Genomic DNA, 115,343 nt, shown 5'->3' on the forward strand with positions numbered 1-115,343 from the left:
TTCCAATTGACATTGAAGGGGCTAAACTATTATACCAGGTTATAGCAGGATGCTATGAGAAAAAAAGCATAATATTAACTACAAACCTTGAATTCAGTAAATGGAACAGTATTTTTTTCGATGAAAAGCTAACAAACGCTATACTTGATAGGATGGTCCATCACAGTCATTTACTAATATTTGACGGCCCCAGCTGGAGGCTCCAAAATTCATTAATGAAATACAATTAATTTACAATTATGGTAATGCGGATGTTGCAAAGATTTTTTTCAAAAGTTTGTATTTAATTATTGCAAAACACATCGCCAAACAACGCAATTATATAAAGTATTAAAGATAATAAAAACGTTATCTTAAATGAAGTTATTTTAATACAATAATATGAAGTAATTATGCTAATAATTAAAGCTATAAGAAACCATAAATGATAATATGTACCCGACAAAAATAAACTTCTCATGAAAATTAAAATTTTATTAATATTAATTCCATATTTTATCCATTCTTTTAAAATAAACATAAAATAAACACTTGACCAACATATATATATATATAATATTATAGATATATTTTTTCAGCCTTTTAAGATTATAATTTTTATTAACTTGTAACGGATACTTTAATTTTGAAAAAAATAAATATCCTGCAGCTGAAAAATAAAAAGGTACAGCTATCCTTGCAATAATTTGAGTAATTATAAAATCATAATACTTATTATAATCGGCCAATGGTTTTGTATGTATACTTATTACTAAAATTGAAGCTACAAATTTCATAACATCGAAAGCATAATAATTTTCTTTTTTCCTTATTGACACTTCCATTATAATCCCACCTAATTTTACTATTAAATTATTCCTTCTTCCTTCCATTTATCAACATTTGTCTTTATCACCTTTGCAGGTATTCCAGCTACAACACAATTATCAGGCACATCACTAATTACTACAGCATTAGCACGACTTCGCATCAATAATTCTATATTTATTCTCCGATTTTCTTTCCTATTTCATATAAACTATCATTACCTTTTCTTTTCTCTAATGTATTTATGAAATTTACAGAAAACTTAAAAATATTAAAGAAATAATTATAATATAAGAATATATCATTAATTATATTCTATTTTCAGCTATTATTTTTAACAATAATTTTAGGGCAGTTCTCAAGATCTCACTATTTGATATCAGCTTTTTACACTTATCTTAATATTTATCTATACTTATTTCAGATTTAATCATGCAAGAGTTTAACAACTTAATAATAAACTAATTAAGCTTAAATCAAAATTTAAAATAAATTTTGATTTACTTAGTTGCTCTAATTAATTTATATTCAGAATTGCTACATTTTCTACAAGGTGGAAAAGGCTCCCCCTTAACACAAGTTACCTCATTACCACATTTTGTACATTTATAAATTCCTGATTGTTCTACAGTTTGTCCACTTTTTGGCATGTTATCCCCCCCGATATTTAAAAAATCAAAATCTTGATGCTTAAATCTGAAATAAAAATTCTATAATTTCTCAACTCCAACAATTTTACATTTATCTTTTATCATTTTAATAAGATATATATGCATATCTGATTTCAATATAAATAACATTGTAAAATAACATAAAACCCCAATTATTATTTGTAATAATGTTGTTAATATATTAATTCCATTATAAACACCAATTAGTCTTACAAAAATGTACATAATCAAACTTGATAAAAAATATTTCCAAAAATCTTTCATGAAATAAAATAAATCTATATCTTTTCTTATAAATATAATTTCAGTTCCTGTAACAACAAATTCCGCAATTACTGTTGCAAATGCTGCTCCTATTGAAGCATATTTTGGTATCAAAAAAGAATTTAAAATAAAATTGGTAATTGCACCTAATGTTACACTTATAGTATATTGATTAATCCTTCCTATCGGTATAAGATATTGACCAGCTAAAACATTGCTCCAAGCAATAGCAATAATTATTGGACTTATAATTATAATAACATTAGCTGTTTTTAGAAATTCAAAACCAAAAAACCATGGACAGAATTCTTTTGAAATTCCCATGAGTCCAAACATAATTGGAATAGACAAATAACATTCAAAATCAAAAGATTTCTTTAAATATTGCTTTATTTTTTCAAAATCACCACTGGCATATATATTTGTAATTTTAGGCATCATAACTGCTCCAACTGATGTAACTAATGTTAATGCCATTTTTACAATTTTATCAGCATTTTCATAAAATCCTACTTCACATTTATTTGTTAATAATCCTATCATTGTTTTATCTAAAACTACATATACTTGTATAGCAATCTGTGGTAAAAAATATTTTAATGAAGGTATAATATGTTTTTTAATATCAAAAAAAGTTATCTTCTCTTTATTAATAATTTTAAATGCATATTTCCATAATAACAATTGTCCAACTATACCTGATAAACTATTAATAAAAACATATTTCCATAAATCTTGTTTAATTTTTATTAAAATAAATATAAGGATTATACTAATTACTTTAACAATAAAATTTCTCGTTACATTCCTTTTAAAATCTTCAATACCTATAAATAACCATGAAATATCTATCGCAGCATTTAATATGTTTATTGATTGGATTAAAAATATATTTTTATTTTCAATATCAAATATAAAAATAAAAGCAATAAAAATTAAATATGAAATTAAAGTAGTAAATAATTTTAAATAAAAAATACTCCAAAATGTAGTACTTAATTTTTTTTTATCATCTCTATAAAATGCAATTATCCTTGTTGCATATAAAGATATCCCTATAGTACCAAATAAGATAAAATATTGAATAATTGAATTTGTATAAGCATTAATTCCTATACCTTCTGCACCAAGAATACGTGATATATAAGGAACAGTAATTATAGGTAAAATAATTATAATAATTTGATATGAAACATTATATAAATAATTTTTTGCAGTACTCATATTATTCTCCCATTTATTAATATAAAACTATGAAATTATAAAAAATAATTTGTAGAATAAAAATTATAGAATATGGGGCTAATAATTTGCTCTCCATAAAATTAAAACTCCATAACAATAAAAAGAAGGTACTCGCTAATACTAAATCAATACTGTATTTCTTCTTTATATAATTTTTTACTATATAAAAAATTATTATAGAATAAGATATAAATCCAACTAAACCTAAATTTAAAAAGATATCTAAATAACCATTATGAGCACTTGTTATTTGAGCATTCATTGTTGAACGAACATAGTAAGATGAATAATTATTATCTCCCCAAAAAGCATTTAATCCATAACCTAATAAAAATCTATTTCTTATAGCTTCGAATGAATATTTCCAAATATATGTCCTCCCTGTAAAGGTAATATCTCTTTGTAATTTTTCCACTATTATTTTACTAATAAAATCACTTTGTAAAAATAATATACTAAAATTAAGAAATAATACTAAACAAAAACATACTAAGAAAACTCTATTTGATTTATATATTTTTTGAATATAAAACAAAAAAATAATTAGAAAAAATAAAGAAAGCGAAGTTGCACTTTTTGATAAAATTAATAAATAAAAATTTATAAATAAAATAATTATAGCAAATATTTTATTTATTCTTTTTAATTCATTTAATTTATATAAACAAAATAAAGATGTAATATTGGAATAAAAACCCAATGTATTTCTATGCCCAAAAATTCCTCTGTAAGCAACAGTATATCTTGTTTCGTCTAATTGTATTGAATATTGGGGATAAAATTGTATAAATAATAAATTTATTATTGAGATCAACGAAAATGTTATCCAGAAATTATTTATTATTTCATTTTTATCGTTAAATTTAACTAAATAAATAGAAATTATAAAATACATAATTAAAAAAATATCTGCTCTAAGTGTCATATTTCTATCTATTGACCATATTTCTGAAAATAGACAAATTATTATTAATAAAAATAAAGGTATGTTTTGTTTTAATAATCCTTTATTTATTTTTCTTAGTAATATAATTAAGAAGAAAAATGACATAACAAACAATAAATAATTTTGATAAGGAATTTTAATTATATTTTCCTGTCTTTCAATTGTTATAATACAAACAAAAAAAATAAAAATAAATTTTAAAAATTTTTTTATGTGCATTTTTAATAACTCCTTATTAAAAATAAATAATTTTAAAATAATATTTTACTTTTTTTAAAACTCTATGTAACTTAGGAAATTTAATTTTTATATATAGCTTTATAAATTTTTTTACGAACAGTTTAGTTTTTTTGCATTCACTTAATAATTTTAAGCTTTCAGTTTTATCATTTAAAACATCAAAAGAATATTCAGCATAATTTAATTTTTCTTTATAAATGTATTCTTTAAAATAAAATAATCTTTTACCTTTAATATTATATAATTTTAGAAAACTATCGGATTCTTTTATAAATGGAAATTCTCTTTTGATTTTCTGATCTCCTATACTACAACCTGTATTACGATAATATTTAACACAAACTTTATTGCTAAATGCAATTTTATATTTTAATGCAATTTGATACCAAACATATTGATCTTCTCCATATTTAACACCTTCGGGAAATCCTCCAATATCATATAAAATATTTTTATACATTAGTACAGATGAACTAGTCACAATCATATTTTTAAAAGAACACTTAAATAAATCAATATATCCTTCCCACTCTTTATTAGGTATACCATTAAAAGGATTTATAATTATGTTATTCTTTTCTACTCTCATATATCCTGTAGCAAATAACTTTGCATCTGAATATTTATATTTCAAATTCAAAACAGTTTCTAAGAAATCTGATTGCCATTCATCATCCGCATCCAAAAAAGCAATTAAATTATATTTTGAATTTAATACGCCATTATTTCTTGCAACTGAAACACCTGAATTTTGTTGATTAATAATTCTAATTCTATTATCGCTTATTTTATTAATTATTTTTATACTATCATCTGTAGAACCATCATTAACTATTATTAATTCGAAGTTTCTATAAGTTTGATTTAAAACAGAATTGACACTTCTTAAAATATATTTTTCTTTATTATATAATGGAATTATTACAGAAATAAAATCTTTCATATATTTCACCCTATAATTTGCTTATACATATTTATAATTTCTTTAGATATAATTTCAAAATCAAATCTATCCTTTACATAATTTCTAATATAAATCCTATCATATAAATGATAGTTATTGTAAATATCAATTAGGGCTTTTGTTAATTCATTAACATTATTTTTTTGAATTAAAATTCCCACTTTTGAATTAATAAAATCTTCAGGACCCCCACAAATAGTTGATATAACAGGTAATCCACATGACATTGCTTCTATTAAAGATACTCCAAATGTTTCTTCACGACTTGCACAAACATAAACGTCTGAATTTAATAATTCATCTTTTATATAATTTCTATCTTTATTACCTAAAAACAATACTCTATCTTGTAAATTTAATTTTTTTACCATTTCCTCTAAATATTTTCTTTCATCGCCATCACCTATTAATTTTAAACGTACACTTTTATTATTGTTAAAAGCTTTATAAAAAGCATTAATTAAAACATCTATTCCTTTTTTATAAGTTAAAAATGAAACATTTATAAATGTAAAATATTTTGAATTTATTTTATTTCCTTTTATGCAAAAAAAATTAGTATCTATTGTATTAGGAATAACATTAAATTTTAACTCAAAATAATTTTCCAAAAAATTTGCAAAAGGTACACTTACTGCTGCATTATATCTTGATTTTTCAAAAGCTTTTTTTGCTAACTTTTTTTCTTTTTCATTAATTATTCCTCTTTGAAATCCTGTAAAATGTTCGGTTATTATATATGGAATATTATATTTTTTATAAATTTTATACGCAATATATCCAGCCCAAATAGAACTCTGAGCATGTATTAAATCTGGAACTCCATTTTCATCAATATATTTTTTTAATAATTTAATATATGTATGTTCTAAATAACATAGTTTTAATTTTTTAGTTTTTGGGTATATATTCCATCCATGGTATCTATATACTAAAATATTTTCTTCCTTTTCTTTACTTATTTGAAAATGATTTTTTATCAAAGAAGAAAAGTTAAAATTTTTTAAACTTCTATCTGCTTCAGAAAATAATATTGAAATATTAATATTTTGTTTATGTAATGCAATAGCTTGATCTAAAAAAAAACTTCCTTTTGTTTTATCTTCTTCCTTTAAAAACCAAGATGGTATCATTATTACATGCAAATTTTCTTTTGGCATTTTAAATTTGCTCCCTTCAATATAAAAAATACCCAAAATTTCAACTTAAAATCCAATCTTCGATTTCATCTTTAAATTCTAATGCATATTTTTCATCAAAGGTTATAAGATATGCCTTGCCAAGTGTAAATAAATGCTGAAACCTTGACAACTCCCAGGGAACCTTAACATCTGCATTGTTGTTTAAATCAACTATTTTTATATCTTTGTAGAACTTATTTTCCCATCTAAAACCTGTCTTAAAATCTTCATTCCACGGAAGCTTTTCTCCTAAATATTTCTCTCCTGAGCCTAAAAGATTGAATTTGTGCTCTAATATCAGATTAGCATCATTTATAATAGAATTTTCTAAACCAAGCTTTTTAATTTCCTCTATATACTTTTCTCTATTTTTTAAATCATAAAAAAAGCTGCACTTAGGATAAAAGGAATAAAAATTATCCGTTGGAATATCAATAGGATTTTTACATACTCTATATCTCCTATATGAAAAATATATTTTATTTTTTATCTTTTTTAATGCTTTTTTTGTAAGCTTTTTTATTGGCTGATTTTTATATTTTAAAAGTTTATGTGTTATATTTGGCATAAGAAACTCCTAAATTCTAAACTTTTAACCTGAACATAGATAAATCATATTCACTTCCAAGGGATGATGATATGACATCTTGTCCATTATTATCAAATACCATTTCTTTAAGAAAATTACTTGATATAAATGCACCTTCTATATCTGTTATCTCCCCTGCTTTAATTCTTTTAGAAAGCTCATTTGCTATATATCTTGCTAAAGATTTATTTGTATTAGATCCATCCCCACCTACAACATATCCCATTTTAGTAACATCATTAGGATAGAGTCTATTAAATTCTATGGCAATCTGGTAAGCACTTAAATAAGGTCTTTTAAAATGATGGAATGGGTTTGGAGAATAATTTACATTTGATAAGATATCTCTTATCCTGTTTTCAAAGTTATATACTTGCCAATTGGACATAGGAAGGACTCCTTTCAATAAAATATTAATAAATCTATCAAAAATTTTTGGATACTTATAATATTATATTCATTTTTATTATTTGATTTAAATAATTTTTTTATTTTTTATTTCCAATAGGGTTATTTTTATAAAATCGAGGTAACGAATAAAATATCTCTTAAATAATCTTCTCGGTTCATTTAAAAACCTCCAAAACCATTCTAACTTCAGCTTTCTAACTAATACAGGGGCTCTTTTCACCTCATTGGAATAAATCTTAAAGGCTCCGCCAACAGCAACTGCTATAGATGAGCTTAGTTCTTTTTTATATCTATGAAGCCACAGTTCCTGTTTGGGGTGTCCCATTCCAACAAAGAGAATATCCGTTTTATTCTCCTTTATCTCATTTAAAATTCTCCTGTCCTCTTCTTCTTTAAAATATCCATTATGAAGTCCTATGTTTTTTATGCCTTTAAATTTTTTTGTTAGATTTTCCTTCATCAAATCAAGGGTTTCGTCTTCAGAGCCAAGACAGTATATATTTAATGAATGCTTGTTAGAAATCTCTAAAAGCCTGTCCATCAAATCAACTCCAGTAATTTGATAAACCCTCTCTCCCTTTAACTTAGATACAAATTCAATAGGCCAGCCATCAGCAATTAAAAGACCTGCTTCCTTATAAGCTTCAAACACTTCTTTTCTTTTATATACTGATATTATGTGATCAACGTTAGGAGTAAAGATACACAAACATTCAGTTTCATTATTTTGTTTAAGGAGATGTTCTTCTAAATTTTTCTTCAATTCATCTATATCTTTGTCGTAAAAATTCAAACCAAAAAGTTTCTTCATAATATCTATCCCCTAATCTTTGTTAATATTACTCTTTTAAAGTGTCTGAGTTCAGCTGCTAAAAGAACTATTAAAAGAAGAAAAAGGTTAATCTTTTTCTCATTGGTTTTGTTTTCTTTGTATAATCTTATAAAGTTGTCAAACTCATTTTCCCTGAGCTTAGCTAAATTTCCTGATAGTCCTCCTTCTCCGAACTCTCTTTTATATATATTAGTCAAGGGTTGGTGTAATTTTGCTCCCTTATATCTCCTTGCCACCTGAAGAAAAAAGAGATTGTCCTCTGCCTGATGCTTTCCCTCCAGAAAATAAAGTTTGTCCCTTTTAAAAACTTCACTTCTTACAACAGTTGTTGGTATGCAGAAGAAAACCTTAAAGAGCATCTTATAGAAATTAGATTTTTTTATAGGTTTTTTAAAGTTTTCTTTTATCCACATATCACCATCTTTGATGATGTTATAGTTTGTGCTGCTTATCATAATGTCTTTGTTTTTGTCCATAAAACCTATCTGAAGAGCTAATTTATCCTTTTCCCAGCTGTCATCTGAGTCTAAAAAGGCAATGTACTCTCCTTCTGCTGCTTTTATTCCCCTATTTCTAGCCATTGAAGGACCTGAATTTTCTTGATATATATGTTTAAATTTTATTGTCTTATAATTTTTTATAAACTCATCAACTATTTTGTGGCTGTTGTCATTGGAACCGTCATCAACTAAAATTACTTCAAAATCCTTAAAACTTTGTTCAACAACTGACTGCAGAGCTCTTATGAGAGTTTTTTCTCTGTTAAAATAAGGGATAATAACACTTACCCTGCACATTCTAATCCTCCTTTAAAGGAAAATTTAATTTACCTTTCATTTATAATCTTCATTGCATATTCATACCTTGCTCTCCATGAGTTGTTAAAGCCAAAGTTAATAATTTCTTCTCGATTGTATTCTTTATTTAAATATTTTTGTATTCCCACTAAAAAATCTGAGTTGTCCTTGGCAACATATATTGGTGCCATTGTGTTTTTAACTTCCTTTAAATCAGTAGATACCACAGGTATACCAGATGAAGCATATTCATAGAGCTTAATTGGACTAACTGCATCTGTCAGCTGATTTTTAATAAAGGGAATAATTGCAACATCAGCATTTTTAAGATAGTCTGGTATTTCATCGTAGGGCCTTGGACCTAGTATATTTACGTTATCCATATCCTTTATTTCAGATAAGTCTATTCTTGGTCTTCCTATAATAAAGATGTTTACCTTAAGCTCTGTTGCCATTTCTTTAATAAGCCCAACATCAAACCACTCATCTATTGCCCCAACATAAACAACCCTCTTATCCTTCCCCTGATACTCACAAGGGACGGTCAAGTTTTGTTGGCTGAAGTGGTCATAATCTACCCCGTTGTTTAAAAGATATGGTTTTTTATTTCTCTCTAAAACTTTGTTCTCTAAAAATTTTGAGGTTACAAAAATGAAATCAGATTTATCTATCAATCTTTTTTCAATTTCTATTACACTTTCAGGAAAGCCATTGTGGTGTGCAAAATCATCCGGTATTCTAAAAACAAGCTTGTCATATTCAACAACATTTGTTAAATAATAATATTTTGGATTTGATATCCATAATAAATCCACCTTGTCAAAACCTATTTTTTTGAGACTCTTTTTTATATTTGGAAACATATATTTCTGGTTGTTTAAAACTATCTTTTCATCCCTGGAGAAAAGATAGTTTCCATAAAGCCTTAAGGAATATGGTGCAAAACCATATATGTTATTAGCAAGTTTATGTCTTTTTGGTGATGCTATGCTTTTTTTAAAACGGTAATCCTCTTTATCTTTAATATATATCAGCTCATTAAAAGGATTGGACATCCATAAAACTTCCCAGCCATCCTTTGCAAAACAGTTTGCATAATGGTAGTTTCCAAGTTTATTGATTCTATCGTTATACTCTACAAAATCACAAATTATAACCCTTTTCATCTCTCTCCTGCTTTCCCTTTAGATTAATAGCTTTGCATAAAGCTTCTATTATCTTCTTCAAGTAAGTTCTTAAATTTATATGCTGCTATAACTATAAAAACTCAAAAATTTAATTACATCAATTTAGAATCTATAATTTTGCACTTTTTGATGCTAACAAAATTAATAACGTAAAAATCAAAAAATAAGATGAACATTGATATACAAGAGTTCTCTCTGAAAGGAGTGATTACTATGTATAACTATATTCCTCTGGAATAATCTAGTTATTATTATTTCAAAGGATATTTTGTCAATACCATACTTTTGTATTTTTGTTAATTGCATCTAATATATTCTTGCCACCGTGAACATAAAAGCAACCAGAAATATTTATAAATATTACATTTTATTTAAAAAGAATCTTTCTTTCTATGAAAGGTTTTTAAGCAGAACCATTGGTCATACATGGATATTATGAAGAAGTTATTTTTTCTGTTAACTGATATATTTAAATCACAATTTTTGATACATGGAGTATACCTTGTTGCCTATGATGCCAGCCTTATTGCTAAAAGCAGCAAAAAGATTATTGATATTCAGAAATTGAAAAACCATAGTGGCAATACTGACGCAGGTCAATATTTTATTGTGTATCATTGGTGGATTCTTAGGATAATCGGTAAATTCCTTAATAACTACTTCTTGTGCTCTTCGCTTATGTTTAGATTGATAATTTGTAAACCAATACCATTGAAGCAGTAAGCAAGCTGTCATTTATAAAATCCTTGGAACCTCTTTTATTGCTATAAATTTTAAATGTTTCATGCATGATTGAATAATCAACAAAAGTTAAAATTGCTTATAAATTTGTTAATGTCTGCAATTCTATAAACTTGTCTAAAGTTGATATGATATTTTGTCAATAAATATACTGTATTGATAGTTTACCTCTTTCTTTTTATTGTTTTTGCAGATTATTTATCGGGATTGGGGTAAGCTTTTTCGTACCCTTCTTTATTTTTTTCAAGACTTAGAAACATGAAATTATCTCAATTATTATAAAAACAGTAAAAATATAAAATAAATCTAAATTTGATGATAGACATTCTTTAGAATAATATATAAAAGCTATTACTAATTCCATCCTTTATATTCTCCACCACTTAAATCCATATTTTTTAGCTTCTGTCTCGTTTATAATATTTTTTGTGTCTATTATAACTGGTCTGTTTTTCATAAGTTTTGCCATATACTCATAATCGTCAAAGGTTATGCCTTTTTGTTTTGTAAGTATTACTACTGCGTCGGCGTCTTTTAATGCTTCATCCTGCATTTTTACCTTAAAGTCATATTCTGTTGGGACTTGAGGGTCAAAGGCAGAAACTAATGCTCCCCTTCTTATTAATATATTGCATATATCTATTGGGGGGCTTATTCTATCGTCATTAGAAAAATCCTTCATAGCAAGGCCTAATACTGCTACTTTGGAATTTTCTAAGTTTTTTCCTACATTATTAAGCTGCTCTTCTATTTTATTTACAATGAATTCAGGAAGGAGTCTGTTTTTCTCCCTTGAAAGTTTAAACAGGTCAAGGTCAACATTAAGCTCCTTTGCCTTTGGCTCAAGGTAGTGGTATGCATTTGGTATGCAGTATCCCCCAACTCCCGGGCCTGGTGCTAAAAGGTTTACTCTTTTATGGGTGTTTGCAAGTCGTATAACCTCAAAAACATCTATATTAAGTGCCTCACAGAATCTTGCAACTTCCTGAACCATAGCTATATTTACATCTCTTTGGGCGTTTTCCACAACCTTTGAAGTTTCAACTGCCTTTATAGAATTTGAAATTATTATATCTGCTTTACAAACAACCGATAACAAATCAACTGCCCTATATAGGCTTGGCTTATTTATTCCTGCAACTAAAGTTGGCATATTTGCAAATTCTTCAAAGGCGTTTCCCTCTGCTATTCTCTCTGAGGAATAGGCAAGATAAAAATCAACTCCTGCTTTAAGCTTTGATTCTTCTTCAAGTATTGGAAGGATAAATTCTTCTGTTGTTCCTGGTATTACTGTGCTTCTTATAACTATTAAGTCTTCTTTTTTAAGATTTTTTCCTATTGTTCTTACAGCACTTTCAAGATAGCTCATATCATGTTTCCCGTCTTTTATAGGTATACCAACGGTTACAATTATGTTGTTGCACTCTTTTACTGCCTTGGCTGCATCGGTTACAGCTTTATATCTTTTTTCTTCAAGCTGCATTTTAAGTATTTTTTGAATTGTAACATCATAGAATTTTTCTGTATGATGAGTAATTCCACTGTTTATTTCATCAACAAGATTTTTGTCAACATCAACACCAATAGTATTGCATCCTCTTAAGGCAAAACTTAATGTAAGCGGAAGGCCTACAAAGCCCTGCCCAAAGACGCAAACTTTTTTGTTTAATGATTTTTCTGGTATATTTTCATTTAATTCTGATATGTTAAAGGTTTTAACTGTTTCCATTTTTTCCTCCTTAGCACGCATTCTCGTCTCCAAATAAAACAAAGAATGTTTTATATATAAGTTTTAAATCTATCCAAAGGTTTCTCTCTTTTATGTACTTTATATCAAGCTCAACCCATTCATCAAAATCTATATTGTTTCTCCCCATAACCTGCCAGTAACATGTAAGTCCCGGCTTTACTAAAAGGCGCTGCCTCTGATAAGGGGTATACTGCCTAACTTCCCTGTCGATTGGCGGCCTTGGGCCTACAATGCTCATATCTCCTTTTAGTACATTAAATAGCTGTGGGAGCTCATCAATGCTTGTTTTTCTTATGAACTTTCCAACCTTTGTTATTCGTGGGTCTTCTCTTATTTTAAAAACAGGGCCAGACATTTCATTTTTATGTTTTAATTTTGAAAGCTGCTGTTCAGCATCAGCAACCATTGAGCGGAATTTATAAAATTTGAATATCCTGCCGTCCTTTCCACACCTATCCTGAATGAAAAATACAGGACCTTTGCTGTCTATTTTTATAGCTATTGCAGTTATTATAAATACTGGAGATAAGCATATTATTCCGATAATTGATAATATAATATCTGCAAGCCTTTTTATAAACTCATAGAAAAATCCTCTTTGATAATCTTCTTCTTCAAGTTTATATACTATCTCTACTTCTCTTTCCACTCTAACACCTTCCTTAACTTCCTATTTCCCTTCTCTTTTTAAAGAATAGTCCCTTTTTCTCCTTTACCTTTTTCTTGTGTCCGTCGTTTCCGTAGTAGTAGTGGTAGTAGTAGCCGTAGTAGCCCTTTCTTGAGGTGTCAAGTTTGTTTAATACTACGCCAAGGATGTTAGCATCAACCTTTAATAAAAGCTCTTTTGCCTTTACTGCGGCGTTTTTGTCTGCCTCACCGGAGGATACTACAAGTAATGTTCCATCGGCGTATTTTGAAAGTATCTGGGCGTCGGTTACCATAAGGATTGGAGGTGTGTCGATTATTATGTAGTCAAATTGTTCCTTAAGGGACTCTATAAAGTTTTGCATCTTAGATGATGCTATAATTTCCGCTGGATTTGGAGGGCGCGTACCAGTTGTTAATACATAGAAGTTTTCTGATATTTCTTTAACAGCATCCTTTAAAGAAACTTCCGCTATTAAAACATTTGTAAGTCCTGTCTGATTAGAAATTTCAAGCTTTTTATGAACCGTTGGTTTTCTCATGTCGCAGTCTATTAATATAGTTTTGTTTCCTCCCTGAGAAAACACGCAGGCAAGATTAGTTGATACTGTGGATTTACCCTCTCCAGGGCCAGAACTTGTTAAAACTATTGTCTTAATATTTTTATCAAAGGATGAAAACTGTATGTTGGTCCTTAAGGTTCTAAAGGCTTCTGAAACGGGAGATTTTGGATGAGCCAAAGCAGTTAAGTTAAAGGTTTGCATTTTACCCACTCCCAAACAAATAAAATAAAATTAAATCACTTTAAATTGGCAACAAACTACAAATAATTGTAACAAATTATATACAAATTATAAAATTCATATTGTTTGATATTTTACTAAATATGTTTAATTCTACCATTTAGGTTTAAATATATTAAATATGTGAAAATTTTCTTTGATTTTCTTAACATCTTGTAATATTTGTCCTTTATTTGTTAACATTTCTTCATTATTTGACACGTTTTTTATAATATTGCTATTTATTTTTTGGGATATGTCGAAGGATTTTTTTAAAGATGGGATTCTTTTTGTATTTGAATGGGCATCGGAGGCGATAAAATGGCATATGTTGTGGCTTATAAGTATTTGTGATGTCCTTTGAATTTCCCTTCCAAAATCACCTGTTATGCTTGATGAATTGATTTGAAAAAGGCATCCCTCATCTATAAAGTCGTTTATTGTTGAGGGCTTTTCGATTACGTAGCTGTATCTTTCGGGATGAGCAATTACTGGTATGATTCCCATAATTCTTAGCTCATATATTATATCAAGGGCATATTTAGGGAGAATATCAAAGGGCAGTTCGATGAGCATATATTTAGATGAGTTTAGTGTAAGTATAGTGCCGTTTTTGAACAATCTTAAAAGGTCACGGGTTAGAAAAACCTCCTGACCTTTTAAGATTTGTATGTTCAGGTTTAAATTCTTTGAGATTTCATTTAGATTTGAAGTTAATGAGTTTATTTGATTTATGTCGCCTTCATAGACACCTTTGTAGTAATGGGGAGTGGCTATTATTTTCTCTATGCCCTCCCTTTTTGCTATTTTAAGCATTTCTATTGATGTTTCTATTGAATCGGGGCCATCATCAATTAAAGGAAGTATATGACAGTGAATGTCCATCATTTTCTTTTTCTCTTCCCTTCATCTTCACTGTAATAGTAATAATATCTATAGCCGTAGCCTCCCTTTGATGCTATATCTAATTTGTTTAATACAACTCCAAGTATTTTAGCATTTACATTTAGTAAAAGTTCCTTTGCTCTTATTGCTGCTTCTTTATTTGCCTCACCGCTTGAGACAACAAGGATAACACCATCTGCCATGGTTGAAAGTATTTGAGCATCGGTAACTGAAACCACAGGTGGGGTGTCGAGGATTATATAATCGTATTCATCTTTAACTTTTTCTATAAAATCGCTCATTTTCTTTGAAGATATCATCTCAACTGGATTTGGAGGCAGTGTCCCTGCGGTTAAGACATAAAGATTATTATCTGCCTTTTTTATGGCTGTGCTAAGGTCGTAGTCTTCTATTAAAATGTTGCTAAGTCCTGTCTGGTTTGAGATTTTAAATATTTTATGTATCTTAGGCTTTCTAAGGTCGCAGTCTACGAGTAAAACCTTTTTAGAAGTTTCTGATAATGTATATGCAAGGTTTGATGCGGTTGTTGTCTTACCCTCAGAAGGGCCCGAACTGGTAACAAGAATAACTTTAACCTCCTTATCGAAGGAGGCAAACTGTATATTTGTCCTTAATGTCCTATATGCCTCAGATATTGGAGATTTTGGATGTTTTTTTAATATTATATCTAACATATGTATCACCTATTCTTCCTTGTGTTTTGGTATTATGCCTATTACCGGTATATCGAGATATTTCTCAACATCGTCTTCTGTCTTTATGGTGTTATCCATATATTCAAGTAAAAATACCAATCCAAGTGATATCATAAGCCCTAAAACAAAGGCTATTGCTATGTTCAGCCTTTTATTTGGTTTTATAGGGCTGTCCGGAATTGTAGCGCTGTCTATTATTTGTACATTTCCTGTTGGATAGAGCCTCATTGCCTCCCTTATAAAAACTTCAGAGAGGGTGTTTACTGTTTCCATTGCATCCTTTGCATCCCTGCTTTTAGCCTTTATTATCATTATTTGAGTATCAGCCTGAGGCGTTACTGTTATGCCGCTTTCAAATTCAGAGTAGCCTATGTTTTTGTTGAGCTGCCTTATAGTTGTTTCAGCAACAAGCCTCGATTTAGCTATTTCGCTGTAGGTTTTTAAAAGCTTTTGATACATCATTACATCGTTGTACTGTATTTGCTGCTGCTGATTGTCGGGCATTTTACCAATCAGTACACTGACACTTGCTTCATAGGTCGGCGGCAGAACAAAAAAGCTAAGAACTCCTGATAGTATTGTCAGGGATATTGTTATTAGTATTATTATCCATTTCCTTTTTTTGATAATGTCAAATATCTCCCTTAAATCTAAAGTGCTTTCTTCGTCCATTTTTACTTCCCCCTTTTACTTTATTTACCCATTTTTTGCAGCTAATTAAAAGACAACTCAAAAGCTCCGTATTAAATTGATGTAAGGTATGTTTATTGTTTTAATAGGCTCATTACTATTTAATGTAAATTATAATTTACCTAATTTTATAATCAATATCCAAAAATGGAATATTTGCGTATATCAATATATATTTTATTACATAATTTTCTATTTATCAATCGTTATTTATGTTATTTTTGAGGGAGGCTTTTTGGGGACGGTTAGTGTGAAAAGCACCTATTTATACATGTCTGCATATTATTATTTCGGGAGGAAAAAAATATTTATAAAAATTCATCTTTTTTTGCAAAATAATAATTGAATTTAGCATATCATTGCCTTATAATTAAATAGGTTTTTATATAACGCAAAGCCTTATGTTATCAAGGTTTATTAAGATAAGAAAGAGGGTGCATATTACATTGAGAAATTACAAACTCGATCAGACACAAACGCCTATTTTTGACTCGCTTATGGAGTATGTAAAAAGAGATACTATACCCTTCCATGTACCTGGACATAAAAAGGGAGATGGAATGGACAACAAATTTAAGGATTTTGTAGGAACTAATATTTTATCTATTGATGTTACTGTTTTTAAACTTGTAGACAGTCTCCATCACCCGACAACTTCTATTAAAAAGGCTATGGAACTTGCTGCGGACTGCTACGGCTCTGATATGGCTTTTATATCGGTTCACGGAACTTCCGGTGCTATTCAGGCTATGATTATGAGCGTTGTTAGTGAGGGAGAAAAGATTATTATCCCAAGAAATGTTCACAAGTCCGTTACGGCTGGTATTATTTTAAGCGGCGCAAATCCTATATTTATGCAGCCTGAAATTGACAAGAATCTTGGAATAGCACACGGAGTTACACCAAAGACGGTTGAAGAAACTTTAAAGATGCACCCCGATGCAAAAGCGGTTCTTGTTATTAATCCAACCTATTACGGCGTTGCTACGGATATTAAAAAGATTGCTGAGATTGTTCACAGCTACAACATTCCTTTGATTGTTGATGAGGCCCACGGACCCCATCTTGGATTTAATGAGCGTCTTCCTATATCTGCTATGGATGCAGGAGCTGATATGTGTTCGCAGAGCACCCACAAAATTATAGGTTCCATGACGCAAAGTTCCTTTTTACAGGTTAGAGGCGGAAGGGTTGATATAAATAGGGTTCAATCTATGATGAGCCTTCTTCAGACGACAAGCCCTCTTTATCCTTTGATGGCATCCCTCGATGTTGCAAGGATGCAGATTGCTACAAAGGGAAAAGAGCTTTTAGATAAGGCAATTGATTTGGCTGAGTACACACGAGCTGAGATTAATAAGATTCCGGGGCTTTACTGCTTTGGACGTGAGATTTTAGGGCAAAGCGGTGTTTATGCCCTCGATCCTACTAAGATTACTATAACTGCAAAGGGGCTTGGACTAACTGGCTATGAACTTGACAGCATGCTTGCTGATGAGTACCATATTCAGCTTGAGCTGTCTGACCTTTACAATGCCCTTGCGGTTGGCTCCTTTGGGGATACTAAGGAGAAAAATGATAAGCTTATTAATGCTCTTTGGGATATTAGTAAGAGGTTTTACGGTAAAAGGCCTGTTAAGGGGGATGTACTCGACATTCCATCGATTCCTGAAAGAAGCCTTACTCCAAGGCAGGCTTATTATGCTAAGAAAAAATCCGTTCCTTTAAAGGAGAGCGTTGGTTTGGTATCCTGCGAGTTTTTAATGTCCTATCCTCCTGGAATTCCGGTTCTTTGCCCTGGGGAGGTTATAACAAAGGAGATTATAGATTATGTTCAGGAGCTTAAGGATACTGGACTTTATGTCCAGGGAACTGAGGATCCTGAGGTTAATTTTATAAAGGTTGTAGAGTAATCATGGGCTTGGCACTAATATAGTGCTAAGCTTTTTTAAATAATTAGGCTACCTTTAGATTAGAGAATTCTATTAGGCAGCCTTTGATTTATCTTTAAAGTTTATTAACTTTTAGTGGCAACGGATTTTTAATTTAAGATACCTCTATTGCCTGTCACCCTTTGACGCAGCTTTACAGAGGGAAAAGATAAGCAGGTAGATAAATGCAATAAATATTATACCTAAAATCCATTTTAGCATAAACTGCCCTCCAAATCCTTTTAGTATATTTTATTCTTTTTTTGCATTTAATATTAACTTATTTGTTGATTTCTTGCTTTGAATGTAGGGATTTTAGTTTCTTATAAGTTTTATATTTGCCTCTATTTTTTCCTTATCGATTTTATCAAGATATTTAATATACTGATCCTCGCTCATGTCTAATACCTTCTCGTATAGGCGCAGTATCTTTTTTAAGTACTCTATTGAATTTTCAAGCTTTACAAAGGAGTCCTTTGTATTATTTGTGCCTATACTAAACCTTTTATTTCTTTTTGAGGCTTCTTTTTTTATGTCATCGTAAAATGCTCTTCCCCTGTTTATAAGCTTTATTCTATTGAAATTGGCAATTAGTATATTTCTGTAGGGGATGATTAAACTATCTAATATTTGTTTTGTAAATATAAAATCTTCATTATCGAATTCTTTTATTTTATTAGTAAATTCTAAAATAGCGCTGTTGCTCTGCCGTCTCGTTTCAGGAAGATTTGTAAATATGTTGATTAGCATATCAACTCCATGTAAATTTTCATTTTTTAGGGACTCTAAGGCTTTAATTATAAGCTCGTTATCCTTAACTTCCTTGTTTATCTCTTCATCGCTTATTAGAGCTCTTTTAATGCTTTTTTTTGATTCTTCATCAAACATGTTTTGAAAATAATAGGACAGGGATGCAAGCTCTCTTAATGTTCTCTTATCTTCCACAACATCTCCACTTTCTGTTATAAATACAATGCCCTTTGTTTCTTCCTTTATTTTGCCTAAAAAAGAAGGATTATAAACTACCTGTCTGTACAGATTTCCTTCGAATTCTATTGGTTTTGAAATCCTTATTTGCTCTCTCCCTCTTTTATACTTTTCTGCTGTTTTTGTATAAATTCCTTCTACTTTTGTAAATATTTTCATATTATCCCTCACTCTAATATAGTTATCGGTAAATTCTGAAAAACTTTATATCAGGCTTACCCTTTTTACTCCTATTATTTGAGATATGTTTTGTATTATTATATCGTTTGATATATTGTTTGGCATTTTTAGTACCATTTCGATTGCTGCGATATTTTCATCCCTTTTGTGTATTTCTATGTTAGTTATGTTAACTGAAAGTTTTCCAAGTTCAATACCTATAAGGCCGATTTTCCCCGGCTCATCCTCTATGATTACTTCAAAGGAAGCCTCTCGTTTATCGTAGCTTATTCTATCCTCGATTCTTTTAAGGCTTCTTAGGGCGATATATATAAAAAGCGTTGCGATTACTGCCTGCATGTAAAGTCCGCTTCCTATTGCAAGGCCTAAGCAGGCAACTGTCCAGAGGCTTGCTGCTGTTGTAAGGCCCTTTATGCTCGCTCCTTCTTTTATTATTGTACCTGCCCCTAAAAAGCCTATGCCGCTTATAACCTGAGCACCAAGCCTCATAGGGTCGGAGGTGATAAGTCCTTTGTTTACTGCTGAAAAGTCCATAGATATTATTTGTATAAGGCAAGCGCCGATACATACAAGTATGTGGGTTCTTAATCCTGCGGGCCTGCTCTTGTGCTGCCTTTCGTATCCAACTATTCCCCCGAGAACTACAGCTAAGAAAAATTTAATTATTGCTCTGTAAAAAAGAAGCATAATTAACTCTCCTTTAAATCATTCTTTTATATATTATACTATTATATTTTTAATTTGTATTCTTTTGCAAGATGGTTTAACTTTTGTTTATTCTCCGTTACTTGGGACAGGCTAAGGGACAGTTCTCAATTTTTTGCAGTTTTCCTTAATCAGATGTATACCTTATCAAAGAAAAAAATTTGTGAACTGTCCCTATATTCCCCATGCTAACCTCTATTCATAGAAATTAGCAAATATTTGAGAACTGTCCCTTTTTTTGAGACCAAATATTTGCTATTAATTGTTATTTATTTTGCATTTCTGTTAAATTTATGGTAATATATATAGGAATTGTATTTTTGAAAGGGGTTGTAGGAATGTCAAAATCTAAGAAAAGATTTGTATCAATTGTTGCTGTTCTGTTTACATTGTGTACTTTTTTAGGTTTTTTATCTGTAAGTGCTAAAACTGTTTTAAAACCAAAACTTACCTTTGTTTCAAAGCCAAAAGCAGAATACAAAGTTGGTGAGAAGGTTGCTTTTCAGGTTAAAGCTCCAAATTACAGCGGAAAGGTACAGTATAGAGTGGTGCTTTGGAATTTATCCAAGAAAACTCAAACTGAGCTTTATCCAAGCATGAAAAAATATGGATATTACAATGTTAAAAGTAGCCCAAAAGGCACATCGACTTTTACTGTGTCCTTTACTTTAAAAGAAGAAGGAATATATAAGATATCCGTTCTTGTTAAAAGAGCAAATGTTAAAGTTTCTTATGACAGCTATGTTGTAACTAATTCTTTTGTAGTAGGGCCTGTTAAGATTAGTGATATTGGGGCAGTTTTAAGCGATGGAACTACCGTTTCTGCTCAAAAATCTCAAAATGAGGTTTATACCCTCGATTTTAGCTCTTTAAAGTCAGGCGTTGGAATTAAGACTTACATAACTACAGATAAGGACTGCACTTTATCATATGTTAATTATAAGTTTAATTTGAAGGCAAATTCTAAAAAGCTTTTCGGCCCTGAGGATTTTGGGAAGAAGGATAATCCTCCTGCAGGGGTTAGTATCGACACTTTAAGGGATATAGCAGATAAGGATGGTTATGTTGTAGACAGCATAACTCTTACAAAAGGTGCGCTTGTACAAAAGGTGAATCTAAAGATTAAAGTTAAATAAATTTTGAAAGCCAATAAAGGGCTTCTACCTTTTATTGGCTTTTATAAATTCTTCTACGGTTATATATATTTTATCTGAATTCAATTTTCTGCAAAGCTGTGCAGCATAGGGGGGCTCAAGGTGTGCCTTTTTAAGCTCCTCATCCTGCATAAACACATAATCAGTCTTTCCATCAAGGAGTACTCTTCCCTCGCAGAACACGAGAGTTCTTTCAAAGGTTTCTGCCACAAAATCCATGTCGTGGGTTATAGTAATTACAAGTTTTCCTTGACTCTTTAATTTTAAAATTATATCCTTTATCTTTTCCTTTGATATATAATCCTGAGCTATGGTTGGCTCGTCCAAGATTATAATTTTTGTATTCATAGCAACAATTGAGGCAATGCTTATCAGCTTTCTTTCAGATAAGGTAAGGTCATAGGGGTTGTCGTTTATTTTCTCTTCAAGTCCTACCATTTTTAATGCTTTTAGTGCGCTATCCTTTGCCTTTGATTCATCCATTCCTATGTTGAGCGGGCCAAACATAACTTCCGATAATACATTGTTTTTAAATATCTGGTCGTTTGGGTTTTGAAAAACAAGTCCTATAGTTGGGGCTAAATTTGCTACTGTGTATTCCTTTGTGTTTTTCCCATCGATTATAACATCCCCCCATGTGGGCTTTAAAAGCCCCTTTAAGAGCTTAACAAATGTGGTCTTGCCTGCACCGTTTTGTCCTATTATAGCTGTACTTTTTTCATCAAAAATTAAATTTATTCCCTTTAATATTTCTTCATCCTTAGTATAGGAAAAATGAAGATTATTAATCTCAATTATGCTCATTATATTTCACCACCATTTCGCATGCCCTATCCAATGTAACAGGATAAAGACCACTATCTTTTATGTCAAAGGCTTTGCATATTCTTGTATATGCAGGCTCAATTACTCCATATTGCATTAAATCATCCCTTGAGAATATTTTTTCGGGGGTATCAAAGTCTATTACTTTTCCATCGTGCATTAATAAAACCTTGTCCGAGTATTCAGCAATCTTTTCCATCTTGTGCTCAACCATAATTATTGTTATTCCACGTTTTTTCAAATCCCAAACTGCTTTAAAAACTTCTTCGCTTCCCTGAGGGTCGAGCTGGGATGTCGGCTCATCCAAGATTATCACATCCGGCTGCATAGCTATTATTCCTGCTATGGCAAGCCTTTGCATCTGACCTCCCGATAAATCAAAGGGATTTCTGTCTTTAAATCTATATATCCCAAGAAGATTTAAGGCTTCATCAATACGATTTTTCATCTCTTCCCGATTTAAACCTATGTTTTCAAGTCCAAAGGCAACTTCTTCGTATACAGTAAGCTTTGAGCCTGTTACCTGTGTAAAGGGGTTTTGGAATACCATCCCTACTTTTAGGGAAATATCGCTTATATTGGATTTTGCAACCTCAATGCCATCAACAAGTACTCTCCCGCCGTAGGCTCCTTTAAAAAATAGAGGAACAAGGCCGGTTATTGCCTGGCACAGAGTTGATTTTCCTGCTCCGTTTTGACCGATAATTCCAATGAACTGTCCCTTTTCGATTTTAAAGGATATATCATTAAGTACAAGTTTGTCTGTTAAAGGGTATTTATATTTAAGATTTTCTACTACTATTTTGTCCATATTGCTGCCCTCCAGATGATTGAAAGTATAACCGCTGCTATGAATATATATTTTAAGCTGCTATCAAGCTTTGTAGATTTAGTTTCGTTTAAAAAGGTTTTTTTGTTTTTTGAACTGAAGGCCCTGATTTCAAGTGCCATAGCCCTTTCTCTTGTTGCAATAAGTGAGTTCATTACAACAGGGCCTATAAGTGGGAAAAAGGCCTTTATCCTGTTTATAAGTTTGCCTTCTGTTTCAAGGCCCCTCGACCTTTGGGCATCCATTATAGTTCCCATTGTTGATGTCATCTGAGGTATTATTTGAAGTACGGAGCTTAGAACATATCCTATTTTGGGTGATAATCCCCTTCTTACAAGATCCTCTATTAAATCAGAAGGCTTTGTAGTTAAAACTAAAAGAGCAAAGGCACAGAGTATGTTTATTACTCTTATTACTATAAGGGCTGAATACATCATACCTTCTTTATAAAATTTTATTTTTCCTATATTGAAAAGAACTGTCTTGTTGTTAATGTTAAAAAGTCCCTGAATAATTATTATAGATATTAGTATTATAAAGCTGAAATTAATTATTGGAAGTACCTTTTTAATTACATTTGCCTTTAAAAGAAGCATCAGACTTATTATCATGCACAGCACTGCACATTTTATAGATGGAACTATTATCATTATCAAAATAGTTGTTAAAATATAAAGCAATTTGTTTATGGGTTCTATTTCATGTATTATACTGTCTCTTTCCTGATATAAGCTTAATGATTTCATCTTCTACACCTCATGCATTTTTTATAAAAAAGAGAATATACCTGCCTTTTACAAATATATTCTCTTAAAAATCAGAAATTAAAGCTGTTCAATTTCATTTTTATTATCATAAAGATTTGTAAGGCTCTTTGGAAGACCTTTGAATATTATATAGCTTACTATAAGTGTTGCAGCCTTATCTGGAATATCAACTACAAGCTCGTCAAGGAAGGATGCTATCCAAAGAGGGAATTTCTTTGCAACTAATATTGCAAACAGTCCGTCTCCCCAGATGTTTCCTGTTTGTCCACCCCAAAAGGCAATGTTTATAGGTGTTGATACAACTGCTGCAACAAATGCAGCTATAATACCGCATAATACTGCTGATAGTATGTTTTTAATAAGTCCTTTATATGCTAAAATTCCTATGGTGATACCTATTGCTATGCTTGTAACTGCGTAAACAAAGGATATAGGATCCATTGTAAGTCCATAGATTATGTTGTTTATTGCCCCGCTTAATGCACCAATAACAGGACCTGCAAGCATACTTGCAAGCATTGTTCCTATAGAGTCAAGCCATAGAGGAAGTTTTAAAACGCCTGCGAATAATTTCCCTATGTAGTTAATTCCAACTGCTGCTGGGATTAGAACAAGGGATGCCGTAGAAAATTTTACAGACCACATGCTTTTTTTACTCATTTTTATCCCCCCAAAATAATTTTTATTTATTATGATATTTATATATGGTCTCCAATGCTAAAATAATCTCTCTTTTTTCTCCTTCAACTGCGGCATCGAGGCCATTTACATAGCTGCCTATTCCTTCCTTTGTATTTTCTTCGTTTTCAACTACAACATTAAGAATTGAAAGGGTTTTTATTCCTCTCAGCCTTCCTATAACATAAAGAGACGAGGTTTCCATGTCCGAGCCGAGTATGTTTTTGCTGCCCCAGAATCTGCTTATTTTTTCTTCATCGTCTATGTAAAAGCTGTCGTGGCTTCTTACAATTCCCACATGGTAATTATATTTTAAGGTTTTTGCACATTCTATTGATGCGTTTAAAAGGTCTATGTCTGCAACGGCAGGATAAATTTCTTTTATGTAGGTTTTAGATGTTCCATCGTCCCTTACTGCTGCCTGGGATATTATAAGATCGCCAAGTTTTATGTCTTTTAATAGTGCACCGCAGCTTCCTATTCTAATTGCTGATTCAATTCCTATGTTCTTAAGCTCCTCGATGGCTATTGCTGTTGATGGACCGCCTATCCCTGAGGATATAGCAAGAACTTTTATTCCTTTGTAATAGCCTATGATTGATTTATACTCTCGGTTAAATGCTACTAATTGAGGATTATCAAGGTGCTCTGCTATCCTGTCCACCCTCATTGGATCCCCCGGAATTACTGCATATCTAACATCAAGCTCCCTTGAACATTTTATATGTGGTTCAAAATTTTCCATATTATCCCTCCAGCTATTCATATCTGCTTCTAATTTCTTCCTTTTTAAGTTCTTCCATGTCTTTTATTATTACTTTGCTATTTTGTATAGAAATAATATCCATTTGGTTTAGCATATGCAAAACTCTGTTTATACTTCTTTTCGTAACAGCCAGCTGGCAGCTCAATTTTTCTTTGTCAATCATGATTTCAATATTTTTTATTTTATTTGCTTTGTTTTTAGAAGCTTCCTCAATTAAAAAATAGCAAATCCTCTGTTTAAGATTATAAAGGGTATCTTTTCCTGCTTTTTCTGATAATCTGTAAAATTGTGCACAAAGGGTTTTCATCATAATGCTGCTCAAGTTCTTATCAATATCATACCATTTTAAAAAATCTTCTCTGTCTATTTCAAGCATTGTAATATCAGTAATGGCTTCTACTGAGCATGTAAAGGGAATTTTATTAAAAATTTCAAGCTCTCCAATATAATTCCCCTTTGAATAAATAGACAGAGTGTACCTTTTACCATTTTCAGCCATAATAAAAATATCAGCAAGTCCATCGACAATTATATAGAACTTCTCATAGACGCTGCCTTGATTTAGTATAATTGTATTCTTTCTATAATTCTTTATCTGGAACTTTTTTAAAATTTCGTAGGGACAGTTCTTTAATAATTCGTATATTTCCCTATTGGATTCAATTATGTTAATAATATTTAAAATATTCATATCATCACCCTAATCTTAATATAATTTTTAATTATTTTTAAGGACACTTGTCCCATATTTAATAAAAATTATATCTTAAAAAGAAGAAAAAATAAATTTTTTAAGATATTTTTCCCAGTGTTTTGCTATATATGGATGATAGGGTGAATGCATATTTAAAATATGATGTACAGTATTTTCTTAAGGCCAGAAGAATGATTTTAGGGACAAGCTGAGGGACAGTTCTCATTTTTTTGCAATTTTGTTCTAAACTTTTTTGCAGTACATAAAATCCAAAACAATAGGGCACAGATCCCAATGCCACAAATGTCACCACTAAGGATGAAAATAAAATATACAGCCAATTGTTTCAAATCAGTTTCTAAATTATTCAAATATAAAATTATACTCAAAATAGAATAAGAGTTTTATAAGTAGTTAAGTTTTTCGTTATTTATTAATAAAAATTTGCTATTAAAAAGTCTATGAACATTTCTTAAGTTTTGGCTATTTTGGGATGGAATAAAAGGTAACTTTTCTTTTCCCTCTAGTCTCTTTCATAGAAATTAGCAATTATTTGAGAACTGTCCCCCTGATTTTTACATACTAAAAAAGAGAGGCCAAGCCTCTCTTTAAATATTAAAATCAAGTGAAATTATATCTGTTTCAAGTCCTTTTATATTTATTGTGTATTCACCACTATCAAGAGGTGTTATAAATTCTCCCTTGCCGCTGCTTAGTTCAAGTTGGTCGATATATTTAAGGTTGCCAGCTTTATCCTTTATCGTTACTGTTATAACGTCATTATTATTTGAACTTGATATCTCAGCCCTTAATCTATTATCACTTGAGTTTTTCTTTAATGATATCTTCAAATCGCTGCTTACAACTTTTATGCGGAATTTTGCTGTTTTATTTCCATTATTAGTTGTAACCGTGATTACAGCAGTCCCAGCAGATTTTGCTGTAACTTTTCCGTTTGAAACTGTTGCAACGTTTTCATTATCAGATGACCATGTAACTGTTTTATTTGTAGCATAGCTTGGTAGTATCTCTGCCGTAAGGTCTACTGTATCTCCAACTTTTACTACTGCTGCTATTTTATCGAGTTTAACTTCACTTACGCTGTAATATGGTACACCTCCGCCGCCAGTGCTGCCTCCGCCACTGGTACCTCCGGAGCTGCCTCCGCCGGTATTACCTGTGTTTCCGGTATTTTCAGTGCTTCCAGTATTATTATTGCCGTTTTCGCTTCCACTGCTGCCTTGGTTTCCTACATCCTTTGCTCCTTCTCCAGTAACTTTAACATCTTTTGCACTGCTTCCTTCTATCTTGTCTACCTTTGATCCCTTTTCTGCCTCTATTTCAAGTTTTGCCTCGGCTTTTATTTCCTCAACTACTGCACTTTGTCCTAATTCTATCTTAGCTTCCTTTGTAACTTCGAGACTCTTTACTTTACCTTCTATCTTTACTATATCTTCCTTATTTTCTACTGCTACTTCAATTTTTGAAACTTCAGCATCTTCCTTTGCCTTTATTTCTGCTCCTGATTTAACTATTATTTTATCTTCAAATTTACCCGCAAGCTCAAGGGATATTTTTTCTTTTTTGCTGCTTACAACTTCAACAGCTCCAAAACTACCTTTCTTCGCCTCTAACAGGGTGCTTGATTTAACCTGTGTGCTGCCTATTTTTGTCTCTCCTTCTGATACTACTCTTACCTTGCTTTGAGTTTCTATGCTAAGTTTTTCTGATTTTACACCGTTTAGATGTATACTGTTTTCTCCTCCAGAAATAACCTTTATTTCCTTTGCTGTAACGTTTTCCAATGTTGCGTTTCCGTCCTTACCGGGGTCAACTGTTACAGTTCCGTTTACATCAACCTTTGATATTTGAGCATTATTTGCATTCAAATAAAGGTCTCCAGTAATTTTTACATTTTGAAGTTTAATATCTTCAGCAGCAATTTTTACATTTCCGTTTAAATTTGCTGCTATGTTCTTGCTTTCAGGGCTATAGATTGTACCCTTTTTATTAAGCACTGTTTCTGCAGGCTTTACTGTTATCACAGAGGATGCAACATAGCTGTCACAGGAAGCGCTCTTTATTGCAACTTTCTTTAAGGATATTCCTGCTCTTCTTACATATACATAAACTTTATATATTCCAGGCTGAAGATTTGGGAAAGTTATTGTAAAGTTTTTATTTCCTGCCTGACGGAGCTTTGTGTTAAACCTTCCTGAAAAACCATTTGATGCATTCCAAATATCAAAATAAGTCTTTTTAACTGTATCATAAACTATGGCTCTATATTCTACTTTGCCTTTATAGTTTGGGCAGCTGACTTGAACTGTTATTTTTTCGTTTGCCCTGTATTCTTTAAGGGGAGCTTTATTAAACTTTATTTTTGGTATCACAGCCCCATAAGTTAAAACATAAGGAACTAAAATCATAAAAGACATTACTATACTTATTAGCTTAATTAAAATTTTTTTCTTCATTTTTTCACCTCTCTAAAAGTGCCACCCAGTTGACAAGTGACAAACTTTTGGATATCGATTGAACTTATCAACTGTAAGGCTTTCATATCATTATAATAGCTAATCTTAAAACGCAAATAATTGAGAACTGTCCCTCTTATTTTTTTATTGGGGGCACCTTAAAGGTGCCGCCCAGTTAAAGTTACTTTATAAGGAATTCAAATACCTTTGATAATGGGTTCTGGTTATTTAATATATCCCAAACGAAACACTTTATCTTGTATCCATCTGCATTTGGAGTTTTTATCTGCCCTTCCATAACTACCTCTTCTCCGGATTTTATCTGATATCCTCCAGCAACATAGTTTACTAACTTGTTGTCTTTGTCAAAGAGGCCTATTATAAGCTGAGCATTCTTTAATGCTTTAGATATATTAGCTGCTTTAACTTTAATTACTGCATCGATGTTCTTTGCAAATTCAGTTACATTTGATAATAATTCAAGCTTCAATGGTATTATAAATTTAATTGTGTAAACCTTTACTGTTCCATCCTGTGCAGTAACTTTAATTACAGCTGTTCCTTCAACTTCTGTTGCCTGTGTTATCTCAACTTTAGCTTTTTCAGAATCCATTGCATTTGCTGAAACTTTTAGAGGCTCTGTAAGCATTGGGTTTACTTCATACTCATATTCATATTTATCAGGTGCAAATCCTGAAAGTACATTTCCGCCAACTGTAATGCTTGAAAGTGCTGCATTTGTTGATCTTGAATCAGTAACTTTAACAACTACATTATAATCTCCTGAATCAAAGGTTAATGTTAAAACATTTTCTCCAACTGGTAGAGTCATTAAAAAGTCTTTCTTAAATGTAATAGCATTTTCTCCTACTGTATAATCCTTATCTTTTTGAAGCTCAGTATTATTAAATTTTACGCCATTTAATTTATCTCCATTAAATTTAACGTTGTAAATTACATCATCTCCATTGCGTTTTTCAAATTCTGCATAATCATTATATAATATAACCTTATTGTAGTTTTTATAGAATTTTATTAGGCTAACGCTTGTATTTCCAGCAACGTCTACTGCTTTTATTAATACATTGCTCTCTCCCTCTGGAACGCTGTAATTATACTCTATTGTCTTCTCAATTCCCTCAACAGATTCGCTCTCTCCATAGTCTATCTGATTTTCATTTACATAGAGCCTATAGCTGTAGGTATTTTCCTTAACGTTAATCTTTATTGTATATTCGTCCTTATCAGTTTCAATTATATATGCATCTGGCTCTATTGTAAGAACAGGTGCTGTTGTATCAACCCATATCTTTGCCTGGTAGCTGTTAATATTTCCAGTCTCATCTTCCATCTCGAAGGTTACCCTGTTCATACCTTCAAAGAGGTTTAGAGTAGTTTCAAAGAAGCCTTCACTTACAGGTATATCAGCCCATTCGCTTTCGCCATCTTTTCCGTATACCTTATATTTTAAATATTTTACTGGTTCGCTAACCTGTCCTGTTATATGCACTTTGCCACTACTATAAATCTGTCCCTCACTAATGTTGTTTCCGTTATCATCTATTGCAGTTATATATGGAAGTGCTTTATCAACAAATACTTCTACATAATCTCTTACTATCTCATTATTATCTTTGTCTCTTATAATAAACTCAACAATGTTGTTACCATCATTTAAGTTTTCAACTGTTATGCTGCTGCTTGTTGTTGCATATTCTGTTTCATTTCCGTTAAAGTTTACAAAGAGTTTTGCTTCACTTAAAGTTTCATCCTGAACTATGTTAAAGTTTATAGTCTGGCTGTTTTCCTTTGTCTTATATATCCTATTTTCAAAGATTATTGGTGATAGTTTAAAGTTTTGATTAAAGGTATTTTCAGCATTATCCTCTGCCTTTACATAGTAGGTTATAGTCTTATCACCAAAGGAATCAAAGGTAAGTTCCTTTACAAAATTGTTGCCGTTAAGCTGAACTTCTTCATCATTTATCTTAAACTCAGTTATTGCAACTCCTGATTTATATATAACATTACCAGAAACAATAACTTTTTTGTTTCCAATATACTGAGGATAATAAGCGGCTATTACAGGTTTGTCGAGGATGCTGTTTATTATAACCTCGCTAACTGCCTTATGTCCTACTAAATCTTCTGCTTCAATTGTAAACTTATTCTCGCCTTCATTTATCTGAACAGGTATTTCGAAGGTTTTTTCATAAAGCTTTCCTAAGTCTTTATGTTCCTCTGCTACAGTTTGTCCATTAAGTAACACTTTAAATCCTGTTGACATATCTGAAACTTTAAACTTAAGATTATACTCCTTTTCCCCATCGGTTAAATTAATACTGCTTCCTGTTGTGTTTAAAAGAGTTATCTGAGGAGGAGTTAAGTCTACAAGGAAACCTTTTGTTCCTGTACCCATAATTTCTTTATTCTTTCCATAGAGTGTTACAGTTGCATCGCATTCCCCATCAACAAGGCTTTCTATTTTATAGGATGTTTCTGAGGTGGTTAGAGTAACTTCATCCCTAACATTACCTGCATTAACAACCTTTATTCCTATATGGTCGAGGACAGGTCTTAGAGCCTCGTTTATTCTAAAATTAATAGTTGCACTATCTTTTGTTTCAATTCCTGGATAACCTTCAATAAATATGCAGTCCTCTGGTGAAAATACTTCAAAAGAAGTATTTATTATATATTTTCCTTTATCTGTTGCATTTGCTGCATAGTCAACAGCATATATTCCAAAATAGCAGTCAGCATTAATAAGGTTAACTGTTGCTTCACCATTGCTATCAACGTTTAGTAAATCATCCCATAGGAAGTTTCCCCACTTATCAATTAGATAATATCCATAGAACTGTATATCATTTGATGGATTCTTTATTTTAACTTTAAATTCATTCCCCTGAACCTTTTCTATATCAAAGTCAAAGTCTGGAGGAGTTAAGTCAAGTCTTACCGGCATATCGAGAGTATACCAATCAGCATCTTTAAAATCTGGCTTTGATAGAAGCCTTATTTTGTAATTTCCCTCAGGAGCTAATTGGTAGAATAATTTACTGCTGTCAAATATTGTTCCGTCCCATCTCCATTCAATATAAGATTTAGCTGGAAAATCCTGCATTAAGTAATTCTTCCTAATGTTTTTATCATAGGATATTTCTCTTATAACTTTGCCATTTTCATCAATTACCTGAATCTTAAACTCCTTTGCATTTCTCATAAATGAAACAACAGGCATAACATCATCAAACATTTCATCTCCATTTGGTGAGAAGGCTAATTGGTTAGGATTAATAATAGGTATTCCATAGTAATCGTCAAATCCGTCATATCCAAGATAATATCCGTTGCTGTCTGTAAGACAAGTCATTCCATAGAATGTATTATCTAAATCCCAAACTGGAGCATCTATCATCCTTGGAGCATCCTGTCCGCTCCACTTTCCGCAAAAGCCCATGTAAGGTATTCCAAGGCTTGGCTGACCTTCAGTTTGTGATTGAAGCTCTATAAAGCCTTCAGCAAATATGTTGTAAGCTGTTGTTGGGACTATAAGGGTTGCTGTAATTTCTGCAGTTTCACCAGCAGCAACTGTAATTTCTTCATTGTCAAAGGTTAAAGATGCACCGTTTAAAACTTCAGCTCTCGCATACATAAATCCTGATGAAGTACTGTAATTAGTTAAAACTCCATATTTATTAATTGGTTTAAAGGTTATATCTTTATCTGAGAAATTAGTTATATTAAGTTTAAATTCCTTTGTTCCTGAAATCTCCTTAAGAGCTATAACTGCCTTTCCATCATCGGTTGTAACATAGGCACCTGTCTTTATAGCTTTGTCAGTCTTTATAACTCCGGCACCCTGTTTTCTTGTAAGATATGGAAGAGTTCCTCCTGTTGATGGATCGAGCATAGGTTCTGCTGAGTTTATAAGAAGAGTTTTTACCATGTTTACAAAGTCTCTTCCTTTTAGAGTTGGCATTTTAGTTTTAACATATTGTGCAACAAGGGCAGTGGCACCGGATGTATGAGGTGCTGCCATTGATGTTCCGCTCATCATTGTATAGTCGTTATTGTTTACTGTTGAATATATTTTCCCTCCTGGTGCTGAAACTTCTGGCTTAAATTCGAGATCTGGAGTTGTACCCCAAGATGAAAAATCTGACATTTGGTTAGCTGTAGCATTATTAACAAGCATTTTATCGTTTGTAAAGGTGAATTCAAGTTTTTTACCTTCTAAGGCTGCATTCATTAAATTGTTTCCATCGTTTATGCTTAATGAAACTATTGGAATCTGCGGGTTATCGAGAGCCATATTTACATAGTCGCCATGACCTACAGTACCTCTTATAATAACTCCTGCTGCTCCATGCTGCTCAGCAGTTTTTTGTATATTTTTATAGTAATATCCTCCGGTTCTTACCGCAAAGACAAGCTTTCCTTCTACATTTTTGCCTTCATAATACTGAGGTTCTCCTGTTCCAACATATACTGCTTCAAGTTTATTGTCTTTAAATACTTTAACTGGGTCTGGAGATTCCTGCTTTTGGTATGCAATATTTACAGGTTCCTGTGCCTCGTCTATATAAACCTTTAATGTGTTTAAAGTTATCTTACTATTCTCACTTGATGCAACTTGGAGCGTATCTGGGAAAAGCCCTGGAGACCCTACAAGTGATATATCTGGATCCATAGCATAGGCGGAATAAGGATAGGTTGAATAGTAGGAGTTTCCTGCTGATACAACAACTGTAACGCCCATGTCTGTTGCATTTTTAATTGCGATCTGCTCTGGGTCGTCATAGTTTACAAAACCTGCTGTTGAGCCAAGGCTCATGTTTATAACATCAGCACCATGCTTTACAGAATCATCGATTGCTGCTGCTATATCATCAGAATATGCACTTGGCATATCTGGATTGTTCGTAAATACCTTCATTGCAAGAAGCTGTGCCTCGGGAGCTACTCCTTTTATTGCAGCATTGTTAGCTACTTCTTCATCAGTACCGTTTGCAGCAACGATACCAGCAACGTGCATACCGTGCATGCTTGCGTTAGGTCCTAAGTCCATCACCTGATCGTTCATGTCGGCAAAGTTGTAGCCATAGGGAACCTTATCTGTATAGAATTTCCCTGGGCCTCCCATACTCTCAACTGTAGTTTTGTTGAGCTTTGCCTTAGAAGAATCAGTGAGTCTCATATCTTTGTGAGTATAATCTATTCCTGTATCAACTATTGCAACAACCATTCCTTCGCCTTTGTATCCAAGATCCTGCCATACTGTTTCTGTATTTGTAATGCCTCTTGCGCTGTTCATATCGAGATAATACTTATTAGCAACAGTAACCTTTTTAACGTTAGTAAGTTCTCTTATAGCATCAATGTCCTTATACTTTACAGTAGCACTGAAACCATTGAGCAAATTTTTATATGAATGTCGTATTTTGCCATAATATTTTACCTTATCCATGACAGCTTTTTGAGCTTTTTCTATGTTCTGCTCAATAGTTTTCTTTTCTGTAAGTGATAATTTTTTTGATTTTGACTGCTCATAAACCGTTGTACCTTCAAGTTCAACAATAATCCTTACTTCATCCTCAGGGTTTATAACTTTGTTTTCAGATGAAGTTTTTTCATCGGAAGCTTCAACTCCGTATTTTTGAGACAGTGCTTTTTTGTAGTCAACATCTTTTAAATTCTTCATATGTTTTTGAATTAAAGCTTTTTTATCGATTTGTAGAGCTTTTGTTTCAGCCTTTGCTTTAACTGGCAAACTGGTAAATATGCTAAAAACCATTACCAGTGAAATAAAAATACTGAAAATTTTAGATTCTTTTTTCATATAATACCTCCTTTTCTATTTTGTTTTATATATGTTATATTATTACATTTTTACGATTTTTTAAATACATTTTATTCGCATATTTTTACATTTTTTTATTATTATTCTTATTTTTCTATACATAAGTTTCCATATTTGAGAACTGTCCCTTAGCCTGTCCATTTATATTTTTGTGATAAAAAAATATAGCAGATATTTATGAACTGTCCTTTTATACTTTAAATAATCGACTTTTACCGCCAATCTGTCGCCCATGTTGGTGACGCCAAAAAAGACAGCCCTTAAAAATAAGAACTGCCTTTTGTAACATGAATTAGTAAATTACAACACTTATCATCGTTATTATAATATAACAAAAATAATAAACTTCTCTTCATCATCTTTGAGAGAAAATATTAGGGGACAGTTCTCATTTTTTTGCTATTTTCTTTAACAGGGGTATATCCTTTCAAAGAAAGCTAAAATTTGAGAACTGTCCCTATGCCTGTCCATTTATATCTTCGTGACAAAAACTATAGAATATATTTATGAACTGTCCCTTAGCTTGTCTATATATTCATGCCTGCCTTTATAGCTTTAATGTTAATTTCCTGCATTTTTTCTGGGAGGTTGTCTTTTATTACGCCTTCCCAGTCGAGGTTTTCAAGGCCAAGGGCTTTTATAAGTGCCCCAAGTAGAACTATATTTTGAGTCTTTATGTTTCCAAGGTCTTGGGCAACTTCTGCGGCGCTGAATATTTTTAGGTTTTCAACCTTTGATTTCAGCTCATCGAGGGTGTTTTGAGGGTACTGCTCCTGTCCTATAAGTACAGGCATTGAGTATATTTCATAGTCATTAACTACGAGGCTTCCTCCCTCTTTAAGATAGCTTATCCATCTTGCAGCTTCAACCTTTTCAAAGGCAACTAAAACGTCAGCCTCTCCAACTCCAATCAGAGGTGAATAAACCTTTTCGCCGAATCTGACCTGTGTTGTTACGCTTCCTCCTCTTTGCGCCATTCCGTGAACTTCGGACATTTTTACATCATATCCGAACTTTATAAGCCCTTCTGTCAAAATTTTTGATGCAAGTATTATTCCCTGTCCTCCAACTCCAACAAACAATATGCTCTTTGTCATATTATTCACCAACCTTCTCTATAGCATCGAATTTGCAAACCTGCTGGCAAAGCGTACAGCCATTGCACATGCTTCTATCTATTACTATTTTTCCGTTTTTAAAGGCTATTGCAGGACAGCCGATTCTTAAACATGCCTTGCACTTTTTACACTTTTCATCATTTATTTTGCAGTACATATTAGCCCTTCTCTTTTGTACTTCCTTTATAAGTGCACAGGGCTGCTTAGTTATTATTACGAAAGGTTCCGTTGCCTTATAGGCATCATCTACTGCCCTTTGAGTTTCCTCAAGCTTATATGGATCAACTATTCTAATATTTTCCTCTTTAACTCCAACAGCTTTTACTATGCTTTCAATATCAATAATTGGAGCATCCTCTCCCATTAGGGTTTTTCCTGTTCCAGGGTTTTCCTGATGACCTGTCATTCCTGTAATTCTATTATCGAGTATTACTGTAACCATAGGAGCCTTGTTGTATACTGCATCTATAAGCCCTGTAATTCCAGAGTGGAAGAATGTTGAATCTCCTATTATTCCAAATACCTTAGAGTCCCTTCCTGCCTTTTCTGACGCCTTTTTAAATCCAACTCCTGCTGATATACTTGCTCCCATACATATTACTGTATCTGCAATATTTAAAGGAGGCATCATACCAAGGGTATAGCATCCTATATCGCTGGTTGCTATTATGTCCTTATACTTTGACATAGCAAAGAATAATCCTCTGTGGGGGCAGCCTGGACAAAGAACTGGAGGCCTTGATGGAACCTTAACATCAACGCTGTAGGATTTCTTTTCTTCTGTTGGTAAAAGTGCTCTTCTTATAATATCTGGATTAAGTTCTCCACAGATTGGAATAAACTCTTTACCTATACATTCAATTCCAAGGGATTTTACATAGGTTTCAAGGTATGGATCGTTTTCTTCTATTATATATACCTTGTCCACTGCCTTTGCGAATTTTTGTATCATCTTATCTGGAAGCGGATAGCTCATTCCTATTTTAAGGTAGGATGCACTATCTCCGAAAACTTCCTTTGCATATTGATAGGATATTCCGCTTGTAATAATTCCTATCTTTTTATCTCCCCATTCTATCCTGTTTAATGGGCAGTTGTTTGAATAATTCTGAAGACGTGCTAATCTTTCCTCAACTTCATAATGTTTAACCCTCGAATGGGCTGGTATCATAACGTATTTTTTAACGTCTTTTTTGTATTCTTTAACCCCAACTTCGCATCTTTCCTTAAGCTCAACTATGCTCTTGCTGTGGGCTATTCTTGTTGTTATTCTGAAAAGAACTACTGTATCGAATTTTTCGCTTATTTCAAAGGCATATTTTACAAAATCCTTACACTCCTGTGAGTCGGAAGGTTCTATCATTGCAACCTTCGCATGGGGCGCGTAGTATCTGTTGTCCTGCTCGTTTTGTGAACTGTGCATACCAGGATCATCGGCTGTAACTATTATAAGCCCGCCGTTGACTCCTTCATAGGCCATTGTAAACATTGGATCTGCTGCAACGTTAAGTCCAACGTGCTTCATAGCGCAAATAGACCTTGCCCCTGCAATCGAAGCCCCGCAGGCAACCTCAACAGCTACCTTTTCATTTGGAGACCATTCTGAGTATATTTCTTTATATTGTGCCATGTTTTCAAGTATTTCTGTGCTTGGAGTTCCAGGATATGCTGCGGCTACAGTACATCCAGCTTCATAGGCACCTCTTGCTATCGCTTCATCACCTGACATTATTTTTCTCATTGTCCCATCCCCCTTTTCTTATTTAATATCTGCTGCAAAGCATCCAAGTGCTATTGAGTAGAGCTTTGATTCGTGGGTATCTGCTCTTGAAACAAGAACAATAGGGCACTTTGCTCCCATTATTATTCCTGCAGATTTTGCGTTTCCAAAATAGGTTAAGGATTTGCCAAGCATGTTTCCTGATTCAATGTTTGGAACAAGAAGTATGTCAGCATCTCCTGCAACTATGCTTTCAATTCCTTTGTGTTTTGCCGCTTCCTTTGATATTGCATTATCAAGAGCTAAAGGTCCGTCTATTATGCAGTCCTTAATCTGTCCCCTTTGGCTCATCTTTGAAAGATATGCTGCATCGAGGGTTGCCTGCATATCAGGATTTACAACCTCAACTGCGCAAAGAGGAGCAACCTTTACGGGGCTCACCCCGAGAGATTTTGCAACTTTTACGGCATTGTTTACTATTTGAACCTTTTGAGCTAAATCAGGATAAGTTACCATTCCTCCATCGGTTAAAAACAAAAGTTTGTGGTAGTTTTGAGTGCTATATACCATAACGTGGCTTAAAAGACCGCTTCCTCTAAGTCCAGTCTCCTTGTCAAGGACTGCCCTTAAAAGATCAGCTGTTGGAAGCAGGCCCTTCATTAAAAAGTCTGCATTTCCCTTTGCAACAAGGGATACGGCAACCTTTGCACTTTCCTGTAAGCTTTTAACATCAATTATTTCGTATTGGCTAAGGTCCATTGACAGACTTTGTGCAATATTCTCTATTTTTTCTTTATCTCCTACTAAAAGGGCATCAACAAAGCCAAGCTTTCTTGCAGAGTCTACGGCAAGAAGCACTTCTTCATCTTGAGCTGCTGCAACGGAAAGCCTCATTTTAGGCCTTTGTTTTGCGATTTCTAAAAGCTCATCAAAATTTTTAATCACTATTTTACCTCCTTAAAAATAAAAATATTCAGACTTTTGTATATAGTAGCACTCATACATTATTATTGTATCAAATAATGCTTATTTTTTGAATATAGTGTATGCATTTTAAAGCAAAAAAGCCTGCATTGCAGGCTATAGTCCAAATATGCTTATAAGTTTTATAACGTTTTTTGTGTCAACGTTGTTAAGGATTGCCTTTTTCACCCTCTCCTTTTCCTCGGGATTTAAACTTTTATAATCGCTTATAACTTTACCTGCCTCAGATTTATAAGGATAGGAAGGGTTTTTAGCAACCTCTCCTACAACGTTTTGTATAGTTTGAAGTATTTTTTTCTCCTTTGATGTTTTAACAGAGGATATGGCACCATTTAGCTGACTTTTAACTAAATAAAGCAATTTTTTGCTCTCATCAGCAGCGCTGTTTACATTAGTCTTGTTGCTTTGCAATGAATTGCTCTTTGAAGTACTGCTTTGAGAGTTTTTATTGTTTTTTGGAATGCTGCTTTGGTTAGTATTTATATTTTTTGCTGTTTTTTCATTTTCTTTTTCATTATTATTCGAAATCTTTAAATCCTTTTTTAATTCAATAACTATTTTTTTGTCTTTTATATATATTTTGTTTACATTAAATGGCACAAAATTATTGCTGATTATTATTTTATCCTCAACAACTTTAAAGTAATCATTAGAATATTCTTTAATGGAATTTATTAGTATACTCTTTGGTAATGCTAAATTTCCTAATTTAAATTTAGAGACATAAGCAATAAGGCCTTTATCGCTGTAATCAAGCTTTGCTGAGATATTAGGGTAAAAATTCTTCCCTTTGTAACTTGATTTTAAGCAAACATTTATATTTTCACCATCGATATAAAAATAACAGTCTTCTATTGAAATAATACCTTTATTAAACGGTTTTTTAAAGGCTTGAGTCATTATATTGTTTATAAGCTCCTCTGATATTTCAATGTTTCCTTCCTTATTATATGCTTTTGCGATTTCACCTAATATGTCTGCATTTTCTGTTTTAGGAACAAATTTATATCCTCCCTTTGAAAACGCTAAAGACAGCGGAAAAGCAATTAATGCCATTATTACTATAAATACGATTAAAATATTTTTTCTCATAAGGCACCTCTTTGGAGTATTTTAAATTCTTTATAATATTTAATAAATATGTTTCTATAATAATATTACTAAATTTTATTTATATCAAGTTAATTACAATATATTTCATATATTTGATTTAAGCTTATGGAATTGTTTTGTTGCAGCAGAATACAGGTTTTAATCTGTTTTATCATAATTTTTACCATAATAATTGTATATATTTATTGTACAAATGTGGCGTTATTAATTTACTAATATTGTAATTATTATTTGATTTATTTTTTAGTTTTGGTTTATAATATTTTTATAAAAATTACTAATTATTACATTTATATGCGCAGGTGATAAAATGTTTAAATATAAGGCAAATAAAGTAATCCTTACTATACTTTTAATAGCTGCAATTATTTCATCTATTGCAGGATATATTTATTCATCTTTTTTAGGGAAAATCAAAAAAGTTGAAATACCAAAGGATAATACTCCTCCTGAAATAATTGTAGAAGAGCCTAAGAAAGAAAAAAATAAAATTGATAAGGAAATAGTAAACATTTTATTTTTTGGACTTGACAGAAGAAATCCAAATGAAGCTTCAAGAACTGACTGTATAATGATTATATCTATAGATGAAAGCAGAAAAAAAATAAAAGCTTCATCTCTAATGAGGGATATGTATGTTCCAATATCAGGTAGGGAAAGCAACAGGATAAATGCGGCCTATGCTTTTGGTGGGGCGGATCTTGCTATTAAGACTGTAAATACTAATTTTGGACTTGATATCGATAAATTTGTTACTGTTGACTTTATAGGTCTTGAAAAATTAATCGATATGATTGGTGGAGTTGAAGTAAATGTATCTAAAGCTGAAGCAAAGATTTTAAACAGTTATATTAAGGAGTTAAATTATTTAAATAGCGAGGCAGCAGCTGCGCCATATATTAACTCAGGAATTAACTTATTAAATGGTAGACAGGCAGTTGCCTATTCAAGAATACGATATGTTGGAAACGGGGACTATGAAAGGACTCAAAGACAGCGGGAAGTATTGAATCAAATATTTAAAAAGCTAAAAGCACAGGGTATAACTAAAATCCCCTCAACAATCTCAAAGATGCTTCCCTACGTTGAAACAAACCTTTCAAATATGGAGATTTTAAATTTTGCTTTAGATGCTATGAAGTTTGATACAGAAAACATTGAGCAGTTTAGAGTACCTGTAGATGGTACATTCAAAAGCCAAAGCATAAGAGGGATGGCTGTTTTAGTCCCTGATTTAGAAGAGAATAAGAGAAGGCTAAAGGAATTTATATATGGCAAGTAGGTATATAAAAAGATTGGGGGACAGTTCACAAATTTTTGCCTTTAATTTTTTCGTTTTGGTTTAAACTTTTGAAATTTCACCTAAAAAAAATTTTAATCTATTGGTTATTTTGTTTTTTAAAAGTATTTTAGTGAACAGTTGACATATTGGGGTATAGTTCTGAGTTTTGAGGGACAGTTCATGTTTTTTGGGGACAGTTCACAAATTTTTCTTAATATAAAAAAGGGGGACAACCTCTATAAATTTTAAGGCTATCCCCCTGATATGCTGCAAATAAAGCAAAAATTTGTGAACTGTCCCTTGGCTTGTCCTATGCATCAAAATAAAGTTGGTATTCCAAAGGAGTAGGTACAGGAAGAACCTTCATTATTTCATTATTATATTTATACTCTATCCAATTTTTTATAAAATCCTCTGTAAATACTCCTCCCTGAAGCAAATATTCCTTATCATTGAAAAGTGCATTAAGTGCCTCTTCAAAATTCTTTGGCAGTGCCTTTATTTTATCCCTATCATCCTTAGGCAGCTCAAATACGTTTACATCATAGGGCCCATATCCTTCATCTCTTGGATCGATTTTGTTTACCATTCCATCAATTCCCGCCATAAGCATAGCTGAATAGGCAATATATGGATTGCAAGTGCCATCTGAAGGTCTAAATTCAAATCTCGTCTTTTGTGAATCTTTAATATATCCTGGTATTCTTATTACTGAACTTCTATTTGATGTTCCAAAACATATTGAAACAGGTGCTTCAAATCCAGGTACAAGCCTTTTATATGAGTTAGTACTTGGGTTTGTAAAAGCAAGAAGAGATGGGGCATGTTTTAATATTCCTCCTATAAAATATAGTGCTGTTTTGCTAAGATTTGAATATCCATCTTTATCATAAAATATGTTTTTTCCGTCCTTTTTCAAGAGCATATGTACATGCATACCGCTGCCTGCCTCACCAAAAATTGGTTTAGGCATGAAAGTTGCTGTTTTGCCGTGGAGAAGTGCTGTGTTTTTAATTATATATTTTGATAGAAGCGTTCTGTCAGCCATTGTAAGCATTTCCCCAAGCTCAACCTCTATTTCAAGCTGCCCTGCAGCACCTACCTCATGATGATGATATTTAACCGGAACACCCATCTCCTCAAGTTTTAAGCACATTTCTGACCTTATATCATTAGTTATGTCATAGGGAAGTGCTGCATGATATCCCCTTTGAAAAGGCATTTTATAGCCCTGATTGTATTCTTTATTGTTTGAATTCCAAGGGGCTTCTATTGAATCAATTAAAACCTCCTGATGGTTTCCCTTCACTTCATAGCTTATATGGTCAAATAAATAAAACTCGAACTCAGGACCTATTACATATTCTTCTGCTATATCTAAGGATTTTAGATGCTCCTGCGCTTTTTTTGCAATATACCTTGGATCACCCTCAAATCTTCTATTTTTCCCATTTGTTTCATATATATCGGCTATCATACTGAGTGTCGGAACTTCACAAAAAGGATCAACAAAAGCTGTTGCTACATCTGGAATAAAAATCATATCGCTTGCCTCTATAGCTGCATATCCATAGCTTGAACCGTCAAAGCCAATGCCGTCGGTAAATATTTTTTCGTTAAGCCTTGTTGAAGGTATAGATAAATGTCTCCATTTTCCGTCTAATGTCACAACTTTAAAATCAATTATTCTGATTTTTCTGTCATTTACAAAGCTAATAAGCTCATCATAATTTTTAAACATTTAAATCCCCCCATAGACAATAATATACAATTTTAGTATAGTCATTATTTTATATCAGGTCAATTAAGGAATTTGTGAACTGTCCCTCTTTTTTTTACAATCCATACATGGACTGATTTTACAGATGATTTACATGACAAATTTGGCTTTAGAACGGATTATCAAATAATTAATATGAAACAAATGAAAAAAATTTTTAAAGGCACGAAAAAATAAAGAACATTGTTCACTTTTTTAAAAAATACAAAAGCCTGACAGTCCTTGATAATCAATGGTTATACAGGCTTTTTGCTTCTCGAAACTGTCAAAGATGAGAAATTACTGCGCTTAAAAAACAGCGAATAAAATTTTTACAACTTAGGTCACCTTCTTTATAGTGAATTTTATTTCAAGTCGCCACTTTACACTTTTTTGAAAAAATTTGAGAACCGTCCCTAAATGTCTTGAAAATTTGTGAACTGTCCCTCATAATTTTAATTAAAATTTACAAAAACAAAGGAAAAAAGCCTTGCTTTTATAAATAACATGTGTAATATATTCATTATATTAAGTTAATTTTGGGGTGATTTTAATGGGAAGTTATGAGCATTATGATTCCGCAAGAAAAAAGGCTTTAAAGGAATATACTTCAAACATATCTAAAGGAAACATAGGTTATCTTCCTTCTCTTGAAGGTATTTTAAAGGATGTTGAAATAGTGTCTCAGGTTGAGCTTGGAACCTTTGAGATACCTCTTAAAAAGATTGTTGGTACCTATTCCCATGCTCGAAGTCTTGCCTTTGCTAAGAATTTTATGCCCCTTGTTGATAATGATTCTGAGTTTAAAGAAAAGTGGTCAAATCTATGCCAAATTCAGCTTGATGAAGGAATACGCGATCCTATAAAGGTATATGAATACATGAACTGGTTCTATGTTATTGAAGGGAATAAAAGGGTAAGCGTCCTCAAATATTTAGATGCATATTCTATAAGTGCAAGCATTACCCGTCTTATACCAAAGAAGAATCCTGATGACATTGATAACCAGATATATTATGAGTTTTTAGACTTTAACAATAAAACCAAACTTTATTCTATATGGTTTACTAAGAAAAAACGTTTTCCAAAGCTTTTAAAGCTTCTTGAAGATTATAACCCAAAGGATGCTATATTTAATAATAAATATAAGCATTTTGAAGCCTATGTGTATAATGTTTTTAGAAAGGTCTATCATGAACTTGGAGGGGATAACCTTCCTATTACAACTGGAGATGCTTTCTTAGAGTTTGCTAAAATTTATGGAATTTTAGATAAACTCGAGGAAGATAATATAAAAGTTCCTATAAAAGGGCTTATTAAAGAACTTGTTTCATATAAATCAAAAAGCGATATAGATATTTCATCAGACCCTGATGAGCTTCCATCTCCGGGACTTATTCAAACTCTAACCACTCTTATAAAACCCCATAAAATTCTTAAGATTGCCTTTGTTTATGCAAGAACAATTGAGGGTTCTGGCTGGACCTATGCCCATGAAATAGGCAGAAAATATCTTGAGGATAAATTAGCAGGTCAAGTTACAACAAGCTATGTTGAAATGGTTCCTGAGGGAGATGAGGCCTATGATGTTATAAAGAAACTATCCCTCGATGGCAATGATGTAATATTTACAACGAGCCCTGTTTTTAAAAACGCAACTATAAAATGCGCCCTTGAGCATCCTAATATTAGATATTTTAACTGTTCAGAGAGCAGGCCCTACGCTCATCTTTCTAATTATTATGGAAGAACCTATGAGTCAAGATTTTTAACTGGAATTATTGCCGGCTCCATGACTAAAACTAATATTATAGGATATTCTGCAACCTCTCCAAACCCTGAAGTTATAAGCGCAATAAATTCCTTTGCCCTTGGTGCTAAGATGGTAAACCCATATTGCAAGGTTTTAGTTTCCTGGACACGAGAATGGAACAGCCACGAAAAGTCCACAGGAGTTACTGAAAAACTTATTCATGAAGGTGCTGATATTATCTCAAACCTTGTTCTTACAATACCAAGAAAGGTTACAGCTAAATTTGGAGTTTACTCAATGCTCTGCAGCATAGATACGGAAAGCAAAATGCCTGATAAATATCTTGCAGCGCCAATATGGCACTGGGGCGTATTTTACGAGAAAATAGTAAACACAATACTTAATGATACTTTCAAAACAATAACCGATATGTTCAGCGAAAATGCAAAACTTATAAATTTTTATTGGGGACTTGCTTCAGGGGTACTCGACATATACTACTCTAAAACCCATGTACCCCTCGATACTCAAAAGCTTATTGAGCTTATGAAAAAAATGATAGCAAACAATGACTATCATCCTTTCACTGGACCTGTTTATGATAATAACGGAAATATAAGAATTGCATTCGATGAAACAGCATCCCATGAAGAAATACTTTCTATGAACTGGTATGCTGATAATGTGATTGCAGATGATTATATTTAATTTAACAAAGAGGCTGTCACAATTAATTTGTGTACCGCCTCTTTATTAAACTTACTAAACTTTATTATTTGATTTTTATATTTTAAATCATATTTTATAAATTTTTGTATCAATAGCTAAAGCTTTAGTAGGAATGGTTAGTGTGAAAATATTTCTTCTCCGCTTTTGGTGTCTCTGGGAAAGTTCCTAAAAAATGCCCCTATGAATTTTTTATTACAACATATAGTATATATAGACTTGGCGTTCATACAATAAATAGTATATTTTTGGTGAACATTATAATTTTTCGGAGGCCTCCCTATCACCGGAGATGGAGGATAGAGGTAAAAAATTCCATGTAATTAGCAAGTGACAAGCTTTTCATACATTCCTTGTAGCAATTGCTTAGTCACGGCTTGTTAATGTTCTTATAAAGTTAAGATTTATACATTTATGTTAAAAATTAATGTATAATTTATATTTCGCTTAATGCATAAACTACATTATATTAATAGTTTTATACTGATTTTACCATTGAATATACTTGATTTTCAAAACTTTTATTGATTTAGGAAAAACGAATCAGCATTTCTGTCTATTTTTTATAATCAATAACATAGTATCCGCAAGCGTTTATTATAGTTGTGTTATTATATTTCCTTATTCTTTCATTAATACCGTAGTTTAAATGCTGATGACCATGGAAATGGTATTTAGGAGAGTGCTTGTCTATTAAATCTCTAAAGCATTTAAATCCTCTATGACACAAATCTTCGCCATCGCCAAGCCCCTCAGCTGCAGCATGAGTTACAAGAATATCAAATCCTTTTTTTAAAAAAAGCTTCGTTTTCAGCTTAGAAATTCTTTTTTTCATAGCCTTTTCTGTATATTGATGGGAAGCATCTTTATATTTCATACTTCCTCCAAGCCCAATAATCCTTATTCCTTTATATATAATAAACTTTCCATCGATGCACTCACATCCCTCAGGGGGATTTATATCATAGTTTTGATCATGATTTCCAGGAACATAAAAAAGCGGGGCTTTTATAAATGTAACAAGAAATGATAGATATTCAGCTTTCAAATCTCCACAGGATATAATAAGCTCGATATCTTTAAACTTCTCTATGTCAAAGTAATCCCATAAATATTTAGATTCTATGTCTGATACCAATAGTATTTTCATATAAATCCTACTTTCCTTTGTCAAATATGCAAATACTATTATACTAAAAATTCTTGAAATATGACATAGAAAATGTAGAAATTTGTTTGAAAATTATAAATTGATATATTCATTTAAAGCGTTAACATCGGCAGCAGCCCAATCTATATTTAAAAGATTTTTGGCATAGTCCCAAATTATATCCTTATGCTCTTTCAATTTTATCTGTCCTGAAATTATATAACACACAAAGGGAATAAGCTCTATTGATATATTATCATAGTCATGTATATAGCTATTTAGCTTCTTTTTAATACCAATATTTATGTCAAGTTCCTCTTTTATTTCGCGCACTATGCATTCTTCAGCTTCTTCCCCTTCATTTACCTTTCCACCAGGGAATTCCCACTTTAAAGGAAGAATCATTCTTTCACTTCTCTGCGCCGCAAGTATTTTACCTTCATTTTCTATTATCGCACAGGCTACCTTTATTATCTTTTGTTCTTTTTCCATATTCAGCACCTCACAAAGTTAAATCTACATTTATATTATATATTCTCCCTTCTCATAAGTTAATATGGGGACAGTTCAGTTTTTTATGCTAACGGTATATTTTAAAAGGGTTGGGGGGTTAGGGGACGGTTCAGTTTTTTTTTATTCATTCGAGGATTTTTTTAAACTTTAAGGGCAGCCACTAAGGGTTAATTAGGGATTTAATTAGGGACAGTTCATTTTTTTAATGTTAAAAGAAAATAAGTTTATGTAATCTTAAAAATTCTATAATCATTACCGTTAACTATATTACTTTTTTATTTGTTTTAATCAGAACCACTGACTAAAAATTATATATAATTTCCTAATTTTTAGTTATTTAATGTATGCTTGTCCATATTTATTAAAATTTTTATCTGTTGCTATTTTGATTGTTTCTTACTTTTATGTTTGAAGTATTTTTTAGCAAGCCGATTTAATAAAATCACTTATTATGTTTTTATATTTTTCATTATTTTTGAATAGGCTAAACCCATAGGCACAAAGATGGGAAACTTGGGATGCTGTTATATTCCCCGCAAATGCACATATCTCTTTACAGCTTAAATTGCATAAGCTTCTCATTAAAAATATGCATAATGCTCTATAATCTTTTGAATCTTTTTTACCTTTCACGTGAAACATATCTGGAGTTATAGTTTTAGCATAATTCGCTACAAATTCAAGTACCTTTTGAGGCGCAAAATCTCTTACAAGTATCTTCCTTTCGCTTCTATATTCACTTCCATCTCCTTCAAACTCAACGATTTCCTTCATCTTAGGATCATTACACTTACCTACAAACTTTATGTATAATTCTCTTGCTCTTTTTATATCATAACTAAATTGTGTTAAAACAAAATAAGGATCGAGAATATTATATTTATCTTTAAAGAGCCCTAAATATATTCCCAAACTACTAAAGGGGTACTCCTGAATTTTTTCATGAAATTTTTTAATATCTTCAGGATTTTTATGTATATAGCCGGATAGTGTTACAAGATAAGCATTATCATCAACAATGATGCTTTTAAAACGATCAGCAAAAACATGACCATGTCTATCATATTTTTTATTGTAGTACTGTGCATAGCATTGATTTATAACATGCATAAATTTAGAAATATCGGCTCCATTGGAGTCGATTATAAAATGGGCATGATTATCCATAAGACAATATGCATAAATTTTAAATAAAAATATTTCCTTATAACGCTTCAAAAATTTCATGAAATTATCCTTATCCTCATCTTCTTTATATAAAATAGTATCTCCAACACTTTTAATCATAACATGATAAATGCTGTCAAAACTCTTTTGGCGAGCGGTCCTTGGCATTTTATCAACCTCCATAATATAATTTTACCTTCAAGATAAGTATTACCAATTATGGCGACAAGTATGCATTGCACCAAAAATATTGTTTAAATTTGTGAACTGTCCCTTACTTTTTAAACAATCACTAATAAATATTTTTATTGACATAAATTAAATCTACTACTATAATAATTTTATAATTATATAATTATTTCATTATATTATTGGGAGGTTTTCAAATGACAACTAATGACAAAAAAATTATTTTACTTGTTTTAGGTCTAATGGCTTTCTTAGCAAACGGTGACAATTATGCCGCAGCTCCATTAATTATAAACATTGCTAAAGACTTAAATTTAAATCTAACTACCGCCGCAATATCAGTTACCGCATATATGCTATCCTTTGGGTTATTTACAATTTTATTCGGACCATTAGGTGATAGATATGGGAAGACAAAAATTATAAATATTGCTGCATTCGGTACATCAATTTTCAGCATACTTGGTGCATTTGCCTTTAATCTACCCTCACTAATATTTTTCAGAGCAGTAAATGGTGCCTTTGGCGCTGGAATATTTCCAGTAACCATGGCACTTGTTGGTGAAATTTTTGAACAAAATGAAAGACAAAAATCTATAGGTAAAGTCATGGGCATGATGTTCTTAGGGGGGGCTTCTGCTACATTTATTGGAGGTATAATTGCTTATTTGGGCTCATGGAGAGCAGTTTATTTCATTTATGGCTTAGGTGAATTAATACTTTCAATTATTATGCTTAAAAAGCTGCCTAAAATTCCTGGAATAATAAATCACCTTGATTTAACTGGAGTTTATAAAAAAGCATTATCAAATTTTAAACTTATATCTGTCGTATCAACAATTATGCTTGTTGGTTTTAGCGTATTTGGTAGCTTTACCTATACAGGTAAATTTATTCAATCAAAAACTGGTTATAATATATTAATTGTTGGAATAATATTAACTTCATTTGGTATTGCAACAGTAGTAGGTGGCAGAATAGCTCCAAAACTAAAGAATAATCTTAAAAATAAATTTTTGTTAGTTTTAGGATTAATTGGTTCTATATCCCTATATCTATTTTCTCAAACCAACTCAACTTTACTTATAGTAATAGCTTTATTTGGATTTGGACTTGCTTTTGTTTCTCTTCAATCAACTTTAGTATCAACAGCACAAGAAACTATGCCAAGTCTAAGGGGTACTGCGATGTCTCTTGCATCCTTTAATATGTTTATTGGTGGTGCAATAGGTACGAGCATTAACGGAAAAATAATTAATCATTATAGCAACTTTAGTTATGTATTCATAGGTGCAGCTATTGCAATGCTCCTTGTCTCATTTATTGCAACTTATACAGTAAATAATGCACTAAAAAAATAAAAGCAGGCTTAAAACCTGCTTTTATTTATATTATGAATAACTTTTTAAATTATTTCTACATTATATAAATACTTAAATTTTGCAGCTTAAATTATAAAGAACTTATATATATTTGTGAACTGTCCCTATTATTTAATTAAACTCATATATCCTTATAACATTTTCAATACCATTAACAGAATTTAAAGTCTTTATTTTTTCTAACGAATCTACTATATTCCCATATTTTGCATCATGAGTCACAAATACAAGATTAACTTTATGCTCTGCAAATACATCTTGTGTAACAGATAATATACTAATATTATGTTGCCCAAATATATTTGCTATTTGTCCTAATACTCCTGCCTGATCTTTAACATCAAGTCTAATATAGTATTTTGATATAAATTCCTTAGACTGTTTTATTGGCATTTTGCTGCTATTTACTTCATAATTAAAATTATATGGTACATCAAAATTATTCCTTATTATAGAAATAATATCGCTAACAACAGCACTTCCAGTTGGTAAATCCCCTGCACCTCTTCCACAAAGGAGTAAATCTCCAACAGCATTACCTTTTATAAAAATCGCATTAAAAGAGTCTCCTACATTTGCAATAGGGTGATTTTTTTCTACCATTGCTGGATGAACCCTAAGTTCGAGGTTGTCCTCTTCCTTTGCTATTGCTAAAAGCTTAATAACATAACCAAATCTTTTTGCATATTCAATATCAACAGCCTTGATTCTACCAATTCCCTCTCTATAAATTGAATTTATATCAACAGATGTATTAAAAGAAAGGGAAGCCATAATTGCAAGCTTATATACAGCATCAAAACCTTCAACATCAGATGTAGGATCTGCCTCGGCATATCCAAGATTTTGCGCCTGTTTTAAAGCCTCTTCAAATTCCAATCCCTCATCAGTCATTTTTGTTAATATATAATTCGTAGTACCATTTACAATTCCTGTTATTTCCTTAATCTTGTTTGCTGTAAGGCTTTCATTTATTCCTTTTATAATAGGAATTCCCCCGCCTACGCTTGCTTCATAATAAATCATAACATTATTTTCATTCACAGCCTTAAAAATTTCATCCGCAAAGCTTGCAACAACAAGCTTATTTGCAGTAACAATATGTTTCTTGCACTCTGCAGCCTTTATTATATATTCCTTTGCAGGATGCGCCCCCCCAATCAGCTCAACAATAATTTTTATTTCCTCATCATAAAAAATATCATCAGAATTCGTCGTTAAAATTTCCTTTGGCACATCCACACACCTTTTTTTATTAATGTCCTTAACAAGTATTTTTTTAATTTCTATCTCATATCCGCACTTTGATATTATTTCATCCATATTTGAATTTAATATTTTCCATACACCTTGTCCAACTGTTCCAAATCCCAAAAGCCCTATTTTAATTTTTTTCATATTTATCATCCTCTCATAAAATTTGGGGACAGTTCTGTTTTTTTTGCAATATATCGTTAATTAAAAATGTTACCCTTGATCATCGTCCGTTAATTGTTAACAAATTTTAACATTATCTTATGCATTAAATTAATAAATATCAAATTTAAAAGAATATGCTTTCTTAAACATTAAATATTTGTGAACTGTCACTGTTTTCTTTAATATTTTCTATAAACAAAATCCAAACAATTTATCTTAATTTGATACTCTCTTCATTACATCTTTCATTTGTTTTAAAATTTCTGCTCTATTAATATAAATAAATTTGTGAGCTGTCCCTATTCTTCCTTTAATTATTATACTTGTCCTACTGAAAATAATACTGAACTGTCCCTTAGCTTGTCCTTAGGCTTACACCCATCCTCGCTGCAAAATATCTCATGCAGTGCATTCACCGCCTTTTTTGCATCCTCCTCCTTCATAAGGCACCAAATAGTAGTATGGGAGTCTGCGGTTTGAAGCACTTTTATGTTCTCCTCTCTTAAGACCTTTAATATTTTTGCCATAATTCCCGGTATGCCCCTCATTCTATTCCCTACGACCGCCACTTTGCTGCATCCTCCTATAATATTATATTTAAGCCCGAACTCATTAAAAATCTCCCTAACCATACTTTCATCGCTCTCGTTTATTGTAAATACCTTCTTTTCGGGAAATATGTTTATAAAATCAATGCTTATGTTGTTTTTAGAAAGTAAATCGAGAACCTCATCATCTTCGCAATTTATAGTAACCTGAGATATTTTATTTACACAGGTTATACCCGTAATTACATTATCTCTTTCAGATATGCAGTTTGAGATTATTGTTCCCTTTGCATCCGTTAGAGTATTTTTTATAATAAGAGGCACATTCCCCTTCATGGCATATTCAACCGCCCTCGGGTGAATCACCTTCGCCCCTTCCTGTGCAAGCTTGAACACCTCGTTATAGCTTATTTCATCTATAATCCTCGCATCCTTAACAATATTAGGATCCGCAGTCATAATACCATCAACATCGGTATAAATCTCAACACATTCAGCATTAAGTGCAGCTCCTAAAACCGCTCCTGTAACATCGCTTCCTCCCCTTCCGAGAGTAGTAAAATCTCCATCCCTGCTTATCCCCTGAAATCCTGTAACGATTGGGATGACACCTTTTTCTAAAATTTTTAATATCTCATCGGTTTTAACCTCTAATATATCTGCATTTCCATAATTTTCATCGGTCAAAATTCCAGCCCGTCCCCCTGTCAGCACCCTTGCCTCATAACCTCTTGCTGCAAAAACATCCGAAAGAACAACCGATGATATTATCTCTCCGCAGCACATTAAAAGGTCAAGCTCTCTTCTATTTAAAAAATCTCTTTCACTTATTAAAGATAAGAGAGTATCTGTTGCATAAGGATCTCCCTTTCTTCCGATGGCCGAAACCACAACAACAGGGCTAAAACCCCTTTCTATCGCTTCTATAACCCTGTCAGCCACCATTTCACGCCTTTTAGATGTTGAAACTGATGTCCCTCCAAACTTTTGAACGATTATCTTCATACCCATCCTCCCTTCAATTTCTTATAACCATTGCTCCTTTTGTATCTATTTTAAGCTCTTTAACATCCCACTTTTTATTTATGCTTTTTAAAAATTCTTTCATGCAATTAGAAAAGTTCTGATTCTCTTCCCTTAAAACTGCCATAATCGTTGGCCCTGCGCCGCTCAAAAAAGCTCCTTCAGCTCCAAAATCATAGCATTTTTTAATAACATCCTCATAATTTTCAATCAGGCTTCCCCTATATATCTGGTGCATTCTGTCGTCAATGCCATGCTTTATTAAATCAAAATTTCCGTTTATAAGAGATGATATTAAAAGTGCCGTTCTTGAAAGATTATATACACCATCATTATAGGATATTGTCTTTGGAAGCACCTGCCTTGCCCTTTCAGTTGAAAGCTTAAAATCAGGTATTACAGCACAGAATTTCAATCCTTCACAGATATTTATTTTATCAAATACAACATCCCCGCTCTTCATAATTGAAGCCGTCATTCCCCCTGTAACTGCAGGAGTTGTATTATCGGGATGGCCCTCTATTTTTGCGCAGATATTTACTATATCATATGTGTTTAGTCCAGCCTTTGAAATCTCGTTTGCTGCAATAACTCCTCCCACAATGCATGAAGCGCTGCTTCCAAGTCCTCTCGAAACGGGTATGTCTCCCCCTATTTCTATTTTTAAGCCTTTTGCCTTATATCCTATTATTTCAAAGGTTTTAACCATAGATTTATAAAATAAATTATCCTCATTTTTAAACTCTTCATCGCACCCTGATATTTCAAGTCCATGTTCTATCTCCTCAGCTTTAAAGCTGTTATACATATTAAGTGCAAGACCTAAGCAGTCAAAACCAGGACCTATATTTGCGCTGGTTGCTGGAACCCTAACCTCTATCATACTACTCAACCCCCAGAAATCTTTTTACTACATCCTTCATTTCATTTTTATCGCAGAATAATTCATGAATTATTTCTTTATTTTTAAGTTCCTTAATATTCTTTGGTACTTCAATCTCTGTAACCTTTGACAATAACTCTAATGTGTTAAATTCATCTATATTTTCAGCATTAACCTTTAGAGCTTTTAAAACGCTTTTACCAAACTTGTATGGACTTGCTGTTGAGGCTATAATAGTTTTTCTTAAATCAAAAGTATCCTTTACATATTTTTTATAAACATCGCAGGCAACAGCAGTATGGGTATCCATTAAATATTTATAGGATTTATAAATCTCATGAATTGAATATAAAACCTCATCCTCCATTGCAAACCCCGAATAAAACTCTAAAAGGCTTTGTTTCATTCTATCGTTAATTTCATATTCCTTTTCCTTACTTAAGCTTTCCATAAGACTTTTAACTACTTTATCATCCCTTCCGCTTATTTCGTATAAAAGCCTTTCAAGGTTGCTTGATATTAATATATCCATCGATGGAGAATTTGTAAGCTTAAAATTTCTTTTTATATCATATATTCCTGTTTTAAAGAAATCATAAAGTACATTGTTCTCATTAGAAGCACATATAAGTTTATTAATTTTAAGTCCCATCCTCTTTGCATAATATGCTGCAAGTATATTCCCAAAGTTCCCCGTTGGAACAACAATGTTAATGCTGTCTTGTGAGGTTATTTCATTTCTTCTTAAAAGCTCTAAATATCCATAAAAATAGTAAACTATCTGTGGAAGGAGCCTGCCTATGTTTATTGAATTTGCTGAAGATAATATATATCCATTTTTGTTAAGATAATCATTAAAATCCCTGTCATTAAATATATCCTTAACTTTTCCCTGAGCATCATCAAAATTTCCTTTAACCGCACAGACAAAGGTGTTATCTCCTTCCTGCGTTACCATCTGCATCTTTTGAATATCGCTTACCCCGTTTTCAGGATAGAAAACTATTATTTTTGTACCCTCAACCTTTGAAAAGGCTTCGAGGGCAGCCTTTCCTGTATCCCCAGAGGTTGCAGTGAGTATTACAACTTCCTTATCTATGTTATTCTTTTTCATAGAAACCTTTAATATATGCGGAAGAAGTGAAAGTGCCATATCTTTAAAAGCAAGAGTTGGTCCATGATAGAGCTCAAGGAAATTCATATTATCGCATCTTGAAAGGGATATTATTGATTGTTTGTTAAATTTTTTATCGTACGCCCTTTCAATGCAGTCTATAAGCTCTTCATCTTCAAAATCCGTTAAGAATTTCTTTAGTATATAAAAGCATAACTGCTTATAGTTCATATTTTTAAGTTCATCTATGGATTTATCAATTTCAGGTATATTATCTGGTACATAAAGCCCTCCATCCTCGGCAATTCCCTTTATAATCGCTAAGCTCGATGTAATAAGATTTTTATCTCCTCTTGTGCTCTTGTAATACATAATAACCCTCCTTTATTGTTAATAAAATTCTCACTTAATAATAAAAAAGCTCCCGTCCCTAAAAGGGACGAGAGCATATACTCCCGCGGTTCCACCCAGATTGGCAAAGCCCACTTTATGCCTTAACGCGGCAAACGTCAGCCTCTACTTCATTCAAAGCCGCACTCGCAGGTGGTTTTCAATCGTCCATGCTAAGGAAACCTCTCAGCCGCTGAGTCTCCATCTCTTTTAGCTGGGTATGATTTACTCGTCCTGCTCATCGTTTTATTCATATGTTTCTTTACTATAAAATTTTTATTTAAGAAAACATAAATTGCTATAAAATACTTCATAAAGTATTTAAATTTTTTTAAGTGCATACTGCTATTATAATTTCATGAGTTTAACAGCAGCTAATATAAATCAAAAAGCTCCCGTCCCTTAAAGGGACGAGAGCATATACTCCCGCGGTTCCACCCAGATTGGCAAAGCCCACTTTATGCCTTAACGCGGCAAACGTCAGCCTCTACTTCATTCAAAGCCGCACTCGCAGGTGGTTTTCAATCGTCCATGCTAAGGAAACCTCTCAGCCGCTGAGTCTCCATCTCTTTTAGCTGGGCCTGATTTACTCGTCCTGCTCATCGTTTTGATAACAATTTGAATAATTATTACTTTTATTGTATTTTATAATTTTAAATTACTAAAGTCAACAGTTAAAATGTTAATTATTCTTAATATATTTTTAATTATATTTGTGAACTGTCCATGAGTTTCTTTTGGATTTATTTGGATTCAGAGGGACAGTTCACAAATTTTTTGCATTTTAAATTTGAATTCTATATAAAATTAGGGTATTTTTTGAAACTTAATTATTCGCTATTGATATGCTTTTGTTAAAATTTATATAAGGCTTGTCCTACTAATTAAGTTTATAGTGGGTCTTGTAGTAAAGTTAATTTTTGATTTCATACTTACTGAGTCTGTATACAAGTTACCCTTTAATATTATTATTTTCACAATTAATCTCGGCTGTTTTTCCTTTTTTAAGATATACTGACCAATATGCAAGGCCTACAAAAACTGTTCCTCCTATTATATTCCCGATTGTTACAGGAAGAAGGTTTTTTATAAAAAAATTCCCCCAATTCAAGCTGCTTATTTTATCTAAAGATAGATGGGATGCTTGTACCCAATTTTCATTTGATTTAGCAAGTATACCAGCAGGTATATAATACATATTTGCAATGCTATGTTCAAAGCCCGAGGTTACAAAAAGCCATATTGGGAAAAAAATAGATAAAATTTTGCCTGATACATCCTTTGCAGCATAGGACATCCAAACTGCAAGGCATACAAGAAAGTTGCACATCATTCCAAGAATAATAGCTTGACTAAATGTAAGTCCAATTTTGCTTGAGGCTATTTTAATAGTTACCCCTCCAAGAAGATTAGAGCCGCTATTTAATAAACCAGAGTAAACTATCATAAAAGCAACCAATAAAGCACCAAGGAAATTACCTAAATATACATAAGTCCAATTTCTAAGCATTTTAGATATTTTAATTTTTCTATCAAGAACTCCAACTATTATAAGCATGTTTCCGGTGAATAATTCCCCTCCAGCAATAATAACAAGCATGAGTCCAGTTCCAAATAATGCGCCCGAAAGCGCTTTACCAATCCCATAGGTTTCAGGTTTAGATAAAAGATTAAAGGCGGCTGAATTAGAGCCTGCTGATGCAAAAGCTATAAATGAGCCTGCAAGAATACCCAGAATAAACAAATCTAATGCCTTTGATGATGTTTTCTTTATTCCTGTTTCAACAGCAAATTCTGCAATTTCCTTTGGAATCAGTATTTTCTTTTCCACATTAACTCCCCCATTCTGCTGCTCACATATACAGCACAAAAATAAATCAAATTTCTTATCATTAATTTAGTAAAAAACAGTAATACGCGATAAAAATTATATTTTAGTTTATAAACAATCTAAATTAAGCGTAATATAGCAAATATTTGCAAGCACAATTATTATATCACAATATTCTGACAATGTCATATGATCCTATTGGCTCTAAAAAATGTAAATATTCTTCTTCATTTTATAAAATATTTAGATTTTTGGGGACAGTTCACAAATTTTTTGAAGCTATTTTAAATTTATAATAAAAATTTAGGGGGACAGTTCATCAGTTCTTGTTATTTTTGAGTATAGAATAATTATGTTACATGGAAGAAAAGTTACCAATTGAAAAATAAAACCTTTATATTATAAGACCATTAAATCCTTTATAAAAATAATGTAAAAATACATATCTATAAATGTCTTTAAGAATTTCTTAATTAATGGTAAAAAAATTTACAAATAAAAGAGGGGTCAAAAGACACCCTCTTTTATTTGTAATTATTGTGTGCCGCCTTTACTTTCCTGCAAGGTTTCTTTCATAGGCCTCAACCATTTTCTTTACCATATATCCTCCAACGGAACCACAATCTCTTGATGTCATATTCCCCCAGTACCCGTTGTTTGGTATTTGAACACCAATTTCACTTGCAACTTCATGTTTGAATTGGTCAAGACCTGCTTTTGCTTCAGGAACTAAGGACCTATTTTTTGAAGTTAAATTTGTCATATTGTTTACACCTCCTGTTTGTTTCTTACTATTATATTCTCCTGAATTCGACACCTTTAAACAGGAAAGTGCAGTTTAAATATGCAATGTGTGCCATTATATTTTAAAAGAACGCATTTCACATAGCTATATATATTAATTATCTTAGCAGAAATAAACGAAAAGTTTTAAAATAGTTCTCAATAACTAAGTAACTGCTAAAATTTGTGAACTGTCCCTCAATTTCTCAATTTTTTATTGGCCAATCTTATATATATCTTATTTTCTTCCTTTATAGTGCCCACTTGTGCATTTTTATATTTTATCATAGTTTATACTTGTCCAAAAAATGCAAAAAATTGAGAACTGTCCCTAAAACTTATACTTGTCCAAAAAATGCAACAATTTGAGAACTGTCCCCCAAAAACTTAAAATTAAAATCGGGCAGATAAGTTAAAACAAAAATGCCCGATTTTAATTTACTTATATATAAAGTATCTTTTTGCTTATGCTCTTTATATCCTTGCAGCCTGTAAGTATCATAGCAACCTTAAGCTCGTTTGCTATTTTATCTATATAAGTTTTAACTCCCTCTGCTCCTCCTCCAAAGGATGCTGTTACAAATGGCCTGCCTATTAAAACGCCGTCTGCTCCGAGGGCAAGCATTTTTAAAACATCTATTCCTGTTCTAACGCCCCCGTCGGCGAGAATTGTTATTTTCCCTTTAACCTTTTCTGCGATTTCAGGAAGAACCTTTGCAACGCCTGCTGTTTGATCAAGAACCCTTCCTCCATGGTTTGATACAACTATTGCAGATGCACCTGTTTCAATTGCAAGGTATGCATCATCAACGGTCATTACTCCCTTTAATATGAAAGGAAGCTTTGTGCTTTCTACTATTTCCTTTATTTCATCAACGGTTTTAGGTCCTACTGGCTTTCCATGGAGAGCCAAAGTTATAAGCCCTGCAGCATCTATGTCCATTCCAACTGCAAAAACTCCTGCCTCCTCTGCCATTTTAACCTTATTTATTACGTTTTTGTTCTCCCAAGGTTTAATAATAGCAATTCCTTCTCCTCCTGCTGCCTTTAGCTCCTCGAGGTTAGTTGGAAGAAAAGCATCAACAGCAGTATCTCCAACCATAGGATATATTCCTCCATCGAGGCATCCTCTGATTACCCATGAAATATATTCCCTTTCAGAGAATTTTCCACCCATATTAAGGGTTGTACCAGATACAGGTGCAGCAAATACTGGTATTCTCATATCTTTACCAAAAAGTGTAACTGACATATCAGGATCCTTTGCATCATGAATAACCCTCATGTTAAGCTTAACATTTTCTAAAGCCTCATAATTTGCAGTAAAGGCACTTCCTGTTCCTGTACCTCCCATTCCGGGAACTTCGCCGGCACAGGCCTTTCCGTTACATACAGGGCACACTCTGCAGCTCCCCTGAAGGTTTTCCTTAGCTTTTTTTAGCATTTCTTTATAGTCCATAAATACCCTCCTCATAATAATTAAGTAATAAGTCAAATCTTTATAGCCTAAACTTCAGTTCGTAACATAAGTTTTATGCAGTAAATATTCAGAGCCGTTACATAAAAATACACAAGTAAAATCTTTCAAAGCCCCATTTTACTGTTTAAAAATTAATTTTATATTTATTTTAAATTACGAATTGAATAAGCTAAATTTTAAGTAGCATAAATTATTGTCTAAATTCAAAATCTACAACGAAAAAAAGTTGCAACAGCTCACTTATGAAGTATAAACTTCATAAGCAAAGCAATTTTTACTACCAGATTTCAAGCCCTCAAAGGCTATTCATCTCTATCAATACAATTTACATGGATAATTTGCTTAGTTTTAAAATTATAAAGGTTAAATGCTTCTTCTCTTTAATCAAATTAATTTCTTATAATAAGATTGAGCTATTTGAGTAATATTCTAAATTAAAAAATCCATTATATAAATATGGGCATTTATTAAATTTCAATTTCCAAAATCTGTATAATCATCAAATACTCATATCTTTTATATAAAAATTAATTTCAACAGTTATCTAAAGAGACATTTCACTATTGGAAGTAGCCTTTATACAAACTTTTTTAAAAAGCCTTCTCTTCTATTATACTTTTATCCTCAATATTTATGAACTGTATTCTATTTCCATCTATTATAACAACCGAAGGTATTCCGTCTCCCTTAGGAACTCCAACGCTTCCAGGGTTAATATAATGAGTCCCGTTAATACATTCATATTTTCTAATGTGAGTATGCCCTGTTATCATAAATTTAATATCGTAAAACTGCGCTATTTCCCTTAACTTTTCATCGTCAACATCGTGACCATGAAGAACCATAAACCTTACTCCATTTTTTTCATAAAAAACAGAGGGTAAAAACATAGGAAATTGAAGCGCCATAAGATCAACCTCAGCATCGCAGTTTCCCCTTGCAATAAGCATTGGAATTTTATTGCAGCTTATTTTTTCAATAAGCCCCTGAGGATTATATCCTTCAAGGATTGGGTTTCTCGGTCCGTGGTATAGTATATCTCCGGCACATAAAACCATATCGCAGTCATAAAAAAGTTCAAAGGCTTTTTCAAATTTTTCAGGATAACCATGAATATCACTTAATATCCCTATTTTCATATCTTTCCCTCCAGTTAATCATACTCATAACTATTATATTATAGTATCTTCCTGATTTAAAATATCTATCATAAAGTATCCCCTCCCTTTTAAACCCAAGGGATGTATATAGGTTAAGGGCCGCCTTATTATCTTCAACTACATTTAGATATATAAGGTGCATATTCATGTCGTTAAATATGAAATTTATTGCTGTCTTCAGAGCATCCTTTCCGTATCCTTTATTTCTTTCCCTTTTATCATATATTACAATTCCAACTTCACAGTTTCTATATTCCCACTTTATTTTGTCTATAATTAAAATTCCAATAGGTCTTCTATCTAAATTATCTATTATAAAAACTTTTTTGTTTTGGTTTTCATCGCAGTCTAATACAAAGGAGTCGGCAAACCTTTTAGATGCAGGGTATATAATATCTAAATACTCATTTGTTTCCCTATCATTAAGCCAAGCTGATAAAATCCTCGCATCTTCAAGTTCTGCAGCCCTTAATATTGTCTTTTCTCCCGCAATCATTAAAACACCTCTTTATTTATCTTTTAAGCTCAACAACAGTAACTCCAGATCCACCCTCGCTAATATCTCCAATTCTTATATTTTTAACATAACGATGCTTTTTTAACTCAGATTTTATTCCCTCTCTTAAAACCCCAGTACCTTTTCCATGTATAATCCTCACGCTTTCAAGGCCTGCAAGGAAGGCATCATCAAGATACTTATCAAGGTTATAAAGAGCCTCATCAAGAGTTTGTCCCCTTAAATCAATGGAAGATGCAACGCTGTAAACCTTCTGAGATATTAAATTTGTTGTACCTGTTTTTTTGCTTTCCTTCTTTTTATTTAATACCTTTAATAGTTTATTGAGTGGAACGCTTATTTTCATTATTCCTATCTGAACAGAAACTTCTCCTTTAGAATCGGGAAGGGAAATAACTTCTCCCTTTTGAGAAAGAGTAGTTACAAATACCTCATCTCCAATCTTTACATCCTCAGCTGCAACCATTCCTTCCCTCTCATCTACGATTTCTTCAGAAGTATCCATATCATCAAGCTTCTGCTTTAATCTTTTTCTAATATCCTCGGCTTCTTTAATTGAAGCTGCTTCCTGAGCCTTCATCCTTATATCGTTAATTTCCTTTATCATAGAATCAGTCTCAAGCTTTGCCTGCCTTACTATCTGACGTGCTTCCTCCTGCGCCCTTCTTATCATATTTTCCCTTTGGCTGTCTATCTTATACTTTTTCTCAGAGAGCTCCTTTTTAAGCTCTAAGGCTTCCTTTTTTATCCTCTGAGCATCATCAAGCTCTCTTTGCAAAAGAAGGGTTTTGCTCTGAAGGGACTGTATTACATCCTCAAATTTTACAGTATCCTTTGAAACATAGCTTCTTGCCTTGTCTATAACAGCACTTTCAAGCCCAAGCCTTTCTGATATTTCAAAGGCGTTTGACTTTCCTGGGATACCAATCAAAAGCCTGTAGGTAGGCCTTAAGGTTTCAACATCGAATTCAACGCTTGCATTTTCAAACCCTTCCCTCTCCATAGCAAAAACTTTAATTTCGCTGTAGTGGGTGGTTGCGATTATCCTCGAGCCTGCTTCATAAAACCTTTCAAGTATCGACATAGCGAGCGCTGCACCCTCAACAGGGTCGGTTCCTGCTCCAAGCTCGTCAACAAGAACAAGGGATTTATCATCAACATTTTTAATTATTTCAACAATGTTTGTCATGTGGGAGGAAAATGTGGATAAACTCTGCTCTATGCTCTGCTCATCTCCAATATCTGCAAATATATTTTTAAATACAGATATTTGTGAACCGTCCCTTGCTGGTATTGCAAGGCCTGACATAGCCATCAAAGTTAAAAGCCCCGCGGTTTTTAAAGTTACAGTTTTACCTCCCGTATTAGGACCTGTTATTATTAAGGCTTTAAAAGTGTCCCCAAGCCTAATATCAATAGGCACAACCTTTTCCTTATCAATAAGAGGATGCCTTGCTGATTTTATATTTATATATCCTCTATCATTAACATCGGGTATTGTACAGTTTAAATCGAGTCCAAACTTTGATTTTGCCATAAGAAAGTCGAGATAAGCTATGTTTTCGTTGTCGTGTTCTATTTCATCAACATGCTGAAGAACCTTTTGAGAAAGCTCAGATAAAATCCTTTCAATTTCAGCTTTTTCCTTAAGCATAAGCTCTTTAATTTCATTATTCATCTCAACAACAGCAATAGGCTCTATAAAAAGGGTTGAACCGCTTGAGGACTGGTCATGTACAAGCCCCGGAACGCTTCCCTTGTGCTCCGCTTTAACAGGGATTACAAATCTATCTCCCCTTATTGTAACAATAGGGTCCTGAAGATATTTTGAATAGGTTTGAACCATAGACTGAAGTTTTTCCCTTATTCTAAGGTTCTTATCCCTTATGGATTTTCTAATTGTAAAAAGCTTCTGGCTCGCCCTGTCATGAATTTCATTCTCTCCAGCTATGGCATTTTCAATAGAATCTTCGAGATTTTTTATTACAAATAGTGATTCAATAATGTCATAGATTATGGGATATGATTCCTTTTTAGAGCCTTCCTTCATAAAACTTTTAAGATTTCTTGCGCATCTTAACAAATCACAAACATTTAATAGCTCCCTCGGGGTTAAAACAAAGCCCATACGGCAGCGCCTTACCGTATCTTCAACATCCCTTATACCTTCTAAAGGAAGGGAGCCCCATCTTAATACAACTTCGAAGGCCTCTTTAGTTTCTAAAAGGTTGTCAATAACCTCATGGATATTGTTAGAAGGTTTAAGCTCAAGGCACATATTCTTTCCCTTGTTAGATACGGCACATTTAGAGAGCATATTTATTATCTTATCATATTCTAAAATTCTAAGGGTTTTATCCTCCATAATATCAGTCCTTTCATTACTCTACTCCTCTGTAAAAATGTCCCTTAGTTATATTCCCCTTTAATTTATAAAGAAGGCTTTCCATATCAGGGGACAAACTAAAATCATTTTTCTCTGCCTTTATAATTCCCTCCTTAAAGGCTGAAACAGTTAAATATGCATCGCTGTAGCTTTCGTCTAAAAAATCAAGAACTATATAATCCGAATTCATTCGGCATATATCCCTCATATTTTCTATCATGCAAAGTATTTTAGAGTTATATATATGACTTTTGCAGTTGTAATCGGTAATTACAGGAAATTTTTCACCCTTCCTGTCTTTAATATAATGAATGGAGTTTTTGCAAATGTTCGGGCACTTATATTTTCCATGTCCCATGCTGCTCCCTATAATACATTGCCTGCTAACCATAAGTTTAGACCTTCCATATACCGTAACCAATGTAGATTTTTCAGTTTTTTCAATTAAATACTTTAACTGCTTTAAATTAAGCTCTAAAGACAGTATACCTCCTGCGTTTTCAAAGGCATCTAATGCAGAAGAATTAAAAATATTAAATCCCCTGTCAAGATATACATCAAATCCGTTTCTTGAGAGAAATGAATAAAGTCCCATATTGCCGCAAAGTGCCTTATTTACTCCAAAGGATTTAATTTTAAGAGCATTTTCCTTTATTTTATCTAAATTTTCAACAATAATCTCAGGATATAATGGATATACCTTATCATTTTCTTTAAATATGTTTAAAGTCTCATCGTAATCATTAGAATTTATTCTAAGATTATCCCCTCCAAAGAACACAACATCGCATCCTGCGTCTAAAGAGGCTTTTACTATATCGGCTCTTCCAGTTTTTACAGCTATTTTAGGAAATATTTTTTTGTCAAAGCTTTTTAAAACTATACTAATATTCTTAGTACCCTTTGAATTTTGAAGATTATCTAAAAGATTTTTTATAGCCTCCCTCCTTAAGAAATTTATCTTTGATGCGGATAAGGCTATATTTTCATCCATATCTATATCTATATTTTCAAAATAAAATGGAGAATCGCCGGTTTTATTAAGATATTCCTCAATTTTTCCCCTGCTCGTTGGCGTTTTAAGCGGAACCTGCGGAGGCTCGCATACTGCCTCACCAATAACTCCCTGTTTATTTTCAACTAAAAGCTTTGTATCAGAGCTTAAATGAGCAATAAACTTCCCATAAATAGGAATCTTTTTTATATCCTTACCCTTAAAGCTCTCAAGAGCAGAGCTAATAAGTTTTGCATCAAGGGATTTATATATAACATCTCCCTTTTGTGCACCTTCGAGGAAAACCTGTGCAATATCTCCCTTTTGTGCACTTTCAACATTTTCCCCTAAAACTTTTATAGATGTAACAGGAGCACCTTTTTCTTTTCCAAATATTTCAATACCATCTCCAACAGATAACTCATTATCAAGAAGAATATCAACAAACTTTCCCGATACCTTAACTACCTTTCCAAGATATGTACCCCAGTTTTTAGGCCTTTCATAGCTCATCATATCAGAGCCTTCCCTGCCCTTTAAAAATGCGCTGGTAAAGCCTCCTCTGTTAAATATCTGAGTTACATTCTCAACATCTCTCGATGTTAATCTTCCTTCAAGAGCCTTTTTGTAGGCATCTACAACAACAGCAACATATTCAGGCCTTTTCATCCTTCCTTCTATTTTAAGGGAGGCCACACCCATTGATACTATTTCGTTTATAAAGGTTAATGTAGATAAATCCTTTGGGCTAAGATGATATGCCCTATGCTTATCATCTAAAATATACTCCATCCTGCAGGGCTGGGCACATCTTCCTCGGTTTCCGCTTCTGCCTCCTATAAGGCTGCTAAAGAGGCACTGGCCTGAAAAACTTATGCAAAGAGCACCATGTACAAAAACTTCAATTTCAGCCTTCGTATTTTTTGTAATATGCTTTATTTCCTCAAGGGAAAGCTCCCTCGATAGAACAACCCTTTTAACTCCCATATCATATAAAAGATTTACAGCATCAAGACTATGGGCGGTCATTTGGGTGCTTGCGTGCACCTCAAACTCAGGAAGGTTTTCACGAAGAAGCTTTAAAAAGCCAATATCCTGTATAATTATGGCATCAACTCCTGCTCCATATAAAAAAGAAGCATAATTTAAAGCAGATAAAAGCTCGTCATTTCTCAAAAGAGTATTTACCGTAACATATACCTTGCAGTTATATGCGTGGCAAAACCTTACCGCCTCTATAATTTCATCCCTGTCAAAGTTCCCTGCAAACTGCCTTGCAGAGAATTCCTTTCCTCCTATATATACAGCATCGGCACCGTTTAATACGGCAGCCTTTAAGCTTTCAAAATCCCCAGCAGGGGCTAAAAGTTCAACCATAACATCTCTCCCTAATTTTACATTAACTTTATTATACACTAAACATATACTTTTACAAACAGGTTTAATAGTTTAAGATTTTGGGAGGAATTTGTAAACTGTCCCTTTTTATTTTAAGTTTGTCACTTGTCAACTGTATGGAAATCATAGAATATTATATTACTAAAAATATTAGAGGTGTTAAAAATGAATAATATGGTATTTAACACAGATAAAAATTCTTTTTATTCAATAGATGTTTATAATAATCTTTTTGTTTTAGCAGCAATAGAAGGAGATGCTTACACAATATCAGGTACTGTGGGCAACTTACCAAAAAATCAGTATTATCTAATATTACTTATAAACCCTATTAGTAGCAAAATTAATGTTCATATTAAGAATATATATTCTAATACTTCGAATGCAAGCTCAACTTACTCTTTAATACTTTATAAAAATGCAGAAATTGCAGGAACATTAACCTCTATTACCCCTGTAAATTTAAACTTTGGAAGTTCAAAAAACAGCATAATTCTATGTAAAAATCAAGTAGCTTCAACAAACCCTATTATTTCAGGAGTGTTATTAGAAACAATTTATTTAGGTTATTTACCTTATGAATCAAGCTACCACGGTGCCTTAATAATACCTCCTAACAATTCACTTTCTATTTTAATTCAAAATACTGACAATTCATCTATTTCTTTAAGTGTAAAAATTCTATACTGTTAACACATGTGATATGGTCATAAATTTTTAAGTTTTTCGTTTGTCACTTGTCAATTGGGTGGCACTCTTTGAAAGGAGATTTATTATGAATAGAATTATGATTGGCTGCCCTGTTCACAACAGGGAGTGGATACTTCCTCATTATTTAAAACATGTATATGAAATAGATTATCCGAGAGATAAGATTACCCTTTGCTTTATTGTCAATGACAGCAAGGATAAAACTATGGATATACTTCTCGAATTTAAGAAAAGATATGGTAAACAATATAGAAATATAATAATAAAAGAGATAAATTTTAATATGCCCGAGGATAACAGGCAGAACAGAATAGAAAAGAAAATATATGATAGAATTGCAAAGGTGAGAAATGAATTTTTAGGCTGTATCCATGATGAAGACTATGTGTTTTCAGTAGACAGCGATATTTTAGTTCCAAAGTATTCTCTAAAAAGGCTTTTATCTCACAAGAAGGATGTAGTCTCTGCTCTTGTGTATAATGACAGGAATAATATTTATCCCAATATCTTAAACATAAAAAACGGCAAAATAATGCACTACTTTGATTTCCCTAAAGAATCTTTATTTCAGGTAGATATTACAGGAGCCGTTTATATTATTAAAGGTGAAATATGCAAAAAAGTTAAATACGAGTATCATAAATTAGGAGAGGATGTTCCCTTCTGCCTCAGCGCTAAAAAACTTGGTTATAAAATATGGTGTGACAGTTCTGTTTGCTGCAGGCATATAATGTATCCCTATATGCTAAAATAATTATGTTCTCACCTAATCCAATCAAACCATAAAAATACAATGGTTTTTTCCTTATAAGCCTTGATGTATCTATGTTTTATATTAAAATTTTTAAGTTCTATCAACGCTTTGCTGGATTAACTGCCGAATTAAAGATAAATAAATCTCCCATATGCAAATTTAAGCATATAACATGTTACCTGATATTCAGCTCAATTTTTTTTAAATTTAAGATGTCTATTTTTTTAATATTTGTTATATTTCAATAAATTAACTATAAATTCAATTATTAATATTTCAAATCTACCCCAAGATAAAGGTAACAAACACTTAAAAATATATTTTATAATATTTTTATGAATTCAGAATAATATTGTTTAAACCCAATGCCACAAGTGTCAAAATTTATCGAATTGAATATAATGTAATAGAAAAAGTGAGGGTTTATCCCCCACTTCATTATATAGCTTTTTTATGCCTTCTTCTTTTTTTAGATTACTTAAATCTTACTCTTTTAAATCAGCAGTCAAAGGGAACACCGCAAATGAGAATGTCCTGATCTACTCCAAGTTTGTCAAGAAGGTCTGCAAATATTGAAATGTGAACCTCTGTACCTGGTATTTCACCACAATGGCTCTCACCAAGTACATCAAAATCTGAAGTTATAGATTTTACTATAAGGTGAGTTTGAAGGGTTGGGTCGCTGAAAGCACTTGGTGGAATCTCTCCTTCGAATTCTGATAGAGGAATGCTCTTAACCCATTTAAATACCTTTCCGCAAACATCATCAACAAGTTCAAGACTCTCAGTGCTTCCAATAGTTTGAGCTTCATGCTCGATGTCAGTTATGAAGCATGCAGTAGCATCTTCGTTGGTGCTCAGTGCATCGTCAGGAAGCACAATGCATCCGAAGCAGTTATTAGTAAAGGTTACAAAGAGAACAACCTTGAACTTTAATATGAGTTTTACCTTATGGTTGCAGATTATCTCCTCGTCAGCAGTAAGGTCAACTATTTTTATGTCAGATATACATTTTACAGAATATCCTCCTCTGTTGTGAACACAAATCTTAAAAGCCTCTTTTATATCTATTGGTGTAGTTCCTTCATGAGCTTCTCCAAATAAAATCTGTTCATCTAATCCCTGATACTTTGCTAATATTCTCTTTACGTAAATATCAAGCTGCTCAAAGGGAGCTTCGCATGGTAATTGAATTTGTTCACTCATCAACAATCCCTCCTATTATGAAATTTGCTTCATTCAATATAATTACTAATTTATACTATGCACCTGTTATAAAAGCTGTGATATATTATTGAGTTTTTTTAAATAAACTTGCAAAGAGCCCTGCGTTTTTATCCTGCTGTCTAATTGAGCCATCCTTAATACCCTGCAGAATCTCTGAGATTAAAAAAAGCTGGTTATTTACCATATTTTTATACTCTTCAAAGCTTCTCTTAATTTCCTCTATTTCCTTTTTTGTTTCAATTGTGCTTTCATATTGGTTTTGCATAAACAGAATCTTTTTTTCTATTTCCTCAATTTTGCTGCTTTGTTTCTCATTTTCTATAGCTTTTTTCCCTTCAAATATTTCATTTAACCTTTGCTCAGTTAAATTTATCTTTTTTTCTACTTCACTCTGCATTTTTAATATGCTGTCTATGTTTAATTTTAAATTTAAAACATTAGCTTTAATTTCATTAGTTTTGTCTTCCTCTGTTTTTTGATATGCCTCAATTTTTTCTTTAATTCTATCTACTTCATCCTTTAAGCTGCTTATTTTTATATTTATATCAGTTTCTTTGTTTTCATCACTTACCTTTTTTACACGTTTCCACCCGCTGTTATAATCAGCACTTTTGAAATTCGGCTCCATTTTATCACCCCATGTGCTTATATAGACATAATATGCATCAGGAAAATAAAGGTTACAAAATTGAAGATTATATTTTTCTATCAAACATAAAAAGCCTATAATACTGCACAGCCAAATAAAGCAAATATAATATTCTCCTTTACTATTAATTTGAAAATTCTAAAAATTTAGTGCTCAATCGGATTAATTTTATAAAATATCATGAATTAAGCAAAATTACAGTAATGTCCCTTAAGAATTAAAAATTATATATTCATTACTATGGGTAATAATATAAAAAACTTTTATAAAGCTGTTTCACTTTCGATTATAGTAAAGCCCATAATGCTGCAAAAGCCAATATAAAGCAAGTTTTAGAAGCTCTTGCCGAAACTGACGCAGAAAACCATAGAACTTTTGGTTGTTTGAACGGAGTGAGTTTCCAAAAGTTCTTGGTTTTCAAGGAAGTGAGGCTTAGAGCTTCTAAACAAGCGAAAAAGATTGGCTGTGCAGTATTATGGGCTTTCATAGTTTCAAGTAATAAAATATTTTTAATTACTTATATTTAAACATTATCCTTTATACGCTGTTCATAAATCTCTTAAACTTATCCTTTATAGTTATCTTCTCCTTATCAAGCTTTGCTAAAAGATCGCTGTTTTCTTTCCTCAGCTTTTTTAGCTCATCGATGTTTCTTGAATTTTCAACCTCAAGAACGTTTGCTCTTTTCTGCTCCTTTAAATACTTATCCTCCATATCCTTCAGCTTTTCAATTAGTCTTTTATATTCTCCCATTACGCTTTCATCTTTTCTTTTAATATCGTTGTACTCGATATTTCTTTTATCAAGTTCAGTCTGAAGCCTTTTTACTTCATCCTTTAAATAGCTGTTTTCCTCTTCAAGTTCATCAATTCTTCTTGAGACAATCTTTGAAATGCCTTCAAGATTGTTAAGATAGCCCTTTACATCCTTCGGTGCATCTTCCCCGCTAATCGCTACCTGTTTCAAACCGAATTCATTAAGATTGATATTTTTATTCTCTTTCAATATAATGCACCTCTCTGCCATCATATTAATAATCAAAAACCCGATTATGTCAATGGTTAAAGTGTCTCCTGAAATATCGATATCATATATTCCTTCAAGATTTCTTATATATGCTGCGAATTCTGCATTTTTAAAGTCCGATTCTAAGGGGAGAGGTTTGAAGCTGCTTTTATGGACTCTAAGCTGTATGTTCTCATCTATCATAACAGGATAAGTTAAAATTTCATTTCTTTCTTCAATAGAGCAGAAAAAATTAATTTGAATACTTATGAAAACATCTATATATGCAGGCTTTGAATCCCATTGAATTTTAACTATTCTTTCATTGTGATCAAGTATGTTTTTTATTTTTTTATCCTTATAACTAATACGTTTAGAAATAAAGGTATGATAGGATTTATACTTTGACTTGACCACTTTCTGGCTGTATAGAGGCATAGTATTACCTCTTATAATTACTCTATTTATATATATGAATTAAATATCCTATGTATTTCTAAACGCCATGAAAAACCAAAAATTTTTCATGGCGTTTTGTTATATATTCCTTTTCCTGTTTTGTAAATCCTTAAGTTCCTTTTTAACCCTTACAAGCTCTATCTGATTTTCAAGAAGCTCATCCTTAAGATTTGCTATTTCTTCTCTCGATTTTTCAAGTTCGCTTTGTATAATATCGTTTTGCTCTTTTAAATAAGCGTTTTCCTTTTCGAGATTGTCAAACTCTTCATTTCTTAATAAATAGCTTGAATAGAGCTCCTCATATTGAGTTTTTAGAGCATTAATATCTTCAGTAATTCCCTCCTGCGATGATTTATATTCTTCATATTCCCTCGCCATTGCTGCATAGGCATTATAGAGCTCATCATACTCTGCCTTAATTTTAGAGAGCTTTTCCTCTGGTTCATTAATTGTCTTTTTAATGTTTTCTATTTCCTTTTTTATCTTAAAAAGCTCATCGGCAACCGTTAATGCAGCAAGAACCGCAGCAGAAGAATTGCTGTGTTTTGGATTATTTGAAAGAGTTTCCTTTATTTTTTTATCGATATAATTTGCGATGGAAAATAAATAGGCTTCGCTCTCATCGCCGGTTAATACATATTCAGCTCCATTTATTCTAACAGCAACTTTATTCTTAGGCATAACAGCACCCCTCAAATTTATTGAAAGCAACGGATTTTTTCATAATATATATTTTAATTATATTTTACCATTAATTTTATTTTTTTCACTAAAAATTTTGAGGGTTTATGCATTTTATCTGAGCTGAGCGTTAAATTTTTCTTTTAGCCTATTTATTATGCTCTCATGAACCTTGTTTACTTCCTCATCCTTTAAAGTCCTGTCCTCGGCTCTGAAGGTTAATGAAAAGGCGAGGCTTCTTAAACCTTCTGGAATCTGCTTGCCTTTATAAACATCGAAAAGCTTTACAGATTCTATAAGTTCCTTTCCTTCCCTTAATATTGCCTTTTCAATATCAGATACGGATATGTTTTCATCAAGGAGCATAGCTATATCTCTTGAAACCGCTGGGAACTTTGGAAGAGGCTTATAGCGTTTTTCATTCTTTGCTGCATCAAACAATGTCTTTAAATCAATTTCAGCAACATATACTCTATCTTCAATCTCATAGTTTTCTGCAACATTTGGATGAATTTCTCCTAAAATTCCAGCGTTTTTCTTTCTAACTAAAAGCTTTGCAGTTCTTCCCGGGTGGAATATGCTGCTGTTTTCTTCCCTTTCAAATTCTGCCTTATCTATTCCAAGCACATTTAAAAGATTTTCTATAACGCCCTTTAAATCAAAGAAGTCAACCTTTCCATACATTCCAATGATGAGCTTATCGTATTCATTTGGAAGCTGGTTTCCTGAAGGTATGTAAACCTTGGATATCTCAAAGAGTTTAACTTCTTTGTTATCCCTCTTATAATTTCTTTTCAGGCATTCAAGAAGGGATGGAATTCCTGTTGTTTTCATTACGCTAAAGTCCTCTCCAAGAGGATTTAATATATTAACAGTATTCCTGAGCTCATGATTTTCAGGAAGATTAATAAGGCTGAAAACCTTTGGGCTTATAAAAGAATAAGTCATAGCTTCATAAAGTCCGCAGGATACCATAACATTTTTTACCTTTTTTATTAGTGTCTGCTCTAATGTCCACTGCGCTTCAACGGTCTCTCCAATTATCTTCTTTACAGGTATTTTATCATAGCCGTATATTCTTATAATCTCCTCTGCAACATCCTCTTTTATTTTAACATCCTGCCTGAAGGTTGGAACTTCTATTTCAAATACATCATCACCATAAACCTTCATCTCAAGATTTTTTAGTATTTTTCTCATTTCTTCCTTTTCTATCTCAATTCCGAGGAATTTATTAATCCACTCAGGAGATACTTTAAGGGTATATGGCTCTACCCTATTTTCATAAATGTCTATAACTCCCTTTGCAACCTTTCCTGCACCTAAAAGTTCAACAAGGTGACATGCCCTGTTTAGAGCAATATCTATCAAGTTAGGATCTATGTCCTTTTCATACTTTGAAGATGCATCAGTTCTAAGTCCAAGCTTCTTTGAGGTAAGCCTTACATTTGTTCCATCAAAGTTTGCACATTCGAAAATAACAGCTGTAGTATCTTCCTTTATTTCAGAGTTTTCTCCTCCCATAACTCCAGCAATTCCTATAGGTCTTTCACCATCAGCTATAACAAGCATTGAAGAGTTAAGGTTTCTTTCAACTCCATCAAGAGTTTTAAACTTTTCATCATCCTGTGCGGTCCTGACTATTATTTTTTTACCCTTTACATATCTATAATCGAAGGCATGCATAGGCTGCCCAAGCTCAAGCATAACATAATTAGTTATATCTACTATGTTGTTTATAGGTCTTATATCGCACTGTCTTAATTTTTCCTGCATCCACTCTGGAGATGGGCCTATCTTTACATCCTTAATCATCCTCGCAGCATAACGTCTGCAAAGGCTGCTTTTTACTTCAACTGAAAGATAATTATCAATACTATCATCAGTTTCATTAAAGGATGTTTCAATTTTTTTCAGCTCCTTATCAAAGGTTGCAGCTGCCTCCCTTGCTATCCCATATACGCTGAAACAGTCAGCCCTGTTGGAAGTTATTTCAAAATCAATTATTCCTCCCTCAAGTCCAAGTATTTTTTTAATATCCTCTCCTATTGGAGTATCCTCTTTAAGTATCATAATGCCGTGAACTGAGTTTTCATCTGCAATTCCAAGTTCAACCTCAGAGCAGAGCATTCCATTTGACTCTACTCCCCTTAATTTTCCCTTCTTTATTTTAACTCCTCCAGGAAGGCTTGAGCCATGAAGGGCAACGGGAACTATATCCCCTTCCTTTATATTAGAAGCTCCAGTTACAATCTGAATAACCTCATCCTTAACATCAACCTTGCATATGGTAAGTTTGTCTGCATCAGGATGTTTTTCTGTCTTTATTATTTTTCCAGTTACTACTCTATCTATTTCCTTTCCAAATTCAATAACTTCCTCAACCTTTGAACCGGATATGGTAAGGGCATCTGCAGCCTCATTTATGTTTTTATCTATATTTACATATTCACACAGCCATTTATACGGTACCTTCATATTAAACCCTCCTTAAAATTGCTTTAAGAATCTAATGTCGTTTTCATAGAAAAGCCTTATGTCATCTATCTCAAATTTTTTCATTACTATTCTTTCAAGTCCCATTCCAAAGGCAAAACCGCTGTAAACTTCAGGATCTATTCCTCCCTTTCTTAAAACATCAGGGTGAACCATTCCTGAGCCTAATATTTCAATCCAGCCGCTTCCCTTACATACTCTGCATCCCTTTCCATCGCATACATGGCATGATATATCCATCTCTGCTGATGGCTCTGTAAATGGGAAATGGTGTGGTCTAAATCTTGTTCTCGTCTTTTCCCCAAAGAATTTTTTAGCAAAGGTATCAAGAGTTCCATAAAGGTTTGCCATAGTTATACCCTTATCAACAACAAGACCTTCAATCTGATGGAATGTTGGTGAGTGGGTTGCATCTACAGCATCGGATCTGTATACCCTTCCTGGTGCTATAATCCTTATTGGAGGCTTAATATTTTCCATCGTTCTAATCTGAACTGGGGATGTTTGAGTCCTTAAAACAACTGAATCGCTTATATAGAATGTATCCTGCTCATCCCTTGCAGGGTGGTTCTTTGGAATATTCAGAGCCTCGAAATTATAATAGTCGAGTTCAACTTCAGGTCCTTCTGCAATTGAAAATCCCATTCCAAAAAATATTTCCTTAATCTCATCTAAAACCTTTGTTATTGGATGAAGATTGCCTATTTCACTGTTTCTTCCCGGCATAGTAATATCTATTGACTCGAGGGATAGCCTTGCCGCCTTTTCCTTTTCCTTTACCTCTTTTAAGGCTTCCTCAAGGGCACGCTCTATATCTTCTCTTACCTCATTAGCAAGTTTTCCAATTATTGGCCTCTCCTGTGGAGACAATCCTCCCATGCTCCTTAATATACTCGTTAATGCTCCCTTTTTTCCAAGAAATTTTACCCTCGCCTCATCGAGTTTTAAACTGTCCTTGGCTTTCCTTATTTCTTCAATAGCTTCAGCTTTTATATTTTTTAGCTGCTGTTCCACACTAACCTCTCCTTTCAGTAATATACAAAAAACCTTCGTCCACAAAGGGACGAAGGTTGTCTTCGCGGTACCACCCTAATTGGCAAAAGCCCACTTGATTATGTAACGGAATTCCGTCCTTGCCTACTTTGTTTCAGCAAAGAAGCTCCAGAGGGAAACTTCAAATGACCTTTATATAGAAAGGCTCTCAATCCTTGGCCCTTCCTCCCTGTATACAGCATCATTTTACTTGCCTCTTTCATAGCAATATCAGTATTAAGTTTCAAAAATCATTATATCACAGAAATTCTCTGTCTTACAACTTCATATATAATAATCCCTGCAGCAATTGAAGCATTTAACGATTCTGCACTTCCTATCATTGGAATCTTTATTTTTTCATCTACATATTCAAAATGACTTTCAGGTATACCGTTTGCCTCATTTCCTATAATGATAGCAGATTTTTTCTTAAAATCAATATCATATATATATTTTTGTGCATCAAGGCTTGCACCATATATATTATATCCTTTGCTCTTTACATCCTTTGATAACTTTTCAAAATCATCATAAAACAATATAGGTATATGAAATATGGAGCCCATTGTTGAGCGTAGTGTCTTGCTGTTATAGACATCTACGCATCCCTTTAATATAATTACTCCTCCTGCTCCGGCTGCATCGCAGGTTCTAATTATAGTTCCAAGGTTTCCAGGGTCCTGTATTCCATCAGCTATAACTATAAAATCCTTATTAAAATCATCTATGTTCCAATTTTTTTTATAAGATACTCCTACTGCTCCCTGAGGATTTTCAGTATCACAAAGCTCCTTTATTATATCATCGGACACTTCATATTTTTCTATATTCGAATTTAAAATCCTCTCACTGCCATTAGTTTCATAAACTCTGCTGCTGTATAATAAATACTTTAAAGAATTATCCTTTACAGCCTCTTCAATAAACCTTATCCCTTCAATTAAAAAAAGACCCTCTTTATCTCTGTATTTTTTCTGCTTTAGCTTTATGGAATCCTTAATAAGTTTATTTTCCCTCGACAGCATATTAACACCCTATTTTGTGTGCTCAAGCACTTTAAGTTCTTCAGTTCCGCCTATTACAACAAGCACATCCCCATGCTTAATAACATCCTCAGCCGTTGGAGATATGTTTATATCATTATTCCTTTTAATTGCCATAACGTTTATTCCGTATTTGCTCCTCATACTAAGCTCCCTTAAGGATTTCCCTTCCCATTCGCTTATTGCCTCAATTTCCATTATGCTGTAATCAGGAGAGAGTTCAATGTAGTCGAGTATATTAGATGAGCAAAGGTTATGGGCAACCCTGACTCCCATATCTCTTTCAGGAAAAACAACCCTGTCTGCCCCTATTTTATATAAAACCTTCGCGTGCATTTCATTGTGAGCCTTTGCTATAACGTATTTAACTCCAAGCTCTTTACAAAGGAGAGTTATCATAATGCTCGACTGTATATCAGAACCAATAGTAACAACTGCAACATCAAAATTTCTAATCCCAAGTGAACGAAGAGTTGCTTCATCTGTTGCATCTGCCTGAACAGCATGAGTTACGCTGTTTGATATGCTCTGAACTGTCTCCTCATCGGTGTCTATGGCAAGAACTTCATTTCCAAGGGAATAAAGAGTCTGCGCTATACTTGAACCAAATCTTCCAAGACCTATTACAACAAATTGTTTTAATGACATATAAATCCTCCTTTATCCAACAAGAAGCTTATCCTCTGGATATTTTATGTTTGAATTTGCAACCTGAGCTTTCCTTGCAAAGGCAAGGGTTAGTGTAAGCGGTCCTACTCTTCCTGAATACATAGTAAGTATTATTATTATCTTTCCTATTATATTAAGCCTTGTAGTTAGTCCAAGAGAAAGTCCAACTGTACCAAAGGCTGATGTTGCTTCATATAAGAATTCAACAAAATCTCCATCTTGAGTTATTGAAAGAACCATGGTTGTTAGAATTACAAGACCAAAAGCAATAATTATTATTGCTAATGCCCTGTATACAAGGGAGCGCCCTATTCTCTTTTTAAATATTTCAGTATCCTCTCTGCCTCTTATTACTGAAATTACAGTCATAAATAAAAGTGTGAAGGTTGATGTTTTTATTCCTCCTCCCGTTGAACCAGGAGAAGCTCCTATAAACATAAGTATTATAGTTAAAAACTTGCCAGCTGTTGTCATATCCGATGTTGATATAGTATTAAAGCCTGCTGTTCTTGGTGTTATTGATGCAAAAACACTCGCAAGAACTTTTCCTTTAAAACTGAGAGCTCCCATAGTTTTAGGGTTAGCATATTCAAGAAGGAAAAATAATACTGCACCGGATAGAATAAGAAGTGCTGTAGTTGTAAGCACTACTTTAGTATGAAGGGACAACCTTTTAAATCCTCTGTTATTTATAACTTCTGTAATAACTGCAAAACCTATACCTCCAATTACAATTAAAGCACATATCGTCAGGTTTAGAGTTACATTTTCAGCATATGGTGTTAAGCTCTTAAAATCACCGATAAGGTCAAATCCTGCATTACAAAAGGCTGAAACGGAATGAAATATACCATAATATATGCCCTTTGAAATGCCATATTGTGGTATAAACTGCGTCATAAGGATTAGTGCCCCAACGCCTTCTATAGCAAAGGTTATACCCATAACATAGAGCATAAGTCTTACCATTCCCTGTATGTTAAAGGCATTAAATGCCTCCTGCATTATGAGCCTCTCTTTAAGAGATATCCTTCTTCCAAGTATTACTGCAAAAAAAGTTGCAAAGGTCATAAACCCAAGTCCGCCTGTTTCTATTAAAAGCATTATTATTATCTGGCCAAAGGTTGACCAGTATGTTCCTGTATCTAAAGTTACAAGCCCCGTAACACAAACTGCGGAGGTGGATGTAAAAAGGCAGTCTATAAAAGGAGTAAATTTACCCTCTGCCGAGGATATAGGCAGACATAAAAGAAGAGCTCCTATTAATATAACTGCTGCAAATCCCAATGCAAGTATCTGGACAGGTTCAAGCTTTATAAACTTTAATTTGCCTGCCTCTTCCTTTATAAGCATATTATTACCTCCTGAAAAAAATTGCCCATATCATATCTTATTTTATCACTTTATGTACAGAAAGCAAAGAGACCTGTCAAACAGGCCTCAGTAAATTATGCATTAAGCTTTTCCTTTGCTATGTTAACAAGCTCAGTAAATGCTGCTTCATCGTTAACAGCTATATCTGCAAGCATCTTTCTGTTAATATCAACGCCTGCAAGCTTAAGTCCATTTATAAGCTTAGAATATGAAAGACCATTAGCTCTTGCTGCAGCATTTATTCTTGCTATCCAAAGCTTTCTAAAATCTCTCTTTTTAAGCTTTCTTCCCTTATATGCATTATTTAATGCTCTCATTACCGCTTCTTTTGCGATTCTGTAGAGCTTGCTCTTTCCACCATAATATCCCTTTGCAAGTTTCATTATCTTTCTGCGTTTTTTATGTGCATGAACTGCTCTTTTTACTCTTGCCATAATATTCCCTCCTTCTCTTACTTATTATAGATAAGGTAATAACTTCCTTATCTTGCTTGCTTCTACTGTATTTACATAAGTACCTTTTCTTAAATTTCTCTTTCTCTTTGAGCTCTTCTTAGTTAATATGTGGCTGTGATATGCATGAGCTCTCTTGAATTTACCACTTGCAGTCTTTCTATATCTTTTAGCTGCACCCTTATGGGATTTCATTTTTGGCATAATATTTCCTCCTCTCTTAATCCATCACTTCTTTGGACTTAAAATCATTATCATATTTCTTCCTTCAAGTTTTGGTTCTTTTTCTATTAAACTCACTTCTTCAAGCTTCTTTGCAAAATCGTGAAGAATCTTCTCTCCAAAGTGAGTATAATCTGCTTCTCTGCCGCGGAATCTAACAGTTACCTTGACCTTATCTCCGTCTCTTAAGAACTTCTCTGCATTTCTTGCCTTGACATTAACATCGTGCTCTTCAATCACTGGACTTAATCGTACTTCCTTTACGTTAATAACCTTCTGTTTCTTTTTAGCTTCCTTTTCTTTCTTTTGAAGTTCGTAGACGAATTTTCCATAGTCCATGATTTTGCATACAGGCGGTTTTGCCTGAGGTGCAATCATAACAAGGTCAAGCTGTTTTGATTCTGCAATTTGAAGGGCTTCTTTTGATGACATAATGCCAAGCTGGCCGCCTTCGCTGTCGATTACCCTTATTTCCCTTTCACGAATTTCTTCGTTAATTAAATGTTGTTTACTAATAACATTCACCTCCCAAAATTTTGGAACAAAGGCATATAAAAAGCGGATGGACATACTCCATCCGCAAAATCTCTAAAAAAAGAACCTTTGCAAACCTTACGAGCTATAGCTGTAAGGTGAGAAGCGGATGGCTTCTTCTTAACATTGATACTATATCATATATATTATGGCCTGTCAAGGAAATATTATCAGATGTTGCTTATTTTTTTATCTATTTCTTCTTTTATTTTTTCTATAAAGGCATCAAATTCCATGCTGCCTAAATCTCCTTCTTTTCTTGACCTTACAGATACGTTTCCTGCTTCAACTTCCTTGTCGCCAAGTATTATCATGTATGGTGTCTTTTCAAGCTGAGCTTCTCTTATTTTGTAACCTATCTTTTCATTTCTAAGGTCAAGCTCAACCCTAATTTCCATATCCTTTAGTTTTGCCTCAAGCTGCTTTGCGTATTCGTTTGCTCTGTCAGTTACAGGAAGTATTTTAACCTGAACTGGTGAGAGCCATGTTGGGAATGCCCCTGCATACTGCTCAATGAGTATTCCTATAAATCTTTCTATACTTCCAAATATTGTTCTGTGTACCATAACTGGTCTATGCTTTTCTCCATCTTCTCCTATATAGTTTAAGTCGAATCTCTCAGGCATTTGGAAGTCGAGCTGTATAGTTCCGCACTGCCATGTTCTTCCTATGCAGTCCTTAAGATGGAAGTCTATCTTTGGGCCATAAAAGGCTCCGTCTCCCTCGTTAACCTTATAATCGAGCTTTGCAGCCTCGAGGGCTTCTCTTAGAGAATTTGTTGCATGTTCCCAATCTTCATCGCTTCCCATTGAATTTTCAGGCCTTGTTGAAAGCTCAACGTGATATTCAAATCCAAAAAGTTTATATACATAATCTGTAAGATTTATAACACCTAAAACTTCATCCTTTATTTGTGCTGGAGTCATAAATATGTGAGCATCATCCTGAGTAAAGCATCTAACTCTCATAAGACCATGAAGTGCACCTGATATCTCATGGCGGTGAACAAGTCCAAGCTCTCCCATCCTTAAAGGAAGTTCTCTGTAGCTGTGCATTGAGTTTTTATATACGAGTATTCCTCCAGGGCAGTTCATAGGTTTTATAGCATAATCCATTTCATCTATCTTTGTGAAGTACATGTTTTCTTTATAGTGATCCCAATGTCCTGATTGATGCCAAAGGGCTTCGTTTAATATTATAGGAGTCTTTATTTCCTTATAGCCCCTTCTTGTATGTTCCTTTCTCCAAAAGTCCTCAAGCATATTTCTAACAACCATTCCCTTTGGATGGAAGAATGGGAATCCAGGTCCTTCTTCATGTATTGAGAATAAATCGAGTTCTTTTCCGAGCTTTCTGTGGTCTCTCTTTTTAGCTTCTTCAAGCATTTTTAAGTAATCTTCAAGCTCGCTCTTTTTTGTAAAGGCAGTTCCATATACCCTTTGAAGCATCTTGTTTTTCTCATCGCCTCTCCAGTAAGCACCTGCAACGGATAAAAGCTTAACAGCCTTAACCCTTCCTGTTGATAAAACGTGAGGTCCTGCACAAAGGTCAGTAAATTCTCCCTGCTTGTAGAAGGAAATAACTGCATCTTCAGGCAAATCTTTTATAAGTTCAACCTTATAGGATTCTCCTAAATCCTCCATAAACTTTATTGCCTCTATTCGTGGAAGTTCAAATCTTTCAAGGCTTAAATCCTCTTTTATTATTTTTTCCATTTCCTTTTCAATAGTTTCAAGCATTTCAGGAGTTATTGAAAAATCAGCATCAAAATCATAGTAAAATCCTGTATCAATAGCAGGTCCTATTGCAAGCTTAACCTTTGGATATAGCCTTTTTACAGCCTGTGCAAGTATATGGGATGCAGTATGTCTTAAAGTCCATCTTCCATCTTCATCATCAAAGGTTAAAACCTCTATACTGCAGTCATTTTTTATTTCAGTCATAAGGTCAAAAACTTCTCCATCGATTTTTACAGCCATAGCTGCCTTATAAAGTCCCATTCCTATTTTCTTAACAACTTCTTCTGCTTTTACAGGCCCCTCAAATTCAAGAACCTTCCCGTCCTTTAAAGTTACCTTTATCATTTTTTACTCTCCTTTCGAACAAAAAATAAAAAATCCCATCCACAAAGGGACGAGATTAAATCCCGCGGTTCCACCCAAATTGGCAAAGCCCACTTAATGCATTAACGCTGCGAACGCCTCTCCCTACTGAATTCAGGATGGAGCTTTTGGGTGGTCTTCAATTCACTATGTTAAGGAAGACTTGCAGCCTTTGGACTTCCCTCTCTAATAACAATCATGAATTTACTAGTCCCAGTCATAGCTTTTAACTTCTTTGGTGATATTTTATAATTATTTCAATCATTTGTCAACAACAATTTAAAGCTCAGGCTTTTGTGATTTAACAGCTGACTTAAATGGCTTACACATATCGCATCCAGAGCAGAAATTCAGCTTATCGAGAAATATGCTTTTTATAGTTTCAATCGTTTCCTCGCACTGTGCATTTTCAGCTCCATGAATTAGTATTTTTTTAGGAGCACAGGTTATAAGAGCACTTATAAGCATATCATGCTTATTTATTTCTCCTTTAAGATTGTCTATATCAAAATCTTCAAAGAACTCCTTTGTAATGTTGCTCCCTTTCTCATCCTCTATAATATACTCTCCCTTTTCATTTATTATTATATTTATTAAATCATACTTGCTCTCCTGTATTTCAACGAAATACTTTAAAAGCTTTATAAACTCGCTGTATTCTTTTTCTAAAACATACTCCTCAACAACCCCGTCAACTATTACTTTAAGTTCTGTACTCATCTCCTTTAATCTAAAGGTTATAAACCCATCAAGTATTATCTCGGTACTTTCCTGCAAAAACTCCTCAATCTTTTTTATCATACTGTTTTTTCTATTAATAGTCGTTAATATATTTTCTGTATTAATAACTCCAAGCCCCATAACAACTGACATGCATCTTTTTTTTATTTCGTTTAAATCTTCACTGCTTAGATAGCTGTAGTTTTCTTTTATGATTTTATCTATTAAAGACAGTTCATATTCCTTTGAGATGAAATCGTATATTATATTTGAAGCATAAAGATAAAACATATCTCGGTAGTCATCGAATAACTTAATGTCATTCTCACTATCTCTAAGTATACATTTTATATTATGCATGTTTCCTATATCGTTTTCTACAATAGCAATATTCATCCCCTTATCCTTGAAAAACCTGCATAAGTCTGAAAGGCCGCTGTATATGTCCCTGCTTTTTTTGTTATATCCTATCGACAGGAGAATCAAGCATTATCACTCCCTTCAACAATAGTATATGTGCTCAATTAAATGCTATACAGGAAAAATTATTGCATTAATATACTATATTCCTTTAAAGGTATTAATGTCCCCAGGTCAACCATCTTATTTTCACTTAAATTTATTATTTTTTTCCTATTTTTTAACAAAAACAAATATATTTTATCATAATCTGGATGAAGCTTTGCGTTTCCAAAGAAAGCTATTTTATCTTTTGACAGTTTTCCCGAGGCACCACCAATAAAACCATAGCTAAAGTTGAATAAATCTATATATCCTGGAGTAATAATAAGATTGTCTATATCATATTTATCTAATTTTTCCTTGATTCCTCTATCAAAGGTAATAACTGCATTATTATCAGCAATGCATAATGAGCATTTAGCATAACCCTGCTTTATATCTATTAAATTAAGATTTCTTTTTTCAGCTTCTTCAAGGAGGACTTCATCAGTGTGTTTTTTATTACAGAATAAAAAATTTCCTATTCTTGCTGCATTATATGCTATATCAAAGGGATACTTTTCCGATAGTTTTTTTTTACCAAATATAATATTAAAGCCTTCATCCTCAAGCTGATAAATAATTGAGTTATCTGTATCCGGAGCTGCAACTATATCCCTTCCTCCAATATGATGAAGCATTATATCAGGGTGATAGGATATAGCATCATAAAGATTTTTTATTTTTTTCGTTTTTATAAGCTTTATATTCATACCATAAAGAATCTTCTCCATGTCGCAGGGTATTCTCCCGTCGACAACAGCAAGGCTTATATTATTTTCAGGAAGATTGGGTATTTCTACGTAATTTTCCATCATTCAATTCTCTCCTTCTTGAAAAAAGCAGCAAAAATCCCATAAATCCAATGATTCCGCTTATTATAAATGCGTTGTTTGTTCCTAAAAACTTTGAAACAGTTCCTGCATATAAGCTGCCTACAGGTACAAGTCCTCCAAATACAAGTGAATATACGCTCATTATCCTCCCCCTCATTTCATCAGGGGAATAGTATTGAAGCACGCTGTTTGACGTGGTAGTAAACATAATCATAAAAAAGCCGCAGACAGCTAAGGATAATAGGGCATAATGATAATTAGTAATTAATCCTGTAATTATTAAAGATGCTGAAAGCCCGAAGGAACCTATTAACTGATATAAAAATGCTCTTTCTTTTTTGCCCTTTGCCGCAACTGTAAGGGCGCTTATTAAAGCACCGAGGCCAAGGCTTGACAGGAGCATTCCAAAGGCCTTTTCGCTAAGATGAAGAACATCCTTAGTATATGGTGGAACAAGTATATTAAAGTTTATGCAAAAGGTAGGGATTATAGCAGTAGATATTATAGTATATAATAGCCTTGGAGTTTTTCTTATATACTTTAGTCCTTCTATTATCTCTTTTCTTGGGTTTATTATGTCCTTTTTTGAAGCTTTATCCTCCATTTTCATCATAAAAAGTCCAATTATAACTGCAATAAAGCTTACAGCGTTTAAAAAGAAACACCATCTTACCCCAAGATCAGCCATTATCCTTCCTGCAACAGCAGGGCCTATAAGCCTTGCACCGTTAAAAGCAGCAGAGTTGAGAGCTATTGCATTTAAAAGATGTGCTCTTCCTTCAACCATCTCAACAACAAAGGCCTGCCTTGCTGGGTTGTCAAAGGTTTGAACCGTTCCAATGCAGAATAAAATAAGAAGTATTAGAAAATAGTTAGTCTTATTAAAGAAAACCATAAAAAACAGTAAAAAAGCAGCTATAAGCTGAAAAGTCTGCGTTGCTATTATTATTTTTCTCTTTGGATATTTTTCAATAACAAGACCTGCATAAAGAGAAAACAAAAACAGAGGAGTAAATTGAACTGCACTCATAAGACCAAGAAGGAATCTGTCATTGGTTATTGAATAAACAAGCCAGTTTAGAGCAGCGTTTTGCATCCAGCTGCCAATAAGGGAAATTACTTGTCCAGTCCAAAACAATTTGAAATTTCTATGAGTAAAGGCTGGATAATATTCCCTTAATTTGTGTTTAACATTCATTTAACACCACCCCAATAACATCTTAAACCAATTTTTTAAAATGTACAAGCTAAAACAGCATTTATTGAGTTTATGGAGACGGTTAGTGTGAAAAAGTTTCCTCCCAATTAACAAGTGACAAACTTTTTCATGCCGTCGTTGTGGCTATTTTTAGTCATGCCCTGTTAGTGTGAAAATGTCACATTACAAAAAGGAAAAAAGTACAAGCCAGGGGACGGTTACTTATTTGCTACAACTTTTTATTTATATGATTTCATTGAGAAAGCAAACATTTAATTTGAAATCACTACTTCTATACCCCTATAACTTTTTCAAAAGCTTGTCCTAATTGTGTGTGAAATATAAACAATAAGTAACTGTCCCTCAGCTTTTTGCACAAAAAAATAGACTAAGGATATATTCCTTAGTTTTAATTATTTATTTTACTGCCTTTAGTCTTGCTATATCAACCCAATTATTTGCTGTAGCCTCTTCTACTCTGTTTAAATCTCTTTTTATAGATTCTATCTGTCCCTTAATGTATGCTATATCATTAAACATAACATCATGTTCAGCCTTATTAACCTGAGCACTATGTTCTAAGGCTCTTAATATTTGAGTATGTTCATCTAATCTTGCATTCACTTGCTTAAACTGCTCATTCACTTGCTTAAACTGCTCATTCACTTGCTTAAACTGCTCGCTTACTTCCTTTTTAAACTCCATAAGAAATTCCATAACTTCTTTTTCCATAATATCACCTCGCAAATATATTTTATCACAAATTGGTTTTTAATCAAAGATATATTGCTAAAAAAGTGCCACCCAATTGACAAGTGACAAACCTATTGACAAAGAGCCAAAATTTTTAAAGCCTGTAATCATTAAGATTACAGGCTTATCTTTGGAGGCGCCACCCAGATTTGAACTGGGGAATAAAGGTTTTGCAGACCTCTGCCTTACCGCTTGGCTATGGCGCCACAATATGGAGCGGAAGACGGGACTCGAACCCGCGACGTTCACCTTGGCAAGGTGACGCTCTACCAACTGAGCCACTCCCGCATAAATGGTGGCCAGAGCCGGAATCGAACCAGCGACACGAGGATTTTCAGTCCACTGCTCTACCGACTGAGCTATCTGGCCATGTTGGCGACCCAGAAGGGGCTCGAACCCTCGACCTCCGGCGTGACAGGCCGGCACTCTAACCAACTGAGCTACTGGGCCGTATGTGGTGGGAACAATAGGGCTCGAACCTATGACCCTCTGCTTGTAAGGCAGATGCTCTCCCAGCTGAGCTATGCTCCCACTTCTTTGTGACGATTATTATTGTATCATGCGGGCATCTATTTGTCAACTGCTTACCGCTCTTTTATTTTTTACTCTCTCTCGCAGCGACATTTATTATAATAACCTGAAATCGTCATTATGTCAACACTATTTTTATATTTTTTTCATTGATTATTTAGCGCTGTCAATCAGGCTTTCAATCTCCTTTTCATCGAATTCATAGGTCTTATCGCAAAAATGGCACTGCATCTGAATGTGCTTATCTTCGTTTTTAAGTTTTAAAAGTTCATCCCTTCCAAGGGCAATAAGGGCTCTTTCAACTCTTTCCCTTGAACAGTCGCATACATAATCTATATCTATTTTTTCATAGATTTTAAGATCCATATCATCAAAGAGCATATTAAGTATTTCTTCCCCTGTTTTGCCTTCTGCAATTAAAGATGACAGGGGCGGTATCTCATGAAGTCTGAAGGTTATAATATCTCCAAGCATTTCATTTGCACCTGGAAGCATCTGTACTAAAAGCCCTCCAGCAGCTTTAATAGTGGTATCCCTGTCAACTAAAACCCCAAGGGCAAGGGCAGAGGGTACCTGCTCTGAAACTACGAAATAATAGGCAATATCATCGCCAATCTCTCCCGATTGAATAGGAACCTGACCAACGTAAGGGTCTTTCAGCCCCATATCCTTTACAACTGTCAGCATTCCGTTTCTTCCAACAGCTCCTCCAACATCTAATTTACCCTTAGAATTCAAAGGAAGGTCTGCCTTAGGATTAGATACATATCCCTTAACATTTCCCTTTGAATTTGAGCATACTACCACATTTCCTAAGGGGCCTCCCCCATTCATAGTAATAGTAAGGTTATCCTTATCTCCTTTTAGCATAAGTCCCATAATTGAACCTGCAGTTAAAGTCCTTCCAAGGGCAGCTGAAGCTGTAGGACTTAAGTCGTGTATCTTCCTCGCCTTTTCAACTATATCTGTAGAAACAGCCATAAAAAGCCTTATATCCCCATTTGATGCTGTAGCTCTTAAAACGTATCCCATATTATTCCTCCTTCTTTGCAATAAAAACTGCTCTCATACTTTTATCTTTAATATTTGTAAGGTTATAATCATCATATATCTCTATATCTTTAAACTTAGCAATGTAAAGATATTCTTTTATTTTACCCAAATCATGAGCCCTTTGAATGTGATTTTCATCAAACCTTTTATAAAGGTTTTCCTCCTTTACAAAGAAGGTTATATACATTTCGATTATATCATCTTCTAAGTAATTATCCCAAATATAGCAAAGGTTATCCTCATTTAGTGTAAAGGTGTTATTCCCTATTATATTTTTTAACTTATAGGGTGTGCTTATGTCAAACATAAAATATCCATAAGAACTCAAATGATTATATACCCTTTTAAAACTTTCTATTATATCATTCTCTTCTATTATGTAATTATACCCATCACAAAAGCTGAATACATAGTCGTATTTTTTATTTATATTAAAATCTCTCATATCCTGATTTATAAAATTTATTTTATATCTTTTAAGCCTTAGTTTTTCCTGTGCTATAGAAAGCATATCCGATGATAAATCGAGGGCCGTTACATCAGCTCCCCTTTCTTTCAGCCTTAATGTCATATTTCCTGTTCCACACCCTAATTCTAAAACATTTTTTTGTTTTAAGCTCATGCCTTTATTTTCAAAATAGCTCTCAACAAAAAAAATCCATTTATCGTAATCTATATCTATCATTTTGTCATATATACCCGACAGTTCTATATATTGATTCATAATGCTTCATCCTTTTACCTTTAATTTGCTTCTTAATATATTATATCTTATAATTTTAAATATAACAGATATAGGAGGTTAAAATTTATGCTTTATCCATTATTTTTTGAGCCTGTATATAAAAATATAATATGGGGCGGAAGAGATTTTGAAAGACTCTTTAATAGACAGCTTCCTGAGGGAAAAATTGGTGAGAGCTGGGAGATATGCTGCCACAAAAACGGTATGAGCATAGTATCAAACGGAAGCCTAAAGGGACTTACACTTAAAGAAATAATAGAAAGATACAAAGAAGAAATTCTTGGTGTAAAATGCACAAATACTTCTACCTTCCCCCTTCTAATAAAATTCATAGATGCAAAGGATAAGCTTTCAATACAGGTTCATCCTGATGACGATTATGCTCTTTTAAATGAGGGTGATATGGGGAAAACAGAGATGTGGTACATAATAGATGCAAAGGAAGATGCAAAGCTGATTTACGGCGTAAAAATGGGAACCTCAAAAGAAGACTTTAAAAAAGCTATTTTAGATGGAAATCTTGAGGAATATGTAAACTATGTTAATGTAAAAAAAGGAGATTGTGTGTTTATACCTTCTGGAACGGTACATGCTATACTTGATGGAATAGTTGTTGCTGAAATTCAGCAAAACAGCGATACGACTTACAGGGTTTATGACTACAACAGGGTTGATTCAAAGGGAATGAAAAGGGATCTTCATGTTGAAAAGGCGTTAGATGTAATAAATTTCGATTTTGAAGGAAAAGTCGATAAAAAGAATGAAATAGTCTATGATGGATTTAAAGTAGAAAATATTGCAGAATGTAAGTATTTCGCTGTTGATAAGATAAGCGTAAATAAGTGCTATAAAGATAAGTGCAGCGGAGAGACTTTCCACGCCTATACAGCAGTTGAAGGAGAAGGAGAGTTAATACATAATAACATAAACTATAAAATAAATTCAGGAAACAGTTTTCTTATGCCTTCTTCAATTGGAGAATATGAGATAAGAGGAAACATTACTCTTTTGAAATCCTATTTATAATTATTTTTTGTTCCACATTCTCCCTGATTCTTTGTTCTTTTGAGTCATAATTCCTCCTATCCTCCCTGTTTCCTCCGCTGTAAGACCGCTCCATCCAAACTTTTTTACTTTATCTCCAAGACCTAATTCTTCAGCTATTTCATATTTTATTTTTTCCCTCTCCTTTTCTTCATCAGTGAGTTCCTTTTTAGCTTTTATTTTAGCCTTAACTATCTTTTTAAAAGGAGTTGTCATACTATCGCCCCCTTCTGATATTATATATTATTGCTTATGTAAATTTTTTTATGTATAAAAAGCTTTCTATATTGCAGCTTAATTATTTTTATTTATTTTTTTGCATAAATATAATAATCAAAATCTTTATTTATTTTTCAAATATGTTATAATACTTTTTAATAATCATAAAATAGATTGAAGACTTTTTAAGGAGGTATATTATGGGTATTAAGCTGGCTGTAGTTGGTGCTACTGGAATGGTAGGAAGAAAATTTCTTGAAGTTTTAGAGGAAAGAAATCTTCCAATCGATAAATTTTATGTATTTGCTTCAGCAAAATCAAAAGGTTCAGTTCTTAAATTTCAAGGAAAGGAATACGAGGTTGAAGAATTAAAAGAAGACTCCTTTGACAGAGGTATAGATATTGCTCTATTTTCTGCTGGGGCTTCAACGAGCCTTAAATTTGCAAAAATAGCTGCATCTAAGGGTTGTGTTGTTATAGACAACAGCAGTGCTTGGAGAATGGATGATACTGTCCCCCTAATAGTTCCTGAGGTTAACCCTGAGGATATAAAATGGCACAACGGTATAATAGCAAATCCAAACTGCTCTACTATTCAGGCTGTAGTTGCACTAAAACCCCTCGATGACAGATTTGAAATAAAAAGAATAGTTTATTCAACCTATCAGGCTGTTTCTGGCGCTGGAATGGGAGGATATGACGACCTTTTAAACGGAGTAAAGGGAATTCCTCAGAAGAAATTCCCACATCCTATAGCCTATAACGTTCTTCCTCACATAGATGTATTCCTTGAAAACGGATATACAAAGGAAGAAATGAAAATGATAAATGAAACAAGAAAAATAATGCACAGACCAGATTTAAAAATAACAGCAACAACGGTAAGGGTTCCTGTATTTTACGGCCACAGCGAATCAATAAATGTTGAGTTCAATAGAACTTTTGAGATGAGTCAAATTTTTGATGCTCTTAAAAATGCACCGGGTATTGTATTAGAGGATAATCCTTCTATGAATAAATATCCAATGCCTATAAATGCAGAAAATAAAGATGAAGTTTTTGTTGGAAGAATAAGAAGAGATGAAAGCGTAGATAATGGAATAAATATGTGGGTTGTTGCAGACAACATTAGAAAAGGTGCTGCTACAAACGCTGTTCAAATTGCTCAGCTTCTTATAAAATAGGTTTAAATTGTGCTGTAAATAATACCTTATAAGGCATATAATATTATTAGATTATTTTTTATGAAAGGATGATTATAATGAGCCTTTTTACAGGATCCGGAGTTGCAATAATAACCCCCTTTAATGAAAACGGCGTTGACTTTAAAAAGCTCGAGGAACTTTTGGAATGGCAGATAAGCGAAAAGACTGATGCTGTTATAATATGTGGAACCACCGGCGAAGCTTCAACGATGAGCGAGCAGGAAAGAAAGGAAACAATCAAATTTACTGTAGATGTTGTTAAGGGAAGAATTCCTGTAATTGCCGGAACAGGAAGCAACAATACAAAAGCTGCAATAGAAATGAGCAAGTGGGCTGAGAGCATTGGAGTTGACGGTCTTTTAGTTATTACCCCCTACTATAATAAGACAACCCAAAGAGGCTGCATTGAACATTTTAAAGCTATAGCTTCAAGCGTTACAAAACCGATAATAATATATAACGTTCCATCAAGGACAGGTCTTAATATACTCCCTGAAACTCTTTATGAGCTCTCTAAAATAGACAATATAGTTGCAGTAAAGGAAGCAAGCTCTAATATCGTTCAAATCGCTGAAATCGCACAGCTTTGCGGTGACAGCCTCGATATATATTCAGGAAATGATGATCAGATACTTCCTCTTTTATCCCTCGGAGCAAAGGGAGTAATTTCAGTTGTTGCTAATATACTCCCAAAGGATACCCATGATTTATGCGAAAAATATTTTACAGGAGATATTGAAGGTTCAAGAGAACTTCAGCTAAAGATGCTTCCGCTTGTAAAGGCTCTGTTTATAGAAACCAATCCAATTCCTGTTAAGGCTGCAATGAACCTTATGGGAATGAATGTAGGCACTTTAAGGCTTCCACTTGTTGAAATGTCCCAAAAGGGACTTGAAGTTCTCAAAAAAGAAATGATTAAATACGGAATAAGCATACAGGGGTGATTTAATGAGGGTTTTACTGCATGGATGTAACGGAAGAATGGGGCAGGTTCTGTCAAGATTAATAAGTGGAATGGATGATGCAAAGGTAGTATGCGGAGTTGACAGCAACATAGATAAAATAATAAATAGTTATCCCGTATATCCCTCTTTATCAGAAGTTAAGGAAGAGGTTGATGTACTAATTGATTTTTCAAATCATTCCTGCCTCGATTCAATATTAAAATTCGGACTTGATAGAAAAGTTCCCCTAATAATTTGTACAACAGGCTTTTCCCCTGAGGAAAAGCAAAAGATGGTTGAATCTTCAAAGCATATACCTATACTAAATTCAGCTAATATGTCTCTTGGAGTAAATCTTATTATATCCCTTGTAAAGCAGGCTGCTGCAGTTTTATACAAGGACTTTGACATTGAAATCGTTGAAAAGCATCATAATCAAAAACTCGATTCTCCAAGCGGTACTGCCCTATCAATAGCAGACGCAATAAACAGTTCTCTTGATAATAAATTTGAATACAAATACGGAAGATACGGTAAAACAGAAAAGAGAACTAAAAACGAAATAGGTATACACGCAGTAAGGGGAGGCGCTATTGTTGGAGAACACGATGTAATATTTGCAGGCGGTGGAGAAATAGTTGAAATATCCCACAGCGCATTATCCCGTGATGTATTTGGATATGGTGCAATAAGAGCAGCACAGTTTATAATTGGAAAAGCTCCGGGATTTTACAGCATGAAGGATGTAATTGAAGAATAGCTATAGCCCATAATACTTTTATGTATTATGGGCATAATTTTAAGAAAGGGTGAAAGAATGGAACACCTTATAAACGAAAGAGTAAAAAATATAGAAATATCAGGTATAAGAAAGTTTTACAATCTATTATCTAAATATGATGATGTTTTATCCCTTACAATTGGTCAGCCAGATTTTCAAACCCCTCAGCATATAAAAGATGCTGCAAAATCAGCCCTCTATGAGAATAAAACTGTATATACCCACAATGCAGGGCTATTAGAACTTAGGAAGGCAGCTTCAAAGTTTGTAAAAATAAAATATAACCTTAATTACAATGAGGATGAGATAATAGTTACAAACGGAGGGAGTGAGGCAATAGATACTTCCCTTAGGACAATACTTGATGAGGGATGCGAAGTTATACTGCCATGCCCTGTTTATCCTGGATATGAGCCAATCATCAGACTTTGCGGTGCTGTGCCGGTTTATGCTGATGTTAGAGACAGCGGTTTTAAGCTGACTCCTGAAAAGATAAAAGAAAAATTAACATCAAAAACCCGCTGCATAATACTGCCCTACCCTTCTAACCCAACAGGAGCAGTTTTAACCAAGGATGAGCTTTTATCTATTGCACAGATTATAAAAGATAAAGATGTATTCATATTATCCGATGAAATATACAGCGAGCTTGTTTATGATATACCTCACTTATCTATTGCTTCGATAGAATCAGTTAGGAATAAAACAATAGTTATTAACGGGCTTTCAAAATCCCATTCAATGACCGGGTTTAGAATAGGCTTTATATTTGCACCATCCTATATAACAAAGCATGCCCTAAAGGTTCATCAATATAACTGCACCTGTGCATGCACTATAAGCCAATATGCCGCCCTCGAGGCTTTAACAAAGGGAATTGATGATTCAAAGTATATGAAAACTGAATACAAAAAAAGACGGGATTATGTGTATGAGAGACTTCTTAATATGGGTTTTGAGGTTAATAAACCCGATGGTGCCTTTTACATATTCCCCTCTATTAAAAAATTCAATATTAAATCCCTTGATTTTGCATTGAAACTTCTTGAGTGTAAAAGAGTTGCTGTCGTACCAGGCGATGCCTTTTCAAGTTATGGTGAAGGATATATAAGAATATCCTATGCTTACTCAATGGAAACTTTAAAGGAAGCATTAAACAGAATAGAAGACTTTATAAATACTCAGTTTTAAATTGACAAAAGTATAATTATGATGTTATATTATAAAAAACTCTCATTGGAGGTTTATTAACAGTTAAGGAAATTTTATAAAATTTAATAAAACTCTATATACAAATTATAAACGGTATAGTATTTATTGTATATAGAGAGGTGATTTTAATGTAATATTATAGTATTGGCGAATTTGCTAATTTGATTGGCAAAACTGAACAAACTTTAAGGAATTGGGATAAAAATAATAATTTAAAACCTGCTTATGTAGCACCATCTGGTTTTAGATATTATTAAGAGCAGCACTTAATCAAATTCTTGGCATAAATAAAGTTATTAAACCTAAAAAAGTTATTGGTTATTGTAGAGTTTCAAGTCAAAAACAAAAAGATGATTTGGAAAGACAAATACAGTATGTTAAAGAATATATGATAGCAAAAGGTTATCAATTTGAAATAATAACAGATATAGGTAGCGGCATTAACTATAATAAAAACGGTTTAAATAAACTTATTGATATAATAGTAAACGGTGAAGTTGAAAAGATAGTAATTCTTTATAAAGATAGACTTGTTAGATTTGGCTTTGAACTCATAGAAAATATATGTAATAAATATGGGACTACTATCGAGAGAATAGATAACACTGAAAAGCAGAAGAACAGGAACTTGTTGAAGATTTAGTACAGATAATAACAGTGTTTAGTTGTAAACTTCAAGGCAAAAGAGCAAATAAAGCTAAGAAGATGATTAAGGAGCTGACTCAATATGATTAAAACCTACAAAGTAATGCTTTTACCCAATAATAAGCAAAGAACAAAACTCTTTGAATGTGCAGGTGTTGCAAGGTGGGCTTATAACTTTGCATTAGAACAACAACAAGTTAACTATAAAAATGGTGGTAAATTTTTAGACGATAGAGTTTTAAGAAAAAGACTAACAGAACTTAAACATAAAGAAGAATACAAATGGTTAAACGACTATTCAAATAATATAACAAAGCAAGCTATAAAAGATGCCTATATCGCTTATAAGAATTTCTTTGAAGGTCGTACTAAATTTCCAAAGTTTAAATCGAAGAAAAAAAGTAAACAAAGTTTTTATCAAGATACAGATAAAGTTGTTATAACAGATACTCATGTAAAATTAGAGAAATTAACCTCTTCTAAAAAGAAAAACAAACAAAAGCTAAATTGGGTTAAATTAGCTGAAACAGACAGAATTCCAATAGGAAAAGGTATTAAGTACTCTAATCCAAGAGTAACATTTGATGGACTAAATTGGTGGTTATCAATAGGAGTAGAAGAAAATTCAAAGCAAGATAACATTCAATATTCAGAAGGTATAGGAATAGATTTAGGAGTAAAGGATTTAGCTATAGTTAGTACAGGACAGAAGTTTAAGAATATAAACAAGTCAAGTAAAGTAAAGTAAAGAAACTTGAAAAAAAACTTAAAAGACTGCAAAGGAAACTATCTAAAAAATATGAACTAAATAAAATTCAAACAGAAGGAGGTGAATACCGTTACAGAAAGACTAAAAACATTAAAAAGTTAGAGCTTCTTGTTCTAAAAACACAAAGAAGGCTTAAAAACATAAGGCACAACTATATTCATAAGATAACTACATCTTTGGTGAGAACCAAACCAGAGTATGTGGTAATGGAAAGCTTAAATACTTGTGGAATGTTAAAAAATAGAAAGCTATCAAAGTCAGTACAAGAACAAGCTTTCTACGAGTTTAAAAGGCAGATGGAATATAAATGTGAATTAAGTGGAATTAAGTTTATACTTGCAGACAGATTTTACCCTTCAAGCAAAACTTGCAGTAGATGTGGTAGTATAAAGGATAATCTATCATTATCAGAAAGAGTTTTTGTATGTGATAAATGTGGCTATGTGATAGACCGAGACTTAAATGCAAGTATAAATCTTAAAAACTATGGTAAATCAATAGCATAGCACAAAACGTTAGCTGTTGATATGTACCCATTCGTTAGTGGGGAATTTAAACCTTTGGAGTGTCAAACAAACATGAGTAGGTTTATCCGAAAGTGGACACGATGAACAAGGAAGGAAACATAGACTTTACAAGGTTTTATAGATACTTTGTAGAGTTTTATAAGTTTTCTGTAACGGTAAGATTATGAACAGAGGTAAAAATTATGATTTAACAAATCCCTATGAAATTGCAAGATATATTAAAGATGCTAAGAAAACTACTCCAGTAAGAGCGTACATAGATGGAGACCTTAAAGGAATAGAAGATAATAAAGTTGAGGTTTTTGGAGATAACAGCTTTTACATGGTATTTGGAGAGCACAGCGATGTTAATGACTTTATTCAAAACCATAAGGATAAAATCAAGAAATTTAAAATAGATTTTGACAGAAGAAACTCAGCAATACCTATGCTCGATATTAGAAACGTAGATGCAAGAATTGAGCCCGGTGCAGTAATAAGAGAAGGGGTTACAATAGGCAAAAATGCAGTTATTATGATGGGAGCGGTTATAAATATAGGCGCTGAAATAGGTGAAGGCGCTATGATAGATATGAACGCTGTTGTTGGTGCGAGAGGTAAAATAGGCAAAAACGTACACGTTGGAGCTGGTGCAGTTATAGCAGGAGTTTTAGAGCCTCCAAGCAGCGAGCCTGTTGTTATTGAGGATGATGTTTTAATAGGTGCTAATGCTGTAGTCCTCGAAGGAGTAAGAGTTGGAAAGGGTTCTGTAGTTGCTGCAGGTTCAGTTGTTACTGAAAACGTTGAAAGCGGAGTAGTAGTTGCTGGAACCCCAGCTAAGGTTATAAAAAGAGTGGATGAAAAAACAAAAAGCAAGACTGAAATACTTGAGGATTTAAGAAAGTAAAAAAGAAAAAGGGAGTGCCTTTTTCGTGATTTATTTAATCACATTTAAGGCATCCCCGTCGTTTTCTTCATCCTTTACCATTTCCATCTTTGAAATCGATACTTCATAGGCAGTTCTTTTAACTATACTCTCCTCTGAAAGCTTTTTCTCATATTCTCTGCTTTGTATTCTTCCCCAAAGTTTAACATGGGAGCCGACTTCGAGGATACTCGAGAATTTTGCATTTCTGCCCCAAGCAATAGCCGGTATGTAATCGGATTTGTTATAGGGCCTGTTTACAGCAATGAGAAGGTCTGTTATCTCTCTTCCAAAGGGGGTAGTTCTATAATTGGGGGCTTTACATATAAATCCATCAAGGAAAATCTGATTAGGACTTTTAGAAATTTCATCGATTTTTCTAACATCTCTTGCAAACACAGTGAGTATAAGTCTGTTTGCCCCATCTAAAAACTTATTATAAGACCTAAGCTGTCCCTCAATGCTAACGATGCTACCTAAAGAAACGTCGATAACGGATGTAAGCCTCTCAGAAATAGTAATAGGAAGAATATCTACGGTTTCACTAAGCCTTGGAACCTCAAGCGAAAAATTATAAAACCCTTCCCCAAACATTTCATGGCTGAAGGTAAGATCTGAGGCCACCTTACCCTCAATATACACCCTGTTTGTTGCCATTAATTTGTCTTCCATTTGCCCATCCCTCTCCCTTCGTACTTTAAAAATAAATTCTAAAATATAAATATTAATCTTATAACCAAAATATGTATAATTTTTAAAAAAATATTATATTTTATATCCCAAAATAAGCAAACAAGTCAGTGAGGGTAGATAATAATAAATATCCTGTGAATCACCTTTAAATTTTACTGGTTTTTCAAAGGGCTGTATTATTGTATTTGAAAGAGTAAATATAGCTCTTTGAAGGCAATAGCTGAAACTAAGGCCGTCAATATCATCTATACTCGATGCTGTAACGGTTGTTCTGCCATTTAATCCATAGGTAATAGGATAAATGTTGTCACATTGAAAATTTATCTTTTGAATAGAATCAGAATTGAAAATTAAATATCCATTTTCCTTAACATTTTTAATTAGATTTTGTATTTCATCAATTAATTGCGGGCTTTCATATTCAAGTGAAGTTTGAACAAGTATATCAAATTTTATTTTATCAAGCCTTTTTTCAAGTATATCCTCCCTTGAAATCTCAATTATTATATACTCAGGATTATCATAGAGTATTTTAAAAAATTCTATGCTGCTGTCTTGGTTTGTACCTATAATTATGCATTCTTTCTCATACTTCTTTAGTTTCTCGTAAATAATCTCTGCAGTTGAAGATTTACCCTTACTTCCAAAAACGCCTATAATGTACACAAACATCACCTCAAAGCCCTATTTTCTTTTATAGTTTACACTTAAAGAATATTTTATTCATATTATTCTAATATTCCCAACAAATTACTTACATAGATTTTAATTATTTGTACAAATTAATATTACAAAGCAATAAAATTCCCCATGGAAAAACTAATCTAAAGGAGGAATAAATATGGCAGCAGGTCAAAGCGGTTCAGGAAGAACACAGCTTGTACCAGAAGTACATATGCTTCTTGATAACATGAAGTATGAAATAGCTCAGGAGCTTGCAATCCCTGTACACCAAGGTTCCGAAGACTATTGGGGAAATATATCTTCAAGGGATTGCGGCAGAGTCGGCGGCACAATGGTTAGAAGGATGATAAATCTTGCTGAACAGGAAATTTTAAATGGAAAAAGACCTGAGAAAATTTAAAACCCCTATTAGGGGTTTTTCTTGATATTTTTTTAAAATTACTGTTATAATATAAAATAAAGATTCTCTATGGAGGTATGAAAATGTTCAAAGATTCTGCAGAACTTGCGGAAAATAAACTTCTTATTTTATATATATTAAATAATATAAATATGCCAATCTCTAACTCCGATATAACTCATATAATACTTGAGAATAATCTTATAAATTACTTTGCACTTCAGCAGTACTTATCCGAACTTATTGAAAGTAATTTTATTCGTGATGAAAAAGCGGACAAGCGCCATTCTTTAAGCATTACAAAGGAAGGTAAAAAAACTCTCGATTTATTTATTAATAGAATACCAGATAAGAAAAAGCATATAATCGATGAGTATATAAACCGCCACTTAAACGAAATAAAAAAAGAAGTAGAAAGCATAGCCGAATATCTTCCCTATTTGAATGATAAATTTATAGTAAATTTAAAGCTTAAAGAAGGAGACAAATTGTTAATAGAACTTAAGATTACTGCAGATTCAAATTCAGAGGCAAATAATATTTGCAAGAAATGGAAAAACAATTCATCGGAATTATATGAAAAAATAATTAACACAATTAAATCTTAGGCTTTACCGCCCATCTATTAAGAGCATAGCGTTAATGTAGCCTCTTAAAATGCTGTTTTTAGCCGCTCTAACAACTTCTCCATCTCAGGTGCCAGGTACCGAAGGCGGAGAAGTTCATATATTAGTGGTATTAAATATACAAACAGGCCGCCTGCTTAAAATTGCAGGCGGCTTCTGCTTCTTTTAGATTTAAAATTCTCTATTTCAGTATCTCGTCCAAAAGTTCTTCACTATTAAGACTTAGCTCCATTTTCTTAGCCATCTTTGTATATGCATCACAAATTTCCTTCGCAAATTTAACCGTGCTCTTTGGAAGTCTATCCTCAAATTTAATAGATAGATAATAAAAACGCTGCGCCATCTTGACCTTATTGTAAATCTCACTATTCAAAACTTATCCCCCATAAAAATGCTTATATAGTAGTATATTTAGTGAGATTTTAAAAAATACAATTTTTTAAGAACTTCAAAAATTATTGAATTTTACCTTTTAAAATGCTTCTAACTCTTCCTATCATGTAGAGGGAGCCGCAGAAAAGCAGAACCTCATCATCCTTTATAGAGTTTAACCCCTTCTCTGCTGCATCCTCTATACTTTGTGCAGCTACAGCCTCTTTACCTAAACCTTTTATAACATGCTCAAGCTCTGATGCTGAAAGAGCCCTTGGGCTGTCAGGTTCTGCAGTTATGAAAGTATCGCAAACCTCACAAAGCTTCTCTATCATTTTTGTATATTCCTTATCCCTGAGCATCCCGCAAACTGCAACTATTTTTTTCCCTTTAAAATAATATTTTAATGCTTCAGTAAGACTCTCTATCCCTTCTATGTTGTGGCCTCCATCAAGTACTATATACGGTGATTTTGAAATTACTTCAAACCTTCCTGCCCATCTTGCCCCTTCTAATCCTTCATATATTGAAGAATCATCTATTTTGTATCCTTCTATTCTTAAAGCTTCTATAGCATATAGAGCCGTTAGTGCATTTTTAACCTGATGCTCACCGAGCATATTTATTTTTAAATCCTTATAACTTCTAAGCCAATATGTATCAAAAATTATTCCATCTATATCGTTTCTTTTAATGTCGTATTGTATATCTTCAACTAAATATATCTTAGAATTTTTATTCATAGCAACGTCAAATAGTGTGAACAATGCTTCTTTATTTTGGGGGTAAATAACAACAGGCCTTCTCTCTTTTATTATACCTGCCTTTTCAAAGGCGATTTTAGAAAGTGTATCTCCAAGCACATTCATATGATCATAGCTTATGCTCGTTATAACTGAAAGTATTGGATTTACAACGTTTGTAGCATCAAACCTTCCTCCAAGTCCAACCTCAAGCACAACAAAGTCAACATTTTTTTCTTTAAAATACTTAAAAGCACAGGCAGTTATTATCTCAAACTCAGTAGGTCTTTCATATCCTTCTTCAACAACCTTTTCAACTAAAGGCTTTATTCTTGCAACTAAATCTGCTACTTCCTCTTCTTCTATTTCTTTATCGTTTATCTTTATTCTCTCTGTAAATCTTTCTATGTAAGGAGATGTATATATCCCAACCCTGTATCCCTGACATTTTAGTATTGAGGATATAAATGTAACCGTTGACCCTTTACCGTTTGTCCCGCCTACATGTATTATATTTAAATAATTCTGAGGATTTCCTAAAAGCTCGCAAAGCCTTTTTATCCTGTCAAGTCCAAGATTCATTGCAAACTTTCCTGTACTTTCTATATATTCTATTGCCTCAGTAAAGTTCATAGTACACCTCGTCTTATATCTATATTCATACTTTATAAACAGCCCTAAACTGCAAATTATTTGCAGTTTAGGGGCTTTATTAATTTTTATATTAATGCATTAATTCTTTCTATTATTTTATCGAGCATTTCCTGATATTTTGCCTGTTTCTCCTTCTCTTCCTCTATAACATTCTTTGGAGCTTTTGATATAAATCCTTCATTTGAAAGCTTTTTAACTACTCTTTCAACTTCTTTTTCGTATTTTTCCTTTTCCTTCAAAAGCCTTTCTATTTCCTTTTCCTTGTCTATTAAATCCTCAAGAGGAAGGAATATTTCAATACCTGGTACAACAGCAGATACTGCATCCTTTGGAATATCCTCTCTTTTTACAAAGGCTGTTCCGGAGGCAAAGGCAAGCTTCTCAAAATACATACTTCCTTCTTCAAGGGACGATTTAATCTCATCGTTTGAAGGTATAAGAAGAATTTTAGCCCTTCTATTGTTTGGAACGTTCATCTCTGTTCTTATGTTTCTAACAGACCTTATAACATCTATTACATACTGCATCATCTTCTCGTCTTTATCAAAACTTCTATCCTTTGAATACTCAGGCCATCTTGAAATCGTAATGGAGCTTTCTTCTCCCTCAAGATGAGTATAAATTTCTTCAGTAATAAATGGCATAAAAGGATGTAAAAGCTTTAAGCTGTCCCTTAAAACCTCAACTAATGTCATTTGTGCAGCAGCTTTATCTTTTTCATCTTCACCATAGAGTCTTGGCTTTACAAGTTCTATATACCAGTCGCAAACTTCTGACCATATAAAATCATAAATCTTTTGTGCTGCAATTCCAAGCTCAAACTTGTTAAGGTTTTCAGTAACTTCCGCTATTATATTGTTAAGCCTTGAAAGTATCCACCTGTCTGCTGAGTTTCTAATTTCATCAATGCTTCCCTTATATTTATCTATAAGGCTTTCATCAAGATTCATAAATACAAATCTTGAAGCATTCCAAATTTTATTCGCAAAGTTTCTTGAAGCTTCAACCCTTTCCATATAGAATCTCATATCATTTCCCGGGGAATTTCCTGTTATAAGGGTAAATCTTAGTGCATCAGCACCGTATTTTTCTATTATTTCAAGAGGGTCGATTCCATTGCCAAGAGACTTTGACATCTTTCTTCCCTGAGAGTCTCTAACTATTCCATGAACAAAAACATATTTAAAAGGTATCTCCTTCATCTGGTCAACTCCTGAGAATATCATCCTCGCAATCCAGAAGAATATAATATCATATCCTGTAACAAGAACGCTTGTTGGATAGAAATATTCAAGATCCTCAGTCTTATCAGGCCATCCTAAGGTTGAGAAAGGCCAAAGTGCAGAACTGAACCAGGTATCAAGTACATTTTCATCCTGTTTTAGATTATTAGAGCTGCATTTTGTACATCCCTTTGGCTCATCGGTGGATACTATAATCTCACCGCAGTCCTGACAATACCATACAGGTATTCTGTGCCCCCACCACAGCTGCCTTGATATACACCAGTCCTGTATATTTTCCATCCAGTTAAAATAAATCTTTGCAAATCTTTCTGGAACAAACTGTATTTTCCCTTCCTTAACAACCTCTATTGCAGGCTCTGCCAAAGGCTTCATCTTAACAAACCATTGTTTTGATAAAAGAGGTTCAACAACTGTACCGCATCTGTCGTGGCAGCCTACATTATGGTTTAAATCCTCTATTTTAACAAGAAGGTCAAGTTCTTTTAAATCTTCAACTATAGCGACTCTTGCCTCATATCTGTCCATTCCTTCATATTTTCCTGATAGAGAACTCATAGTTCCATTCTCATTAATAACAACAACCTGCTCGAGGTTATGGCGTACTCCAACTTCAAAGTCGTTAGGATCATGAGCTGGGGTAATCTTAACAGCACCTGTTCCAAATTCCATCTCAACATATTCATCTGCAACTATAGGAATTTCTCTATTCATAAGAGGAAGTATTGCCGTCTTTCCAATAAGATGTTTATATCTCTCATCCTCAGGATGAACTGCAATAGCTGTATCTCCAAGCATTGTTTCAGGTCTTGTAGTTGCAACTATTATATATTCGCCGCTGTCCTTTACAGGATATTTAATATGCCAAAGATTTCCACTTTTCTCGCTGTACTCTATTTCAGCATCAGATAAAGCTGTCATACATCTTGGGCACCAGTTTATAATCCTTTTTCCCTGATAAATCAGGCCTCTGTTATATAGCCTTACAAATACTTCCCTTACAGCTCTGTTAAGTCCCTCATCCATTGTAAATCTTTCTCGGCTCCAGTCGCAGGAAGCTCCCATCTTCATTAGCTGCTCCCTTATTCTCGCCCTGTATTTATGTGTCCAATCCCATACCTTTTCAAGGAATGCTTCCCTTCCTATTTCCTTTTTATATATTCCCTGCTTTAAAAGCTCGTTTTCAACCTTAACCTCCGTTGCTATGCTCGCATGATCCTCTCCCGGAAGCCATAGGGTAGAATAACCTTGCATTCGTTTCCATCTTATTAGTATATCCTGAAGAGTGTTATCGAGGGCGTGACCCATATGAAGCTGTCCTGTTATATTTGGAGGCGGTATAACTATTGTAAAGGGCTCCTTATTTTTATCTATTTTGGGAGTAAAATATCCCTTCTCAATCCATTTGTTATATAATCTTTCTTCAAAATCTTTAGGATTATAGGTTTTTGACAGATTCCTGCTATCTTCCATTTTTATTCCTCCTAAAATATTTTTAGTATTCTAAAAAAGCCTATACATGCAATTACAAGTCCTATAAGCTTTATTATTATTAGTTTAAAATCATCTTCTCTGATTTTAAAAAATTTTAATATATACTTTGCAACATATACTATTATGCTTCCAAACAATGCGAAAAATAGACTTACCCCATCAACTCTTGAAAGCATGTTTATCACCTCCAAACTTAAAAAGGCATCAAAAAAGGTTCTTCGCTCAAAAGGGCGAAGAACCGCGGTACCACCTTTATTCCGAAATTTTCGGCACTCAAAACTGTAACGGGCAACCGTTCTGCATTACTAAAGTTCATACAGAAAGCTCAAAAGCTACCTTCAGCAGCAATCTTCACAGGAGGCCTTTCAGCCGCTGAACCTCCCTCTCTTTGTGCATTAACTGCCTACTCCTCTTTTTCATAGCTTTTATATATTATTTTTTAATATTCTACACCAAATTTTTTAAAATTGTCAACATATTTATCGTTTGTTCTTAAATAAAAGATATACTCCTGCAAGTACGAATAGAACTGGGAAGAAATAAGTGCTTACATAGGATTTAATAAGGCTGTAGATTTCGTATCCATTAAAGAGTTTATCTACTATTGCCAATAAGCCTATTACAATCAATGCATAAGCAATATATATTAAAAAGTTTCTGCTAATGTTTGCTGAAAACTGCTGAGCGTTTGCTCCTTCAGTATACTTTTTAAATATAAATTCAGAATCGGGAACGTATTCTCCCCTGTCAAGCCTTCTTGCAATGCTGAAAGTGTCAAAGAAAGTAAAACACCAAAAGGGAAGTTTTATTATATCAGATAGATAACCTATAGATAAAAGCCTGCATACAGGTTCAATTAAAAGAAACAGCATAAGAGCCTGAACTCCTCTTTTTATTAGACCAAGATACATATATCCAACTCCAGGTATAAGAGCCGATAGGAATGTTAAAAATCCATTTCTTCTTTCCATTTAAATCACCCTTTCAAATATTTTCATTATAGAATTGAAGTTGTATCCTAAGGATAGAGCATAACTTCTCATCCAAAATTCTAAGTTATATATATTATACTGAAGGTTTGAAGCATAGGTTATTATCAGCAAAACTCCCGCAGCAATAAAGCTTAAAGCAGGTGTATAATTTGAGACTGTATATCTTTGAGAATTTTTATTAGTTTTATTTAGAAGCTTAACATTGTAATCTTCTTTAGCATCTATATCATCAAAGCTTGATGCAATTAATCTATCTAAATCGTCCCATTCTTGCTGCATAATATCTCTCCTCCTTTTTGAAGTTCTATTTTAAGTTTCTGTCTTGCCCTGTAGATTCTGCCTTCAACGTTTTTTTGCGTTATCCCAAGTATATCCCCAATCTCCTTTTGAGACAGTCCAATATAATAATACAGAATTACTGTAATTTTTAAATCCTCAGGAAGAGATAATATACACTGCCTTATATAATTTTTTTCATCTAAATCATTATAATCATCGCTTTTATATCCTATAAAACCTGTTAAAAAATTTTTTATGCTCTTTTTTCTCTTATAGTCGAGGCACCTCGATACAGTTATTTTATAAATATATGTTGACAGAGAACAATCCCCTCTGAAGCTTTTAATTGACTTATACAAGGTTATAAAAACCTCCTGAGATATATCCTCTGCCTCCTGATATTCATTTGTATAGGTATAGCAAAGGGATATTATTTTCTTTTTATAAAGATTTACAACTTCGATAAAAGCTTTTTCATCCCCTGATTTTAAACCATCAATCAATTCCATATCATTCAATTTAATCACTCCAAAGCACTAATATTGATAGTTCCCCTGTCTAATTTTATATCAACCTTACCTATCCCTTGACCAATGGATTTTACAATACCAGAATTTACTCTTTTTTCATCATTTACTCTGCAAGTTCCCTGCTGTAAGTCAGCAGCAATGTTTATATTTTTATCCTTTGTCTTTAAATCCAGCATGCCGTTTTGCATATCAACTGAAACCTTTTTACAAACATTATTATTTATATTTACTCTGCCATTTTGAGCTTCTATATCTATATCTTCACAGTTTCCCTTTACATTAATATTACAATTATTCCCTTCTATCTTAGTGCTTCTTGTATCATAAACAGTAAAATTCAAATTCTGTGAATCTATTATAAGGCTTTGTGCATTTTCTATACTCCCATTTATATTAGCACATTTTATATTTACATTTCCAATACTGAGCATTTCATCTCCCACAGTTTTTATATCAGAATTTGTAGCTTCAATATCAATATTCATTTTATCTGGAACATATATATTAGCTTCAACCTTTCTTATATAAGGTTCATTTATATACACTTTATATCCATCTTCAGTTTCCTCTGTTTCAATATTATAATTTCCTAATGGCTGATTTTCGTAAACATAAATTTTGGCATCAATTTTTATATTTTTATCAGCAGATTTATTTATAATAACTTTAACATTCTCTGCTGAAAAATATATTTTGTTTTTTCCTCCAAGCAAAACCTTATTAGATGATATAACTTTATAATTGTCACTATCCATCTTCTCTGTAAATTTAATAAAATTGTCAAAGTTAAAGTCTTTTCCAAAATACTTTAAATTACCGCTAAATCTATAAATAAAACCTTGATAAGCATTAGTAATAAGAAAAACTATTATTATAGGTATAATAATATAATTAAGCTGTATTTTCTCCTCTTCTTTTTTTCTTGAATGTAAAATTAGTATCTCCGCTCCTAAAAGTATAAATATAGCAGGCCAAAATTTAAAAATCTCTCTTCCAAGCTGAGGATTTGATTTGTTTATTATCATCCATACTCCAAGGAATATCAATCCTGCTGATGACGTTATAGTCCCAACTTTTTTCATAAATAAGCCTCCTTTTGATTTTTCACTTATATAGACACTTAAAACTCTTATTATCCCATAGAAATTTTATATTTTTATAAAAATATTTGTGGATTTATTCTTAAAGGTGATATTTATTAATAAAGATAATACTTTTAATGTAAAATTACTATATATTTATGCTCTATAATTTAACAAGAGTATGGATTAAAAATCCATACTCTTGTTAAATTAAAAGGGTAATATCTTAAAATAAGAATCAGTTCTCAAAATTTTATTTTTTATGCACTTCCTTATAAAAAGCAAACATATACATATAAACAATTATCATTTTTACAATTATCAATTGATTTTAATATCTATTTCAAATTATTCTTTTTTATCTTTATAGCAGTATAAATAAATACTTACCGATACATTTATTAAGAAGAGTACATAAATTATTTTAGGTATATATGGGTAAAAACTATTATAATAACTTCCTGTTAATTGATCAATATACATGGATAATTGCGACAATAAAATTGCTATTCCCAAAAATAAAGTATTAGCAGAAAAAATAATTATCCCAATTAATTTTTCTTTTTTCAAACTAATCCTCCTTTCTTTATTTTTAATCAATGGAATATATTATTATATATATTATGATTAGGAGTGAATAGTTTTGAATTTAAAAGACATCTTTTTTCTATTTTATATCAATTATTCTCTTAAATATATCTTAAAAATCAAAATATATCCTCAATAATATAAAGCTTTCCTATATCATCATAAAAAATCAAATAAATCTTTGAATGGTCTTCTTTTATTTTAAAATAATATTTATATTTTTTATCAAAATCTGGTCTTTTTATTTCTTCAACATTAAGTCTGTCAAGAACGCTGTTTATTTCAGATTCTATCTCAGGGTTTTTTGTATCTTTCCAATTTAGTTTATTTTGAATATCATTTTTATTTTTATATTCAAATATATGATATCTCTGACCATCTCCATGAAAGCTGCTTCCGCTATCTATTCTGTAAATTTCTTTATATGGTTTTGGCAATTTAACAGACCAGTTTAAATAAATTATCGTAGCATAAGAATTGTGTACTTTTATAAATAGAAATAGAAAAAATGCAGCAGTCAATAAAATAATAATGCTTATAATCTTTAATATTCCTTTTTTACTTATCATAATGGTAAAACTAACCGCATATTTTTTTGTATTTTATTTATTTAAAAATTGCGGTTAATCTGCTCACCACCTTATTAAAAATTTAGTATTTTTCAATTATTATATAACAAACCCTCCGTTAGGGCTTATTATCTGTCCTGTTATAAAATCTGCTTTATTTGAAGCTAAAAACAGAGCACATTCTGCAACATCATCCGCTGTTCCTAATCTTAACAGAGGTGTTGAATTTTTTAATTCTTCAACCTCATTTTCATTCAAATCCTTTATCATATCAGTCTGTATAACGCCCGGTGCAATACAATTCACTTGTATATTTGAAGGCCCTAATTCTTTCGATAGAGCTTTTGTAAAACCAATAATCCCTGCCTTTACAGTTGAGTAATGCACTTCACAGGATGCACCTGTCATACCCCATATTGATGAAATATTTATTATTTTCCCACTTTTTCTATGAAGCATGTGCTTTACAACTGACTGTGTACAATAAAAAACGCTGTTTAAATTTACTTTTATCATATTATCCCAATCTGTCTCTGTTAAATCTATAAAAAGCTTTTTTTGAGCTATTCCTGCATTATTTATTAAAACATCAACACTTCCAAATTTACTTATGCAATAATTTATCATAGCATCTGCTTCATCCTTATTTGATACATCAGCCTTAAATCCTTCAACAGATAATCCTTCTCTTTTTAATTCTTCTATAAACTTTAAAGCAGAGTTAACCGATTTATTGTAATTGACTAATGTATTATATCCATTAATAGCAAAAACTTTTGCCATAGCCTTTCCAATTCCCCTCGATGCTCCTGTAACAATTACAGTCCTCATTTTCATTCTCCTTAATACGCAATTAATATCTTTTATAAATATAATACTTTTCAACAAATATTTCTACTATTCATGTATTAAACTATATTCCTTTATTTTCTTTTAGTTCATTTATTACATATTTTTTATATCATCCTTAGTAGAATAAGATATATCAATTATTTTTGTAAAGAACTCTTTAATCTCATAATCATGGGAAGAACAATCAATGAAAAATTATTATCTGATATATATTGAAGCAGTCCTTTCATTATAGAAATTTTATTTTCATTGTCAAGTGCACTAAAAGGCTCATCTAATATTAAAAGTTCAGGTTTTCTAAACAGTACTCTTGCAAGGCATATCCTTTGCCTTTGACCTCCCGAAACATTTTTGCCCATTTCATCTATTCCGTAATCAAGCAAATTTTCATAAACAAATTCTGCCATATTACAAATTTTCAATGTTTTTATTATATCTTCATCTTTTTCTATAAAGCATATAGGTAAATATTTCTTTTTGTTGCATATAGTACCACAATAATATTATAAAATATATTACATGAAGTCAATTAATAATTATTAAATCTATCATGTAAATGAATTAGCGAGACTTTTTATAAAGAGTTTTTATATATTCTGCTTTAATTTTTATGTAACAAACATTTCTACAATCATATCCATTAAAATAAGTACGAGTAACACTCCCTCCTTATAAAACATATTATAAATTGACAATCATTTATGGAGGTTTTTTATGAGAAAATATCTTAAACTTCTTTGCACAATTTTAGTATCTGTTCTAATCTTATCTTGTTTCTCATCCTGCGGTAAAAAGCAGAATACAGAATTAACAAAAGTAAGGCTCAATGAAGTTGTGCGTTCAGTTTTCTATGCACCTATGTACGTTGCAATAAACAAAGGCTTTTTCAAAGAGGAGGGGCTTGAGATTGAGCTTTCAACTGGGCAAGGTGCAGATAAAACAATGCAGCAGGTTCTCTCTAAAAATGCAGACATAGGCTTTTGCGGACCAGAGCAGGTTATTTATCTTTATAATCAAGGAAGGGATGATTATGCTGTACTCTTTGCACAACTTACCCAAAGGGATGGTTCCTTCCTCGTTAGCAGAAAGGACGAAAAGGATTTTAAGTGGGAGAGCTTAAGGGGAAAAACTATTATAGGAGGCCGCCCTGGAGGAGTTCCTGAAATGAGCCTCGAGTATGTTTTAAGAAATCACGGCTTAACCATAGGAAAAGATGTAAATGTAATAACAAACCTTGCATTTACAGCAACTGCAGGAGCATTTAAATCTGGAACCGGGGATTATGTTGCACTTTTTGAACCTACAGCAAGCATGCTCGTTAATGAAAAAGCCGGCTATATCGTTGCATCAGTAGGTAAGGCCTCTGGAGAAATGCCCTATACCTGCTTTTTCTCAACAAAATCCTATATGGAAAATAACCCTGATATAATTCAAAAATTCACAAATGCAATATACAAAGGTCAGCTTTATGTTCAATCCCACAGTTCAAAGGAAATTGCAAAGGATATTGTAAGCTTTTTCCCAGGCTCAGATACAGAACTTCTATCAGTAGTTGTTGAAAATTACAAATCCATAGATGCCCTTGCAAAGGATCCAATATTAAAAGAAGAGAGCCTCTCAAGGCTTATGGATATAATTCAATCCTATGACGCAAGCCTCATTCCAACAAGACCTCCTTATGAAAAAATAGTAACTACAAAGTTTGCAGATGAGGCAATAAAGAATATCAAAAAGTAGCTTTTTGGGGGGATAATAGTGGCAAAGCTGATAATTGAAAACCTTTCAATGATATATCATACTATTGAAGCTGAGACAAAGGCTGTAGATAATCTTTCATTAGAAGTATTAGACGGGGAGTTTTTAAGCATAATAGGACCTTCAGGATGTGGAAAGTCAACCCTTCTCTCTGTAATTGCAGGTCTTTTGCAGCCATCATCTGGAAGAGTGCTATTAGATGATATGGAGATAACCAAACCCTGCAGCAAGGTAGGTTATATGCTTCAAAGGGACCATCTTTTTGAATGGAGAAATATATTCTCAAATATAACTTTAGGCCTTGAAATACAGAGAAAATGCAGCAAAGAATCCCTTTTAAAAATTGAAAGGATGCTTGAAAAATATGGCTTATCAGGCTTTAAAAACTATTATCCCCATCAGCTTTCAGGAGGTATGAGACAAAGGGTTGCATTAATTAGAACCCTCGCAATAGATCCTGACATACTATTGCTTGACGAACCCTTTGCCGCCCTCGACTATCAAACAAAGCTTGCTGTATCAGAAGAAGTTTATAAAATTATAAAGCAGGAAGGTAAAACTGCCCTCATGGTAACCCACGATATATCTGAAGCTATAGCTTTGTCCGATAGAGTTGCTGTGCTTTCAAAGCGGCCTGCAAAGCTTAAGAACATCTATGATATAAAATTATCTGTAGAAAACAGAACTCCTCTTAAATCAAGGGAAGCTCCAGAATTCAGACATTATTTCAACGCTATTTGGAAGGAGCTTGATATCCATGTTGAATAATAATTTTTCAAAGGAGCATGAACTTTATCTTAAAGCTGTAAAGAGGAGAAAGACAGCTGTAATAATAGTTCAGATATTAATTCTTATAATATTTTTTCTTCAGTGGGAGCTGACTGCAAGATATAAAATAGTTGATCCTTTTCTTGTAAGCCAGCCCTCAAGAATGATAAAGTTTATGGGAAAGCTCTACAGCGAAGGCATGCTCTTTAGGCATATATGGGTAACCTGCTATGAAACCATAATAGGTTTTCTTCTTGGGACAATAGTTGGAACATTAATTGCAATAATACTTTGGTGGTCTGACTTTATATGTAAAGTTCTCGACCCTTACCTTGTAGTTTTAAATGCCCTTCCTAAAATAGCCTTAGGACCTATTTTAATATTCTGGGTTGGGAACGGCAAGACTGCAATAATACTCATTGCCCTTACTATTTCCCTTATAGTTACTATAATCTCTGTCCTCACAGGATTTAAAGAAGTAGATGAAGATAAAATAAAGCTCCTTAAAACCTTCGGAGCTTCAAAATCCCAAATTTTAAGATATGTAGTTTTTCCATCGAGCATACCAACAATGATTTCTGCCCTTAAAATAAACGTAGGGTTATCCTATGTTGGAGTAATCGTTGGAGAATTCTTAGTTGCAAAGGAAGGACTTGGATTTTTAATAGTCTTTGGAGGACAGGTAGCACAGCTCGACATGGTAATGCTTAGTATAATAATTCTTTCAATTTCAGCCTATCTTATGTACGAAGCAGTAGCACTTCTTGAAAAGAAATTTACTGTTTGGAGAAGCTAAAAAAGAGCCAGTAATCTGCATTAATCATGCAGATTACTGGCTTTAATTATATTACAGAGCATCTACCATCTCTTTATACTTTTTAACCATTTTATAAGCCTTTGTACTGTCAAGCTTACCGTTAAAACTTCTCGTTTTAAAAAATCTCTCTGGTATTTTTTTTGAATCAAGACTATATCCAAGTTTTCTTTTTATATCGTATTTTAATTTTAAAATTTCCCTTCCTGATTTTGTAAGTTCTTCATTTGTAGTTTTAATACCGATTGAATCAAGAGCCTCAAGTATTATATCCCTCTTATATACTTTTCTTGCAAAAAGGCATATTACAAGGCTTGTTAATATATTCCTTTCTATCTCCTCTTCAAATATTTTTTGTACTATTTCCTCTTCTTTAACACCTGCTTGGTCTATAGAGTATCCTGCATTATCAAGATGAGAATGCCTCGAACCTACAGAAAAACCAACTACGCTGCCATACCCTGTATGATATCCCGGCATCTCGTTTCCTCCAAGATGGCAGGCTATATCTTCTCCTCCGTATATTTTAGAGGCATTATAAACTCCCTTGCCAAGGTTTTTATAAAACTCATTTTTCCCTGTTGCTATATAGTGTACTGCAGCCATATAGTTCGGTAAAACTCCAAACTCAAAGGGCATTAGTGTGTCATCAAGATTAATTATTCCTCTCTTATAGCACTCTGTAGCCCATCCGAGAGCTACACCTGTTGATATAGCATCGAGCCCCTCTCTTTCAACAACGTCTATAAGCTGAAGGATTTCATCGGGTGATTTAAGACCTATAAAACTTCCAAGGGAGAATAAAAGTTCATGGTCATAGGAAACGCTTACCGATTCGTATTCATATCCTTCATCAAACTGCCTTCTGAATTGCCCTATATGTATGCAGCCTATTGGGCATCCTGCACAGGCAACCTTTCTTATGAGAGATTTTTTTGCAAAACTCTCCCCTGAAATTTCCTCTGCATAATCATACTTAGTAGTTGAAAGATTCAGGGTTGGAAGGGCATTCATATCGCTAAGGGGAACAACATTTATAGAGGTTCCCAGTTCATGATACTTCTCCATAACATCGGTTTTTATTACTGTATCATATATTCTGTCATAAACCTGTCTGTATTTTTTTCTGCTTTCAGCAGGTATAGGTATAGAGTTATCCCCAATAATAACAATACCCTTTAAAAACTTTGAGCCAAAAACTGCTCCAAGCCCAAGCCTTCCAAAGTGCCTGTATGTATCAACATTGACATTTGCATAGCTGACAAGGTTTTCCCCTGCCCTGCCTATTCTCATAGAACTCCTGACGCCGCTTCCTGATGTATGCTGCCTTAAGATTTTTCCTGTATCTTCAACAGAAAGCCCCCACATAGCCCTCGCATCCTTAAAGGTTACCTTATCATCGATAACAATATATATAGGATGCTTTGCACGTCCTGTTATAACCATAGCATCTATATTGCTAAACCTCATAGCCATTGCAAGTCTTCCGCCTGCATGGCTCTCTCCATATTCTTTTGTATGAGGAGAATAAAAGGCTGCAACTGCCTTAGTACAAACAGGCATAACGAAGGATAGAGGACCTATTGCAAAAACAATAGGCTGAGAAGAATCAAATACATCAAGCTCTGCTTTTAAATTCTCATCAAGGAGCTTTGCAGCAACACCTGTTCCACCTATATATTTTAATAAATCCTGCCTTTTTTCATATTTAAATTCTTCTTTTTCAAGGTCTATATAAAGAACATTTACATAATCTCTCCCCAGCATCAAAAGACCTCCTTTAAAGTTATGCACCTGTGAGGGCAGTATTTTGCACAGTATCCACAATGGCTGCAGATTATTGGATAGCCTTCGCTGTCCATCCTGATTGCACTTACAGAGCATGCTCTACTGCATGCCCCGCATTTTGTGCATTTTCCCTTATGAAATACTACCCCTCCGCCCTCTCTTTTAGTCAGTGCTCCAAATTTGCATGCTTCCATACAGGCAGCATCAATGCAGCCTCTGCAGATATTTATTATAAACTCTCCTGATAAGCCCCCCTGTGTCTTTACATCTATTGCAGAATCAGCAGCAGAAAAATCTCCCCTTAGCCTTGCACAGGCCTGGCGGCAGGAAAGACATCCTATGCATCGCCTTCTATCTTCAACCTTAAGTACCGTTGCCATACTAATCCTCCTTAAACTTTATAAACAAGCCTGTCACCTTCAGAATCTATAACAACCCTTTGACCTTCATGTATTGTACCCTTTATTATCTCCTTAGCAATCATAGTTTCAATATTTTTTTGTATATATCTTTTTAAAGGTCTTGCACCAAACACAGCATCAAAACCTTCCTGAGATATAAGCTTTAATGCATTATCCGTTATGTCAAGTTCTATATATTTTTCTTTAAGCCTATATGCAATATCATCAATAAAAATCCTTGCAATTCTTTTTATTGAATCTTCATCAAGGGGTTTAAAGAGAACTATATCATCAACCCTGTTTAAAAACTCTGGTCTAAACTTAACCTTTAAAACTTCAAATACATCCTTATATATATCATCCATATTTTTATTGTCTTCTATACCCTTTTGAATTATGTCGCTTCCTATATTTGAAGTCATAATTATTATTGTATTCCTAAAATCTACAACTTTACCATGGCTGTCAGTAAGGCGTCCTTCATCGAGTATCTGAAGGAATATATCAAATACATCCTCGTGGGCCTTTTCTATTTCATCAAAGAGCACAACACTGTATGGTTTTCTTCTTACAGCCTCTGTAAGCTGTCCTCCCTGGTCATACCCTACATATCCCGGAGGTGCTCCTATAAGCCTTGATACTGAAAATTTCTCCATGTATTCTGACATATCGATTCTAATAACATTTTCCTCGCTGTCAAACATACACTTTGAAAGGGTTTTTGCAAGTTCCGTCTTCCCAACTCCTGTTGGGCCTAAAAATATAAAGCTTCCAACAGGCCTTTTAGGATCCTTAATGCCTGCCCTTGCCCTAAGCACAGCATTTACAACAAGCTCAACAGCCTCATCCTGACCTACAACTCTTTTTTTAATGTTTTCTTCAAGGCTTAAAAGTTTTTGCTTTTCACCTTCCACAAGCCTTGATACGGGAATACCAGTCCACCTTGAAAGTATTTGTGCTATTTCCTCCTCCGTTACTTCTTCCTTTAAAAGAAGTTCTTCATTTTTCTGCTTTTCCTCAAGCTCTTTAAGTTTTTCCTGAAGCTGTGGAAGCTTTCCGTATTTTATCTCCGCAAGCCTGTTTAAATCGTATTCCCTCTCAGCCTTTTCCATCTCACCCTTTAGCTTATCTATGTTCTCCTTTATCTCTCTTATGTTTTTTATTTCCCTTTTCTCATTCTGGTATTTTGCATTTAAATGGCTTTCTTTATCCTTTAAATTTGCAATTTCATTCTCTATAAACTTTAACCTTTCTAATGATATTTCATCGTTTTCCTTCGAAAGTGCCTTCTTTTCTATTTCAAGCTGCATTATCCTTCTGTGAACCTCATCAAGTTCTGTTGGAAGGCTGTCAATCTCAGTTCTAACCATTGCCCCTGCCTCATCTATTAAATCTATGGCTTTATCTGGAAGATACCTGTCAGTTATATACCTGTGGGATAGTTTTGCAGCTGCAACTATTGCGCTGTCATGAATTCTAATGCCATGGTGTATCTCAAATCTCTCCTTAAGGCCTCTAAGTATCGTAATAGTTTCATCTACATCAGGTTCCTCTATAGTAACTGGCTGAAATCTTCTCTCAAGAGCCTTATCCTTTTCTATATATTCTCTGTATTCATCAAAGGTGGTAGCTCCAATGCAGTGAAGTTCTCCCCTTGCAAGCATAGGCTTTATTAAATTTCCTGCATCCATTGCTCCCTCTGCCTTGCCTGCACCAACAATTGTATGAATTTCATCTATAAATAGTATTATCCTTCCTTCGCTTCTTTCAATCTCCTTTAAAACTGCCTTAAGCCTTTCTTCAAACTCTCCTCTGTATTTTGCACCGGCAATTAAGGCTCCAAGGTCGAGGGAGAATATTATTTTATCCTTAAGGCCTTCAGGAACATCCCCCCTTACAATTCTTTGCGCAAGTCCTTCAACTATTGCTGTTTTGCCAACCCCAGGCTCACCTATTAGGCAGGGATTGTTTTTAGTCTTTCTTGAAAGTATTCTTATAACCCTTCTTATCTCTTCATCCCTGCCGATTACAGGATCAAGCTTATTGGACTTTGCTTCTAAGATTAGGTTTCTTCCATATTTCTTAAGGGCATCATAGGTTCCCTCAGGATCATTAGTTACAACCCTCTGGCCACCTCTAACATCCTTTAGGGCTTTCATGAAATTATCCTTATTTATGCCGTGCTTTTTAATAATATCGCTTCCTGCATAATCACCTTCTAAAAAGGCTAAAAATATGTGCTCAACGCTAATAAATTCATCCTTAAGCCTTTTAGCGATATCCTCTGATTTTATTAAAACTTCCTCAAACCTTCTTGTTGCATATATGCTGCTTGATGCAGCACCCTCACCTAAAACCTTAGGCTGCCTTTCAAGATGATTTAAAACCTCCTTTGAAAGGAGGTTAGAATTTATGCCTATTTTCTCAATAAGCTGAGGAATAAGCCCTTCATCCTGAGTTAAAAGAGCATACAAAAGATGAAGAGTATCAACCTGCTGATGATTTAACCTTACAGCTGTCTGCTGAGATAGATTTAATGCCTCTTGAACCTTTAACGTCATTTTTTCTATGTCCATATAAAATCCTCCTGTCATGCAAGTCTTTTTTCTATTTCTATAATGCTTACAAATGCTTCATGAACTGTATTTGCAAAGTTTTTATTTTGTTTTAAGCACTCATTTTTATTATAGGAAAATGAAATTATAAAATTAAATTCATACCTTCCCTCATTAAAATTACCCTCAATAAATTTCAAAATATTATCATAATTCTTATTATTTAATTCAAAGGAAGCTATTTTTAAGGAGCTGCTTTTTTTAGTTTTACTGATATAATCTACACAAAGTATCATATACTTATTAGACATAAAATATTCCCATATGATGCTTTTCTTGTTTTTTAAAATTTCAATTATATATTCGCATTGCTCCTTTGTTTCAGATTTAAAAATAAGCTCCACAGACAGATTATCGCCGCCAAGATGTATATTTACTTTAAATTTGTTTTGACAGTTTTTGCATTCTGCAACTAT

105 protein-coding genes, 5 tRNA genes, 2 pseudogenes and 6 other annotated features (1 of these 118 running past the window's edge) are annotated in these 115,343 nt (G+C 33.0%); of the genes and pseudogenes, 22 read left to right on the plus strand and 90 right to left on the minus strand.

Annotation, left to right across the window (positions count from 1 at the left end):
• Window positions 1-230: ATP-binding protein (locus B5D15_RS07115; protein ID WP_179122221.1), on the plus strand; the 230-nt coding region annotated here is incomplete at its 5' end.
• Window positions 231-482: 252 nt separating this feature from the next.
• Here the strand turns inward: B5D15_RS07115 and B5D15_RS07120 are convergent.
• The 18 genes from B5D15_RS07120 to B5D15_RS07200 form a co-directional block, all read right to left on the minus strand.
• Window positions 483-824: an acyltransferase family protein gene (locus B5D15_RS07120; protein WP_078696439.1), complete on the minus strand. Its 342-nt coding sequence runs from the start codon at window positions 822-824 to the stop codon at window positions 483-485.
• A gap of 23 nt (window positions 825-847) precedes the next feature.
• On the minus strand, window positions 848-970 hold the full coding sequence (locus B5D15_RS15765; protein WP_278305612.1) for a hypothetical protein: 123 nt from the start codon (window positions 968-970) through the stop codon (window positions 848-850).
• Between the two features lie 337 nt (window positions 971-1,307).
• A complete protein-coding gene (locus B5D15_RS15265) occupies window positions 1,308-1,457 on the minus strand; it encodes a zinc ribbon-containing protein (RefSeq protein ID WP_143287228.1) in 150 nt (49 codons plus the stop codon).
• Between the two features lie 60 nt (window positions 1,458-1,517).
• Entirely contained in the window at window positions 1,518-2,966 is a 1,449-nt protein-coding gene (locus tag B5D15_RS07125) for a flippase (RefSeq protein ID WP_078696440.1), read from the minus strand.
• Window positions 2,967-2,982: 16 nt separating this feature from the next.
• Entirely contained in the window at window positions 2,983-4,152 is a 1,170-nt protein-coding gene (locus B5D15_RS07130; RefSeq protein ID WP_078696441.1) for an O-antigen ligase family protein, read from the minus strand.
• 16 nt (window positions 4,153-4,168) lie between these two features.
• Entirely contained in the window at window positions 4,169-5,116 is a 948-nt protein-coding gene (locus B5D15_RS07135) for a glycosyltransferase family 2 protein (protein WP_078696442.1), read from the minus strand.
• A 5-nt stretch (window positions 5,117-5,121) separates the two neighbouring features.
• Window positions 5,122-6,297 carry a glycosyltransferase gene (locus B5D15_RS07140; protein ID WP_078696443.1) on the minus strand — a complete coding sequence of 392 codons (1,176 nt, stop codon included), beginning with the start codon at window positions 6,295-6,297 and terminating at the stop codon, window positions 5,122-5,124.
• Window positions 6,298-6,337: 40 nt separating this feature from the next.
• Entirely contained in the window at window positions 6,338-6,886 is a 549-nt protein-coding gene (locus tag B5D15_RS07145; protein WP_078696444.1) for a heparinase II/III family protein, read from the minus strand.
• A 16-nt stretch (window positions 6,887-6,902) separates the two neighbouring features.
• The gene (locus tag B5D15_RS07150; RefSeq protein WP_078696445.1) at window positions 6,903-7,295 is read right to left on the minus strand and encodes a hypothetical protein; all 393 of its coding nucleotides are present in this window, start codon (window positions 7,293-7,295) and stop codon (window positions 6,903-6,905) included.
• Window positions 7,296-7,382: 87 nt separating this feature from the next.
• Window positions 7,383-8,129 carry a WecB/TagA/CpsF family glycosyltransferase gene (locus B5D15_RS07155; RefSeq protein ID WP_078696446.1) on the minus strand — a complete coding sequence of 249 codons (747 nt, stop codon included), beginning with the start codon at window positions 8,127-8,129 and terminating at the stop codon, window positions 7,383-7,385.
• Between the two features lie 5 nt (window positions 8,130-8,134).
• Window positions 8,135-8,947: a glycosyltransferase family 2 protein gene (locus B5D15_RS07160; protein ID WP_078696447.1), complete on the minus strand. Its 813-nt coding sequence runs from the start codon at window positions 8,945-8,947 to the stop codon at window positions 8,135-8,137.
• A 29-nt stretch (window positions 8,948-8,976) separates the two neighbouring features.
• A complete protein-coding gene (locus B5D15_RS07165; RefSeq protein WP_078696448.1) occupies window positions 8,977-10,113 on the minus strand; it encodes a glycosyltransferase in 1,137 nt (378 codons plus the stop codon).
• Window positions 10,114-11,242: 1,129 nt separating this feature from the next.
• A complete protein-coding gene (locus B5D15_RS07175; protein ID WP_078696450.1) occupies window positions 11,243-12,604 on the minus strand; it encodes a nucleotide sugar dehydrogenase in 1,362 nt (453 codons plus the stop codon).
• A gap of 10 nt (window positions 12,605-12,614) precedes the next feature.
• Window positions 12,615-13,274 (minus strand): sugar transferase, encoded by a 660-nt coding sequence (locus B5D15_RS07180; RefSeq protein ID WP_078696451.1) that lies wholly within the window; start codon window positions 13,272-13,274, stop codon window positions 12,615-12,617.
• Window positions 13,275-13,287: 13 nt separating this feature from the next.
• Complete coding sequence (locus B5D15_RS07185) at window positions 13,288-14,034, minus strand: CpsD/CapB family tyrosine-protein kinase (protein WP_078696452.1); 747 nt, start codon at window positions 14,032-14,034, stop codon at window positions 13,288-13,290.
• Between the two features lie 132 nt (window positions 14,035-14,166).
• Window positions 14,167-14,940 (minus strand): tyrosine-protein phosphatase, encoded by a 774-nt coding sequence (locus tag B5D15_RS07190; protein WP_078696453.1) that lies wholly within the window; start codon window positions 14,938-14,940, stop codon window positions 14,167-14,169.
• Window positions 14,937-15,632, minus strand: a complete 696-nt coding sequence (locus B5D15_RS07195) for a CpsD/CapB family tyrosine-protein kinase (protein WP_078696544.1) — start codon at window positions 15,630-15,632, stop codon at window positions 14,937-14,939. Before B5D15_RS07195 ends, B5D15_RS07190 begins: the two co-directional genes overlap by 4 nt.
• Window positions 15,633-15,641: 9 nt before the next feature.
• Window positions 15,642-16,325, minus strand: a complete 684-nt coding sequence (locus B5D15_RS07200) for a YveK family protein (RefSeq protein ID WP_078696454.1) — start codon at window positions 16,323-16,325, stop codon at window positions 15,642-15,644.
• A 464-nt stretch (window positions 16,326-16,789) separates the two neighbouring features.
• On the opposite strand from B5D15_RS07200, the gene B5D15_RS07205 reads away from it, so the two are divergent.
• The gene (locus B5D15_RS07205) at window positions 16,790-18,256 is read left to right on the plus strand and encodes an aminotransferase class I/II-fold pyridoxal phosphate-dependent enzyme (RefSeq protein ID WP_278305617.1); all 1,467 of its coding nucleotides are present in this window, start codon (window positions 16,790-16,792) and stop codon (window positions 18,254-18,256) included.
• A 333-nt stretch (window positions 18,257-18,589) separates the two neighbouring features.
• Here the strand turns inward: B5D15_RS07205 and B5D15_RS07210 are convergent, their stop codons facing one another.
• Together B5D15_RS07210 and B5D15_RS07215 are read right to left on the minus strand one after the other, a co-directional pair.
• Window positions 18,590-19,420 carry a hypothetical protein gene (locus tag B5D15_RS07210; RefSeq protein ID WP_078696456.1) on the minus strand — a complete coding sequence of 277 codons (831 nt, stop codon included), beginning with the start codon at window positions 19,418-19,420 and terminating at the stop codon, window positions 18,590-18,592.
• 45 nt (window positions 19,421-19,465) lie between these two features.
• Window positions 19,466-20,128 carry an MgtC/SapB family protein gene (locus B5D15_RS07215; protein ID WP_078696457.1) on the minus strand — a complete coding sequence of 221 codons (663 nt, stop codon included), beginning with the start codon at window positions 20,126-20,128 and terminating at the stop codon, window positions 19,466-19,468.
• Between the two features lie 356 nt (window positions 20,129-20,484).
• On the opposite strand from B5D15_RS07215, the gene B5D15_RS07220 reads away from it, so the two are divergent.
• On the plus strand, window positions 20,485-21,282 hold the full coding sequence (locus B5D15_RS07220) for a hypothetical protein (RefSeq protein WP_078696458.1): 798 nt from the start codon (window positions 20,485-20,487) through the stop codon (window positions 21,280-21,282).
• A gap of 24 nt (window positions 21,283-21,306) precedes the next feature.
• On the opposite strand, the gene B5D15_RS07225 is transcribed toward B5D15_RS07220, so the two are convergent.
• From B5D15_RS07225 to B5D15_RS07280, 12 genes are all read right to left on the minus strand, one after another.
• Window positions 21,307-22,104, minus strand: coding sequence for an energy-coupling factor ABC transporter ATP-binding protein (locus B5D15_RS07225; RefSeq protein ID WP_078696459.1), 798 nt, complete (start codon window positions 22,102-22,104; stop codon window positions 21,307-21,309).
• On the minus strand, window positions 22,091-22,936 hold the full coding sequence (locus B5D15_RS07230) for an energy-coupling factor ABC transporter ATP-binding protein (RefSeq protein ID WP_078696460.1): 846 nt from the start codon (window positions 22,934-22,936) through the stop codon (window positions 22,091-22,093). Before B5D15_RS07230 ends, B5D15_RS07225 begins: the two co-directional genes overlap by 14 nt.
• Window positions 22,924-23,700 carry an energy-coupling factor transporter transmembrane component T family protein gene (locus B5D15_RS07235; RefSeq protein WP_078696461.1) on the minus strand — a complete coding sequence of 259 codons (777 nt, stop codon included), beginning with the start codon at window positions 23,698-23,700 and terminating at the stop codon, window positions 22,924-22,926. Before B5D15_RS07235 ends, B5D15_RS07230 begins: the two co-directional genes overlap by 13 nt.
• A gap of 78 nt (window positions 23,701-23,778) precedes the next feature.
• Window positions 23,779-24,381 (minus strand): ECF transporter S component, encoded by a 603-nt coding sequence (locus B5D15_RS07240; RefSeq protein WP_078696462.1) that lies wholly within the window; start codon window positions 24,379-24,381, stop codon window positions 23,779-23,781.
• A 22-nt stretch (window positions 24,382-24,403) separates the two neighbouring features.
• The gene (locus B5D15_RS07245) at window positions 24,404-25,144 is read right to left on the minus strand and encodes a nucleoside phosphorylase (RefSeq protein ID WP_078696463.1); all 741 of its coding nucleotides are present in this window, start codon (window positions 25,142-25,144) and stop codon (window positions 24,404-24,406) included.
• Window positions 25,145-25,157: 13 nt separating this feature from the next.
• Window positions 25,158-25,856, minus strand: coding sequence for a Crp/Fnr family transcriptional regulator (locus B5D15_RS07250; RefSeq protein ID WP_078696464.1), 699 nt, complete (start codon window positions 25,854-25,856; stop codon window positions 25,158-25,160).
• Between the two features lie 611 nt (window positions 25,857-26,467).
• Window positions 26,468-28,336, minus strand: a complete 1,869-nt coding sequence (locus B5D15_RS15410) for an Ig-like domain-containing protein (protein WP_078696465.1) — start codon at window positions 28,334-28,336, stop codon at window positions 26,468-26,470.
• Window positions 28,337-28,517: 181 nt separating this feature from the next.
• On the minus strand, window positions 28,518-34,181 hold the full coding sequence (locus tag B5D15_RS07260; protein ID WP_078696466.1) for a S8 family serine peptidase: 5,664 nt from the start codon (window positions 34,179-34,181) through the stop codon (window positions 28,518-28,520).
• A gap of 548 nt (window positions 34,182-34,729) precedes the next feature.
• Window positions 34,730-35,299 carry an indolepyruvate oxidoreductase subunit beta gene (locus B5D15_RS07265; protein ID WP_078696467.1) on the minus strand — a complete coding sequence of 190 codons (570 nt, stop codon included), beginning with the start codon at window positions 35,297-35,299 and terminating at the stop codon, window positions 34,730-34,732.
• 1 nt (window position 35,300) lies between these two features.
• Entirely contained in the window at window positions 35,301-37,061 is a 1,761-nt protein-coding gene (gene iorA, locus B5D15_RS07270) for an indolepyruvate ferredoxin oxidoreductase subunit alpha (RefSeq protein WP_078696468.1), read from the minus strand.
• Window positions 37,062-37,079: 18 nt separating this feature from the next.
• A complete protein-coding gene (gene ptb / locus B5D15_RS07275) occupies window positions 37,080-37,985 on the minus strand; it encodes a phosphate butyryltransferase (protein ID WP_078696469.1) in 906 nt (301 codons plus the stop codon).
• A gap of 135 nt (window positions 37,986-38,120) precedes the next feature.
• Window positions 38,121-39,116, minus strand: coding sequence for a hypothetical protein (locus tag B5D15_RS07280; RefSeq protein WP_078696470.1), 996 nt, complete (start codon window positions 39,114-39,116; stop codon window positions 38,121-38,123).
• Window positions 39,117-39,447: 331 nt separating this feature from the next.
• Between B5D15_RS07280 and B5D15_RS07285 the strand changes: the two genes are divergently transcribed.
• Window positions 39,448-40,419 (plus strand): LCP family protein, encoded by a 972-nt coding sequence (locus B5D15_RS07285; RefSeq protein ID WP_078696471.1) that lies wholly within the window; start codon window positions 39,448-39,450, stop codon window positions 40,417-40,419.
• Between the two features lie 310 nt (window positions 40,420-40,729).
• Here B5D15_RS07285 and glnA read toward each other — a convergent pair whose 3' ends face one another.
• On the minus strand, window positions 40,730-42,160 hold the full coding sequence (gene glnA / locus B5D15_RS07290) for a type I glutamate--ammonia ligase (RefSeq protein ID WP_078696472.1): 1,431 nt from the start codon (window positions 42,158-42,160) through the stop codon (window positions 40,730-40,732).
• Between the two features lie 571 nt (window positions 42,161-42,731).
• Here glnA and B5D15_RS07295 point away from each other — a divergent pair.
• The gene (locus tag B5D15_RS07295) at window positions 42,732-44,639 is read left to right on the plus strand and encodes a BMP family ABC transporter substrate-binding protein (RefSeq protein ID WP_078696473.1); all 1,908 of its coding nucleotides are present in this window, start codon (window positions 42,732-42,734) and stop codon (window positions 44,637-44,639) included.
• Window positions 44,640-45,213: 574 nt separating this feature from the next.
• On the opposite strand, the gene B5D15_RS07300 is transcribed toward B5D15_RS07295, so the two are convergent.
• From B5D15_RS07300 to B5D15_RS07310, 3 genes are all read right to left on the minus strand, one after another.
• Window positions 45,214-45,807, minus strand: coding sequence for a metallophosphoesterase family protein (locus tag B5D15_RS07300; RefSeq protein ID WP_078696474.1), 594 nt, complete (start codon window positions 45,805-45,807; stop codon window positions 45,214-45,216).
• A gap of 93 nt (window positions 45,808-45,900) precedes the next feature.
• Window positions 45,901-46,299 (minus strand): (deoxy)nucleoside triphosphate pyrophosphohydrolase, encoded by a 399-nt coding sequence (locus tag B5D15_RS07305; protein ID WP_207651456.1) that lies wholly within the window; start codon window positions 46,297-46,299, stop codon window positions 45,901-45,903.
• A 441-nt stretch (window positions 46,300-46,740) separates the two neighbouring features.
• Window positions 46,741-47,655 (minus strand): transposase, encoded by a 915-nt coding sequence (locus B5D15_RS07310; RefSeq protein ID WP_078696475.1) that lies wholly within the window; start codon window positions 47,653-47,655, stop codon window positions 46,741-46,743.
• Window positions 47,656-47,873: 218 nt separating this feature from the next.
• Between B5D15_RS07310 and B5D15_RS07315 the strand changes: the two genes are divergently transcribed.
• Complete coding sequence (locus B5D15_RS07315) at window positions 47,874-49,037, plus strand: MFS transporter (RefSeq protein ID WP_078696476.1); 1,164 nt, start codon at window positions 47,874-47,876, stop codon at window positions 49,035-49,037.
• A gap of 132 nt (window positions 49,038-49,169) precedes the next feature.
• Here the strand turns inward: B5D15_RS07315 and B5D15_RS07320 are convergent, their stop codons facing one another.
• The 11 genes from B5D15_RS07320 to B5D15_RS07370 form a co-directional block, all read right to left on the minus strand.
• On the minus strand, window positions 49,170-50,456 hold the full coding sequence (locus tag B5D15_RS07320; protein WP_078696477.1) for a homoserine dehydrogenase: 1,287 nt from the start codon (window positions 50,454-50,456) through the stop codon (window positions 49,170-49,172).
• Window positions 50,457-50,794: 338 nt separating this feature from the next.
• The gene (dapG, locus tag B5D15_RS07325; RefSeq protein ID WP_078696478.1) at window positions 50,795-52,030 is read right to left on the minus strand and encodes an aspartate kinase; all 1,236 of its coding nucleotides are present in this window, start codon (window positions 52,028-52,030) and stop codon (window positions 50,795-50,797) included.
• Between the two features lie 13 nt (window positions 52,031-52,043).
• On the minus strand, window positions 52,044-52,931 hold the full coding sequence (gene thrB, locus B5D15_RS07330) for a homoserine kinase (RefSeq protein ID WP_078696479.1): 888 nt from the start codon (window positions 52,929-52,931) through the stop codon (window positions 52,044-52,046).
• Between the two features lies 1 nt (window position 52,932).
• A complete protein-coding gene (gene thrC, locus B5D15_RS07335) occupies window positions 52,933-54,417 on the minus strand; it encodes a threonine synthase (RefSeq protein WP_078696480.1) in 1,485 nt (494 codons plus the stop codon).
• Window positions 54,418-54,477: 60 nt separating this feature from the next.
• Window positions 54,478-54,686 (minus strand) — a binding site (T-box leader).
• Window positions 54,687-54,838: 152 nt separating this feature from the next.
• Window positions 54,839-55,047, minus strand: a binding site (T-box leader).
• A gap of 340 nt (window positions 55,048-55,387) precedes the next feature.
• Complete coding sequence (locus B5D15_RS07340) at window positions 55,388-56,266, minus strand: formate/nitrite transporter family protein (RefSeq protein WP_078696481.1); 879 nt, start codon at window positions 56,264-56,266, stop codon at window positions 55,388-55,390.
• Between the two features lie 550 nt (window positions 56,267-56,816).
• The gene (locus B5D15_RS07345) at window positions 56,817-57,029 is read right to left on the minus strand and encodes an alpha/beta-type small acid-soluble spore protein (RefSeq protein WP_078696482.1); all 213 of its coding nucleotides are present in this window, start codon (window positions 57,027-57,029) and stop codon (window positions 56,817-56,819) included.
• Between the two features lie 462 nt (window positions 57,030-57,491).
• Window positions 57,492-58,508 carry an alpha-hydroxy-acid oxidizing protein gene (locus tag B5D15_RS07350; protein ID WP_078696483.1) on the minus strand — a complete coding sequence of 339 codons (1,017 nt, stop codon included), beginning with the start codon at window positions 58,506-58,508 and terminating at the stop codon, window positions 57,492-57,494.
• A gap of 611 nt (window positions 58,509-59,119) precedes the next feature.
• Window positions 59,120-59,668, minus strand: a complete 549-nt coding sequence (gene yfcE / locus B5D15_RS07355) for a phosphodiesterase (protein ID WP_078696484.1) — start codon at window positions 59,666-59,668, stop codon at window positions 59,120-59,122.
• On the minus strand, window positions 59,646-60,185 hold the full coding sequence (locus B5D15_RS07360) for a GNAT family N-acetyltransferase (RefSeq protein WP_078696485.1): 540 nt from the start codon (window positions 60,183-60,185) through the stop codon (window positions 59,646-59,648). The genes yfcE and B5D15_RS07360 overlap by 23 nt, the downstream gene beginning before the upstream one ends.
• A 16-nt stretch (window positions 60,186-60,201) precedes the next feature.
• Entirely contained in the window at window positions 60,202-62,571 is a 2,370-nt protein-coding gene (locus B5D15_RS07365) for an endonuclease MutS2 (RefSeq protein ID WP_078696486.1), read from the minus strand.
• Between the two features lie 16 nt (window positions 62,572-62,587).
• Window positions 62,588-64,963 (minus strand): U32 family peptidase, encoded by a 2,376-nt coding sequence (locus tag B5D15_RS07370; protein WP_078696487.1) that lies wholly within the window; start codon window positions 64,961-64,963, stop codon window positions 62,588-62,590.
• A gap of 186 nt (window positions 64,964-65,149) precedes the next feature.
• On the opposite strand from B5D15_RS07370, the gene B5D15_RS07375 reads away from it, so the two are divergent.
• The gene (locus B5D15_RS07375) at window positions 65,150-65,677 is read left to right on the plus strand and encodes a hypothetical protein (protein ID WP_078696488.1); all 528 of its coding nucleotides are present in this window, start codon (window positions 65,150-65,152) and stop codon (window positions 65,675-65,677) included.
• An 82-nt stretch (window positions 65,678-65,759) separates the two neighbouring features.
• Window positions 65,760-66,449 (plus strand): glycosyltransferase family protein, encoded by a 690-nt coding sequence (locus B5D15_RS07380; protein ID WP_078696489.1) that lies wholly within the window; start codon window positions 65,760-65,762, stop codon window positions 66,447-66,449.
• Between the two features lie 498 nt (window positions 66,450-66,947).
• Here the strand turns inward: B5D15_RS07380 and B5D15_RS07385 are convergent, their stop codons facing one another.
• The 24 genes from B5D15_RS07385 to B5D15_RS07500 form a co-directional block, all read right to left on the minus strand.
• Window positions 66,948-67,655, minus strand: a complete 708-nt coding sequence (locus B5D15_RS07385) for a hypothetical protein (RefSeq protein WP_078696490.1) — start codon at window positions 67,653-67,655, stop codon at window positions 66,948-66,950.
• An 85-nt stretch (window positions 67,656-67,740) separates the two neighbouring features.
• Window positions 67,741-68,304, minus strand: coding sequence for a hypothetical protein (locus B5D15_RS07390; RefSeq protein WP_078696491.1), 564 nt, complete (start codon window positions 68,302-68,304; stop codon window positions 67,741-67,743).
• Between the two features lie 558 nt (window positions 68,305-68,862).
• Window positions 68,863-69,768: a coiled-coil domain-containing protein gene (locus tag B5D15_RS07395; protein ID WP_078696492.1), complete on the minus strand. Its 906-nt coding sequence runs from the start codon at window positions 69,766-69,768 to the stop codon at window positions 68,863-68,865.
• 99 nt (window positions 69,769-69,867) lie between these two features.
• On the minus strand, window positions 69,868-70,470 hold the full coding sequence (locus tag B5D15_RS07400) for a cell division protein ZapA (RefSeq protein ID WP_078696493.1): 603 nt from the start codon (window positions 70,468-70,470) through the stop codon (window positions 69,868-69,870).
• 114 nt (window positions 70,471-70,584) lie between these two features.
• The gene (pheT, locus tag B5D15_RS07405) at window positions 70,585-72,948 is read right to left on the minus strand and encodes a phenylalanine--tRNA ligase subunit beta (protein WP_078696494.1); all 2,364 of its coding nucleotides are present in this window, start codon (window positions 72,946-72,948) and stop codon (window positions 70,585-70,587) included.
• Between the two features lie 12 nt (window positions 72,949-72,960).
• A complete protein-coding gene (gene pheS / locus B5D15_RS07410) occupies window positions 72,961-73,980 on the minus strand; it encodes a phenylalanine--tRNA ligase subunit alpha (protein WP_078696495.1) in 1,020 nt (339 codons plus the stop codon).
• A 42-nt stretch (window positions 73,981-74,022) separates the two neighbouring features.
• Window positions 74,023-74,231: a binding site (T-box leader), on the minus strand.
• A gap of 21 nt (window positions 74,232-74,252) precedes the next feature.
• Window positions 74,253-75,026, minus strand: coding sequence for a TrmH family RNA methyltransferase (locus tag B5D15_RS07415; protein ID WP_078696496.1), 774 nt, complete (start codon window positions 75,024-75,026; stop codon window positions 74,253-74,255).
• A 9-nt stretch (window positions 75,027-75,035) separates the two neighbouring features.
• A complete protein-coding gene (locus B5D15_RS07420; protein WP_078696497.1) occupies window positions 75,036-75,692 on the minus strand; it encodes a potassium channel family protein in 657 nt (218 codons plus the stop codon).
• Between the two features lie 12 nt (window positions 75,693-75,704).
• Window positions 75,705-77,066: a TrkH family potassium uptake protein gene (locus tag B5D15_RS07425; RefSeq protein WP_078696498.1), complete on the minus strand. Its 1,362-nt coding sequence runs from the start codon at window positions 77,064-77,066 to the stop codon at window positions 75,705-75,707.
• A 95-nt stretch (window positions 77,067-77,161) separates the two neighbouring features.
• The gene (gene rplT, locus B5D15_RS07430; RefSeq protein ID WP_078696499.1) at window positions 77,162-77,521 is read right to left on the minus strand and encodes a 50S ribosomal protein L20; all 360 of its coding nucleotides are present in this window, start codon (window positions 77,519-77,521) and stop codon (window positions 77,162-77,164) included.
• Window positions 77,522-77,545: 24 nt separating this feature from the next.
• Complete coding sequence (rpmI, locus tag B5D15_RS07435; RefSeq protein ID WP_078696500.1) at window positions 77,546-77,743, minus strand: 50S ribosomal protein L35; 198 nt, start codon at window positions 77,741-77,743, stop codon at window positions 77,546-77,548.
• A gap of 24 nt (window positions 77,744-77,767) precedes the next feature.
• Window positions 77,768-78,331 carry a translation initiation factor IF-3 gene (gene infC / locus B5D15_RS07440; RefSeq protein ID WP_078696501.1) on the minus strand — a complete coding sequence of 188 codons (564 nt, stop codon included), beginning with the start codon at window positions 78,329-78,331 and terminating at the stop codon, window positions 77,768-77,770.
• Window positions 78,306-78,423: a sequence feature (ribosomal protein L20 leader region), on the minus strand. It overlaps the preceding gene by 26 nt.
• Window positions 78,424-78,465: 42 nt before the next feature.
• On the minus strand, window positions 78,466-80,379 hold the full coding sequence (thrS, locus tag B5D15_RS07445; RefSeq protein ID WP_078696502.1) for a threonine--tRNA ligase: 1,914 nt from the start codon (window positions 80,377-80,379) through the stop codon (window positions 78,466-78,468).
• 42 nt (window positions 80,380-80,421) lie between these two features.
• Window positions 80,422-80,627: a binding site (T-box leader), on the minus strand.
• Between the two features lie 49 nt (window positions 80,628-80,676).
• Complete coding sequence (ytxC, locus tag B5D15_RS07450) at window positions 80,677-81,603, minus strand: putative sporulation protein YtxC (RefSeq protein ID WP_078696503.1); 927 nt, start codon at window positions 81,601-81,603, stop codon at window positions 80,677-80,679.
• A gap of 59 nt (window positions 81,604-81,662) precedes the next feature.
• Window positions 81,663-82,436: a DUF6873 family GME fold protein gene (locus tag B5D15_RS07455; protein WP_078696504.1), complete on the minus strand. Its 774-nt coding sequence runs from the start codon at window positions 82,434-82,436 to the stop codon at window positions 81,663-81,665.
• Entirely contained in the window at window positions 82,399-83,652 is a 1,254-nt protein-coding gene (locus tag B5D15_RS07460) for an MFS transporter (protein ID WP_078696505.1), read from the minus strand. Before B5D15_RS07460 ends, B5D15_RS07455 begins: the two co-directional genes overlap by 38 nt.
• Before the next feature lie 417 nt (window positions 83,653-84,069).
• Window positions 84,070-84,384: a hypothetical protein gene (locus tag B5D15_RS07465; RefSeq protein WP_242948713.1), complete on the minus strand. Its 315-nt coding sequence runs from the start codon at window positions 84,382-84,384 to the stop codon at window positions 84,070-84,072.
• 152 nt (window positions 84,385-84,536) lie between these two features.
• Window positions 84,537-84,611, minus strand: a tRNA-Cys gene (locus B5D15_RS07470).
• 6 nt (window positions 84,612-84,617) lie between these two features.
• Window positions 84,618-84,693: transfer RNA gene (locus B5D15_RS07475), tRNA-Gly, on the minus strand.
• Between the two features lie 5 nt (window positions 84,694-84,698).
• Window positions 84,699-84,774, minus strand: a tRNA-Phe gene (locus B5D15_RS07480).
• 4 nt (window positions 84,775-84,778) lie between these two features.
• Window positions 84,779-84,855, minus strand: a tRNA-Asp gene (locus B5D15_RS07485).
• Window positions 84,856-84,860: 5 nt separating this feature from the next.
• A tRNA-Val gene (locus tag B5D15_RS07490) sits at window positions 84,861-84,936 on the minus strand.
• A 153-nt stretch (window positions 84,937-85,089) separates the two neighbouring features.
• The gene (gene hslO / locus B5D15_RS07495) at window positions 85,090-85,968 is read right to left on the minus strand and encodes an Hsp33 family molecular chaperone HslO (RefSeq protein ID WP_078696506.1); all 879 of its coding nucleotides are present in this window, start codon (window positions 85,966-85,968) and stop codon (window positions 85,090-85,092) included.
• A 1-nt stretch (window position 85,969) separates the two neighbouring features.
• Window positions 85,970-86,713, minus strand: a complete 744-nt coding sequence (locus B5D15_RS07500; RefSeq protein WP_078696507.1) for a class I SAM-dependent DNA methyltransferase — start codon at window positions 86,711-86,713, stop codon at window positions 85,970-85,972.
• A gap of 87 nt (window positions 86,714-86,800) precedes the next feature.
• Here B5D15_RS07500 and B5D15_RS07505 point away from each other — a divergent pair, with 87 nt between their 5' ends.
• Complete coding sequence (locus tag B5D15_RS07505; protein ID WP_078696508.1) at window positions 86,801-87,760, plus strand: type I phosphomannose isomerase catalytic subunit; 960 nt, start codon at window positions 86,801-86,803, stop codon at window positions 87,758-87,760.
• Here B5D15_RS07505 and B5D15_RS07510 read toward each other — a convergent pair whose 3' ends face one another.
• The gene (locus B5D15_RS07510; protein WP_078696509.1) at window positions 87,761-87,994 is read right to left on the minus strand and encodes an alpha/beta-type small acid-soluble spore protein; all 234 of its coding nucleotides are present in this window, start codon (window positions 87,992-87,994) and stop codon (window positions 87,761-87,763) included.
• 203 nt (window positions 87,995-88,197) lie between these two features.
• Between B5D15_RS07510 and B5D15_RS07515 the strand changes: the two genes are divergently transcribed.
• From B5D15_RS07515 to dapD, 7 genes and pseudogenes are all read left to right on the plus strand, one after another.
• Window positions 88,198-89,181, plus strand: a complete 984-nt coding sequence (locus tag B5D15_RS07515; protein ID WP_078696510.1) for an aspartate-semialdehyde dehydrogenase — start codon at window positions 88,198-88,200, stop codon at window positions 89,179-89,181.
• Between the two features lie 77 nt (window positions 89,182-89,258).
• Window positions 89,259-90,146 (plus strand): 4-hydroxy-tetrahydrodipicolinate synthase, encoded by an 888-nt coding sequence (gene dapA, locus B5D15_RS07520; protein ID WP_078696511.1) that lies wholly within the window; start codon window positions 89,259-89,261, stop codon window positions 90,144-90,146.
• 4 nt (window positions 90,147-90,150) lie between these two features.
• Window positions 90,151-90,906 (plus strand): 4-hydroxy-tetrahydrodipicolinate reductase, encoded by a 756-nt coding sequence (gene dapB, locus B5D15_RS07525; RefSeq protein ID WP_078696512.1) that lies wholly within the window; start codon window positions 90,151-90,153, stop codon window positions 90,904-90,906.
• Window positions 90,907-90,933: 27 nt separating this feature from the next.
• Window positions 90,934-92,118 (plus strand): aminotransferase A, encoded by a 1,185-nt coding sequence (locus B5D15_RS07530; protein WP_242948714.1) that lies wholly within the window; start codon window positions 90,934-90,936, stop codon window positions 92,116-92,118.
• Window positions 92,119-92,282: 164 nt separating this feature from the next.
• Window positions 92,283-92,874, plus strand: a pseudogene (locus tag B5D15_RS07535) (IS607 family transposase).
• A pseudogene (locus B5D15_RS07540) lies at window positions 92,867-94,059 on the plus strand (RNA-guided endonuclease InsQ/TnpB family protein). The pseudogenes B5D15_RS07535 and B5D15_RS07540 overlap by 8 nt, the downstream one beginning before the upstream one ends.
• 184 nt (window positions 94,060-94,243) lie before the next feature.
• Window positions 94,244-94,966: a 2,3,4,5-tetrahydropyridine-2,6-dicarboxylate N-acetyltransferase gene (gene dapD / locus B5D15_RS07545; protein ID WP_078696514.1), complete on the plus strand. Its 723-nt coding sequence runs from the start codon at window positions 94,244-94,246 to the stop codon at window positions 94,964-94,966.
• Between the two features lie 30 nt (window positions 94,967-94,996).
• Here dapD and B5D15_RS07550 read toward each other — a convergent pair whose 3' ends face one another.
• Together B5D15_RS07550 and B5D15_RS07555 are read right to left on the minus strand one after the other, a co-directional pair.
• Window positions 94,997-95,656, minus strand: coding sequence for a single-stranded DNA-binding protein (locus tag B5D15_RS07550; RefSeq protein ID WP_078696515.1), 660 nt, complete (start codon window positions 95,654-95,656; stop codon window positions 94,997-94,999).
• Between the two features lie 93 nt (window positions 95,657-95,749).
• Entirely contained in the window at window positions 95,750-96,343 is a 594-nt protein-coding gene (locus B5D15_RS07555; RefSeq protein WP_179122222.1) for a Mur ligase family protein, read from the minus strand.
• 175 nt (window positions 96,344-96,518) lie between these two features.
• Between B5D15_RS07555 and B5D15_RS07560 the strand changes: the two genes are divergently transcribed.
• The 3 genes from B5D15_RS07560 to B5D15_RS15415 all read left to right on the plus strand — a co-directional run bounded on the left by B5D15_RS07560 (window position 96,519) and on the right by B5D15_RS15415 (window position 97,556).
• The gene (locus B5D15_RS07560) at window positions 96,519-96,761 is read left to right on the plus strand and encodes an alpha/beta-type small acid-soluble spore protein (protein WP_078696517.1); all 243 of its coding nucleotides are present in this window, start codon (window positions 96,519-96,521) and stop codon (window positions 96,759-96,761) included.
• An 83-nt stretch (window positions 96,762-96,844) separates the two neighbouring features.
• Window positions 96,845-97,369, plus strand: coding sequence for a DUF4364 family protein (locus tag B5D15_RS07565; protein WP_078696518.1), 525 nt, complete (start codon window positions 96,845-96,847; stop codon window positions 97,367-97,369).
• 49 nt (window positions 97,370-97,418) lie between these two features.
• Window positions 97,419-97,556, plus strand: coding sequence for a hypothetical protein (locus tag B5D15_RS15415; protein WP_179122223.1), 138 nt, complete (start codon window positions 97,419-97,421; stop codon window positions 97,554-97,556).
• A 12-nt stretch (window positions 97,557-97,568) separates the two neighbouring features.
• Here B5D15_RS15415 and B5D15_RS07570 read toward each other — a convergent pair whose 3' ends face one another.
• From B5D15_RS07570 to B5D15_RS15770, 12 genes are all read right to left on the minus strand, one after another.
• Entirely contained in the window at window positions 97,569-97,760 is a 192-nt protein-coding gene (locus tag B5D15_RS07570) for a hypothetical protein (RefSeq protein ID WP_078696519.1), read from the minus strand.
• An 82-nt stretch (window positions 97,761-97,842) separates the two neighbouring features.
• The gene (locus tag B5D15_RS07575; protein ID WP_078696520.1) at window positions 97,843-99,135 is read right to left on the minus strand and encodes a bifunctional folylpolyglutamate synthase/dihydrofolate synthase; all 1,293 of its coding nucleotides are present in this window, start codon (window positions 99,133-99,135) and stop codon (window positions 97,843-97,845) included.
• Between the two features lie 86 nt (window positions 99,136-99,221).
• Window positions 99,222-101,873, minus strand: a complete 2,652-nt coding sequence (locus B5D15_RS07580; protein WP_078696521.1) for a valine--tRNA ligase — start codon at window positions 101,871-101,873, stop codon at window positions 99,222-99,224.
• A gap of 11 nt (window positions 101,874-101,884) precedes the next feature.
• Complete coding sequence (locus tag B5D15_RS07585; protein ID WP_078696522.1) at window positions 101,885-102,070, minus strand: hypothetical protein; 186 nt, start codon at window positions 102,068-102,070, stop codon at window positions 101,885-101,887.
• Between the two features lie 47 nt (window positions 102,071-102,117).
• Window positions 102,118-102,323 (minus strand) — a binding site (T-box leader).
• 50 nt (window positions 102,324-102,373) lie between these two features.
• Window positions 102,374-102,865, minus strand: coding sequence for a hypothetical protein (locus B5D15_RS07590; protein ID WP_078696523.1), 492 nt, complete (start codon window positions 102,863-102,865; stop codon window positions 102,374-102,376).
• Complete coding sequence (locus B5D15_RS07595; RefSeq protein WP_078696524.1) at window positions 102,866-103,165, minus strand: hypothetical protein; 300 nt, start codon at window positions 103,163-103,165, stop codon at window positions 102,866-102,868.
• Window positions 103,141-103,674 carry an RNA polymerase sigma factor gene (locus tag B5D15_RS07600; RefSeq protein WP_078696547.1) on the minus strand — a complete coding sequence of 178 codons (534 nt, stop codon included), beginning with the start codon at window positions 103,672-103,674 and terminating at the stop codon, window positions 103,141-103,143. The genes B5D15_RS07595 and B5D15_RS07600 overlap by 25 nt, the downstream gene beginning before the upstream one ends.
• A gap of 14 nt (window positions 103,675-103,688) precedes the next feature.
• Complete coding sequence (locus B5D15_RS07605) at window positions 103,689-104,777, minus strand: LiaI-LiaF-like domain-containing protein (RefSeq protein ID WP_078696525.1); 1,089 nt, start codon at window positions 104,775-104,777, stop codon at window positions 103,689-103,691.
• Between the two features lie 348 nt (window positions 104,778-105,125).
• Entirely contained in the window at window positions 105,126-105,347 is a 222-nt protein-coding gene (locus B5D15_RS07610) for a hypothetical protein (RefSeq protein ID WP_078696526.1), read from the minus strand.
• A gap of 137 nt (window positions 105,348-105,484) precedes the next feature.
• A complete protein-coding gene (locus tag B5D15_RS07615) occupies window positions 105,485-105,934 on the minus strand; it encodes a hypothetical protein (RefSeq protein ID WP_078696527.1) in 450 nt (149 codons plus the stop codon).
• A gap of 99 nt (window positions 105,935-106,033) precedes the next feature.
• Window positions 106,034-106,765, minus strand: coding sequence for an elongation factor P 5-aminopentanone reductase (gene ymfI / locus B5D15_RS07620; RefSeq protein ID WP_341428522.1), 732 nt, complete (start codon window positions 106,763-106,765; stop codon window positions 106,034-106,036).
• A gap of 158 nt (window positions 106,766-106,923) precedes the next feature.
• Complete coding sequence (locus tag B5D15_RS15770) at window positions 106,924-107,193, minus strand: ATP-binding cassette domain-containing protein (RefSeq protein WP_078696529.1); 270 nt, start codon at window positions 107,191-107,193, stop codon at window positions 106,924-106,926.
• A 307-nt stretch (window positions 107,194-107,500) separates the two neighbouring features.
• Here B5D15_RS15770 and B5D15_RS07630 point away from each other — a divergent pair, with 307 nt between their 5' ends.
• Genes B5D15_RS07630 through B5D15_RS07640 form a run of 3 tightly spaced genes read left to right on the plus strand, consistent with a single transcriptional unit; the run spans window position 107,501 to window position 110,105 of the window.
• Entirely contained in the window at window positions 107,501-108,523 is a 1,023-nt protein-coding gene (locus tag B5D15_RS07630) for an ABC transporter substrate-binding protein (protein WP_078696530.1), read from the plus strand.
• Between the two features lie 48 nt (window positions 108,524-108,571).
• A complete protein-coding gene (locus B5D15_RS07635) occupies window positions 108,572-109,309 on the plus strand; it encodes an ABC transporter ATP-binding protein (RefSeq protein ID WP_423236571.1) in 738 nt (245 codons plus the stop codon).
• Window positions 109,299-110,105: an ABC transporter permease gene (locus tag B5D15_RS07640; RefSeq protein ID WP_078696532.1), complete on the plus strand. Its 807-nt coding sequence runs from the start codon at window positions 109,299-109,301 to the stop codon at window positions 110,103-110,105. Before B5D15_RS07635 ends, B5D15_RS07640 begins: the two co-directional genes overlap by 11 nt.
• Before the next feature lie 51 nt (window positions 110,106-110,156).
• On the opposite strand, the gene B5D15_RS07645 is transcribed toward B5D15_RS07640, so the two are convergent.
• The 4 genes in view from B5D15_RS07645 to B5D15_RS07660 are tightly spaced (at most 14 nt apart) and all read right to left on the minus strand, a layout consistent with a single transcriptional unit that may run on beyond the window.
• A complete protein-coding gene (locus tag B5D15_RS07645) occupies window positions 110,157-111,890 on the minus strand; it encodes an aldehyde ferredoxin oxidoreductase N-terminal domain-containing protein (protein WP_078696533.1) in 1,734 nt (577 codons plus the stop codon).
• Window positions 111,890-112,291 (minus strand): 4Fe-4S binding protein, encoded by a 402-nt coding sequence (locus B5D15_RS07650; RefSeq protein ID WP_078696534.1) that lies wholly within the window; start codon window positions 112,289-112,291, stop codon window positions 111,890-111,892. The genes B5D15_RS07645 and B5D15_RS07650 overlap by 1 nt, the downstream gene beginning before the upstream one ends.
• 11 nt (window positions 112,292-112,302) lie before the next feature.
• Window positions 112,303-114,888 carry an ATP-dependent chaperone ClpB gene (gene clpB, locus B5D15_RS07655; RefSeq protein ID WP_078696535.1) on the minus strand — a complete coding sequence of 862 codons (2,586 nt, stop codon included), beginning with the start codon at window positions 114,886-114,888 and terminating at the stop codon, window positions 112,303-112,305.
• A 14-nt stretch (window positions 114,889-114,902) separates the two neighbouring features.
• Window positions 114,903-115,343, minus strand: the 3' portion of a protein-coding gene (locus B5D15_RS07660) for a hypothetical protein (protein ID WP_078696536.1). Its footprint extends 210 nt past the window's final position; the window shows 441 of its 651 coding nt (coding positions 211-651); the start codon falls outside the window, past its right edge; its stop codon occupies window positions 114,903-114,905.

This window comes from Caloramator quimbayensis (assembly GCF_900167605.1).
GTDB lineage: Bacteria > Bacillota > Clostridia > Clostridiales > Caloramatoraceae > Caloramator_B > Caloramator_B quimbayensis.

Coding starts and splice junctions, on each gene's coding strand:
- B5D15_RS07135 (WP_078696442.1), bottom strand. CDS start 5,116: ATGAAAGATTTTATTTCTGTAATAATTCCATTATATAATAAAGAAAAA.
- B5D15_RS07500 (WP_078696507.1), bottom strand. CDS start 86,713: ATGAATCAATATATAGAACTGTCGGGTATATATGACAAAATGATAGAT.
- B5D15_RS07265 (WP_078696467.1), bottom strand. CDS start 35,299: ATGACAAAGAGCATATTGTTTGTTGGAGTTGGAGGACAGGGAATAATA.
- B5D15_RS07315 (WP_078696476.1), top strand. CDS start 47,874: ATGACAACTAATGACAAAAAAATTATTTTACTTGTTTTAGGTCTAATG.
- B5D15_RS07320 (WP_078696477.1), bottom strand. CDS start 50,456: ATGAAAAAAATTAAAATAGGGCTTTTGGGATTTGGAACAGTTGGACAA.
- B5D15_RS07130 (WP_078696441.1), bottom strand. CDS start 4,152: ATGCACATAAAAAAATTTTTAAAATTTATTTTTATTTTTTTTGTTTGT.
- B5D15_RS07385 (WP_078696490.1), bottom strand. CDS start 67,655: ATGAGTGAACAAATTCAATTACCATGCGAAGCTCCCTTTGAGCAGCTT.
- B5D15_RS07150 (WP_078696445.1), bottom strand. CDS start 7,295: ATGTCCAATTGGCAAGTATATAACTTTGAAAACAGGATAAGAGATATC.
- B5D15_RS15415 (WP_179122223.1), top strand. CDS start 97,419: ATGCTGTTTTTAGCCGCTCTAACAACTTCTCCATCTCAGGTGCCAGGT.
- B5D15_RS07295 (WP_078696473.1), top strand. CDS start 42,732: ATGGGAAGTTATGAGCATTATGATTCCGCAAGAAAAAAGGCTTTAAAG.
- B5D15_RS07185 (WP_078696452.1), bottom strand. CDS start 14,034: ATGCAAACCTTTAACTTAACTGCTTTGGCTCATCCAAAATCTCCCGTT.
- B5D15_RS07640 (WP_078696532.1), top strand. CDS start 109,299: ATGTTGAATAATAATTTTTCAAAGGAGCATGAACTTTATCTTAAAGCT.
- ymfI (WP_341428522.1), bottom strand. CDS start 106,765: ATGAGGACTGTAATTGTTACAGGAGCATCGAGGGGAATTGGAAAGGCT.
- B5D15_RS07455 (WP_078696504.1), bottom strand. CDS start 82,436: ATGATGGAAAATTACGTAGAAATACCCAATCTTCCTGAAAATAATATA.
- B5D15_RS07590 (WP_078696523.1), bottom strand. CDS start 102,865: ATGGAAAGAAGAAATGGATTTTTAACATTCCTATCGGCTCTTATACCT.
- B5D15_RS07420 (WP_078696497.1), bottom strand. CDS start 75,692: ATGTCATTAAAACAATTTGTTGTAATAGGTCTTGGAAGATTTGGTTCA.
- dapB (WP_078696512.1), top strand. CDS start 90,151: ATGAGGGTTTTACTGCATGGATGTAACGGAAGAATGGGGCAGGTTCTG.
- B5D15_RS07505 (WP_078696508.1), top strand. CDS start 86,801: ATGCTTTATCCATTATTTTTTGAGCCTGTATATAAAAATATAATATGG.
- B5D15_RS07155 (WP_078696446.1), bottom strand. CDS start 8,129: ATGAAGAAACTTTTTGGTTTGAATTTTTACGACAAAGATATAGATGAA.
- B5D15_RS07215 (WP_078696457.1), bottom strand. CDS start 20,128: ATGCTTCTTTTTTACAGAGCAATAATTAAATTTTTCTTAGCTGTAGTT.
- B5D15_RS07310 (WP_078696475.1), bottom strand. CDS start 47,655: ATGCCAAGGACCGCTCGCCAAAAGAGTTTTGACAGCATTTATCATGTT.
- B5D15_RS07175 (WP_078696450.1), bottom strand. CDS start 12,604: ATGGAAACAGTTAAAACCTTTAACATATCAGAATTAAATGAAAATATA.
- dapD (WP_078696514.1), top strand. CDS start 94,244: ATGAACAGAGGTAAAAATTATGATTTAACAAATCCCTATGAAATTGCA.
- B5D15_RS07140 (WP_078696443.1), bottom strand. CDS start 6,297: ATGCCAAAAGAAAATTTGCATGTAATAATGATACCATCTTGGTTTTTA.
- B5D15_RS07160 (WP_078696447.1), bottom strand. CDS start 8,947: ATGTGCAGGGTAAGTGTTATTATCCCTTATTTTAACAGAGAAAAAACT.
- yfcE (WP_078696484.1), bottom strand. CDS start 59,668: ATGAAAATAGGGATATTAAGTGATATTCATGGTTATCCTGAAAAATTT.
- B5D15_RS07125 (WP_078696440.1), bottom strand. CDS start 2,966: ATGAGTACTGCAAAAAATTATTTATATAATGTTTCATATCAAATTATT.
- B5D15_RS07200 (WP_078696454.1), bottom strand. CDS start 16,325: ATGGACGAAGAAAGCACTTTAGATTTAAGGGAGATATTTGACATTATC.
- clpB (WP_078696535.1), bottom strand. CDS start 114,888: ATGGACATAGAAAAAATGACGTTAAAGGTTCAAGAGGCATTAAATCTA.
- B5D15_RS07280 (WP_078696470.1), bottom strand. CDS start 39,116: ATGAGAAAAAATATTTTAATCGTATTTATAGTAATAATGGCATTAATT.
- glnA (WP_078696472.1), bottom strand. CDS start 42,160: ATGTTTAAAAATTATGATGAGCTTATTAGCTTTGTAAATGACAGAAAA.
- B5D15_RS07395 (WP_078696492.1), bottom strand. CDS start 69,768: ATGCCTCTATACAGCCAGAAAGTGGTCAAGTCAAAGTATAAATCCTAT.
- B5D15_RS07260 (WP_078696466.1), bottom strand. CDS start 34,181: ATGAAAAAAGAATCTAAAATTTTCAGTATTTTTATTTCACTGGTAATG.
- B5D15_RS07145 (WP_078696444.1), bottom strand. CDS start 6,886: ATGCCAAATATAACACATAAACTTTTAAAATATAAAAATCAGCCAATA.
- B5D15_RS07165 (WP_078696448.1), bottom strand. CDS start 10,113: ATGAAAAGGGTTATAATTTGTGATTTTGTAGAGTATAACGATAGAATC.
- B5D15_RS07515 (WP_078696510.1), top strand. CDS start 88,198: ATGGGTATTAAGCTGGCTGTAGTTGGTGCTACTGGAATGGTAGGAAGA.
- B5D15_RS15265 (WP_143287228.1), bottom strand. CDS start 1,457: ATGCCAAAAAGTGGACAAACTGTAGAACAATCAGGAATTTATAAATGT.
- B5D15_RS07600 (WP_078696547.1), bottom strand. CDS start 103,674: ATGGAATTGATTGATGGTTTAAAATCAGGGGATGAAAAAGCTTTTATC.
- B5D15_RS07235 (WP_078696461.1), bottom strand. CDS start 23,700: ATGAAATCATTAAGCTTATATCAGGAAAGAGACAGTATAATACATGAA.
- B5D15_RS07390 (WP_078696491.1), bottom strand. CDS start 68,304: ATGGAGCCGAATTTCAAAAGTGCTGATTATAACAGCGGGTGGAAACGT.
- B5D15_RS07370 (WP_078696487.1), bottom strand. CDS start 64,963: ATGGTTGAACTTTTAGCCCCTGCTGGGGATTTTGAAAGCTTAAAGGCT.
- dapG (WP_078696478.1), bottom strand. CDS start 52,030: ATGAAGATAATCGTTCAAAAGTTTGGAGGGACATCAGTTTCAACATCT.
- B5D15_RS07580 (WP_078696521.1), bottom strand. CDS start 101,873: ATGGAAGATAGCAGGAATCTGTCAAAAACCTATAATCCTAAAGATTTT.
- B5D15_RS07225 (WP_078696459.1), bottom strand. CDS start 22,104: ATGAGCATAATTGAGATTAATAATCTTCATTTTTCCTATACTAAGGAT.
- B5D15_RS07210 (WP_078696456.1), bottom strand. CDS start 19,420: ATGAAAATATTTACAAAAGTAGAAGGAATTTATACAAAAACAGCAGAA.
- hslO (WP_078696506.1), bottom strand. CDS start 85,968: ATGGGATACGTTTTAAGAGCTACAGCATCAAATGGGGATATAAGGCTT.
- thrC (WP_078696480.1), bottom strand. CDS start 54,417: ATGTATTACAAGAGCACAAGAGGAGATAAAAATCTTATTACATCGAGC.
- B5D15_RS07350 (WP_078696483.1), bottom strand. CDS start 58,508: ATGGACTATAAAGAAATGCTAAAAAAAGCTAAGGAAAACCTTCAGGGG.
- B5D15_RS07425 (WP_078696498.1), bottom strand. CDS start 77,066: ATGCTTATAAAGGAAGAGGCAGGCAAATTAAAGTTTATAAAGCTTGAA.
- B5D15_RS07460 (WP_078696505.1), bottom strand. CDS start 83,652: ATGAATGTTAAACACAAATTAAGGGAATATTATCCAGCCTTTACTCAT.
- B5D15_RS07240 (WP_078696462.1), bottom strand. CDS start 24,381: ATGAGTAAAAAAAGCATGTGGTCTGTAAAATTTTCTACGGCATCCCTT.
- B5D15_RS07585 (WP_078696522.1), bottom strand. CDS start 102,070: ATGCTTTCAAGAGTTGATGGGGTAAGTCTATTTTTCGCATTGTTTGGA.
- B5D15_RS07345 (WP_078696482.1), bottom strand. CDS start 57,029: ATGACAAATTTAACTTCAAAAAATAGGTCCTTAGTTCCTGAAGCAAAA.
- B5D15_RS15410 (WP_078696465.1), bottom strand. CDS start 28,336: ATGAAGAAAAAAATTTTAATTAAGCTAATAAGTATAGTAATGTCTTTT.
- thrB (WP_078696479.1), bottom strand. CDS start 52,931: ATGATAGAGGTTAGGGTTCCAGCAACCAGCGCAAATATAGGTCCTGGT.
- infC (WP_078696501.1), bottom strand. CDS start 78,331: ATGTCCATCCGCTTTTTATATGCCTTTGTTCCAAAATTTTGGGAGGTG.
- B5D15_RS07560 (WP_078696517.1), top strand. CDS start 96,519: ATGGCAGCAGGTCAAAGCGGTTCAGGAAGAACACAGCTTGTACCAGAA.
- B5D15_RS07530 (WP_242948714.1), top strand. CDS start 90,934: ATGGGCATAATTTTAAGAAAGGGTGAAAGAATGGAACACCTTATAAAC.
- pheT (WP_078696494.1), bottom strand. CDS start 72,948: ATGAAGGTACCGTATAAATGGCTGTGTGAATATGTAAATATAGATAAA.
- B5D15_RS07380 (WP_078696489.1), top strand. CDS start 65,760: ATGAATAGAATTATGATTGGCTGCCCTGTTCACAACAGGGAGTGGATA.
- B5D15_RS07375 (WP_078696488.1), top strand. CDS start 65,150: ATGAATAATATGGTATTTAACACAGATAAAAATTCTTTTTATTCAATA.
- B5D15_RS07365 (WP_078696486.1), bottom strand. CDS start 62,571: ATGGAGGATAAAACCCTTAGAATTTTAGAATATGATAAGATAATAAAT.
- B5D15_RS07245 (WP_078696463.1), bottom strand. CDS start 25,144: ATGGAAAATTTTGAACCACATATAAAATGTTCAAGGGAGCTTGATGTT.
- B5D15_RS07305 (WP_207651456.1), bottom strand. CDS start 46,299: ATGGAAAAAGAACAAAAGATAATAAAGGTAGCCTGTGCGATAATAGAA.
- B5D15_RS15765 (WP_278305612.1), bottom strand. CDS start 970: ATGCGAAGTCGTGCTAATGCTGTAGTAATTAGTGATGTGCCTGATAAT.
- B5D15_RS07230 (WP_078696460.1), bottom strand. CDS start 22,936: ATGGACAAAATAGTAGTAGAAAATCTTAAATATAAATACCCTTTAACA.
- B5D15_RS07285 (WP_078696471.1), top strand. CDS start 39,448: ATGTTTAAATATAAGGCAAATAAAGTAATCCTTACTATACTTTTAATA.
- B5D15_RS07650 (WP_078696534.1), bottom strand. CDS start 112,291: ATGGCAACGGTACTTAAGGTTGAAGATAGAAGGCGATGCATAGGATGT.
- rpmI (WP_078696500.1), bottom strand. CDS start 77,743: ATGCCAAAAATGAAATCCCATAAGGGTGCAGCTAAAAGATATAGAAAG.
- B5D15_RS07250 (WP_078696464.1), bottom strand. CDS start 25,856: ATGAATATTTTAAATATTATTAACATAATTGAATCCAATAGGGAAATA.
- thrS (WP_078696502.1), bottom strand. CDS start 80,379: ATGATAAAGGTAACTTTAAAGGACGGGAAGGTTCTTGAATTTGAGGGG.
- B5D15_RS07465 (WP_242948713.1), bottom strand. CDS start 84,384: ATGGAAAAAGAAGTTATGGAATTTCTTATGGAGTTTAAAAAGGAAGTA.
- dapA (WP_078696511.1), top strand. CDS start 89,259: ATGAGCCTTTTTACAGGATCCGGAGTTGCAATAATAACCCCCTTTAAT.
- B5D15_RS07190 (WP_078696453.1), bottom strand. CDS start 14,940: ATGATGGACATTCACTGTCATATACTTCCTTTAATTGATGATGGCCCC.
- B5D15_RS07575 (WP_078696520.1), bottom strand. CDS start 99,135: ATGAACTTTACTGAGGCAATAGAATATATAGAAAGTACAGGAAAGTTT.
- B5D15_RS07550 (WP_078696515.1), bottom strand. CDS start 95,656: ATGGAAGACAAATTAATGGCAACAAACAGGGTGTATATTGAGGGTAAG.
- B5D15_RS07360 (WP_078696485.1), bottom strand. CDS start 60,185: ATGATTGCGGGAGAAAAGACAATATTAAGGGCTGCAGAACTTGAAGAT.
- B5D15_RS07645 (WP_078696533.1), bottom strand. CDS start 111,890: ATGCTGGGGAGAGATTATGTAAATGTTCTTTATATAGACCTTGAAAAA.
- B5D15_RS07510 (WP_078696509.1), bottom strand. CDS start 87,994: ATGACAACTCCTTTTAAAAAGATAGTTAAGGCTAAAATAAAAGCTAAA.
- B5D15_RS07595 (WP_078696524.1), bottom strand. CDS start 103,165: ATGCAGCAAGAATGGGACGATTTAGATAGATTAATTGCATCAAGCTTT.
- B5D15_RS07300 (WP_078696474.1), bottom strand. CDS start 45,807: ATGAAAATACTATTGGTATCAGACATAGAATCTAAATATTTATGGGAT.
- B5D15_RS07565 (WP_078696518.1), top strand. CDS start 96,845: ATGTTCAAAGATTCTGCAGAACTTGCGGAAAATAAACTTCTTATTTTA.
- B5D15_RS07120 (WP_078696439.1), bottom strand. CDS start 824: ATGGAAGTGTCAATAAGGAAAAAAGAAAATTATTATGCTTTCGATGTT.
- B5D15_RS07415 (WP_078696496.1), bottom strand. CDS start 75,026: ATGCTGTCGAGGGAAAATAAACTTATTAAGGATTCCATAAAGCTAAAG.
- B5D15_RS07195 (WP_078696544.1), bottom strand. CDS start 15,632: ATGTTAGATATAATATTAAAAAAACATCCAAAATCTCCAATATCTGAG.
- B5D15_RS07635 (WP_423236571.1), top strand. CDS start 108,572: ATGATATATCATACTATTGAAGCTGAGACAAAGGCTGTAGATAATCTT.
- B5D15_RS07400 (WP_078696493.1), bottom strand. CDS start 70,470: ATGCCTAAGAATAAAGTTGCTGTTAGAATAAATGGAGCTGAATATGTA.
- iorA (WP_078696468.1), bottom strand. CDS start 37,061: ATGAGAAAAATAATGTCAGGTGATGAAGCGATAGCAAGAGGTGCCTAT.
- B5D15_RS07605 (WP_078696525.1), bottom strand. CDS start 104,777: ATGAAAAAAGTTGGGACTATAACGTCATCAGCAGGATTGATATTCCTT.
- B5D15_RS07615 (WP_078696527.1), bottom strand. CDS start 105,934: ATGATAAGTAAAAAAGGAATATTAAAGATTATAAGCATTATTATTTTA.
- B5D15_RS15770 (WP_078696529.1), bottom strand. CDS start 107,193: ATGGCAGAATTTGTTTATGAAAATTTGCTTGATTACGGAATAGATGAA.
- B5D15_RS07220 (WP_078696458.1), top strand. CDS start 20,485: ATGTCAAAATCTAAGAAAAGATTTGTATCAATTGTTGCTGTTCTGTTT.
- rplT (WP_078696499.1), bottom strand. CDS start 77,521: ATGGCAAGAGTAAAAAGAGCAGTTCATGCACATAAAAAACGCAGAAAG.
- B5D15_RS07630 (WP_078696530.1), top strand. CDS start 107,501: ATGAGAAAATATCTTAAACTTCTTTGCACAATTTTAGTATCTGTTCTA.